Raw genomic sequence first — 112473 nt, 5'->3', positions numbered from 1 at the left:
GTCAGTGTCCAGCGTGGCAAAATCAAACCCGCCATGCGGCGGCTTCGGCGGCTTGGTGTCCTGCGCATAGGCGGCCACCCCCATCAGCGCGGCCACAACCACCAGTGCAGAGCCGCCCAGCTTGGGATTGCTTGCAAGCGCAGTGTACTGCGCGACTTTGGCGTTCAGTTCCGATTTGCTCTTAAACATTGCGTTCTCCTCAATCTCGCCTCAGCCTCTGCCGTGGCGTTCATGCCAGGATAAACGCCACAGCTTGCGGTTTCCGTCGCAGACCGCGTCAGATTTTTTCGCCGCCGTTAGGGCAGATCGACATTCCCCTTGGACAATCTGGCGAAGGCCACCGCCTTCGCCATGCGGTGCAAGTGCCGCTGAAACCGCCGGGCCTCAAAGGCCCGGCCAGCGCCCGACCCGCCGATGGCGGGCGGGGAAACGCGGTGCGTTTCCTGTTTCCGCCCGGATCGGACTACACACAAGCGCCTGAATGTTGATCGGCCCTAGGGCCGCTCCTGAGGACGCGATTGCGACATAGCACCGCCCCCCCATATGCCCCCTCAACTTTTGTCCCCATATCGGCTAAACGATATTCCTAGCATTCAGGATATTCCGATGACCGACGCCGCCCTGCACCTGCCCGCCGATGGCCACAGCCACGATCACGATCTGATGGCCGAGCGTCCGACTTGGCCCGCCCTGCGCCGGGGCTGGGCACGGCGCTGCCCGAATTGTGGCGCAGGTCCGCTGCTGAAAGGCTATCTCAAGGTGCGCGAAAGCTGCCCGGTCTGCGCACAGGATTTCACGCCGCAGCGCGCAGATGATGGCCCTGCCTATCTTACCATCCTGATCGTCGGGCATCTGATGGCCCCGATTCTGATGTATGTGTTCGTGAAATACCGCCCCGAGCCTGTGACGCTGATCACCATCTTCTCGATCGGCACCGTCGCGCTGTCGCTCTATCTGCTGCCCCGGCTGAAAGGCGCGATGGTGGCGCTGCAATGGGCCAAGCGGATGCACGGCTTTGGCCGCACCACCACCCCGGCCACTGCCCCGGAAAATCTGTGACCACCCCGCCCGAGCCGATCCGCCCCGCCGCCACCATCGTGCTGTGGCGGCCTGCTGCTTCGGGGTTTGAGGTGCTGATGGGCCAGCGCGGCCATGCCGCCGCCTTCATGCCATCGAAATACGTGTTTCCCGGTGGCGGCGTCGATGCCGCGGATGCCACCGATGCCCTGCCCGGCCTGACCGCCGAATGCGCGCACCGCCTGACGATGAACTGCCCCGCCGATGCCCCCAGCCCCGGCACCCTCGCCACAGCCGCCCTGCGCGAATTGACCGAGGAAACCGGCCTTGCCCTGCCCGATCCCGCCCCCGGCACCCTGCGCTTCATGTTCCGCGCCATCACGCCACCGGGCCGCTCGCGCCGCTTTGACGCGCGGTTTTTCCTCGCCTCTGCCGCCAATGCCGCGGGCGAGACCGAAACCTTCTCTGATACCCTGACCGAACTGTCGCATCTGCACTGGATCGGCCTCTCCGCCGCCCGCGCGCTCGATTTGCCCTTCATCACCGAGGTCGTCCTCGCCGAAGCCAGCGCCATCCTGAACGGCCACCCACAACCCGGCGTGCCGTTCTTCGACAACTCAGGCCCCATCCCCACCTTCCGCCGCCTATAAGCAAACCGCACGCAACTCTGCCGCGGGTTTGGTCATCCTCTCTGCGCAAATATCCAAAACGGAATGCCAAGGCATTCCGTGTAGCCGGAGGCTCCTGCCGCCACTGTCAGGCACCTAGCCGCAAGCGCAGCGCATAACCGAAAAACAGCCCAAAGGTTAAGATTTCCTTAAATCCGCACCCCTAAGCCCCTGAAATCCCTACAACAAAAAAGGTCCCGAGTTGGGACCACCCACCTCACCCCAGCAAAGCCCGCACCTTTGCCGCAAAATCATCGCCCCGCACCTCAAAATTCGGATACTGATCAAACGATGCCGCAGCCGGGGCCAGCAACACCACCTCGCCCGCCTCAGCCTCCGCCGCCGCCCGCTCCACAGCCCGCGCCATGGTCTCGCAAATCTCATGCGGGGTGTCGCCCAATTCCAGCGCGAAATCCCGCGCCGAATGCCCGATCAGATAGGCCTTCACCACCGATCCCAGATGCGGCGCAAGTGCTGCAATCCCGCCCTCCTTGCCCATCCCGCCCGCGATCCAGCGGATCTTCGGAAACGCCTGCAACGCCTTGGCGGCAGCATCGACATTGGTGGCCTTGCTGTCGTTGATGAACCGCACCCCCGCCTTTTCGCCCACCAACTGACTGCGATGCGGCAGCCCCGCGAAAGAATGAAACGCCGCCTCGATCAGCTTCGGCCCGATCCCCAAAGACCGACACGCCGCATAGGCCGCGCAGGCATTCTGATGATTATGCGCCCCCGGCAACCCCGCCACGCCGCGCAGATCCATCGACGCCACCTGCTTGCCCCGCCGCCATTCCGCCAGAAACCCCTTGCGGGCAAACACCGCCCAGCCGAACTGCTCCAGCTTCTGCCCGGATGAGATGCGGATCACCCGATCATCCTGCGGCCCCTCCGACATCTGATTGGCCAGAAACCGCCCTTCGACCTCATCCACCCCGATCACCGCCCGATCCGGCCCGCCTTCAGAAAACAGCCGCCGCTTGGCCGCGAAATAACCGCCCATGCCGGCGTGGCGGTCCAGATGGTCGGGCGAGAGGTTGGTGAACACCGCCACATCCGGCGTCAGACTGCGGGCCAGATCGGTCTGATAGCTCGACAACTCCAACACCACGACCTCGCCATCCTGCGCCGGATCAATATCCAGCACGCCCCGCCCGATATTGCCCGCCATCTGCGTGGCCCGCCCGGCAACCTCCAGAATATGATGGATCAGCGCCGTGGTGGTCGACTTGCCGTTCGATCCGGTGACACAGATCACCCGCGGTGTCAGATCGAAATCATCCCATTCCGGCCCGGCAAAGCTGCGGAAAAACAGCCCGATATCGTTATCCAGCGGCACCCCCGCCTCTAACGCCCGCGCGATCACCTTGTTCGGGTTGGGATAAAGATGCGGGATACCGGGCGAGGTGATCAGTGCCGCCACCCCATCAAACGCCCCGGCGCGGGTCAGATCAGTGCAGGTGAACCCCTCAGCCTCGGCCTTGGCGCGCGCCTCGGGGCTGTCGTCCCACAAGAGCGCCTCGGCACCGCCCGCCACCAAGGCCCGCGCGGTCGCAAGGCCCGAACGGCCCAAGCCCAGCACAGCCACTTTCTGGCCCTCGTAGCCTTTTACAGGAATCATCATGGTCTCCGATCTTGATCGCCCAGACCATGCCCCGAGCCAAGGGGGCGGGGCAAGGCAACATCCGCCTGTTGACCAAAGCTAGGGCGTTGGTCGCAGGTGAGTCTCCACCGCAACACTGCAACGGCTGCGCAATGCGACGGGCGGTCTGCGCTGGTGACAGGCAGACACCGAGCTTATGCTGGCGACAGCAGTCAAAAACAAGAAAGTGACCATTATGCAGGTTCTGAGCAGCCACACCCTCGCCGCCCTTTCGCTGATCCTGACGGCCTCTGTCGCGCAGGCCGAGGTGACGGGCGGGCAACTCAAGCTGTCGCAATCGGGCTTCACCGATGATTTCTCGGTGGCGAAGACCAATATCAGCGGCTCGGTTGAACTGGCGTTCGGGCCGCAATTCGGCATGCAGATGGATCTGGGCGTCAACGTGCTGAACTTCGCCGAGGAAACCGCGACGAATTTCGTCACCCATGCCACCTACAAGATGGGCGACAGCACCGCTTTGGGCGCGTTTTACGGGCTGGACGCGGTGAACGGCGGCAGCACCAGCATCTACGGGCTTGAAGCGGCGCAGAATTTTGGCACTGGCGGCGTGCAGGGCTATCTGGCCCATGCCGAAGACGGCAATGGCAGCGGCAATGTGCTGGGCATCAGCGGCGGGATGGTGATGGGCAATGGCGTGGGCTTGGGTGCCTCGCTGGACCACGGCTCGTTTGACGACGCTTCGCTGACACGCTTTGGCCTGCGCGGCTCGTTCGGCTTGGGCGAAAGCTCGAAGATGTTTGGCGAGTTGGGCTCGCTCAACACCGATACCGGTTCGGAAACCTATGCCAAAATCGGCGCGACCTTTAACTTCGGGGCCAATTCCGGCCTGATGTTCGGCGACCGCAGCCTGTTCAACCTGCTGCCGGGTTCCTGATCGCTATCGGTTTCACATTGGCGCTAAATACTCCCGCCGGAGGCTTCTGCTGCTGATGCAGGAAGCCTCCGGCGGGAGTATTTTTACCAAGATGAAGCCGTTTTCGACAAGGTTTTGGCCTAGCGCACCTTCAGCGTGGCAAGGCCGATCATCGCCAGGATCAGGCTGATGATCCAGAACCGGATCACGATCTGCGGCTCGGCCCAGCCTTTCTTCTCAAAGTGGTGGTGGATCGGGGCCATCAGGAAGACCCGTTTGCCGGTGCGTTTGAAATACAAAACCTGAATGATCACCGACAAGGCCTCGACCACGAACAAGCCGCCAACGATGGCCAGCACGATCTCATGCTTGGTGCAGACGGCAATCGCGCCCAAGGCACCACCCAGCGCAAGGCTGCCGGTATCGCCCATGAACACCGCGGCAGGGGGGGCGTTATACCACAGAAAGCCAAGGCCACCGCCAAACAGCGCGGCTGCAAACACCAGCAACTCACCCGTGCCCGGCACGAAATGCACGCCGAGATATTCGGCGAAGTTGAAGTTGCCGACGATATAGCTGATCACGCCCAACGTGCCGCCTGCGATCATCACTGGCATGATGGCAAGGCCGTCCAGCCCATCGGTCAGGTTCACCGCATTCGCCGCGCCCACGATCACGATCATGCCGAAGGGGATGAAGAACACCCCGAAATCCAGCAGCACATTCTTGAAGAACGGCACGGCGAGTTGATGGGTCAGGCTCGGCGGGTGAAAGCTGGATGCCGCATAGGCGGCCATGGCGGCGATGGCGAGGCCCGCCAGCATCCGCACCCGGCCCGACACGCCCTTGGTGTTCTGCTTGGTGACTTTGGCGTAGTCATCCGCAAAACCGATCAGCCCGAAGGCCAGCGTCACCAGCACCACGATCCAGACGTAAGGGTTATCCAGCCGCGCCCACATCAGGGTCGACACCATCAGCGCCGACAGGATCAGAAGGCCGCCCATCGTCGGGGTGCCTGCCTTGATGAAATGGCTTTGCGGCCCGTCATCGCGGATCGGCTGACCCTTGCCCTGCTTGCGACGCAACAGATCAATCAGCGGGCGGCCAAAGATGAAACCGAAGATCAGCGCGGTGGCAAAGGCACAGCCCGCGCGGAAGGTGATATAGCGAAACAGGTTGAAGACGTCGCCGCCATCCGAAAACTCGGTGAGCCAGTATAGCATTACGCTTCTCCTTGTGGCGCTTTGGCCGCTGCCTGCCCCAATTTGCGCAGGGCGTCAACGATGAGACTGACTTTTATCCCCTTCGAGCCCTTCACCAGCAGGATATCCCCCGCGTCAATCAGGCTGCGCGGGCGGGCGGCAAGCTCGCGGGCCTCGGCCACCCATTCGCCGCGTTGCGCGCGCGGCAGTTTGGCGTAAAGCGATTTCATCCGGGGGCCGACGCAATGGATCAGGTCGATCTTGTTCAGGTCAGGGTGATCGGCCACGGCCTCGTGCAGGGTGATTTCGGTGGGGCCAAGCTCCAGCATGTCGCCCAGCACCGCGATGCGGCGGCCCTTGCCCACACGCCCCACCCCGTCTTGCGGCGTGGCGGCGATCAGCACATCCAAGGCGGCGGCCAGCGAGGTCGGGTTGGCGTTGAAGGCATCGTCGATCAGATCAAAGCTGGTCTCTTCGACGATATCCAGCGTGATATGCTCGCGCGTGCCGCGCCCTGCCGGGGGTTGCCATTGGCCAAGGTCAGCGGCTGCAATCATCGGATCCAGCCCCAGCGCATCGGCCACCGCCAGCGCGCCCAGACCGTTGGCGGCGAAATGGCGGCCGGGGGTCAGCACCTTGAACAGCGTGGGCGTGCCGCGCCGGGTGGCTTGCACGATGGTGGCGGTGTCGCAGAGTTTGACTTGGGTCAGGTGGTAGTCGGCATCCGGGTTGGTGCCAAAGCTGACCGCTTTCGCGCCAGCGTTGAGGGCAGCCTCGCGCAGGATCGGCGTGATCGTCTGATCGCCAGGGAAAATCGCGGTCCCGCCCGGACGCAGGCCTTCAAAGATCGCGGCCTTCTCATGCGCGATACCGGCGAGGTCGCTGAACGCCTCAAGATGAGCCGCCGCGACGATGGTGATCAGCGCCACGTCCAGATCGGCCATCCGCGCCAAGGGGGCGATTTCGCCGGGGTGGTTCATGCCGATCTCGATCACCGCGAAGTCGGCATCGGCAGGCATCCGCGCCAGCGTCAGCGGCACGCCCCAGTGGTTGTTATAGCTGGCCTCGGCGGCGTGGACGCGGCCCTGCCCCGCCAATATCCGGCGCAGCATTTCCTTGGTCGAGGTTTTGCCGACCGATCCCGTCACCCCAACAACGCGCGCCGCGCTGCGCGCGCGGGCGAAACGGCCCAGTTTCTCAAGCCCTTGCAGCACATCCGGCACGATCAACAGCGGCGCATCAGCCGCCACACCCTCGGGGATATGGCTGACCAAGGCGGCAGCGGCACCTGCTTTCAGCGCTTGCGCCACGAAATCATGGCCGTCGCGCACGTCCCTAAGCGCCACGAACAGATCACCGGGTTGCAGCGTGCGGGTGTCGATCGACACACCCTTTGCCTGCCATTGCGCGGTGCTTTGCCCGCCCGTCGCGGTGACTGCATCGGCAGAGGTCCAAAGCGGGGTCATAGCAATCCATCCAATGCGGCCACGGCGATGCTGGCCTGCTCTACATCGTCAAACGGGTAAACATTGCCCATGATCACCTGCCCGCTTTCGTGCCCCTTGCCCGCCACCAGCAGCGCATCGCCGGGTTGCAAGGCATCGACGGCCAGCAAGATCGCTTCGGCGCGGTCGCCAACCTCGTTCGCCTCAGGGCAGGCCGCCATGATCGCGGCACGGATCAGCGCCGGGTCTTCCGAGCGCGGGTTGTCATCGGTCACATACAGCACATCGGCATTGTCGCGCGCCGCGGCCCCCATCAGCGGTCGCTTGGTGGTATCCCGGTCGCCACCTGCGCCGAACACCACGATCACCCGGCCCATCACATGCGGCCGCAACGCCCGCAGCGCGGTTTGCAGCGCGTCCGGAGTATGGGCGTAATCGACGAAAACCGAGGCGCCATTCTTGCGCGTGCCCGCCAGTTGCATCCGCCCGCGCACGCCGGTCAGTTGTGGCAGCACGGCAAACACATCGCGCGGAGCCGCCCCCGCCCCGATCACCAGCCCCGCCGCCAGCGCCACATTCTCGGCCTGAAAACCGCCGATCAGGTTCAGGCGCACCTGATAGGGCGTGTCTTTCCACGCATAGCGCACGTCCTGCCCGCCCGCGTCAAAGCGCTGGCCAAGGATGCGCAGATCGCAACCCTCGCCTGCCCCCACCGAGATCAGGCTTTGCCCGCGCGCCACCGCGATCAGCGCCATATCATGCCCGCGCGGGTCGTTCATGTTGATCACCGCGGTGCCATCTTCGGGCAACACACGATCAAACAGCGCGGCTTTGGCGGCGAAATAGGCGTCGAAGGTGTGGTGATAATCCAGATGATCCTGGGTGAAGTTGGTGAACCCCGCAGCCTTCAGCCGCACGCCATCCAACCGGCGCTGGTCAAGGCCGTGGCTGGAAGCCTCCATCGCCGCATGGGTCACACCATCAGCGGCCGCAAGGCTGAGCATGCGGTGCAGTGTGATCGGATCAGGCGTGGTATGGGCCGAGGGCGCGGTCCATGCGCCTTCAACCCCAGTGGTGCCGAGGTTGATCGCAGCATGGCCCAAGGCCATCCAGATTTGCCGCGCAAAGGTGGCCACAGAAGTTTTGCCATTGGTGCCGGTGACGGCCACCATCACCTCGGGCTGGCTGCCAAACCACAGGCTTGCCGCCCGCGCAATCGCCTCACGCGGGTCTTGCGCCACGACCAAAGCCACATCCGATCCGGCCAAAGCCGCAGCCGCCAGGGCGGCCCCCGCCGCATCGGTCAGGATCGCCACAGCGCCCTTTTCCAGCGCCGTCGCGATGAACGTCGCACCATGCACCGCCGCCCCAGGCATCGCGGCAAAGAGATATCCGGGCGCCACCGCACGGCTGTCCAGCGTGAGCCCCGAAAGCACCGGATTGCGGCCATCACGGGCAGTCAGCCCCAAATCTGCGAGTGTCTTTGCCCGATCGGCCACTTTGATCCCCCAAGTTCAATTCTTGACGGCTACTAGCCCATCCAGAGTGGCAGCTTCAACCTGCGGCCGCAGGCCCAACAACGGGGCGGCACGGCGGATGATTTCGGCAGCCACGGGCACAGCCGTCCAACCTGCGGTGCGGCGCGGCTTCGATCCGGTGTTTTCCGAAGGCTCGTCCAGCGTCACCACCAGCACATATTTCGGATCATTGGCCGGGAACACGCTCGCGAAGGTGTTCACCACCTTGTCCTTAATATAGCCGCCGCCCTTGCGCGTTTTCTCGGCGGTGCCGGTCTTGCCTGCCACGGCATAGCCGGGAACATCGCCAAGGCTCGCGGTGCCTTCGGTCACAACCCGGCGCATCATCGCCACCGATTGCAACGCCACCGCTTTCGACAGAATGCGCGGCCCCTGCATCGGCTCGGTCCGCTTCAACAGCGTCGGCGTCACCTTGATTCCGCCATTGGCAATGCTGGCGTAAGCCGTGGCAAGGTTCAGCGGGCTGCCCGAGATACCATGCCCATAAGCCGCGGTGATCGTCACAATCTCCGGCCAGCGCGCGGGGCGCAGCGGTTTGGCGCCCTTGGCCTCGACCAGTTCCACCGGCGAGGCATCAAACAACCCCAGCGCCTTCAAAAACGCCTGCTGCCGCTCTCCGCCGATCATCATCGCGATATGGGCGGTGCCGACGTTGGAAGATTTCGCAATGATATCAGACACCGACAGCATCGGCCCATAGTTATGGCCCTCAAACTCGTTGATCTTGAACTTGCCGTAATACATCGGCGCATTGGCATCGACGAGGGTTTCCGGCGTCAGCAAACCCAACTCGATCGCCTGTGCGGCGGCGAAAATCTTGAAGGTGGAGCCCAGCTCATACACGCCCTGCACCGCGCGGTTGAACAGCGGGCTGTCCGACGGATCGCCCGAGGTCGGGTTGGCCGGGCGGTCATTGGGGTCAAACGTCGGGCCAGCGGCCAGTGCAACGATCTCGCCGGTGTTCACATCCATCAGAATCGCGGCACCACCCTTGGCGTTCATCATGGTGATGCCAGAGGCCAGCACATCCTCGACCGCCGCCTGCACGGTGATATCCAGCGATGTCACCAGCGGCGTGCCCGCCTGCGCCGGATCGCGCAGCCGTGCATCCTCGAATTTCTCAAGCCCCGCCGTGCCGATCACCTCGGCGCTGTTCACGCCCTCGGCGCCAAACGAAGATCCGCCCAGCACATGCGCGGCGAGGGTGCCATTGGGGTAAAGCCGCATCTCACGCGGGCCAAACAGCAGGCCGGGGTCGCCGATTTCATGCACTTGCTGCATCTGTTCGGGCGACAACACCTTGCGCACCCACAGGAAACTGCGGCCATCGGTAAAGCGGCGCAGCAGGGTTTTCTCATCCAGATCGGGGAAAATCCGCGCCAACTCGCGCGCCACCCGCGCCGGATCAATCAGATCGCGGGTCTGCACATACAGCGCATGGGTCAGCATGTTGGTGGCCAGCACCCGGCCATTGCGGTCGACAATATCGGCCCGCCCCGCATCAATTTCGCTGCCCGCCGAAGCCGTGCGCGGCTCGACCGGCTCGGATGCGGCAATCGTGCCCATCCGCGCGCCGATCAGGATGAAAACGCCAAAAAAGAACAACGCCAGAAACACCAGCCGCAACTGCGCAGAACCACGCGACTTGTCGCGCATCACTTCATGGCGCAGCCGCAGGTTCTCGCGCTCGATACTGTCAGGGTTTTCGCCCTTCTGGCGGGCGTTCAGGATACGGGCCAGCGGGCGCAGCGGGGTGCGGGTCATGGCGTTTGCTCTCCTGCAACGGGCAGCGTGCCGGAAACCATCTCGCCGCCTTCAATCGGCAGGTTGGTCACCAGCGGCGCTGGCGGAAAGGCGATCTGGCTCGCCTCGCCAAATTGCTGCGGCACCATCGGCAACAGGCCAAGCCGGTCAAAATTCACTGTCGCGAGATCACGCAAGCGGTCCGGGCGGTTCAGATAAGCCCACTCGGCGCGTTCAATCGACAGGCTTTCGCGCAATGCCCCGATTTCGTTCTGCAAATCGGCAACCTCACGCAGGCTGCCTTGGGTCGCGTAATTCTCGCGGTAGGCCCAGAACCCCAAAGCCATCACGGCAAGAAATGACAGAACGTAAAGCACGGGGCGCATGGCTTAGCGGTGTCCTTTTTTCGGGTTGGATTTCGGCAGATCGGGGGCATCAAGCGCTGCGCCATCAATAGCCTTGGCGGGGGCTGCGGTGCGGCGCGCAACCCGCAACTTGGCCGAACGCGCGCGCGGGTTTTCGTCCAGTTCCTGATCATCCGGGCCAATCGCCTTGCGCGTGACCAAATCAAAACGGGCCGAGGTGTTTTCCTTGACCGGCGCATAGCGGTTGGCATTGGGTTCTTCACCGGAAGCCTGTTGGAAAAACCGCTTCACCACCCGATCTTCCAGCGAATGAAAGGTCACAACCGCCAGCAAGCCGCCGGGCTTCAGCGCGCGTTCAGCCGCCAGAAGCCCCTGCACCAGTTGCGAAAACTCCTCATTCACCGCGATGCGCAGCGCTTGGAAAGACCGCGTGGCCGGATGGCTTTGCCCCGGTTTCGGGCGCGGCAGGCATTTGGCCACAATCTCGGCCAACCGCAGCGTGGTGGTGATCGGCTCGGCGCGTTGCTCGACAATCGCATGCGCAATCCGGCGCGACGCGCGCTCTTCGCCGAAATGATACAGGATATCGGCCAGACGCTGCTCGGATGCGGTGTTGACAATATCGGCGGCGGATTCGCCCGATTGGCTCATCCGCATGTCGAGGGGGCCGTCTTTCTGAAACGAAAAGCCGCGGTCCACCTGATCAATCTGCATCGACGACACGCCCAGATCCAGCACCACGCCATCCAGCGCAGCCCCGGCGTGCTGATCCATGTCCGAAAAATTGCCCGCAACCAGCCGCAGCCGGTCGCCATATTGGCCAGCCCACGCCTGCGCCATCTCCAGCGCCAGCGGGTCACGATCCACCCCGATCACCGCATCGGCACCCGCGTGCAAAAGACCTTGGGAATAGCCTCCCGCCCCAAAGGTGCCATCCAGCCACAACCCGCGCACAGGCGCGCAGGCGGCCAAAAGCGGGCGCAGCAAAACCGGGATATGGGCAGAGCGGCCGATGTTCTGGTCGCGGATCGGGTCCATATTAGCCCGCCCGCGAAGCCCGGCCCACAAGGGCCAGCGGATCAACGCCATCGTCATCGTCGTCTTCGTTTTCGGCATCGTAGATTTCGCGACGATACAGCTTGAAGCGGTTGGTAAAGCCCGCGAACGCCGCTTCGCCCGCCGATTCCTCGGCCGAAAACCCCATCTTCGCGCGCACTTTCAGCGGCAGAACGATACGGCCATCGGGTTCAATCTCGACCATGACCGAGCGTGAGATCAAATCGCGCTCTGCCCGGTCACGCTCGGGCGAGCCCATTTCCATCGCTTCGATCTTGGCGGCCAGCGCATCAGCGCCCGCCTTGGAATAGCATTCAACGAAATTCCGGCTTTTGCCGCCGTAAACCATGTAGACGCGGGGGCGGGATTCAGTGGTGCTGGCGTCTTCTGCTTCCAGAATGCGGCGAAAGGCTGCCGGGATCGAAACCCGCGCCTTGCTGTCTACCTTCTGGTAGAACTCGCCTCTGAACGCCTCACTCACCATCGGCCTTGCGGCTCCTTTTGGGCTGTCCCTGCCCCAGTTTCTGTCCCCGAAATAGAAAAGGCGGACCGAGCTGCTGCCACTGCTCGATCCGCCGTCTGTCCCATCGCTGGGCGTCCTGCTGCGCTTGCCACCTGGGGGAGATGTCTGCTCGCTCGCGCGCCGGATCTGTCAAAGTCGGTAAGGCGGGGTGCCTGTATGAGCCTGTCTTTTTCGCCTTGTTCGGGGTCTTCAGCCGCCCCTGCTTTTTTGTCCCGCCGTCCCGTCTTTGTGAGACAAGGGATGCCATGGGATTTCATGGGAAGCAATGGAAATTTTTGGGCAGATCGTGGGAATATGTTGTTTCACAGCCAGGTGCAGAACAGCATCTAGTATGGGGCATCGCTAAATTTAGGCGGTAACGCCGATTTCACGCGGGCGTGAACACTAGATATAGATATCGAAAAATCTTCGCTCGGGTTCCCATGATTTCCCAGAAATTTTCAGAACTCGGGCGGCAGAGGCCCAACTTTGCGCTGAAACTGGCCGAATCGCCGCGTATCACAGGATCAGAAATGCAAAAAACCGAGGTTTCGCCCGGTTTTCCCATGATTTCCCACCTGAAGTGATTCGTCGGGGCGGGTCGTTCTTGCCCGATTTGTCCCGCGACAAATCGGGCCGCGCCTGCCTGCCCCCGGCAGGCGCGTTTCGCGCCCGCCAGTCAGGCGCGCCCCGATTTCCCAAATGTTGGCTTGTGGCACCACGCCCCTTGCTCAAGCGGCCTCCGGCCTTATGAGCAACAAACCGGAAAACTCTGCCCCGCAGAGTTTTCTTTCGGTTTGGCCGCATATTCTGAAACGGCGCTTACGCCATCCCGCCCATGATCAGCCGCTCTGCCAGCCGCGCATAGGCCTGCGCATGTGGGCCATCGCCCGCCGCAATCGGCGTGCCGGCATCGCCCGCCAGCCGCACATCTATAGACAGTGGCAATTCGCCCAGGAACGGCAGGTCCAACCGCCGCGCCTCAGCCGCCACACCGCCATGACCGAACAGATGCTCCTCATGGCCGCAGTTCGGACAGATATAGGTGGACATGTTCTCGATCAGCCCCAGCACCGGCGTTTTCAGCTTGGCGAACATATCCAGCGCCTTGCGCGCATCCAACAGCGCCACATCCTGCGGGGTGGAAACCACAATCGCCCCGGTCAGATGCGTGCGCTGGCACAGCGTCAGTTGAATATCCCCCGTCCCCGGCGGCAGGTCGATGATCAGCACATCCAGCTCACCCCAGGCCACCTGCCCCAGCAACTGCTGCAACGCGCCCATCAGCATCGGGCCGCGCCAGATCACCGCCTCATCTTCCTTCAGCATCAGCCCAATCGACATCATGGTGACGCCGTGGGCATGCAACGGCTCGATGATCTTGCCATCGGGCGAGGCGGGGCGCTTGCTCACCCCCATCATCCGCGGCTGACTGGGGCCATATATATCAGCATCCAACAGGCCAACCCGCCGCCCCGCCTTCGCCAAGGCCACCGCGAGGTTGGAACTGACCGTCGATTTGCCCACCCCGCCCTTGCCAGAGCCCACCGCAATGATCCGGTCCACCCCGGCAATCCGCGCGGGCCCGCCCTGATGCGGAGTTGGATGCTGGCCAATCTTCACCGGCCCCAGACTGGGCGGCGCTGCGGTTGCGGCCTTGGGGGCTGGCCCGTGCGCCGTCATCACCGCCTGCACATCCGTCACCCCCGGCAGCGCCTTCAGCGCCATCTCTGCCGCCACCTGCGCCGGGGCCAACTCGCGCGCCTCGGCCGGAGTCGGCGCCTCAATCACAAAGCGCACCACGCCGCCCTCGACCATCACCGCGCGCACCAGATCGCGCGAGACCAAAGTGCCGCCCGGCACCTGCACCCGCGCCAGCACGGCCAAAACATCATCCCGCGATACAGCCATGATTGCCCCCTCAGAGTTTTTCGCCCGGCCAGATTCGCCCGCCCCCGCACGCCATATCGAAACCGCGTTCCACACGACAGCACCCCCTTACGGTTTTTTCCCCGCTCAGGATTTGGCCTTGCACACTGCAAAATTGTGCGCTTTATCGAAAAGGGCAAGCCCTGTTGACCAAATGCTCAAATTTTCAGCGAAGCGCCTGTTAAACATGAATTTTTTGCGACACTTAGCCATGCGCTTGCTGCATGGCAGCATTGAACACACGGGCATTGTGCAGGTGCAGCATTTGCCCCATGTTACCCCTAACAGCGGAACAGATGGGTTACGGCATCCGGCCAAGACCGACCGCTCGCAGAACAAGAAATGAGGCTACCATGGCATATGTAAATTCCACCCGCGCTGTTTCGGCAACCGCATCCGACCGTTTCTCGGGCATCTTCGCCTCGATCTCGGCCATGCTGGCACGCCGCCGGGTCTACGACCGCACTGTGCGCGAACTGCGTCAGCTGACCGACCGCGAATTGTCCGATCTGGGCATCGCACGCTCGCTGATCGGTGAAATCGCCCGTGAGGCCGCTTACGGCAAGTAATCCTTGAACCGGCCGCTACCTCCTCCCGGCGGCTTGGTTTCACGGCGCGGCGGCGCGCATCTCCTCCCTTGCGCCGTCGCCTTTTTATAACCTTCGATGAGCCTTCTCCTCCCTTTGGCTCTCGGACACGCGGCGATCTTGCTCCTCCCTAAGATCGTCGCACCCTCTTCGCGCGGCCAAACCTCCTCCCTTGGCCTAGCGATCCGGCGGTGATCCCCTCCTCCTCCCTGGGATTGCTGCCACCCTATTCGCGCGGCCAACCTCCTCCCTGGCCGAGTGATCAGGCGGTGATCCCCTCCTCCTCCCTGGGATCGCCGCCACCCTATTCGAGCGGCCAACCTCCTCCCTGGCCGAACGATCAGGCGGTGATCCAACCTCCTCCCTGGATCACCGCCGCTTATTCGCGCGGCCAACCTCCTCCCTGGCCAGTGTGATCAGGCAGCGGCCCTTACCTCCTCCCAAGGGTCGCTGCCGCTTCCTCCCCACCTGCCCTTGCATCTGCCGCCGTGGCCCGCGATAGTTCCGCCGGGTCAAAACAGGCAAGATCATGCGGATTTCCATGCTTTCAGCGGCACTTGTGGCGGCTTTGGTCGGTTATGGCTCGACCATCGCGCTGGTGCTTTCGGCCGCCGCCGCACTGGGGGCGACGCCCGCGCAAACCGCAAGCTGGGTGTTTGCGATCTGCATCGCCAAAGCCGCAGGGTCTGCATGGCTCAGCTTTGCCCATCGCATCCCCGTGGTGCTGGCCTGGTCCACCCCCGGAGCAGCCCTGATCGCCGCCACCCAAGGTGTTTCGATGGCCGAGGCCGTCGCCGCCTTCGTTCTGGCCGGAGTGCTGATCGCCCTGACCGGAGCCTTGCGCCCCTTGGGCCGCCTTGTCGCCCAGATCCCCGATGGCGTGGCCGCCGGGATGCTGGCGGGCGTGCTGCTGCCGTTCTGCCTGAAAGGTGCCGCCTCGGCCCAAGCCCTGCCCGCTCTGGTGCTGCCGATGATTGCGGTTTTCCTGCTGGTGCGGCTGAAAAACCCCGCCATTGCGGTGCTGGCCGCCCTTGCCACCGGGCTGGCGCTTGCGTTTTTCTCCGGCTCTGCGCATCTGCCACCTCTGGCCCTGCCGCTGCCAACGCTGGAGTTCATTCCGCCTGCGGTGCGTCTCGATGTGCTGCTTGGCCTTGGCCTGCCGCTTTATCTGGTGACGATGGCGTCGCAAAACCTGCCCGGCTTTGCCACCCTGCGCGCCGCCGGATACGAGCCGCCCGTCGGCCCCGCGCTGATCACCACTGGCGGATTGTCCGCGCTTGCCGGGCTGTTCGGCGCGCATCCCGTCAGCATGGCGGCAATCACCGCAGCCATCTGTCTGGGCGAGGATACCCACCCCGACCGCAGCCAACGCTGGAAAGTAGGCCTTGTGTATGCCGGGTTCTGGGTGCTGCTGGGTCTGCTTGGCCCGGTGATCCTGCCGATTCTCGCAGCCCTGCCCCCGGCACTGATGACCGCGCTGGTCGCTCTGGCGCTGCTCGGCCCGCTGATGGGCGCGCTGACCGGCGCATTCACCCCGCCCGACACCCGGTTTGCCGCCACCATGACGCTCGCCGTCACCGCCTCCGGCGTCGCCGCCTTCGGCATTGGCGCCGCATTCTGGGGGCTGCTGGCTGGCCTTGCCGTCCACGCACTCGAGCGGTTGAAGCAATCGCGCTGACATAGAGCGTGACTGCTGTCGGGATTGCTCCTGTATGCTGGGGCTTGATTGCAGGCGTTGTCATCCATGGCAAAGGCCATCGCCTTTGCCATGCGGTGCAGGTGCCACTGGAACCGCCGGGCCCCAAAGGCCCGGCCAGCGCCCGCCCCGCCCCCGGCGGGCGCTTCTCGCCCGCCAGGTCAGGCGCTGGCCTCAACGGGTTTATCGCTGACCTGATTTCCGAGGCTAACGGCCCACGCGGGCGGGGAAACGCAATGCGTTTCCTGTTTCCGCCCATAGCAGACGAGGCATGTAAATCAGCGCAAACGGGCGTGAAACGACCGCGCTAAAACGGCACGTCATCCACCTGATGCGCTGGCACGACCCAGCGCGCCACGATCATCTTCGATCCGGCGTGATCGAACTCGATATGCAGCTTGTCGCCCTCAATATCCATGATCTCGCCATAGCCGAACTTGGTGTGAAACACCCGCTCGCCCACCACGTAAGACGACACCGCCTGCGCGTCGATCGTCATGTTCCGCGCCTCACGCGGCTGGCTTAACGGCCGCTGGCCCGCGCGATCCTGCATCCGCCGCCACCCCGGCGAGTTATACACATCCGCCTTCACCGCCCGATCTTCCAAAGCTGCGCCATAAGACGGTGCCGCAGCCCCATAGCCACCGCCATGCAGGCCCGGCGGCGTCAGCACTTCGACATGCTTCGGCGGCAGTTCGTCAATGAACCGGCTGGGCAACTGGCTTTGCCACTGGCCATAGACACGGCGGTTGGACGCAAACGAGATCGTGCACAATTCCTCGGCCCGCGTGATCCCCACATAAGCCAGACGGCGCTCCTCCTCGAGACCCTTCTTGCCAGACTCGTCCATCGACCGCTGGCTGGGGAACAGCCCTTCCTCCCACCCCGGCAGGAAAACCACCGGGAATTCCAAGCCCTTGGCGGCATGCAGCGTCATGATCGACACCTTTTCCGCCGCTTCCTCGGTGTCATTCTCCATGATCAGGCTGACGTGTTCCAAGAAACCCTGCAGGCTGTCAAACTGCTCCAGCGCCTTGACCAATTCCTTCAGGTTTTCCAGCCGCCCCGGCGCTTCCGGCGTCTTGTCGTTCTGCCACATCGAGATATAGCCGGATTCCTCCAGAATAACCTCGGCCAGCCGCACATGGGAAAGGTCCGTCGCAGGCGGCGTATCGGGCAACATCGGCTCGATCAGCGCATCTTCCGGCGGGGTCGCCCGCGCGCCCATCAAAGCATTGTGCCAGCGATCCACCCCTTCGACAAATCCGCGCAACTGCCCCGCGCCCTTGCCGCCAATCCCGCCCCGCGCCAGCAAGCTACGCGCGCCGTCCAGCAGCGGCAGCCGCTGCCCGCGCGCCTCGCGCTGAATATCCTGCTGCGCCTTGTCGCCCAAACCGCGCTTCGGCAGGTTCACCACCCGCTCAAACGCCAGATCATCCTCAGGCGACACCGCCAGCCGGAAATAAGCCATCGCATCGCGGATTTCCTGCCGTTCATAGAACCGCGGTCCGCCGATCACCCGATACGGCAGCCCGATGGTCAGGAACCGATCCTCGAACGCCCGCATCTGATGGCTGGCGCGCACAAGGATAGCAATTTCATCAAGCCCAACGCTCGAAGGTAAAGGCATGTTTTCTCTGCCTGCTTCAGTGAAGCTCTGGGCGCGCATTAGAGTTACTTCGTGAATATCGCCGTCTGGGTTCTTTGAAACACCGCCGCCTTTAGACCTACGATCAGCTTCTTGCTGATCCGTCGTCGACCTAGGATTGCTGCGCCGCTTTGAAAATTGCGAGCGGCCAGCCTTATGCGCTTCGATTTCTTCACCCACCCAGCGCGCTTCTTCCTCACCGTCCCAATGGCCAATAAGATAGACCTTCTCGCCCCTCTCAGCCTTGGTCCACAAAGTCTTACCCAAGCGGCCTTCATTCTTGGCTATAACCCCCGATGCAGCCGCCAAAATGTGAGGCGTCGAGCGATAATTCTGCTCCAGCCGCACCACCTTGGCACCGGGGAAATCCTTCTCGAACCGCAGGATGTTGCCCACCTCAGCGCCGCGCCAGCCGTAGATCGACTGATCGTCATCCCCCACACAGCAGATATTGCGATGACCCTGCGCCAACAGCCGCAGCCAGAGATATTGCGCGACGTTGGTATCCTGATATTCGTCCACCAGAATATAGCGGAACCAGCGCTGATACTGCGCCAGCACATCCTCGTGCTTCTGGAAGATCGTCACGCAATGCAGCAAAAGGTCACCAAAATCAACGGCGTTCAAGGTCAATAAGCGCCGCTGATACTGCTCGTACAATTCCGTGCCGCGGTTGTTATAGGCCGAAGCCTCCGAGCTCGGCACTCGGTCAGGCGTCAGTGCGCGGTTCTTCCAACTGTCGATCATGCTGGCAAGCATCCGCGCAGGCCATCGCTTTTCGTCAATATTCGCCGCAGCGATCAATTGCTTGAGCAAGCGCAACTGGTCGTCCGTATCCAGAATAGTGAAGTTAGACTTCAGATGCACCTCGCCTAAACCGTCGGGGACGACTTCAAGCACACCAGCATCAGCCAACACTTCGTTTTGATGAGTTCTGAGATCGCTCCTCACCTTGGAAGAGGGTCCACTTACAATCAGCTCCGCATGCCGCCGCAGGATCTTCACCGACAGCGAGTGAAAGGTGCCCATCCAGGCCATGCCCTCGGCCACATCGCCCAACAACCGCCCCACCCGCAGCTTCATCTCGCGCGCGGCCTTGTTGGTGAATGTCACCGACAAAATCTCACGCGGGGTGGCCTTGCCCATATTCAGCAGATGCACGATGCGCGAGGTCAGCGCCTTGGTCTTGCCCGTCCCCGCCCCCGCCAACATCAACACTGGGCCATCCAAAGCCTCAACCGCCTCGCGCTGCGCGGGGTTCAGATCGTCCAGATAGGGGGCCGGGCGCGGCGCACCCCGACCTAAGGCACGCTGCGACAGCGGCACCGCCGCCTCAAAGGCTTCTTCTTCATCCGACCAGTTCATAGACCCAATCTAATCAGCTTCGCGCCCAAGATAAAGCAGTGTTCCCGCATTGTTCACAGGAAACTTTCACGGGCGATTTCGTTGCGATTGCGCTGCCGATTTCACCATTCTGCCCAAAGCTGCGGCCAATGCTTGCACATCCGCCCTAAATCTTCGCAAATCGCCCATTTTTCAGGCAACGAATCGTCCTATCTGCAACGGCCAGTTGTTAGCGCCGGACATATCGCAAATCTGTCACATCATGGCGCTTCCGGCCCTTGCGCTGCACCGCAGCACGGATAGTGTGCAGACTCGATCACGCCCACTCCCCGTTTGACCGGAGCCGCCCTATGACCGAATTCAAGAAAATCCTTGTCGCCAATCGCGGTGAAATCGCCATCCGCGTGATGCGGGCAGCCAATGAGATGGGCAAGAAAACCGTCGCGGTTTATGCCGAGGAAGATAAGCTCTCCTTGCACCGTTTCAAGGCGGATGAGGCTTATCTGATCGGCGAAGGTCTGTCGCCCGTCGGCGCATATCTCTCGATCCCGGAAATCATCCGGGTGGCCCGGGCCTGCGGCGCGGATGCGATCCACCCCGGCTATGGCCTCTTGTCAGAAAACCCCGATTTCGTCGACGCCTGCGATCAGGCGGGCATCACCTTTATCGGCCCGAAAGCCGACACGATGCGCGCCTTGGGCGATAAGGCCAGCGCGCGCCGCGTGGCGATGGCCGCTGGCGTGCCGGTGATCCCCGCCACCGAAGTCTTGGGCGATGATTTCGACGCCATCAAGAAAGAGGCCGCCGAAGTTGGCTACCCCCTGATGCTGAAAGCAAGCTGGGGCGGCGGCGGTCGTGGGATGCGCCCGATCAACGGCCCGGATGAGTTGATCGACAAGGTCCGCGAAGGCCGTCGTGAGGCCGAGGCCGCTTTTGGCAACGGCGAAGGCTACCTTGAGAAAATGATCATCCGCGCCCGCCACGTCGAGGTGCAGATCCTGGGCGACAAGCACGGCGCGATCTATCACCTGTATGAGCGTGACTGCACCGTGCAGCGCCGCAACCAGAAGGTTGTCGAGCGCGCCCCGGCCCCCTACCTGACCGACGCCCAGCGCGCCGAGGTCTGCGAATTGGGCCGCAAGATCTGCGCCCATGTTGGCTATGAATGTGCCGGCACCGTCGAATTCCTGATGGATATGGACAGCCAGAAATTCTACTTCATCGAGGTCAATCCCCGCGTCCAAGTCGAACACACCGTGACCGAGCAAGTCACCGGCATCGACATCGTCCAAGCCCAAATCCTGATTGCCGAGGGCAAGACCCTGGCCGAAGCCACCGGCAAGCCCGCACAGGAAGACATCCACCTGACCGGCCACGCCCTGCAATGCCGGGTGACGACGGAAGACCCGCAGAACAACTTCATCCCCGACTATGGCCGTCTGACCGCCTATCGCAGCGCCACCGGCAACGGCATCCGTCTCGATGGCGGCACGGCTTACGCGGGCGGCGTGATCACGCGGTATTATGACAGTCTGCTGGTGAAAGTCACCGCTACCGCGCAAACCCCGAAAGCCGCCATCGCCCGGATGGACCGCGCCCTACGCGAGTTCCGTATTCGCGGTGTGTCCACCAACATCGAATTCGTCATCAACCTGCTGAAGCACCCGACCTTCCTGGATGACACCTACACCACCAAATTCATCGACACGACGCCAGAGCTGTTCCAGTTCAAGAAACGCCGCGACCGTGCCACCAAGATCCTGACCTACATCGCCGACATCACCGTCAACGGGCATCCCGAAACCGCAGGCCGCCCGAAACCGCATGCCGAGGCGCGCACGCCCCGCGCGCCGAAAACCCACGGCGAACCTGCGATGGGCACCCGCAACCTGCTGGAACAAAAAGGCCCGCAAGCCGTGGCCGATTGGATGGGCAAGCAGAAGAAACTGCTGCTGACCGACACCACCATGCGCGACGGCCACCAATCGCTGCTCGCCACCCGGATGCGTTCCATTGACATGATCAAGGTCGCCCCCGCCTATGCCGCCAACCTGCCGCAACTGTTCAGCGTCGAATGCTGGGGCGGCGCCACATTCGACGTGGCCTACCGCTTCTTGCAGGAATGTCCGTGGCAGCGCCTGCGCGATCTGCGCGCGCTGATGCCCAATGTGATGACGCAAATGCTGCTGCGCGCCTCCAACGGCGTCGGCTATACCAACTACCCTGACAATGTGGTGCAGGCCTTTGTCAAACAAGCCGCCGCCACAGGCGTCGATGTGTTCCGCGTGTTCGACTCCCTCAACTGGGTGGAAAACATGCGCGTCGCGATGGATGCGGTGATCGAGGCGAACAAGGTCTGCGAAGGCACCGTTTGCTACACCGGCGACATGCTCGACCCCGACCGCGCCAAATACAACCTGAAATACTACGTCGATACCGCCAAACAGTTGAAAGCCGCAGGCGCGCATGTGCTGGGGCTGAAGGATATGGCGGGCCTCTTGAAACCCGCCGCCGCCAAGCAGTTGATCAAAACGCTGAAGCAAGAGGTCGGCCTGCCGATCCACTTCCACACCCATGACACCTCGGGGGCCGCCGCCGCCACCATTCTGGCCGCATCGGACGCGGGCGTTGATGCCGTGGATGCGGCGATGGATGCGTTTTCGGGCGGCACCTCGCAGCCCTGCCTTGGTTCCATCGTCGAGGCCCTGCGCCACACCGACCGCGACACCGGCCTTGATATGGCCGCGATCCGCGAAATCTCGAACTATTGGGAGGCCGTGCGCGGCCAATACGCTGCCTTCGAATCCGGCATCCCCGCCCCGGCCTCGGAAGTCTATCTGCACGAAATGCCCGGCGGCCAGTTCACCAACCTCAAGGCCCAAGCCCGCAGCCTAGGCCTTGAAGAACGCTGGCACGAGGTCGCGCAGACCTATGCCGATGTGAACCAGATGTTCGGCGATATCGTCAAAGTCACCCCATCGTCGAAAGTCGTGGGCGACATGGCGCTGATGATGGTCGCCCAAGGCCTGACCCGCGCGCAAGTCGAAGACCCCAAGGTCGACGTGGCCTTCCCGGAATCGGTGGTCGATATGCTGAAAGGCAACCTCGGCCAACCGCATGGCGGCTGGCCCGAAGCGATCAGCAAAAAGGTGCTGAAGGGCGAAACCCCCTCCACCGCCCGCCCTGGCGAAAGCCTGCCCCCGGTTGATCTGGAAGCCACCCGCGCGAAACTGTCCGAAGAACTCGGCGGCTTCAAGATTGATGACGAGGATCTGAACGGCTACCTGATGTATCCCAAGGTGTTCCTGGATTACATGGGCCGCCACAAGGCTTACGGCCCGGTGCGCACCCTGCCGACGCGGACGTTCTTCTACGGCATGGTGCCGGGTGAGGAAATCACCGCCGAAATCGACGCCGGCAAAACCCTTGAAATCCGCCTGCAAGCGGTGGCCGACACCACCGACGACGGCGATGTGAAGGTGTTTTTCGAGCTGAACGGTCAACCCCGCGTCATCCGCGTGCCCAACCGTGCCGTCAAAGCCAAAACCGCCGCCAAACCAAAGGCCATCGAGGGCAATCCCAGCCATATCGGCGCGCCGATGCCCGGCTCGATTGCCTCTGTCGCGGTCACGCCGGGGCAAAAGGTCAACGCAGGCGATCTGCTGCTGACCATCGAGGCGATGAAGATGGAAACCGGCATCCACGCCGACCGCGCCGCGACGGTCAAGGCGCTGCATGTGCATGCCGGTGCCCAAATCGACGCCAAGGATTTGCTGGTCGAATTGGAATAATCCAATCCCATCACCCTTCTCACGGCAAAAGCCCCCCACCGACAAGCGGTGCGGGGGCTTTTTCGCAATTCATCCCGCCATACAAAACAACCACCGCGCCGTGTGCGGCAAAGATTTCGGCTTTACAGATGCTTGCGCGATCTCCTAGCCTGCGCAGATCATCAGATCGGGGTTGATCATGTCGGAAACCTATGTCGCAAGCTGGCGGATCATTCTGGCGTTCCTGCTGGATTTTATCACCGGTTTCGTGGTGATCGGCTGGCTGATCGCTTGGGCCACGGGTAGCCTGACGGAAGGCGGCTTCAGCCTGAACGGCGGGCCTGCCCTGCTGTTTTTCGCGCTGTTGATCGGCTATTTCGTGGTGTTTAACCGCTACCTTGGCGGCACGATCTGGAAGCGTATCTTGGGCGCCGTGCGCCGCCGCTAAGGCTTGATCAAACGGCAGATTGGGCGCCAAAACACAACATATTGTGGATAATCGCCCAAAAAATGTTGAAAAACACAAGTCATTCCCAGATGGGAAGACAACACAGCACCGCTAAGCCTTCTTCACAAACTCGGTCAGGATCACGATGCGCTGGTCCTCAACCCGGCCTTCGATCTGGCCCGCATTGTCCGCCACCAACGAAATCCGCCGCACCGCGGTGCCGCGCTTGGCGGTGAAATTCGCGCCCTTCACCACCAGATCCTTGATCAACACCACGGTATCGCCCTGCACCAGCAGCACGCCGTTGCTGTCGCGATGCTCAACCGCGCCCGCAACCTCTGTCCAGCCCTGCACCTCATCCGACAGCACCATACCCTCGCGCGCCTCAACCGCCCAAGGCTCGGCAAGCTGGCCAAGTTTCCGCCACACCGCCAGTTGCACCACCGGCTCGGCCGACCAAGCCGCGCCTTCAAGGCAGCGCCAGTGCGACGCATCGGCGGGCACATCCTCGCGGCACACCGGACAAAGCGCGATCTCGCCCGCAGGCGGCACATCCACCGCCGCCAGATCAGCGGTTGCGCCACAGAATTCGCAAGCATTGCCCGCGCGGGCCAGAAGATCGGAAAGTGCCATGGGATATCCTTTGATGTCCCCCTCCCCTATGCCGCCACGGCGGCAAAGGCCAGCCTAAAGCACCCGCAAGGTCTCACCCAGCCAAGGCCATTCCGCCTGCGCCGGGGCCACGATCTGCGCCCCGATCAGCCCACGCAACTGCCCGGCAATCTGGCGCGGCATGTCGCGCAAAACCCCCTCGCGCGCAGAAAGCGAAAGCGTGCGTTGCAGCGGTTCAAACGGCAGCGGCGCCACATCAATCGCCGCGTGAAACCGCGCGGCATGGTGCAGCGCCAGTGGCGTCAAAATCGTCCAGCCCTGCCCGCCCGCCACCATCGCCAAGATCGCGTGATAGCTGTCCAACTCGAACCGATGCGCCAACCGCAAATTCTGCCGCGCCAGATGCCCCGCAATCTGCCGCCCCATCACGTGCCGCGCGGTATACTGGATCAGCGGCAGATCAGCCGCCGCCTGGCCGCGTGGCGTGATCGCCAGAAACGGCTCAGCCAGCACAGGATGCACCTCGCGCCAGCCCTGATCAGCGGTGTCAGAATCCAGATCGGCCGCCACGACAATATCCAACGACCGCGCTTCCAACTGATCAAGCAAGCGATGACTGGCCCCGGTTTCGAGCAGAAACCGGCAGCCCTTCAACTCGGCAGCCAAGGCCGACAGCAGGCTGGGCGTCACCTCGGCGTCAAAATCCTCGATCATCCCCAGCCGCAGCGTGGTCAGACCCGACAGATCCGCCAGCGCCAGATCAGCCCGCGCCTCGGCTTCAGCGTTCAAAATCGTCTGGGCATGGCGGCGAAACATCGCCCCCGCAGGCGTCAGCCGCATCGGGCGGGCCGAGCGGTCCAGCAGCACCGCCGCCAGTGCAGCCTCAAGCCCGGTCAACTGCTGGCTGATCGCCGAAGGGCTGACCCCCAGCCGCTTCGCAGCCGCAGAAATCGCGCCCTCTTCGGCCACGGCAAGGAAAACCTCGATCCCCCACAGCGTGACGCGGCCCTGCGCTTCGGGCATTTACAGCTTCGACAGCTTCTTCTGAAGCTCGGCGAATTGCTTTTTGATCTCGGCCAACTCCTCAGCCGGATCTTGTGCCGAGTCTTCCTTGGCAGGGCCAGAGCCACCCCAACCCGGCACGCCGCCCATCATGGTTTTCATGAAGGCTTCCTGCTGCTTGCGCATCAGATCAAACCCCGGCATCGCCGTCAGCGGGTTCGGGATAGCGTTCATGTTCTCGATAACTTTGGTGGGGCCATCGCGCAGCATCTCAAAGCTGGCCGCCAGAAACTGCGGCACCACGGATTGAATGTTCGAGGTATAGCTGCGCACGAGATCGGTCAGCACATTGGTGGGCAGCACGGTATCGCCCTTGGATTCATGCTCGGCCACGATCTGCAACAGATACTGCCGGGTCAGATCATCGCCAGATTTCAGATCAACGATCTGAACCTCACGCCCCGCGCGAATAAACCCTGCAATGTCCTCCAGCGTGACGTAATCAGAGGTCTCGGTGTTATAGAGACGACGGCTGGCGTAGCGCTTGATCAACAGCGGCTTTGCTGGTTCGGCCATAGTTCTCTCCCCGAAATATTGCAGTGCAGAGAAAGTCTAGGACAGCGCAGAATAAAAAGAAAGGGCAGGCACAATGGCCCGCCCTATGCATCCCAAATCAGGGAGGAAATCAGGATGCGTGATCCTTGCGGATTACTTTGCAGCCGCAGCAGCGGTGGCTTTCTTGGTCGCAGCGGTCACTTCGTCGGTGGCTTTTTTCACGACAGCCGAAGCTTCAGCCGAAACGTCCTTGCCAGCGGCGAGCAGCAGTTCAACGGTTTCCATCTGCACTTTTTTCGCCACTTCAGCGAAAGCAGCCAGGTTTTCCGAAGCCAGTTCAGCAGCAGCCGAAGCGAAATCGGTCGCGGCTTTGGTGTAGTCAGCCGGCTCGGCTTTGGCTTTGGCAGCGCCCGACAGCTTGGCGATGGTCTCTTTTGCCCATTTGGACGAGATTTCGGTCGACTTTTCAGCAGCTTCCAAAGCCACTTTCGACAGTTTCTCGCCGAATGCGGCTTGGGTCTTGAATGCGTTCTGGAACGCCGAAGCGTCAACCGGGAACTTGGCCATCATGTCTTGCATGACTTTGGTGAAATCATTCGCATTGGTCATTGGAGGCTCCTACAGGTTTGCGGGAAACAAACCCGCTTTTCGATGAGCCAGATATAATTGCTGCACCGCAGCATTGCAAGTAAATATTCTGCAACGCAGCAATGACAGCGTCGCAGGGCACGCGCAGGGTTCCCTTGCGGAAAGCCGTGCAAACTCAACCCATTGGCGAGCCGGGCACCTGCGACACGTAAGTGCCCGGCGCGGCGCAGAGCACCGGACGCACCGAATCACCCGGCATCCGCGGCGGAATTTGCCCCCCCGATTGCGCCGCCAGCCATGCGCCCCAGCGTGGCCACCAGCTGCCCTGATTGAAGGTGGCACTGGCCATCCAGTCATCGGGCGCACCGCTGACTGGGGCTGCGTTGGTGTAATGGCCGTACTTGCCCTTTGAGGGTGGATTGATGATGCCGGCGATATGGCCGGATTGCGAGACGATGAAGGTCTTGTCCGCCGAACCCATCTGCTTGAAGCCGTTAAAGCTGCCGCGCCAATGTGCGATGTGGTCGGTCTCGCAGGCGATGGCGCAGACTGGGATCTGGATGTCCTTCAGGCTGACGTTGTGGCCGAACACTTTGAACGTGCCCTGCGCCAGCCCATCATCCTGACAAAGGCCGCGCAGATATTCGATGGCCATCTTGCAGGGCAGATTGGTGCCGTCACCGTTCCAATACAAAAGATCAAATGCTGGTGGTGCCTCGCCCATCATATAGCTTTTGATCGCTGGGCCATAGATCAGATCGTTGGAGCGCAGATAGCTGAACGTCCGGCTCATGAAGGTTTTCGACAACATACCATCGGCATTGCTTTGCCGCTCGATGCCATCGACGAAATCATTGTCGAGGAATACCCCCACCTCGCCGGGATCGGAAAAATCGGTGAGCGTGGTGAAAAAGGTCGCCGATTTCACCGAACTGTCCCCGGCCCGGTGCAAATGCGACAGGGTCAGCGACAGGGTGGTGCCCGCGATGCAGTAGCCGACCGCGTTGATCTGTTTTTCGTCGGTGATCCGGCGCACTTCGGCCATCGCGGTGAGGTAGCCCTCGCGGATGTAATCATCCATGCCGACATCGGCAAAAGCCCCATCCGGGTTGACCCAAGACACCACAAACAGCGTGAAGCCCTGATCGACGATCCATTTGATCAGGCTGTTCTGCGGTTTAAGGTCCATCACGTAGAATTTGTTGATCCACGGCGGGAAGATCAGCAGAGGCGTCTGAAAAACGGTTTCCGTGGTGGGGGTATACTGGATCAGTTCCAGCATCCGGTTGCGGAACACCACCGATCCGGGGGTGGTGGCGATGTTTTCGCCCAAGCGAAACGCCTCGCGGTCGGCCAGCGTGACCGCCAACTCGCCGTTGTTGGCCTCGATATCGGCCACCAGATTTTCAAGGCCACGCACAAGGCTTTCGCCATCGGTCGCCACCGCCTTTTCCAAGGCATCCGGGTTGGTGCCCAGAAAGTTGGTGGGCGACAGCATGTCGGTGATCTGTTTGGTGAAATACTCGATGCGCTTCTTGTCGCCTGCATCGATGGCTTCCATGTCGCTGACCGCATTCTGCACGGCCTCGGCGTTGAAGAGATACTGCTGCTTGAGATAGTTGAAGGCCGGATGCGTATCCCACAGCGGATTGGCAAAGCGCCGATCCTTGGGGCCGGGGTCGGCCGGGGCCTTCAACTCACCGCTCGCCAAGGCCTGCTGCGCCTCGACGTAATGCTTCATCGTCTTGCCCCAATAGGCGATCTGATGCTCCAGCACCTTGGCCGGATTCTGCATCATTCCGGCCAGATAGGCGGCGGCGGCCTTCATATACATCTCTTGCCCCGGCCCCTGCACGCCGGGGTCCGAGGGTTTTTTGTTCGCCAAAGCGGCCATGAGACGCGCTGACAATGCTTCTATCTTGGCAAGATTAGCGGTCATCTTCTCTAATTTTGCACCGGCAGCAGTGTCTTCGGTTGTCATGTTAATCTTTCGCCCCTATTCTTTCTGCTGTGCAGCATTACGCCGCCCCCTCCCAAGGGGCCCGGCGAAGATTGGGCCGGGGCCCTCTCCCCGCAAGGAGTCGTGATGAAGTATATGGCGACCTACGACCTGATGGAAAGCATTCGTAACACGAATGAGTGGATGGGTGCCACCGCGCGCGCCATGGCATCCTATCCGGCGTTTTCCATGACGATGAACCCGATGCTGCAAGTGATGGCGGCCTGGGGCGAAGTGACGGAACGCAGCTTTTCCCGCATGGTGGTCAAACCCGACTGGGGCATTCGGTCTATTCCGGGGCCAGAGGCGCAGGATCACCTTGTTGATGTGGTGCCGGTGGTTGAGCGTGCCTTTGGCAATCTGATCCAGTTCAAGGTGCGCCGCCGTGCGCCTATGGCGCGCAAGGTGCTGCTGGTGGCACCGATGTCGGGGCATTATGCGACACTGCTGCGGTCCACCGTGGCCAGCCTGTTGCCGGATGCTGATGTGTTCATCACCGATTGGCACAATGCCCGCGATATTCCGGTATCGGAAGGCAAGTTCGATATTGAAGATTACACGCTGTATCTGGTCGATTTCATGCGGGCACTGGGGCCGGATACCCATGTGATCGCGGTTTGTCAGCCTGCGCCGCTGACCTTGGCCGCGACTGCCTATCTGGCAGGCGAAGACCCCGATGCGCAGCCCCGTTCGCTGACCCTGATCGGCGGGCCGATTGACCCGGATGCGGCTGCAACCGATGTGACCGACTTTGGCCGCCGCATCACCATGGGCCAGTTGGAGCAGATCGCCATTCAGCGCGTCGGCTTCAAATACAAGGGCGTGGGGCGGCTGGTTTATCCGGGGCTGTTGCAGTTGCAAAGCTTCATGTCGATGAATGCCGAGCGGCATTCGAAAGCGTTCAGCGATCAGATCATGCGGGTGGCGCAGGGTGAAGCCTCGGACCACGACGCGCATAACCGCTTTTATGATGAGTATCTGGCGGTGATGGATATGACGTCAGAGTTCTATCTTTCGACGGTGGAGCGGATCTTCAAGAACCGCGAGATTGCCAAGAACGAATTCGTTGTGGCGGGCAAGAAGGTGGATATTGGTGCGATCACCAAGGTGGCGGTGATGACGGTTGAGGGCGAGAATGACGATATCTCGGCCCCCGGCCAGTGTGTTGCCGCGTTGGGGATGCTGACCGGCCTGCCCGATAGCAAGAAGGCCGAGCATCTTGAGCCGGGCGCAGGCCATTACGGCATCTTCGCGGGCAAAAGCTGGCGTTTGAACATCCGCCCGTTGGTGCTGTCGTTCATTGATGCCAATTCGGGTGCGGCGAAAGTGGCGAAACTGGCTTCGGTGAAGGCAGGCGCCTGAGCGGGCTTTTGCAGCCGGGGGCGGTGGCCTTCGGCAGCCCAGACTAAGGCGCAGTGGATCGCATTTTCCATTCCCACGTGGGAATGACTTGTGGTTTTTGCGCGAATTTATCCGATTTTACACAACATCTAGTGGTTGCGCCGGAAATTGTCGCCATTGCGCGCCCTAACGCAGCATCATCGGCCCGGCCAGAAACGCGGCAATCGCCTGTGAAACCGCCTCGGGTTGTTCGAGGCTGGCGAGATGGCCTGCGGCTTCGATCACCAGCAATTTGCCATAGGGCATCAGATTGGCGGTAAACTCTTGCCGCCGCATCGGCACCAGCGTATCCGCCTCGCCTGCGATCACCAGAACGGGAAGTTTGACGCGGCGCATGGTTTTCTGCTGATCCGGGCGGCGTTGCAGCGCGCGGGATTGGCGCAGGAACACGCCCTCGCCCAGACCCAGCGCCATATCCTGCACCAGCGCCATGATCTCATCGCGCCACGGCGCGTCGACGATGGCCGCGGCGGGGATTTCCTGCCGCATCGCCTCGGCCAGACGGCCCGATTTTGCCGCGACGATGCGGGATTCGCGGGCGGCGGCGGTTTGCGGCGGCTCGGCCAAGGGATCGGTTGCCATCAACACAACGCGGGTCACGCGGTCGCCCGCGCGGCGGATCAGATCAAGGGCAACGTCGCCACCAAGGCCGTGGCCCAGCAGGGCAAATTTCTCGGGCAGGCCGGGCAGGATGGCCTCGGACATCTGCTCGACCGTTTCGCCCTTGGTGGGCAGCACCACCTGCATGGCGCGTTCAGCCCCCAGTTGCACGATCTGCGGCAAAAACAGCCGCGCATCCGCCATCAGGCCGGGGATCAGCACCAAAGGTTCGCGGTGCGGCATCAGCGGGTTGCCTTCAGAACGTCGGTGATTGCCTCGGTGATCATTGTCAGGCAAGCGGGGGTCGAGAAGCGATGATCGGCCCCTTTGACCAAGGTGAGCCGGATATCATCGCCGGTGGCATGATCCAGCAGGCGCAGGGCGACGGCGGGCGGCACATCCACATCCGCGGTGCCTTGCAGCAGGCGGGTGGGGAAGTTCAGCGCCAAGGGTGCGCGCAGAACCAGCCGGTTGCGCCCCTCTTCGATCAGGCGGCGGGTGATGATATAGGGGCTGTCGGCGTATTCCGACGGCAGACCGATCTGGCCTTTCGCCATGATTTCAGCACGTTGGGCGGGCATGAAATCCGCCCACATGCTGTCTTCGGTGAAGTCCGGGGCCGCGGCGATACCCACCAGCCCCACAATGCGCTGCGGGATCGCGCGGGCCACCAGCAGCGAAATCCACCCGCCCATGGAGGAGCCGACCAGCACCAAGGGGCCGGAGGTGACGGCCTCGATCACCGCCAAGGCATCCTCGAACCAGTCGCCGATCGCGCCATCCAGAAAATCGCCCGAGGACACGCCATGGCCCGAATAATCCAGCCGCAGAAAACTTTGCCCCTGCGCCTTTGCCCAATCCTGCAAGTAGATCGCCTTGGTGCAGGTCATGTCGGATTTGAAGCCGCCCAGAAACACCACGCAAGGCCCCTGCCCTTTGGTGTGATGATAGGCAATCTGGCGGCCCTGCGGCGTGGTCAACTGATGCGGTTTGGTCATGCGGCCTCACTTTTTCTCCACCATAGCGGGCTGCGGTTGACAACACCACGCACCATAGGCAAAACCCCGCCCACATAACCCGCAACCGGGCGTTTCGTAGGCGCCAAAACGACGAGGAGGACGATATGTCCCAGATTTCCCTCACATTCCCTGATGGCAACAAGCGCGAATATGCGCGCGGCGTCACCGCTGCCGAAGTGGCCGCTGGCATCTCGACCAGCCTGGCGAAGAAAGCGATTTCCGCCACGGTCAATGGCGCGCATTACGATCTGCAATGGCCGATCCACGCCGACGCCAGCATCGCCATTCACACGCTGGCGGATGACGCGCAGGCGCTGGAACTGATCCGCCACGATGCCGCACATATCATGGCGCGCGCGGTGCAGGAAATCTGGCCGGATGTGAAAGTCACCATTGGTCCTGTGCGCGATTACGGCTGGTTTTACGATTTCGACCGGGCGGAACCCTTCACGCCCGAAGACCTTGGCCAGATCGAGGCCAAGATGAAGCAGATCATCAACGCCCGCGATCCGGTGCGCACCGAAGTCTGGGACCGCGCGCGCGCGATCAAATTCTATGAAGACAAGAACGAGCCGTTCAAGGTCGAACTGATCAACCGCATCCCCGAAGGCGAAGACCTGCGGATGTATTGGCACGGAAACTGGCAGGATTTCTGCCGTGGCCCGCATTTGCAGCACACCGGCCAAGTCCCGGCCGATGCGTTCAAGCTGACGCACGTCGCCGGGGCCTATTGGCTGGGCGATGCCAGCCGCCCGATGTTGCAGCGCATCTACGGCCTTGCCTTCAAGAACCGCGACGATCTGAAGGCGCATATGACCATGCTGGAAGAGGCCGCCAAGCGCGACCACCGCAAGCTGGGCCGCGAGATGGACCTGTTCCACATCCAGGACGAAGCCCCCGGCATGGTGTTCTGGCATCCGAACGGCTGGACGGTCTATCGCCAGTTGGAAGACTACATGCGCGGGCGTCAGAAGGCGGCGGGCTACAAGGAAATCAAGACCCCGCAAGTGGTGGACCGGGTTTTGTGGGAGAAATCCGGCCACTGGGAAGCTTACCGCGAGAACATGTTCATCGTTGAGGTCGACGAAGAAGGTGCCAAGGAAAAGCGCATCAACGCGCTGAAGCCGATGAACTGCCCCTGCCATGTGCAGGTGTATAATCAAGGGCTTAAATCCTACCGCGACCTGCCGCTGCGGCTGGCAGAATTCGGGTCTTGCCACCGCTACGAAAGCTCTGGCTCCATGCACGGGCTGATGCGCGTGCGTGGCTTCACGCAAGACGATGCGCATATCTTCTGCACCGAAGATCAGATCGAGAGCGAATGCGCGGCCTTCATCGCCCTGCTGTCCTCAGTCTACAAAGACCTTGGCTTTGACAAATTCGACATCAAGCTTTCCACCCGCCCCGATGTCCGCATCGGCTCGGATGAGACATGGGACAAGGTCGAAGGCGCGCTGAAAGGGGCCATCGAGAACCTCGGCCTGCCCTACCAGATCAACCCCGGCGATGGCGCGTTCTATGGCCCGAAACTGGATTTCAAACTGACCGATGCGATTGGCCGTGAATGGCAGTGCGGCACCTTCCAGGTCGACCCCAACCTGCCGAACCGGCTGGATGCGGAATATGTCGGCGAGGATGGCGCGAAACACCGCCCCTATATGCTGCACCGCGCGATCTTGGGCAGTTTCGAGCGCTTCATCGGCATCCTGATCGAAAACTACGCCGGTAAACTGCCGTTCTGGCTGGCACCGCGTCAGGTCGTCGTCGCCTCGATCGTCTCGGATGCCGACCCGTTCGTGCATGAAATCACCAATGCCCTGATCAAGGCAGGCGTGCGGGCCGAAGCCGACACCCGGAATGAGAAGATCAACTACAAGGTGCGCGAACATTCGGTGGGCAAAGTGCCGGTGATCCTCGCCGTCGGCATGAAAGAGGTCGAAGAGCGCACGGTCTCCGTCCGCCGCTTGGGCGATACCCGCACCGAGACGATGACGCTGGATCAAGCCTTGGCTGAATTCGGCTTTGCCGCCCTGCCGCCCGCCGGGCACTGACCACAAGCCATTTCACATTGGCCTAAATACTCCCGCCGGAGGCTCCGCGGCTGCCGCAGAAGCCTCCGGCGGGAGTATTTGAGCCAAGATGAAACCGGTCCCCGGCAGAGCCGCCGAGCGGGGGCTCGATGCCCCCCGAGGCGGCCCTTGTTTAATGGCTGTCGGGTTGCCGCGCCGCCAGTGCCAGCACGCCACCAAGCCCGCACATCGCAATCGGGAACATGGTGAAAACGCCAAACCCAAAAGCCACGAAAATCCCCAAGGCCGCCGCCAGCATCAGGATACCAGCCGGAATATTCTGCGACCGCGCCATCGCAGCACCCGCAATCGCAAGGATGGGCGCAAGAAAACTGGCGAGCTTGATCATCAGCGGATGATCGACCTGCTGGCCCAACTCGCCAATTGCGCCGTGTTTTTCGATGAGTTCGGTGTAACCATAGCCAAAAAACCCAACAATCATTGCCAAAACACCGCCAATCACGCCCAAAGTCAGTGCAGCATTTCTCACCCGAATCTCCGTGCTTGATTTTCGCCTAAGGTTTGGCATGATTTCATCAGTGACGACAGACTTTCTGAACGCCTGCTTGGCCCGGAAGACCTGGATTGCACGGCCCGCGGTAATATCGCCTCGGGGGGGTTGAGATAGGAGAGACGGAATGCCGACCGGCACCGTAAAATGGTTCAACAGCACAAAGGGCTATGGCTTTATTGCGCCCGATGATGGTGGGAAAGATATCTTCGTTCACATCTCGGCAGTCGAGCGCGCCGGGTTGAAGGGCCTGAATGACAACCAGAAGATCGGCTTCGAGCTGCAATCTGGTCGTGACGGCAAGGAATCCGCGGGCGATCTGCGCTTGCTTTAAGATATGAAGGCGGCCCTTTCGGGGGCCGCTTTCCTTACAGAAGCGCCGCCTGCACGGCGTCGTCCCAGCCGAGGTAAAGCTTGCCGCCCGACTCGATCACCGGGCGTTTCATCACCGCGGGCTGGCTGGCGATTTGTGCCTCGGGTTCTGACGCTTTCAGGAAATCGCTGAAGCCGCGATAGGTGGTGGACTGTTTGTTCACCGCGCGGTCGCCAAATTCCTGGACAATGCGGTCAATCTCGGCCGCCGAAAGCGGGTTGGCGCGGACATCGCGGAAGGTCACGGATTTGCCTGCAGCCTCCAGCGCTTTCAGGGCTTTCTTGCAGGTGTCGCAGGTGGAGATGCCGTAGAGGATCATTGCAGGCCTTTGAAGATCAATTTGGTCAGATAAACGCCGCCCCATGCAGAGAACGCCGTCAGGAAGGTGCCCCAGATCACGTCGGTGGCGACCATCTCGGGGGACCATGCTTTCATAATCGCGTAGCTGGTGAATTCATAGGTGCCGTAGGCCATCGCGCCCAGAATTGCTGCGGGCAAGAACACCGGGGTGTCGTCTTTCAGGCCGGGGATCGACACCAGATACAGCAGGCCGGCCACGTAGGCTGCGTAGAAGGCGGCGGCGGGGACGTAGCGGATGTCGGTCAGCAACTGGTCGCCCAAGTGCCGACGGAACAGGGGTTGCATGTGCAGGGTCAGCATGATGGCGTCAAGGATCAGAAAGATCAGCGCGGTTAGGATGTAGAGGGTGACGATTTGCATGGCGGCTCTCCTTTAATTCTCAACCTAGGGTGCGCGGGGGGTTTTGGAAGGGGTTTGTAACGGTCCCAACTCGGGACCTTTTTAAGTTGTTTGGATTCAATGGGTTGGTATGGGCATTTTAACGAAAAATTAGGAATTGCCCGCAAACAGCCGTCGGATCTGGCGGTTCAGGCGCGGCAGATACCATGCCTCCCACCGCAGGACGGGATAGGCGAAGGCGATGGCGAAGGCCCAGGTGGCGATAAAGGCGGTCAGCAGTTGCACGGCTGCGCCATAGGGCGCGGTCTGAACATAGACAAAACTGCCCAGCGTCAGGATGCCGATAGTGTGGGTGATATAGAGCGGGAACGACCAGCGACCGAGGCTTTGGCTGAAACCAGCAAGCAGAAAGCGCGGCGCGGCGCCCGGCGTGGTGACACACAGCACGATCAGCGTCGCCCCAAGCATCGACTGTCCGTCCACCGGCGCGCCGACAAGGATCAATCCCAGCACGCCCAAACACATCGCCACGGATCTTGGCAGAAAACGGCGGTGGATAAAGGAATAGGCTAGCCCTGCACCCAGCGTGAACATCCAGCCAAACCCGCGTGGAATAAGCAGGTTGAGGCCAATAACGATCACCACCAGAACCAGTTTGACAAGGTTCAAGCGCGCAGCCCCTGCCCGCGCGGGGCGCCACAATCCTGCGATGGCAAAGGCGGTAAACAGCGCGAGCAGGCTGCCATAGAACTCGACAACCATCGTCCACAGGTTCGAGTTGAACTGCAATGTGCGATAGCGCAGGAACAATGCGACGCTTTCCTTGGCCGCGCGCAGCAGGCTGACCTCGTGCGTCTGATCGGCATAGGCGAAATGCGCCAGCCAGTCCGAGCCGGACAGCGCCGAGGCCGCCACATTTTCATTGAGGTGCAGCCGCAGCGCCAAATAGCCCAACAAGACGCCAAAAGCTGCGGGGGGCCAAAGCCGGGGCAACCGCTTGACTGCGGCACGCAGCAGAGCCTTTGCGTCGCCGCTTTCAAAATACGCGAGTGTCAGCACAAAGCCTGACAGCAGGAAGAACACATAGACCGCCCCGGTGCCGTTCAGAAGCCATCCCAAGCTGTAAGCCGGCAGGCCTTCGGACATCTGGGCTTTAAACCCCGGCACAAAGCCCAGAGCGAAGTGGTGCAGCACCACGATCACCGAGGCATAGCCGCGCAAAGCCTCGAGCGCGCGCAGGCTTGGGTCGGTGGAACGGTCGAACGGCGGCACGGATACCCCTGCGGTTTTACAAGCCTTACCACAGCGGAGCAAAGGCCGAACACTGTGGCGAATTTATAGTGTTTTGGTGCCGATTGGAATCTTGCTCACGTTTTTGGCATCGGGGCGAAAAACACTCGGGCCTGAGCGATGGCGGTGGCTATGGTGGCCGAGGAGCAGGAGGGACCGATGATTGATGCCAGACTTTTGCCGATGCAGCATCGGTTGCTGCGGCGGCCTGCGCTGTGGCTGGCAGGCCGGGTGACGGCGGATCAGGTCTCGATCACCGGGTTTGTGCTGGGCGCGCTGTGTGTGCCTGCGCTGGCCTTTGGGCATTTTGGGCTGGCGCTGGTGTTGTTGGCGCTGAACCGGGTGGCGGATGGCTTGGACGGGGCGGTGGCGCGGATCAGGGGGGCTACGGATCGCGGGGCGTTTCTGGATATTGCCTTGGATTTCGTGTTCTACGCGCTGTTTCCGTTGGGGTTTGCGCTGGCTGATCCGGAGGCCAATGCCTTGGCGGCGGCGGTGCTGATCGCAAGTTTTGTCGGCACCGGATCGTCATTTCTGGCATTTGCCAGCATTGCGGCGCGGCGGGGGTTAACGGCGCGGGACTATCCCAGCAAGGGGATTTACTATCTGGGCGGGTTGACCGAAGGGTTTGAGACCATTGCGGTTTTCGTGCTGATGGCGCTGTTCGCTGCGTGGTTCGCGCCGCTGGCCTATGTTTATGCGGCGCTGTGCTGTGTGACGACGGCGTTGCGCTGGCGCATGGGGTGGCAAGCCTTTGCCTGATGCGGCCTGCAGGCTATATCGGGTTGATATAATTCGGATTTTGACAACAGGAGTTGCGATGAAGAGATCACTGCTGGCCTTGCTGCCGTTGATGTTTGCCACGCCTGCGCTGGCCGATTGGGCGCAGACGCTTGAGGCCGCCAAGGGCCAGACGGTGTATTTTAACGCTTGGGGCGGCGATGCGCGCACCAATGCCTTCATCGCTTGGGTCGGCACGCAGACCGAGGCGCAATATGGCGTCAAGGTCGAGCAGGTGAAGCTGAGCGATACCGCCGAGGCGGTGACGCGGGTGATCGCAGAAAAGGCGGCGGGTCAGGATACCGGCGGTTCGGTTGACATGATCTGGATCAACGGCCCGAATTTTCTGGCGATGAAGGATCAGGGCTTGCTGCATGGGCCGTTCGTGGCCGATTTGCCGAATGCCAAGTATCTTGATCTGAGTGCAGGGTCGGCGGCTTCGGTGGATTTCACGGTGCCAGTCGAGGGGATGGAAAGCCCGTGGCGGCTGGCGAAGTTCGTGTTCAGCTATGACAGCGCCAAGGTCAGCGATCTGCCGGATACGATGGCGGGGTTTGTGGATTGGGCGGCGGCGCATAAGGGGCGGCTGACGCATCCTGATCCGTCGAATTTCATGGGGGCGACGTTTCTGAAGCAGGCGTTGATCGAGATGGCGCCTGATCCGGCCGTGTTGCAGCAGCCGGTGACGGATGCGGCTTTTGCGGCGGCCAGTGCGCCGCTGTGGGCGTGGTATGACGCGCTGCGGCCAAACCTGTGGCAAGAGGGGGCGACCTTTCCAGCCAGCGCCGAGGTGCAGAACCAGATGCTGAACGATGGCGAGGTCGATGTGTCGACGTCGTTCGATCCGGCCTCGACCGCCGCCGCGATTGCCGAGGGCACGTTGCCTGCGACGGCGCGGGTGTTCGTGCCGAAGGCGGGGAGCATTGGCAACATCAGCTTTGTGGCGATCCCGTATAATGCCGCCCATGCGGCGGGGGCGGAGGTGGTGGCGAACTTCCTGCTGGATCCTGCGACTCAGGCGCATATGCAGGATATTTCGGTGCTGGGCTCGTTCTCGGTGCTGGATCCGGCCAAGCTGGATGGCGCAGGGGCTGCGGCCTTTGCGGCGCTGCCGAAGGCTGAGGCTTTGCCGGCGCTTGAGGGTCTCGGGCCGGTGCTGCTGGAGCCGCACGCGAGCTGGATGACGCGGCTGGTTGACGAATGGGCCAAGCGTTACACCAAATGAGGCACCTGCGCGGCCCCATTCTGCGCGGCACTGTGCTGGCGGTCGTGCTGCTGGGGCTGATCGCGCCGATTGTGGTGGGGTTGGCGGAAACCACACGCGCGGCCTTTGGCCAATTGCCCGCGCTGGGATATGCGGGTTGGTCGCTGGAGCCTTGGCGGATGCTGCTGGATCAGCCGGGGTTTGTGACAAGCCTGCGGTTGACGCTGGTGACGGGGGTGGGGGCGACGTTGGTGGCCCTTGCCTTGGCGGTGGGGTTTTGTGCGGCGGGGGCTGGGCGGATGCGCTGGCTTGCGCCGTTCCTCGCGGTGCCGCATGCGGCGATGGCGGTGGGGCTGGCGTTTGTGCTGGCACCCTCGGGCTGGATCGCGCGGGTGTTCGCCGCCCTACTCGGCTGGGATCAGCCGCCCGGTATGGCCAGCGTGCATGACGGTTGGGGCATGGCGCTGCTGCTGGGGCTGGTGGTGAAAGAACTGCCGTTTCTGCTGCTGGTGATGGCCTCGGGCCTGAGCCAGTTGCCGGTGGCGCGGCAGATGGCGGTGGGGCGGGCGATGGGCTATGCGCCCGGCGTGGTGTGGATCAAGGTGATCTGGCCGCAGCTTTGGCCGCTTATCCGGCTGCCGGTTTGGGTGGTGCTGGCCTATGGGTTGTCGGTGGTGGATATGGCGGTGATTTTGGGGCCGTCGAACCCGCCGACTTTGGCTGTGGCGGTGGTGCGCTGGTTCAACGCCGCAGATGTGGCGATGATCTTGCCTGCCGCGGCCGGGGCGCTGGTGCAGACGGCTGTGGTGGTGGAGGCGGTTGCCGCGCTGTGTGGGGCCGAGGTTGTGCTCCGCCGCGTGGGGCTGTGGTGGCTGCGGCGCGGCGGGCGGGGTTGGTCTTGGGGGCCGGGTTTGCGGGTGGCGCAGGGTGGCGTGGGGGGGCTGATGGCCTTGGCAACGCTGGCGCTGCTGTCGCTGCTGGTATGGTCGCTGGCGTGGCGGTGGTCTTTCCCGATGCTGTGGCCAGAGGGGTGGTCGGGCGCGCTGTGGATGCGGGCGGATTGGCGCATGGCGATGCTGCACACGCTGGTTCTGGCGGCGGTGACGGTGACGCTGGCGCTGGTGCTGGCGATCTGTTGGCTGGAAGCCGAGGAGGACCGCGCCCGCGCGCCTTGGGCCGAGGCGCTGATCTATCTGCCGCTGCTGGTGCCGCAGATCGGCTTTCTGTATGGCTTGAACGTGGTGTTCCTGCGCGCGGGCGTGGCGGGCGGTTATGCAGCGGTGATCTGGGGCCAGCTTTTGTTCGTGTTTCCCTATGTGATGATTGCGCTGTCCGAGTCGTGGCGGGCGCTGGATGCGCGGTTGTTGCGGGTGGGGGCGGCCTTGGGTGCCGGGCGCTGGCGGCGGCTGTTTGCGCTGCGGTTGCCGATGCTGCTGCGCCCGATCCTGACGGCGGCGGCGATTGGCGTTGCGGTTTCGGTGGCGCAATATCTGCCGACGCTGTTTCTGGGCGCGGGGCGGATTGCGACGCTGACGACCGAGGCGGTGACGCTTTCATCCGGCTCGGATCGGCGGGTGACGGGGGTTTATGCCAGCCTGCAAGCCGCCCTGCCCTTTGCGGCCTATGGCTTGGCTGCCCTGATCCCGGCGTGGTGGCATCGCGACAGACGCGATTTGCGCGGGGGGGCGGTATGAGTCTGGAGTTGCAGGGATTGGCCGTGCAGCGCGGTGGTGCGGCGCTGTTCGCTCCGCTGGATCTGCGGGTGGAGTGCGGGGCTGTGGCGGTGGTGATGGGGGCTTCCGGCGTGGGGAAATCCACCTTGCTGGATGCGATTGGCGGCCATCTGGCGCATGGATTTTCCTGCACTGGCCGGGTGTTGGTGATGGGGCGCGATGTGACCGCCCTGCCCGCCGAGGCGCGCCGCATCGGGGTGATGTTTCAGGATGCGCTGCTGTTTCCGCATCTGTGCTTGGGCGATAATCTGGCGTTCGGCTTGCCTGCTACCTTGCGCGGGCGGGCTGAGCGGCGGGCGGCGGTCGAGGCGGCTTTGGCGCAGGCGGGGTTAGAAGGGCTTTTTGCGCGCGACCCCGCGACGCTGTCGGGCGGGCAGGAGGCGCGCGCGGCGCTGATGCGGGCCTTGTTGGCCGAGCCGCAGGCGTTGCTGCTGGACGAGCCGTTTTCCAAGCTGGACGCGAGTTTGCGTGCCGAGATGCGGGGGTTTGTGTTTGGCCATGTGAAGGCGCGCGGGATTGCGACGTTGATGGTGACGCATGATCCGGCCGATGCGGGGGCTGCGGGCGGGGCGGTGGTGGAATTGTGAGGACGGGTTTTGGGACTGGCCGCCGGGGGCTCGCCCCCGGACCCCGAGGATATTTAGGCGCAGAGGATGATAATTTTAGATAAAGTTTAGGGGTTTAGCGGCGCAGGTATTCGGTGGCGGTGCAGCTGGGGTTTTGCGCGCGCAGCGGGATGGCGGGGCGTTGGTGCCAGTCTTTCGGGTCGAAATCGGGGAAGAACGCGTCGGCATCGGGGATGTCGAGGCTGACTTCTGTGATCAGCAGGCGATCGGCCAGCGGCAGCAGCGCGCGGTAGATGCCCGCGCCGCCGATGCCGTAGCTGCGCGCGTAGCCTTGCGCGCGGGCGAATTCCAGCGCGGCTTCGGGGGTGGCGAAGACATGCTCGGTGAGGGAGGTGTCTGACGAGACCACGCAATTCAGGCGGTTTTTCAGGGGCTTGAACGGCAGGCTTTCCCAGGTCTTGCGGCCCATGATGATGGCCCCGCCGGTGGTTTCGCGTTTAAAGAACGCCAGATCCTCGGGCGCGTGCCACGGGATCTGGTTGTCTTTGCCGATAGCCCCATTGCGGGCGCGGGCGACGACGAGGCTGAGCATCAGACGGCCACCGGGGCTCTGATCGCCGGATCGGGATCGTAGTTCAGCACCTCAAAATCCTCATATTTAAAATCGAAGATCGAGGCGACTTGGCGCTTGATGCGCAGGGTGGGCAGCGGTTTCGGCGTGCGCGCCAGTTGGGTTTGCACCTGTTCCAGATGGTTGGTGTAGATATGCGCGTCGCCCATGGTGTGAATGAAATCGCCCGACTCATACCCCGTCACATGCGCGAGCATCATTTGCAGCAGCGCGTAAGAGGCGATGTTGAACGGCACGCCCAGGAACATATCGGCCGAGCGTTGATAGAGTTGCAGATGCAGTTTGCGCCCGGCGATGCGCACTTGCCACAGGGTATGACAGGGCGGCAGCGCCATATTCGGCACCTCGCCGGGGTTCCAAGCCGAGACGATCAGACGGCGGCTGTCGGGGGTTTTGCGAATCGCTGTGACCAGATCGGCGATCTGATCCACGCTGTCGGCGTAATAGATCGCCCGGCCGCTGGCATCAGCGCCCGCCGGGGTGAGTTTGGGAAACCGCCGCCACTGCGCGCCGTAAACTGGGCCAAGATCGCCGTTCGCGTCAGCCCATTCATCCCAGATGCTGACTCCATTGGCCTTGAGATAGCCAATGTTAGTGTCGCCGTTCAGGAACCACAAAAGCTCGTGGATGATAGATTTCAGGTGCAGTTTCTTGGTGGTGACCAGCGGAAAGCCCTGTGAGAGATCATAGCGGCATTGCATCCCGAAATGCGAAATCGTCCCCGTGCCGGTGCGATCGGTGGAGGACTGGCCCTCGGCCAGAACGGTGCGCAGGGCGTCGAGATAGGTGTGCACGTCGGTTTTCCGTTTCAGCTTTGCGGCATGATCCTGCCGCGCGAGACAAGCTGTTGTCGGGTGCGGCATTGGGTTAACTACATATAGGCATAGTCCGTGCCGCGCGCCAAGTGTGAAGCTGCGGCAGGGCTGGGTGATGCGGGGCGGGCACAGCAGGCAAAGATTGCGCGGCAAAGTCGAATCCGCTTTGACTTTCAAGGGTTTTGCACGCAAAGTTGATGTGATTTTCGTGAAGCGTGGGGCCGTTGATGAAACCGTTTACTCTGTTGTTCGCTGCGGCGCTGATGTTGACAGCTTGTGGCGGCAACCCGTTTGTCGACACGCCTCCTGTGGACCCGACCGACCCAACCGATCCTGACGCGCCCGTAACGGTTGATCCGAAGGTTGCGGTGGATTTGCGCTCGGTCACTTATAATCCCGATGGGGCGGGATCGCTGACGATGAACATCGACGGCCTTGCCGGCAATACTGCCAATGTCCCCTTCGTGCGGAATGGCTCGCTGGATGTCGCTGGATACGAGGCTTACACCTATCAGAACCGGATCACGCAGCGGTCTTATATTGCGCTGGTCGCTACAAACGCCCGCACAAGCCTGTTGGCGACGGCAGTGTCGGATGGCGGTCAATCGAACCGGCACATGGGCGGTGGCAGTTTTGCTCGGCTCGACGTGTTTACCAAGCCGACGACAGGAACCTTCTCTTATGCGGGCACCTATGCCGGAATTTTCGCGCCTGGCGACGCGACAAGCGACTTGCCGCCGGGATTGGTGGCGAACCGACCTTACCGCGTCCAAGGCGATGCGTTGGTCAACGCCAGCTTCGTCAACAGCCAGGTGGATGGCAGCGTTGCGAACCGCTGGCTGCTGGATGCCTCGGGCAACCGCATCGATCTGAACGCGGACGGTGTCGTGGACGATGAAGACAGGCTGGTCGACATTTCATTCCCCCGCATGGACATCACGGCCAATGGGCAGTTTCTTGGTGATGTCGAAGTGTCGGCCGCGCCGGATGTGCCAGATTCTGGCAGTGCGATCGGCACGGTGAATGGCGTCTTTGGCGGTGCAGGGGCAACCGACGTGGCCGGAGCGATCGTGATCAATCCGATCCCTGGCAACAACGGTATTTGGGAGCATGGCGTGTTCAACCTGCCCCGCTGTGGTCTGGCGGGCGAGTCGCCGTTGTGCAATCCCACGCCTCTGCCGTGATAAGCGGGCTGCGGTCGCGGGCCCGCGCCATTTGGCTTGGGCTTGGCTTGGCCGGTGCAATTGGCTTTGGCGGCGCTGCAACCGCGGAAACGGTGCAGTTTTCGCTGGATCAAGGCCGGGTCGTTGCGCGACAAGCGCTTATGTCGGGCAATGCCCAACTGGCGCGTGCTTTGGCGGCGGGCTTGTTGCAGGCCGACCCCAACGACCCCTACGCGCTGTTGATTATGACTGCGTCCGAGACACAACTTGGTCGCCCCGCCGAGGGCCGCAAAGCCGGTCGTGCGGCGTGGGTTGCGGCGCGCGGTCTGCCGGATGGCCTGCGTTACGACATTGCCCGTTACACAGCATTGGCCGCGCTGCAGGAAGGCCGTGTTCTGCCGACCCAACTCTGGCTGCGCCGGGCGCTCGACGTCGCACCGACTTCGCAGGCGCGCGCGCAAACGATAAACGATTACAAAGCATTACGAGAGAAAACGCGACTGCGCTATGCGATAGATTTGTCGTTGACACCGAGCGACAATCTGAACGATGGCGCGTCCAGCAAGTATCTGTCGATTGACGACTGGTTCGTGCTGGGCATGTTGTCCGGCTCGGCGCAGGCTTTGTCCGGTCTGCGGGCCGATGCACGGGTGCGGCTGATTTACCGCTTGCGAGAGAGTTCCACATCGCAGACCAGTCTGGGCTTTGGCGCCGCAGCTTCGCGTAACTTCTTGTCGGATGAGGCCAAACTGCTGGCACCCGATCTGCGCGGCAGGGACTTGGACCAAAGCGCCGCCGAGTTCAGCATCACGCAGGATTTTTTGTGGCCGCAAAGCCAACATCCTATCAGCACCACTCTGGCGCTCGGGCAAATCTGGCAGGCGGGCACTGTCGCAGGGCCATATCTGCGTATGCAACTAGCAACACCACTGCTGCAGCGCCCAGAGGCTAACGTCAGGGTGGAGATGACTGCGCAACGGTCTTGGCGCAGCGATTCCACGATTGATGCCAGCGCCATGTCCCTGGAGGGTCAACATCAGCTGGGCGGCGGTGTGTTCTCTTGGGGAATGGCGATCAGCGATGTGGTCGGAACAGGGATGAACCAAAGTTACAATCGCGGTTCAGCCAGTCTGGGCTATAAGCTTGATAAACCGATTGGGCCGGTGACACTTGCTACCAATTTGACGGCGGGTAAGAGCCACTACGACATTTACCGCCTTTTGGGGGCGCAAGTGACCAAGGGGCGCACAGACACACAGTTTGATCTGAGCATCGACATGACATTTCCGAACATTGGCGTGATGGGCTATGCACCGACGCTGAGTGTTTCGAAAGTGATGACGCAATCCAACATCAGCCGGTTTGAGAGCAACGGGCTGAATATATCGGTAGGCTTCACCTCGCAGTTTTAAGACCTTTCCGTTGGGCTGCCGTGCAGCGGCCAGCGCGGCTTGGTCGCATTGCCGGGGTTTTTGGGCAGATTTTCCGCTGATCAGGAATCTACGGCACGCTGGCCCTCGCCTTTCGCGGTATGCCTGCTAGGTTCGGGCGCACAAAGGAGACAAACATGACAATTCGCTATTTGCACACCATGGTCCGGGTGCTGGATCTTGACGCCTCGATGGCGTTTTACCGGCTTTTGGGGCTGGAGGAGACCAAGCGTTACACCAATGACAAGGGGCGGTTTACGTTGGTGTTCATGGCGCCGCCCGGTCAGCCGGATTGCCCGGTGGAGTTGACCTATAACTGGGATGGCGACACCGGGTTGCCCTCGGACAGCCGTCATTTTGGGCATCTGGCCTATGAGGTGGACGATATTTACGCCACCTGCGCGCATCTGGCGGCCAATGGGGTGGTGATCAACCGCCCGCCGCGCGATGGGCATATGGCGTTTGTGCGCTCGCCGGACAATGTCTCGGTCGAGATTCTGCAGAAGGGTGAGTCGCTGGCTCCGGCAGAGCCTTGGGCTTCGATGGGCAATACCGGCAGTTGGTGATTTCTGGCGGGGGCGTCTGTTGCGGCGTGCGCCTCCCGCGACCGGGAATGCTTTGGCATTCCGAGCTGAGTATTTTTGCCAATGTGAATGGTTAAGAGTTAGAAGGACCAGAGGCTATAGGCGTCTGGTCCTGTTGCTTTTGTCTCGCGCAGGGTCAGGCGCGGGGCGTCTTTCAGGGCGGTCAGGCCAAGCGCGGCAAGGCTGGGTTGGCCATCGGCCCCGATCAGGGCGCCTGCGGTGAACAGGGCAAGGTCATCGACCAGCCCGGCGCGGATCAGGCTGGCGGCGAGGCTGCCGCCGCCTTCGCAAAAGATACGGGTCAGGCCTTGGGCGGCGAGGGTTTGCAGGGCGGCGCGGGCATCTATCTGGCCGTCTACGCTGGGGATTTCCAGCAGGGTTGCGCCCTGCCCTGCCCAAGCGGCGCGCGCTGCGGCGGGTGCTGCATCGGTGTGCAGCATCCAAACCGGAAAGGCTTTCGCGGTTTGGCCCAGACGACTGTCGGGGCTGTGGCTGAGGCGGCTGTCCATCACGATGCGGACGGGCTGGTGGGACGCGCCGATATCGCGCACGGTCAGATCGGGGTCATCGGCGCGGGCGGTGCCGGCGCCGACCAGCACGGCATCATGGTTAAGCCGCATCGCATGCACCATGCGGCGGGAGGCTGGCCCGGTGATCCAGCGCGACTCGCCGTTTGCGGTGGCGATGCGACCATCCAGCGTGGTGGCAAGCTTTAGCGTGACGAAGGGCAGGTCCTGCGTGACGCGCTTGAGAAAACCCGCATTGGCGCGGATCGCCTCGGGTTGCAAGATGTTTTCGGTGACGGCTATGCCTGCGGCGCGCAGGATGGCGTGGCCTTTCCCGCTGACGCGTGGGTCAGGGTCTTGCAGCGCCGAAACCACGCGGGCGATGCCTGCGGCGGCCAAAGCCTCGGCGCAGGGGCCGGTTTTACCGTGATGGGCGCAGGGTTCCAGCGTGACATAGGCCGTTGCCCCGCGTGCCGCAGCGCCCGCTTGACGCAGCGCCATCACCTCGGCATGCGGACGACCACCCGGTTGCGTCCAGCCACGCCCGACGATGATACCGTTGTTGACGATAACACACCCCACCGCCGGATTGGGCCAGGTACGACCCAAGCCCCGCGCAGCGATGCGCAGGGCATGGGCCATGTGTTCGGGATCGCTCACTCTTCCGCAGAGGTGCCGGGGCGGAGTTCGGACACGAAGCGGTCGAAATCATCAGCGGCCTGGAAGTTCTTGTAAACGCTGGCAAACCGCACGTAGGCCACGGTGTCGATCCGCGCCAGGGATTCCATCACAATCTCGCCAATCACCTTCGACGAGATGTCGGTATCCCCAAGGGATTCAAGGCGGCGCACGATGCCAGAGATCATCTGATCAATCCGTTCAGGATCAATCGGGCGTTTCTGCATCGCGATGCGGATCGAGCGTTCCAGCTTGGTGCGGTCGAAATCCTCACGCTTGCCAGAGGTTTTGACGACGACGAGATCGCGCAACTGCACGCGTTCGTAGGTGGTAAAGCGTCCGCCGCAAGCAGGACAGAAGCGACGACGGCGGATCGAGACATGATCCTCGGCGGGCCGGCTATCCTTGACTTGCGTATCGACGTTTCCGCAGAATGGGCAGCGCATAGGCTCCCTCCTTGCTTGTTATTGGTGACTGCCTCGGCCCCGGCTATGCTGCCGGGTTATCCACAGACCCTAGCGCCAATCCCCACGCTTCGCCTAGAGGGCTGATGAAGGATACTGCATATAGCGGCAGACTGTGGCGTGCAGGACTCAGGTTCGGTGTGTGAACCGCGCCGATTGTGGCGTGACTGTTGTGGCGTGACAGCAAAGTTTGCACAGTTTGACAGCAGAGTCTGCAGCAACGCGGTTTTTGATCTATGAGCAATCTGTCAGCGTCGCCTAAGTCCTGCAGCGTGGAGGGAAGCCTGATTTCGACTCCATGCGTCGTTGACCAAGTCAGTCCACTGAATCACTTCAATTGATCCTTGGAACTCCCCCTCCAGCATGCGCAGACGCCCTTGGCGGTTCGCCGTTGTCTTCCAACTTGAAAGCTGAGTTTTCAGATCCCCAATTATATCCGCGACAACATAGCAGTAGAAAATGCAATCAGGGGCAATCCGCACGCGTTCTCGGCCAAATGCTTCGACCTCACCTTCCTTCAGCTGCAAAAGATATTTGGTGATCTGTTGCTCAACCTGATCTTCCGCCTTTTGATAGTCTCGTCGGCCGGGGCGCTTGAACTCTACGATCATTACTTTGCGGAGCGGCTCTGATACGTCGACACCGCCCTTCTTATCATTCGGATCGACAGCACCTAAGCCATAGGCCACATCCCAAACCAACAAGTCAGGTCGATCGGCGGTGCCTCCCTCTTTCAAAATTTTGTTCAAGCGCACGTCAGAAGCAAATCCTCGCGTGAAGGCCAAGCGTTCATCAACAATCCACAGATCATGGTCTCTGCTCTGCGGAGTAAGGCCTTCAGAACCTTGCACACTCATCGGTACTATAAACGAATGCAGTGTTTTCTCGAGGTGAAACCCATCAGGCTTGCCCTCTTGAACTTTGATCCGCCTTATTAGTTTTTCCATGAGCTCGAGAACGAGCTTCCGCCTGACGACATGTTGCGCCAATGAAAGGCGTTCAGCGTCCTGCAAATTTTTTGCGGCGCTTACTACTGTTTCAGCAAAATTTGCGGGCACGTCCTCGACGCCTTCTAAGGTGGCTATGACCTTCTCCATCGCGTCCTGCCTGGCTTCATCCTTCCGAATTTGGTACTTCACCAGACCCGCAGCAAAATCCTCTGGTTGGGTCGCGTTGAATGGCACTCTTGAAAGCTGCGTTTCAGTGTCTTCAAAACCATAAATTGGGTGACGAGAAATGAAGTCTTCAAATCGCTCCCGCCGCGCAATTTTGTACTCTTCGACTTGATCGAGAAGCAGCTTTGACTTGACGACCTCTACGCACTGCCGCGTCAGCTCTTTGAGGGTTTTTTCGGACAAATTGAAAGCTGTGCGTCCTTCATTCACTCTATCGTTCAGATACTCGCCGGAAACACACGCATGGAAGAAAAGGCCTTCCTTTTCACCTGCCTTGATGCCGGCTATGCCCAGCAAACCATCAATCTTTCTCGATTCGACAGTTCGACCGTTCCCTAGCAGATGCAGCTGATGGTTACCGTCTAGCCCTGTGCTGGCGCTGGGATCACACGCAAACGCCTTGATCTCCAAGATCCCAAAATCATCTGTCTCGAACTGGCCTGTCTCCATTGCAGGACCCTCGACCAACTCAGAGATCACCTTAGGAAACTCAGTTATGTCACCATCGATATCGACGACAACCTTTGGTCCAGCACCAACCAGAAAATCCGCAATGAAGTGGGCAGAGAAGTATCGAAGAAACGTGTCTGCGCGCTTGGGAAAATGATCCTGATAAGCCTTAATCCTAAGACCACTAAAGCTAATAGAGACGCCCGGCTCGGACATCAAAAGCGTCGGGATATCTGCTGCTTGATTTTGAATCTGGTCTTCATTTCCAAGTTGGAAGCGGAATGTTCGGGGCACCAGTTGCATCTTTTCAATGTACGAACTTCTAACGACAACATCAGAGAACGCGTCCAGCCAAAAAAGCCGCCCTACCCCCTTGCCTCCCTTCAATCGCTTGAAATCAGTATCAATAACGCAGAATGCCTCGAAACGAGCTTGATCTAGGCCTATGCCATTGTCGGCAACATCTATCTTTAGCATGTCGTTATGGCCAAGATTTCGGATCGTCACCCGCACTAGACCCTCTGACCCTGCTTTAGCTTCAAAGCGGTCCTCGATAGCGTAGAATGCATTACTGATTGCTTCAAAAAGCGGCTGGAGCCCCTGAGCGTGGTTCGATGGTTTGGCCAGCTTTCGCACCCGATTTTCGATGTTTGGCACTAAATTGGGCACTTCAAGACTCTCCGTTCAAACCTCGTTTTCACTCTGTCAGACACTGCTCTGAGTGTCACTCAGCAAGATAGCTTCCGCTCAGACGTCGCGTTTGAGACCGGCTAAATTTTCTTCTTGAGCGTCACGTCGGCCGCGGATACCGGCTACGCATAATTGGCCGCCCTAACATGTCACCTCAACCTAGAGCGAACCGTTTAACCGACGCAAAGCTCCATCCGGCAGCGGTCGCTGCAGCAGCGCGGCCATCTCAAAAGGTACTCCCAGCCAAGTTTCCCACTCGGCCGGTTTGGTCAAAATCACCGGCATCGCCTTGGGATGCACCGACCCAACCTCGGCATTTGGCGCGCAGGTCAGAAAGGCGAACAGGTCGTCGACGGTCTCGCCATCCTTGACCTTGCGAAGTGATTTCCAGCCGCGCACTTCGATCCCCGCAAAGAACATCGGTGTGCCTTCCTCGGCGGGGCCAAACCACTGGTTGCCGCCCGGTTTAGGTTCGGCAAACGACGTCACGGGAACAAGGCAACGATGGGCAGGTCCCAGCCAGCGCCGCCAATGGGGCGAGGCGAGATTGCGAACGTTGGTCACGCCGGGATCACGTGCGGTCTTTAGCACCGAAGGCGGCGACGGCATGCCCCAGCGCGCGCGCACCAGCTCAAGACCGTCAGGCCGGTGGCGAATGATGGGTGCCAGCCGATCTGGGTAAATGTCGCCCGGCTCGAGGTTGCCTGTGCGGTTTTCCAGCCCTGCGAACAACTGGCGCATCGCGTCAACGGCCATGGTCTGATTATAGAGATTACACACTTCGACATCCTCAACTGCGGCGTTTCCGCGTGGCGCATTGGGTGAATAATAGCCGGGCTGTATGGTTCCGTCTGCCAACTCTAAGGTCGGAAACGCCGTGAGAAATCCAGTGGCATCCTTTGGATCGCGGAAGTAGGCGGCGATGGTATCCCCGACCCCTGACCGACTGCCGCCATGGATGGCAAAATTCGCGCGGCCGACGTGCCTATCAAGCCAACTGTGCATCGGGGCCATCATCGATCCAAATCCCCGCCCAGGTACTTTGATAAAGACGCGCACCGGGAATGCGCCGTCGTCGATCTTGGATTGAGGGGTTGTTCTCCGCGTCATTCAACAAGAACAATCACGGAACAGCATCGAGTCGCAAGTGTGCGTATGAGCGGCCAGTTTTGCAGGTACGAGCTAGGTAAATCCAGATTGATCGACGAACTATATCTGAGCCAGAAACGGGGCATTTAAGCCCCGTTTAAAGGGTGGTTTACACCATAAGCTCTGCCTTCAACATGCGCCACGCGCGCGCTGCAGCCAGTGGGACCACCCCGTTACCGGCCGACACGGTTCGGTCCACCCAGGAGGCCAGCCCATCATCCAGTCGGTGAATGCAGGGTTTAAGCTCAGGCTGTTGCCGGAGCGCTGTTCCCCATTCAGCAAAATCGCCCGGCAAGGGTGGGAAGAGACCGGGCGGCTCGGCTCCCAGCCCACTGCCATCAGCATGTCCCACAAGAGCGTCCAGGCCTGTGCTGCATTGCCGGTGCCGATCTGTTTGCCGACTTGGTTGAGGTCGCGCCGGAACGTCACCCCTTTCGGCGAGATCACGAGGCAAGCCCGGTTTGCGGCCATGGTGGCGGTCGGCGTGGGCCAGAATGAACAGCCGGTCGCGGATGTGCGACCCGCCAACTTCCGCCGCTGATACGACGCACGCTGCAACCCGGTAGCCCATCTCTTGAAGGCTTCCGGCGACAACGTCGAAACCAAGGGACAGATGGCCGCTGACGTTTTCAAAGAAGGCCCATTCTGGCTCGGCTTCACGCAGGATTCGGGCGACTTCTGGCCAGAGATGGCGGGGATCGTCTTCTCCTTTGCGGTGGCCCGCATAGGAGAACGGCTGGCACGGATAACCGGCAGAGACGATATGAATGCGGCGGCGCCACGGGCGGCCGTCGAAACTTCGCAGATCGTCCCAGACAAGAGCCGGAGCCAAGGCCTCGTCTGCCATCCGCGCCACGAGAGTGGCCGCAGAGAAGGCGTTCCGCTCGACATAGCCCACAGTGCGGTATCCGGGCTCTGCGAGGTGAATGCCGAGATCAAGCCCTCCGACGCCGGCGCAAAGGCTGAGGCCGCGAAGGTCTTCATGTCGTTTGGGGGGATGAACAGCCACACGAGTGGTCCTTTCCAGCGCGGTCCTGCCGCTGCGGGTGTGGGCTCGTGTCTGGCCTCAGATGATTGAACGCCCGGCAGCGCGGGCATTTGATGGAAAGGGCACCGCTGAGCGCCCCTGCCTGCATTTTAAATAGCAACCGCGCACAGGCGCAGCAACGAATCTCTTGATCCGGCATGTAGAATCGACCCAAGTTCGCCGCGCCTCTCGAGAGGTGGAGCGGCCATAATTTTACTCTGGTCGGCGGGGGGTGTTTTAGCGGACGTTTCCCCGTGCTGGAGGGTGTTAGCGCACCCCCCGGCCTCCTTAAAAGGCCAGCAGTCTGGTGGTGCTAGAAACCCAAGACAACACCCGACTGGACACCCGCTCCCAGCGCCGCAGTTGCTGCGGCAGGGTCTCTTCCCCCATCAGGATCACCGGCACCTGGGTCTGATCATGCAAATGGCGCACGGCCTCGATCATCTTGTCGCTGAGGATCTGGTCGGCCTCGTCGATGATCAGAGGCCGATCCGAGCGCGCCAATTCTTGTGCTGCCTGATCGAATAGGCTGGAAACCGTCTTGGTCGGGCGCAGACCCAACTCCAGCACGATCATTTCCAAAAGTTTCTTGGTGCCGCCGAAGGGCAAAGCCTGCACATGACAGGCGTTGAATTTGTTGGTGCCAAAGATGCCTGCCGTGCTTTTGCCCAAACCCGCAGGACCGTAAAAGCACCCCATACCCGGAAGCCCCGCCGCCCGGTTTTGCGTCGTGATCACCAACTGAGCAAAGCGGCTGACGTTTGCCAGCGCGGCCACATTGTTGATCGGCGGTCGTTCGTCTGACATCGTGATCTCCTGCATTCTAGTGGCTGCCGTGGGATCTGCTCGGCCCCCGACAGCTCTGTTCATCCAAAAATCGCGTCGCCCTGCATTTCCCAAAGCATGCGCTCGGCGGCATAGGCGGGGTGGGCTTGGTAGGCGGTCAGCCAGCGCTGCTGATCCTTGGTGATCCGCCCGCCTGCTTCCAAAATTCGTTCCAGATGCAGCGCCTCGCGGAAGAGTTCGCGGGCGTCATCGCTCTTGTCCGAAGTGGCGGTAGTTGCCGACCGGCGGGCGGCCAGATCGGCCACAATGGCCGCCTGCCCTGCCTTCACCTGATCTTCTGAGAACGCCGGGGCTGGGCGCGAGGCGTCCAATAGCCCTTTGCCTTTGCCGAACACCGGTTTGACGACCTTCGACTCTGGCGCTGCGACCTCGACGGGGGCGACCAGGTCCATCATGCCGCCGAGTTCTGCCGCCGACAGCTTCTTGTGCGCTGCGGCCAGTTGCTTTTCGGCCTTCACGAAATCCTTGAGCGCGCGCGCGTGGACCCGTGCCTCATCCGCATCAAAGAAGCCGACAGCCTGGCGGATTGGCGCATGGCCGAGATAGGCCTCATCGTGGCTGTAGATGTGCAAACCGGCGCGGAAATCAGCCGGATCAAACCGCGCGATGACGCGCTGATCTGCGATTTCGTGCATCCAAGCCGCCCAAAACTCGTTGCCCTGAAACCAGATAGCACCCGAGTTCTTGTCCGCCTTGAGATCCTCGGCACCCATCAGCCACATCCGGCGCTGTGCCTCCGTGGCCTTGCGGATCGGGGCAACTGCATAGCTTTCGTCGAAGGCATCGACAAAGCTGCGCCCAAACGCGACCGCCGACCTGCGGTTCTGCCGCGCATTGTGCTCGGCAATCCGCTCGCCCAAGACCTTCAAAAAATACTCAAGCTCGATGGCCTTGCTGCCATAGTCTTCAGGCTTGGCCAGAGGCGTGTTGCCCGTGTAGGCGCCATCAAACCGCACGTCTTTGGCGATGCTGCTGCACATGTCGCGGAATGCCCGCTCGATGGGCTTGGCCTGCCCGTGATAGGGTGTGGCCCAATGGATTTCGCAGCCAAGCTTGTTGAAAATGCCCTGCGGATCATCCTCTTTGATCTTGAAGCGGAAGCGCGTCGATGCCCCGCCCGTCAGGAACTTGGCGGCAAATTCCCGGCCATTGTCGAACAACACATGTTTGGGGATGCCGTAAGCTTCAATCATGTCCCCGGCACAAAGCTGCACCGCCGTGCTGTTCGGGGTCTGATCCACTCGCCAAGCCAGGATGCGCCCGGAATATATATCCTGAAAACACACCATCTGCGGACGGGTGACCCAATGCGCCTCAAGCCGCACCATAGCGCGCAACAAACGAGCCATCATGCGATGTTCCTTTTTGACTGGAAGCCCATGCTAATGAACTCCTTGAGCTTCTTCCGCGGAGCGATCGGGAAGCGCAGCTAGCTGTGATTGAACGGTCTGGGGATCAGCAGCGTCTGTTAGAACCATGCCGAAACAGTCCCAAAGAGGTCTTTGTGTCTCTGGGAGAAGATCCCGCAGCGCGGGATCGAAGGCTGGCGAAAATGACGCCTCAGGACCAGCACATTCTGTTCCTTCAGGCGCAGTATCACGGTCTTCTAGCAGCCAGAGCAATACGGCTCGCAGCCAGCGCTGCGAACGTGAAGGGGATGAAACACCGCAAAGCCGCGCGACATGTGGCTGAAGCCTTTTCTCAAGCTCCGGCCCCGCCAACACTATGGGATATAATGCTGCTTGAACTGCCCGATCGATAACAATGCCCGGCACGCAGATCCGCGACACGTCCCGCAAACTGGGGCGCTTAGATTTGCTCTTCTTGCTAGGCCGGGCGCGCTTCAAAGGCTTGGTCGTGGCCGAAGCTTCCAAATCCGCCATCATGCGGCCTCCTTCTTCGATCTTGGGGGGCGAGAAATGTCTGAGGGCCATTCAAGGTCGAGCGGCCAAATGTCGGAAAACCACTGAAGAACTTGGGCGGCTGTCTTAACAGTGCAGCTTTTTCCATCCGCCAAACGACGAAAGAATTGCCCATCACCGCGCGCAAGATACGACACACGCCAATGACTTAAGTTCTTGTGAGCAGCGTACGCGGTGCTCAGATTTATAAGGTCGTTGTGGATGTTTTTGCTCATGGCAAAACCATAGCGGATAATCTTATCTGTGCAAGATAATTTTATCCGTATCCGAATCGATGAGATAAGTTTATCTTACGTCGATGCACGCACCGATTTCCGACAAGAAAGCGTTTGTAGACGAGCTGCTCGCGCGGTTGCGGGATCGTATTTCATTGACGCGGGAGAGCGAGAAAGAGTTCGCAAAACGGCTCGGCAGTAGCGAAGCACTGTTCAAGAACTTGACTAGCGGCAGTCTTCCCGCAGCTGATAGATTGACAGTATTGCTGAATGAGATCGGCGAGACATTGGTGTTGGGCGCAGAAGTGAAAAAGGAGCCGCCTGCTCCCGCCGAACAAATCAAGCTAGACGGTGTCGACTATGCGAGTATCGCGTTGCATGAAGCATCACTGTCCGCTGGTCCGGGCGTTGTAAACGGTATGCCCAATGTCATCGATCACCTCGCCTTTCGACGTGACTGGCTCAAACGTCTTGACGTAAATCCAGACATGGCATGCCTCGCCCGTGTAATTGGCGACAGCATGTTCCCTACCCTGAGCCCGAACGACATGGTGCTGATCAACACCCGCCATAAAGAACCGCCGATCCGAGCGCGCGGCAGCAAGGACAAACGCCGCTCGTCGATCTACGCCTTCGTCCAAGACGGCGAAGCCCGCGTGAAACGCATCGAGCGCCCCGAGCCCGACCTCATCATTCTGCTATCCGACAACCCAGACCACCCCCCCGAAACGCTAACCGGCGCGCGTGCGACATCCCTCCAAATCATCGGCAAAGTGGTCTGGTGGGGCCATACGAACAGAGAATGACGCAGGTCAAACGTTTGCGTCTTTTCTCGCTGCATCTGAGCCAGCGGGACAGGAGTTATAATGCCAAAGTTAGCCATTCTTGCGGCAGTTGCCGGACTGGTTATAGCACTGCCAGCCGTCGGCACTTCTCAGCCAGCAATACCAATCAGCGAATGCGAATATTCGCAATCCTACGGTCCTGACACATACTATGAAGACCACGCAGATCTCGGCGGCGGCTTCATCATGTACGCAGAGCGATCAAAACATGCCTTTAACGTCCTCGCCGTGGACTGCTTTTCCGGGGCGACTCTTAGAATTGATCATGGAAGTGATGATCAAAAAGCCAACATGAACGTTCAGAAATCCATTGAAAAATCTATTGTGAATTCAGCAAGATCATCTGAGAGAGTGACGCTTTCCGCGCTTAAAAAGCAGTTCTCGTCGAGGGGCATATGGACAGAGTTGTCAGTTTCGAACGTAGAGCACTGCGCTTGCGCCGCATTCTACCCCGAAGCAAAGGGCGAGAAGGAAGACTGGGAAGTTCGGTTAAATCACCCATGAAAATGATCGGTTAGTCGGTACGATAGTGAAAAATGCGCAGGAGTGAGCCATTGCCGCCCGCAAGAAACCCCCATTGGAACGAGCCGCCCGCGCGCTCTGCCGACTTCGCGGCCTGCCAGAAGACACCGGCTTTAACGGCCTGCCAATGTGGCACAGCACCGTCTCCGACGCGATGGACGTCCTGGAGGCAGCGCTGTCCCCCGAACAACTGCAAGAGATGATCCCCGACCATCCATTCCCCGAGCTGCACGACCCGAAGCAAAAACACCATGACCTGCCGTAGGGCATCTGCTGTCCTTAGAAAACGACAGTAGTTTGATGGCAGCAGGCGTCGAATTGCACGACCGATGTGGGTGAAGTCTCGGGCACGCTCTCGACAGATTTTTGCACGCAAAAGGCAGGAAGCTGATCTGAGTATCTGAAGCATGAGTGATCACCAAGCATAAGTAGCGGACGATTGGTGAGTTGGGGTGTTTGTGTTTGTGGCGGTCGCGGTTGAAGTAAGACGCTCGTCTTACATCTTCCATCTTCAAAGTGGCAATATATTGTCCGATTGTTGGGCGCGAAGTACGCCGACCAATCTACGGAAATCTCCGTCGTCCGACGCCTGTTTCCAGAAGTTAATGAACCGGCAGACGATCTGTAAGTTGCCCAATGCGTAATGGCCGTTGCTGTCGATTCGGTCCAAAGAAGGCAGCATGTTGTCATCCGTCTGAGTGCCTCTGAATTGGAGAGGCAAGCCGGTGATCGCGCATCGATCTTCCTGAATTTTGAGGATGTCTCGGATCAACTTGTCCAACTCTGTGTCGGACAAATGCAGTTCCTTGTTTTTGACCGTAGTGGGGACCACTTGACCGTTGGAATTGAATACCGTTTTACCTACCGAGTACTTGATCTCAGCGATCGATTTTTCTCTTGCCCCAAGATAGCGCGCGTCGGCCTTCTCGCCCTTTGCCAAGTCGCCCTTTGCCTCTTTGCGCAACAGGGTCGCAAATAACCACATCAGGGAGTGTGCATCGATCAGGCGGACATAGGCCAATTTGGCCTGCTTCGCGATGGGGTCGCGCAGTGCGTCTAGAATACCGTTGAACTGGTTGTAGTTTTCCCAGTTGCAGCTGCGCAGTGTGCGGAACCCCAAACCGATCTCGGCGAACACTCGGTCGAACCCAGTGGGCTGGATCGGCATGAAACGGTCCATGTCCTTGAGGAAGAACAGGTAGGCCATCAGGGGGTATTTTGCTCCGGTTGCCTCACTCAATTCGTCGAAGATCTCTCCTTCGTCCCGGCCGGTGCGATAAAGTTGAAACAGGAGCTCCTCGATGGTTTTCAGGCCCGTGCCCGTTGCTGCTGCTTCGATCAGGGCGCGATGCTCGCGGTTGGCGTGGCCAAAGCGGTTTTGCCAAAACACCATATTATTGGTCAGGTCACCGTGGGTGGCCTGTATTTCGATGGCATCAATGACCTTGGCGACGATGCCGCCGGAGCCGACGTGATCCTGCGTCCAGCTGTCGGCCCCAAGGCGAGTCAAGGCAACTTCGCGCACGCGCGGCTTGTAACTTTCCCAAGCGGCGATGAGACCTTCATCAAAGCCAGTGAATGGCTGATCAAAGGCCGCGATTAGGGACTGAAAGCGGGCGAATGACGCCTCAAAGCGTATGGATCCAAGTTCACTGTCGACTGAGCTGCGAAACGCATTGCGCAAAGGCTGATCAACCAAACCGCCAACCAACGGCGGTTCTCCAAATACAGAGACCTCAGTCACCCGAAGACCCAAGGCTCTTTCCTTGTCATTCGCCGAAATCTGAGGACTCCAGGCAGCAATCGCACGCCCCTTTTCGGGCTGATAAGTCTCAGACGCGACTCGATCGAGGCGCACCGCTTGAGTTACCCGCCAAGCTCGGCGAACCGGTAGCGCGTAAGTCCATTTGTCGGCCCATCCATTCTGATGTTTACGCTCGAGCCCACGAACAGAGGATTTGTCGATGTCCCGAATTGGCGTTGGGTCAATCTGCAGAAATCCCAATACCTTCAAAACATCCGAAGACGAGGTGCTGCCCGAGCCCGCCCCATATATCATCATCAGATCGCCCGGTGCGACCTTATCCATGACGTGCTTGCGGTTGGCCTCTTTGGTCCAACCGATGTAGCCGTCTTCTTCCGGGCTGAAGCCGAAGAAAGACCGAAGCGATATGTTGGGGAATGGGTCTGAGTCGTGCATGTTCTTCAGCGGCTTCTAAAACATCGGTGGCAGGTACCAACGCTTCAAGCTAGCTGCATGATGCGACAGCTAGCCGTTACTTCATAAATTGAGATCTCGAATACACTCAATGTGCTGCGACATCAATGAACGACGGGCACCAATAGGCCCCTACCACAACTGCCCGAGTTTTGCTGCGTTGCGGTTCGACGGGCGGCTGTGGGGAATGCCGCCACGCAGCATCCCGGACAAGTGAGCGGCGACTATGGGCCGACAGCGTAGATGCAGCACGCCAAAGCTCAGCATGCAGCATTGCCGCATGACAGCTGCGAGCCCACTGCCGCCATTCACACAAATGGCTGGACCGATTTAGTATGCACAGTTGCAATTACGGTAACGGCCCGGAGCCGCAGTTTGAAAATGAACCGAGCCACCACAAGTTCTCCCTCAAAGCGGAATCTCTTCACCGGGAGTGGCGCGGCGTTGCAGGATTGCCAAATATGGTGGGCAGTGTCACTTTGCTAAGTGGGAATGCTCTTCAGCCCTAGCTTCTCAGTGTATTGATCGACATTAGTCACAATCACCTCGATAGCATCACCAATCGTTTTGGTCAGATCAGCGGCACTCGCTTGGTTTGAGTGAAGTAGACCTGACACTTCATTATCAAACTTCACAAATATGCCGAAACCTTTCACCGCAGAGACGATACCAGAGACTTTCCTACCAACAGGGAACGCCTCATCTACGCCTGCCCAGTTTCCTACCATTTGCTTTTCACGAAATCTAACTGTCTTTCGAAGTGAACTCACCGAGATTAGCTCTGGAGCATCGCTGTCAGGAAAGACCATGCGGTAGTCTTCTAGCGCCAATTCGCGCTCTCGCTCCAGAAAGCTGACTAAATTCCTTGCGTTCATCAAAGCGGTGCGATTCTCAAAATGGATGGTCGGATTTTTTATGCGCTCCTTTATCGCATTAGCGACGGGTTCTTCACGAAACCACGTATCCTCAGCCATCGCAGAAACATAGTGTGGATTATTGAGCAAGAATAGATGCGTCCGTCCCGCTGGCGAAATCGCGATAAGCGTGCTCAGTTCAATCCCAGATAAGCTAAAATCTTCGCTGATTATGCAATGCTTCCCAACGAGATAGTTGATTTCGCGAAGGATGATGTCCTGAGTCATACCAAATTTTTCAAGCTCTGGCAGCATGTCCACACCACGCATATAGCCATCCTTTCGCGCGCTCTGCCCGTCATGTGCGATACCCGAAAGTAATCTGAGGATAGCGACGCGACAAAAAAACGACGGCTTCTTATCGTCGATGTCCGCAGCCATGAGATTGACAACGTATGAGTGATCGCTGTCATAATACCGACGCTTAGGGCGAAGGATGACCCTACTGACAAGCTCCAAGGGCAGCGCATAGCTGCCTCCCGAAGAGAACATTTTGAGTATGTGATCCTCTGAAATGTGCCCGCTAGAACAAAACTCCAGAAATATCTCCATAGCGCGCCGCATATTTCTCCCAGCAAGCCCAATCAACAGTCGACGAATATTTTCCTCGCTATCAAACACAGACCGCAGAATAGACGTAAGATAAGAAATCTTATCAGCGGCAGTATAGGTCGCCTTCATTGAGTTCGGAAGGTCATAGGAAAAACGCTGGTTGGGGTTCTCTCTGAGGCGTTTGACCGCCACATCTACGCGTTTTTTGAGGATGAGGTCAAACCTCGGTGGCTCTATCCGAAACGCCAAATCTTTAAGCGCTGTGTCCAGCGGCGGCCGATCATGGTTATTATCGTATGTCTCCTCACGCATCGGCAAGAAGATCATGGCATCAAATTCTGTTCGCAACCATTGTGCGGCTTCGAACATTAGGAGTTGCTCAGGTAGCTCTCGTTTGTCGCAGTTATCCAGCACAATTACAACAAGGGCAGACTCGCGACTGGAAAGGTACTTGCAGTAGCAGCTTGCGACCTTGTGATCGTCCGCGAGACTCTCGTCTAACCTATCCGCAAGTTTTTCGTTCCACTTATCTTTGTTCCCTTCAAGAAGCCTGCCAGTTCCCTTCCTAAAGCTTTCAACGTCAGCGCGAAAAATTTGCTTGATTATTTCCAGTTCTTCGAAGTCAACTTTCGGGAGCTGTGCCTTGACACCAGCTATAATTTCCTTCCTTAGCCACTTGTATATTTCATCGTGCGAGACGGGCGCTACGTTCATATTGATGTGCAGCCAGCGAGTACTGCGGCGAACGTCAGCTGGCAGCGCCGAAACCCTAAGGTGGTCAACGAAGGTCGTCTTTCCGGCACCAGCGGAGCCAATCAGTAGCATCACTTGGTTGGCTAGGTTTTGACCTTGTCTTAGTTTTTTAATGATTGGGACTGGATTGCTAGTGTCATCAAGCTCCACAGCAAATTTCTCTGACGGTGAAATGATAGCCGCAAAGGTTCGATCAATAGAATCTACGTATCTGTTTCTGCGTTTCGACGGAATATAGCACTCGGCAGCGATTACGTTGCGTTCTGAAATGTTCCCAGGATCAAATAGGCCCCTGAAGTCCGTTTTGATTGTCGATCCGAAGGAGTTGAGCCCTATTTCTTCGGTCTGTGCAGCGCCGCCACCTACCAGCTTTCTTGGTTTGAAATACCGAACTGGTCGCATTTTTTTGACTATTTGTTCTCCCCATCTATCCAAGGAAGAGAAGCCAAATTGAAGAATGAACTTTGAATAATCTATGTTCTCGCTGCTGAAGTTGTCTGACAAAATATCAAAAAGGGGATTTTCGTCGTTGTTATATCCAGCAAGAAGCCGAGTTCCATCGCAGGCCACTACAAATTTGACTGGATCGATGTCCCCAGTGTGCTTGGAATTAATTTCCGCAGCATACAACCGGGCTTCTCGTAGTGCTTCTACGAGATCTTCCCCTGGCGATTTGGCCTCAACGACCATTATTGGAATGCCGCGATGCATGTAGAGGTAGTCAGGAAAATAGTTCTTTTTACTACCGCCTTTATCTATTGTCACCGAGCGGATGCTTTGTTTTGTGTAAATATTGTTAGGTGGCAGCATGAGCCCGTAGGGGGATTTGGCTGTCATAAGAGGCATTAGGAGCTTTTGCTCGACATCGCTTTCGTTCAATAACTGACTTGAATCAATAATCATATCGCCGCCTTGCTTTACACGCCTACGCAGGTTTTGGGCCCACACGAAGTGTCCACCCAGCCATAGCCGACGATGAGTTGTTAGCGCTGCGTTTGCAAGACCTTTGACGTATTGCTTCTTTAGGTGGCGTGCTCTGCGTGGAACTGCTCCGCTTGACATCGGGCGCACTCGCTGAAGAGGAGATTAGCCGCAAAGTAAGGCAGCATAAGCCGACCAGTTCAGGTCAAGACCTTTGTCCGCTTTGGCTCAGGGTTGTCGATATTCATGAGGTGTTGCCAGCGCCCACCCCCGCCCTTCGTGCCGATCAGGCCGTTCTATTGACCTTTCCCATACTACTTAGCGAACGGCAGCTCGGTCAGCATAGGCGATACTCGTCCTCCGATTGTGCTGCTTTAGGGGGAACAGCCCCCCCCCGAAGCCGAAGTGCCCGCCTCTCGGATCTACCCCATCACCGAAAATCAGTTCCCACTTCCCGTCGTCTGCTCCAGCAGCATTTCTCAGCGTTCATTGCGTGAAATCAAACACTTGCGCCGATCTGGGAACTGGTTTTGGAACTGGGCAGCTGAGTTCCCAGTTCCCGCCGCCTGTTTTCCGGCAGATGGACGCTGATGACGGCCAAAACCCGCGTTGAACACCTTATCTTATTGGGATTTAAACGATGGGCGGCAGAACCGCCTGAAAGCGGCTCGGAGCGCCATCTCAGGGCTTTTGAGTCCGATAATTGCACTTATGCAAACTGGCTCCCATGGAGTTTTTCGGCGTTAAAATTCCTGTAAGCCACCGTTTTTACAGCATTTTTCGATAAATTCCACCTATTCCCGGATGTTCCCGCATCTGTGCAGGTTCTAATGTCAACACACAACTGTGGCGTGACAGCAGAGTTTGCACAGTTTGACAGCAGAGTCTGCAGCAACGCGATTTTCGCTTCTTAGTTAGGGCGAGACGATAGCGTCAGGATAAGTTCGTCTGCTTGTTGGCGTGCGGCACGGTGTTTGCTGTCACCGCCCAAGGTCGAAAATCGCGAGGAAACCTTAGCTTCCTCCAAACGAAAGTGATCGCCAGCGGTGGCCTTAACGTCGTCCCCGCTGAGACCGTTCGATGCTTTTCCTGCCGGAAAAGTGATGATGACGCTAGCTTGTTGTCTGGCGAGGATTTCCAAAAGATCATTCAGAGCACGCTTGGAAGTGCTCAGCATTGAAAAGTCAGAGCTCGGGCGCTCACGTCTCTCTGGATATCGTCCCGACCCTGTAACATCGCCCACTTCGCCCCGAGCTATGCTCTCAAGCACATGATAGAAGCGACTATAATGCACGCCCGAATAGGGTGGATCGAGAAAAACGAGATCGCCTGGTCGCGCCATTTCGGCAAGTTCGCTGGCATTCATGCAGTATGCGCAGCCTTTCTTGTTTGCCTTACGCCGGGCGATATCGTCTATCCGCTTGAGGAGTATTGCGGGCAGATCTTTCAGCCACGCATCGATCAGATACGGGCCCGCCGTTTCATTCGGCTTAAAGGGCTGTGCAGTGTGGCCAGGTGAAGCTGCGCAGCGGCTTGCAGCTTGGATTAGCGCAGCGAGTCCGACATTCCTGAGGTCTTCTGCATCGGGTAGGCTCTTGCGCAGTGCATCGATCCACACAGACTGCCAAGGAGAGAAGTAATAGCCACCATAGGCACTACTAATAGGATATCCTTCGCCAAAATTTACATTACGCGCATTTGACGATGCCTCTGATGCGGAAACTTTGCCCAAAGACTCTTGAATTTGCCTGATATCTTGCCACTGTTTGTGTGCCGTAACGCGTTCGAGCGCGCGAAGCATCCAGCTTTCAATCCACGCTCGGTCGACAATGGGTTCTGTACGTTCGATTACGGACGCTGCAAGCACTGCCGAATAGGTTTGAAGATCACCAGCGAGAACTTCTTTTCCATGCTTTTCAGCCACATGCCAAGCGACAGCTGCGGAACCTGTGAAGAGATCAAAAACACGGTCAGCTTTGGCTATTGAACGTCCAAGGGCTTCGCCTAGCCCATTGCCAAGCATTGCCCGCTTAGAACCCATGTATTTCAAGGGAATAGCCCCCAGAGCGCAGCCCGTTCAGTTTCACACATTCTCATGGCACTGGCTCCTAACGATTGGATCCACTCATGTCGATGGGCTTTAGGTGCAGCGGCGCTTTCTTCAAGCGCAAGATCAACGTCGTCCCAAAGATCGGCTGTGGTTTCAGGCGGAAGGTCCGGACGCCAGAGGCCGTGATGCCCCCCAAAATCTTTCCACCAGTTGTTGAAGTGTTGAACAGGCTGAACGCCAGCTGCGCGTAAGTTCTCTTCGGCCATTCCGGTCGCAAGTTTCAGGAGCAAACCGGCACGGCACATCATTGCATAGGGTGGCGCGGGCACTTCGACATTGGCCAAATGGAGCATAAAAACATGATCCACCGAATCGTCGACTCTTGTCAGGAACTCGAAGGACACAGTGTTCTTTGCCCCTTGGTGCAGGTTCCCATAGATGTGCTCAAAATCTGCCATTTGAAGATTGTGCGATAGTGCTTCCTCCTCAAGCAGTGATCGAAACAGATGGCGTTCAAGCTCTACGCCGTGTGGTCGGCACACATTCCAAAACATGCGCAGGAACTCGGAATCCTCCGCAGGACTAGTTTGCAGAGGAAGTAGCGCCGTCGGCTGATAGCTCGACCAATTTCGCTCGTCGCGATCTTCCGCTCCTTGCCTAAGGTCAAAGCCCCATTTGAGCATTAGCTCACTGCCTAAGGTCAAAGTCTGAGCAGGAAAGAATTCACGAAAAGGTTCAAGAAGCGAAGTCCCTGCAAATTGGATTGGTTTTATCAACCTCTCCACTCTCAAGGATGATGTGGCCCATTCTGCAAGTGCGAGCCATGCCATATTGTGCGTGCCATGTTCAGAGATGATATGGACTGCTCCCGCCGCATCAATGACGGCATTTCGTTTGTTGAAAATACCGATTCCAGAACTGGCCAAAATTGAAAGCGCGGCGCGAAGCTCGGCATAGTAGGCCAAATGTCGTGCAGCATGCGCCTGACCACTAAGTAATGCCGAGAAAGCCCTCCCTAAATAGCTCCAACCATCAATGACATGCAGGGGGCCTCTAACAGCAATAACGTGGAGCATGTCGTTTTGCGAAACTGCTGCAAAACCAACTCGATCTCTGGGCACTGTTCCGTCTGGATATGGATGCGCAACCGGCAACCATGGTGGACATCCTTGCACTCGAAAGCGGCTCAAGGCATTTACTATGGCGCCGGGGTCTGCACGTGCTATCGCCATCTTGTCGGCGTCGGTTAACTGGGCGGTCATTTCAGAACGACCGCTTCAATGCTTCCGAGGCGACGTCGGCAATTTCCTTCGGACCGTTCGACAAGTGTTTGAATAATTGTGCCCTGAGCGCAACGTATCCGCTACTGCCACGAAATGCTCGCTTCAACATTTGCTGGTTATCGTCGAGCCCAGGAGCATCCGCAGAACGCCAATCAAAGCTAGCGATCGATGTTCCAAAATCGTTGATCCAATTCATAAGTTTAGTATTTTCTAGTTCGCTGATCGCGACGGAGACGTCTTCAGAACTGGTTGCTGTTCCTGGAAAAAGCTGAGTTTCAATTTCGAAATCATTAGTATTCAACTGTGCAAGAGAGAAGAAGATTTCGTTGGCGACGGCCAAAACGCCGCGCACTCCTTGCTCTTGGTTGAGCATCGTCCTGTTGCCGGTGAAGGCTGCCACAGCGTCACGATCAAGCATTTCCGGACCATTCGGCCGCGTGAGTTGTGCGACCCATTCTTCAGTAGACTGCATCAAAGCTTGGCGAATGGAGTTCCACAGAACAATTAGAAAAGCGGCTTGCTGTGGACGGGACCAGCGGAGCGGACCTGTCGCAGGTGAAATCTCTGCGGCAAAAAGGCCGTTCGCGGAACGACCGCTACCCGTTGAGAGAAAGCTTGTCGTAATTGCTTGAACCCAGCCAGCTTGCGTAACGCCCGCCCCAGCAGGAGCTGTCTTCGAAGACTCGCCGAGCATGTTGATACGATTGTGAAAGGGGCTTTCCGGCTGAGTATAGAGCAGTTCCGTCAATTCCTGCGCTCGCGCTTGGCGATAGATACGCAAATCAGACAAGGTCTCAAGCCATGCAGCGGAACGCAACAAAGGGAAAAGGTCGAACGCATGGCTGGGATTTATGCGTTTAGGTGAAACGTTAATCGACCAAAACAGATATGCCTGCCAGCCAACATCAAGGCCTGTGAAAGCCACAACAGGAAGTTCGAAGTCACCGGGCAAATTGCCATCTTTGAGTGCTTCCTCAAAGGCCCATAGCCGATGCTGACCGTCGATCACTTCGAACGGCTCAAGATCAGACGGCACCCATTGCTTGAGCCTGTCTGAATAAGGCAGCGTCAACTCCGCACGGCTTCCTCCATCGTTGTAGATCGAGACAATGTCCGACGGTGAAACTTTTCTGCCACGCCGTTCATCACCTTCCGTGAGAATGTTGACGACAATTGCAGTTGGCAGCCAGCCAGGTTTGCGTAGGGCAGCCGAAGGTTCGTCTCGAGCAAGGATCGGCAGACCACTATATGGATGGCCAAAACGAACAAAATCACGAATCGCTGCCGAGCGTTTGGGGTCGTGCAATCGTTGAAGACCTTCCCCACCCTCATGATCACGGGTTCGCCGATAAACACCGCTTAGAGCTCGCAACTGCACTGCAGGCATTGAAAAAAGCAAGATGTGCGCATCAGGTTTACGTCTATGCTGCTCAGCGTCGAAATCAAAATCATCCCATTCGGAGAGCCACTGCTTGAACCGGATCGCCTGAATTTTCTGCACCATCAACACCCGTTGAGCCAAATGATGTGACGTTAGAGGACCTGGTTGCCAATTTCCATCTTAAACCTCACTTTGGTAAAGTGGAGGTTTAAGATGGACACCAATGTTGTGAAATTTTATGTTATTTGAGCCACATGAAGGGCCCGCTGAACCACAGCTACGCCAGCGCCGGTACGGGCGCGGGTCTAGCTAAGGGTGATTGATCGCTCTGTAAAACTGGCGTTTGATCTAGAGCGCGCCGACAAGCGCGCCCTCTTCGATTTTTAATAACAGTTGTGCGCAGCCAGAGCAACGGACCTCGCTTGGCATCAAAACCCGCCCAACTCATAGTTCGAGATCAGCACCTCCGCCCGCTCGGGTGCTGCCCCCTTGGCCGCGATGGTGTAGGTGGTTTTCACGTCGCGGAATCGGAAGGCTTTGAAGGTTTCCCGCACGCCTTCAACGTCGTTTAAAGACAGGATGAAACGCCCCTTTAAAGCCCCCAAAACCGTGGCCAGTTCTTCAAACCGTTCGCGGCTGAACAGCGCCTTGCCATAGTCTCCCTCGCAGCCCCAATAGGGCGGATCGAGGTAGAACAGCGTCTCCGGCCGGTCCACGCGGCGGATGAAATCGGCGAAGTCCATGCAGGTCACCGCCACCCCCGAAAGGCGGCTGTGCAGCGCCTCCAGATCCGGCTCCAAAGTGGTCAGATTGAAGCGACCGGACCGATCCGTGGACAGGCCAAAGTTCTTGCCCGAGACCTTGCCGCCGAAGGCCAGCCTTTGCAGATAGAGGAAACGCGCCGCACGCTGCATGTCGGTCAGGGTTTCGGGGTCCACATCAACCAAGCGGTTGAAGTTCGCCTGCGTCGTGATCTGGAATCGCAGCATGTCGAGGAAGGCGACGTAATGTTCCTGCAGCACCCGGAACAGATTGTAGACGTCGCGGCCGCGGTCATTGATGAATTCTGCGCGCGGACATCGTGTCCGTCGCAAGAAGATCCCGCCCATGCCGACGAAGGGTTCGGCATAGGTGCTGTGCTGGGTGTCGTTGTCGATCAGCGCGCAAATGCGGCGGGCTAAGTTGCGCTTGCCGCCCAGCCACGGTGCAACCGGGCGAACAGGCGTGATCGGCGTAAGGGTCTCTGCTTTCACGATTTGGCTCCGAGCGGGTCAGGCGCGATCTTGCGCTCTGGGTTCGGGCTCGTGGGCCTCAAGTGATTGAACGCCCGGCAGCGCGGGCATTTGATGGAAAGGGCACCGCTGAGCGCCCCTGCCTGCATTTTAAATAGCAACCGCGCACAGGCGCAGCAACGAATCTCTTGATCCGGCATGTAGAATCGACCCACTTTCGCCGCGCCTCTCGAGGGGTGGAGCGGCCATAAGCTTTGCTTGGTCGGCGGGGGCGGTTTTAGCGGACGTGTCCCCGTGCTGGAGGGTGTTAGCGCACCCCCCGGCCTCCTTAAAAGGCCAGTAGACTGGTGGTGTCAGAAGCCCTCCCCCATCGGAAACGTCAGGCCGAAGGTGACGATGGCATCGACGGTGCGGCCGTCGCTGGGGATGGCTTGCACGAAGGCGTAGCCCTGGCGCAGTTGCAACCCGCCGACAGGCACAAGGTCACCGGCATGCACGGCAAAGCTTCGACCGTCGCCGGGATAGACGGCAACGCCCGCGAAAGCCGCAAGCTCGCCATTGTCCCAGCGGATCAGCGGCAGGCTGGCTGTCAGCGATGCCGAGAGCTTGCCGAAGCTGTTGCGATAGGCCCCGTCCGTCCAGTCAAGAGGCGCGCCCTCCCATGTCAGAAAGACACCCGGATTGATTTGTTCAAACGGCATCTTCGCGCCGATGTGGTTCGAGCCGAGCAAGTAGGAGATCCTGTCAGGCTCGGCGCTTGCGGGGGCGGCGAGCAGCAGCAGTGCGAGAAGAATACGCGCCATGTCCGTGCCTATTTGTTGAGTTGTTCGATGGTGCAGATCACGTTCGTCAGCGTGAAGTTTGCGTTGCCGCTGGCCGCTTTGTAGGCTGCCAAGCGATAGTCTCCCGAGACAATCGGGTAAACGGGCGATCGCGATCTGTAGTCATGACGCCCGATGCCCCGGAGGTGGCGGGTTCGATGCCTGCTGCGGGAATGCGGATGGTGCCGTTTGCAATGTCTTTCAGCATCTTTACGGCCTGCTCGTAATCGGTCCGCGTCTTTGCGTCAGGTTCGCTGATGTGCAGCTTCCAATAGGCGATCACCTGCGCCAGATCCGTAATGAGTGGCGGGATTTCAGCCAAAGGCAGGGTGTAGCGCGCGCCCAGATAGCCATCGATCACCGCATCAGCATCCGACAGAGCCCGCGCCATAACGGCTGCGTCGATGACGCCGGTCGCCACGCTTGCGCGGTCGGTCAGCAAGACCAGCTGCGCTTCGCCAAAGCGCGTCGCCATTTGCTGTTGGGTGGCATAGGTCATCAAAGCCTCTGATCTGAAAAACACATGGGGTCGGCGCTATGAGAGGCGGCGGCGTCAGTCAGGCGGATCGACGACGCTGACGAGCAGTTCGGGATCACCGGAAAGCGCCAACCACTGGGCCTCGGTCAGCTCGTGCGCCTGAATGGAGGTGGGCTCGGTCGTAAAATGCCGCCCGATGCGCCAACGTCCCTTTGCCGGGCCTTTGACAATCACTGTCGGGCCCGCTGAGCCCTCGGCGCTCTGGCCCTGATCAACGATATCATTTATTCAACGATTGGCCTGACGAGCCTCGACCCTTCCATCGCCGCAAACTACTCTCTGACAGATGTCATGACAGGCGGTGAAGGCGACGATACCTTTGTGCTGCGCAGCAGCAACGTCACTCTCCTTGAAACTGCCGGTGTTCTGGGCGGGATTGATACTGTGGTGCTGACCACGCAGGTCCTTGCCGCGTTTGGCGCAACCTTCTCACTGGACTTGTCAGAGAACGTTGAAAACATCCGTGTGCAGGCGACCGCAAGCTATTCCGAAGTGCAGATCATCGGCAACCGGGCAAACAACACCATCTGGGACAATGCTGCCGATGGCCATGTGTTCGGCGGAGACGGTGCTGACACGATTTACGGCGGTGCGGGCAACGATGTTCTGGAAGGTGAGAACGGAGCCGATGTGTTGCGCGGCGGGGTCGGCTTGGACACCCTGAACGGCGGCGATGGCGACGACCGGTTGCAGGGAGGAGTCGGCGATGACAGTCTTTCGGGCGGTTTGGGCCACGACTTGTTGATTGGCGGCGGCGACAACGACATGCTTTCCGGTGACGACGGCAATGACACGCTGTTCGGCGATACAGGTTCGGATAGCCTTTACGGTGGCGATGGCGACGACCGGTTGATTGGACAAGCGGGCGAAGACAGTCTTTCGGGCGGCTTGGGCCATGACTTCCTGAATGGCGGCACCGAAAGCGATGTGCTTTACGGGGGGATCGGGAACGACACGTTGGTTGGCGGTGCAGGCAGTGACAACCTGTTCGGCGGCGAGGGTGATGACCTTTTCGGCGTCGATGACTTGTTTGATGAAGTGTTCGAGACTGGCACGGGCGGCTTTGATACCGTGTTTTCGGCTGTGTTCACCCTGCGGGAAAGCAGCCATTCGAACATCGAAGCTTTGAAGCTTGTTGGCACCCTGAACCTTGATCTTTACGGCGGTGACACCGGCATGACCCTGACGGGCAATGACGGTGATAACCGCATCTATGGTGGCGCAGGCAACGACATCATCAGTGGCGGCGCTGGCAATGACCGCATTGTCGGCTACTCCGGAGCGGACACGATGACAGGTGGCGATGGCGCGGATGTTTTTGTGTTCAACGCAGCCTCGTATGCAGCAGACGCGATCAATCGGGAATATGCCAGCGTGACTATTCTCGACTTCACCACCGGGCAAGACACCATTGACCTCAGTTCAGGAACCTGGGAGAATTTGGCTCCCGGCCTATACTACGATGCTAACTCGAATTCGGCGCTGGTTATCCAAAGTTCTGGCTTCACCGTCGTTTATAGCGACACTGCCTCGATGACGTTCAACCTTCAAAACCCAGTATCCGAGAGCGACTTCTTGTTTTTCGACTGATCCGGTCGATCAGCACATCTGAACGATAAATCAAACGCCGGGGATTTTTTCCCCGGCGTTTGTGTTCCAAGGCCTCCTGCGCATCCACTGCGCGCGACGCCTTTTTATGAATTTCATCTTTCTATGCCGACGGGAGATTGGTCAACGAGACCCGTCTCTGGCATGCGCAACCCCATCTGATCGGTATGTGGCCCAGGCGTCGGATTCCCTTGGCAGCGGTCAAGAAGTCGACAGTTTGTGCGTACTGCCTGCAAACGGTGCATTTATGCCCCGCATAAAGGGCGGTTTCACACCGTCAGAACCCGACCAACTCGTAGTTCGAGATCAGCACCTCCACCCGCTCAGGCGCCGCGCCCTTGGCCGCTATGGTGTAGGTGGGCGCGGGCCTTGCAACGCTGGCGTTCTGGTCGCCGGAAGATCCAGCATTGCAAGCTCTTGCGCCGTCATCAGCCCCGCATGGGCCCCGCCGGGTTGCAGATCAAGTTGCGCATCAAACTCGGCATCGAAATCAAGGCCATGATCGGCGCCGTCCACCTCGATATTGCTGGACAGCCCCACCAAGGTCAGGGCGATTGCAATGACCAGCAGAACGACGATAAAACCCGCCAGCACAGAAAACGGCTTGAGTTCTTCTAGAAGCAAGAAATGCATTGGCCGCTCTCACACATGATACGGCTCAGTATGCGTATAATCCGCAGAAGTGGGCAATGGCTAAAGCTGCAGGCGCGGTTGGCCCGCGCGGAACGGCGGGCGCGGGCTAGCTTAGAAACCGCCCGCGCAGGATGGCATCAGGGATCAGGCAGGTGTCGTAGCGACCAAAGATACGGTAGCGGTTGCGGGCGATGGGTTTGTAGATCGCATCCTTGACGCGGCGCGGCAGCAGGCGGCAATGGCGCGCCAGACGCCACGGCAGCGGCAGTTCGGCCATGGCAGCAGCGAAAGCATCAAGGCGCTGGTGGATCTGGCCGCGGGTGATCACCAGATTGGTTTCAAAGTCGGTGAGCGGCAGGTTGAGGCCGGCGTATAGCGCTTGGCCGAGCGGGCTTTGCGCTGTGGCATAGTGGAATTTCTGCGCGCGATCAGCCCGCAGCATGAAGCGGAAGAAAGCCGAGCAGAACACGCATTCGCCATCGAACACGATCAGGTTTATTCCCTGAAGCTGTTGATCAAGCGGGGTGGGCAGATCGGCTGTTTGCATAGGACGACTGTGCGCCGGATTCTGCATTTGTGCGAGAGGCTGTGATGTCGCAGAGGGGCCAGCCCCTCGCGCGTGCCGCGCTCACCCCGGGATATTTTTGCGCAGAGGATGACGATTTCAGGCAAATTGGCGCGATCCTGCCATGGCGGGCCAGATCACGGAGGCGTGTGTGGGCCTGCGCGCAAACTGCCCTAGCATTTTACGCGCGCAAACAGGGAGAATACGATGACACGCATGACGGCAAAGGATTTCAGCCCAGAGTTGCTGGAGCTTTACGATTTTTACGCCCATGGCAAGATTTCAAAGCGGGAGTTTCTGGAAAAAGCCGGGCGCTTTACCGTCGGCGGGCTGACGGCGGCGGCGGTTTTGGGCTTGATGTCACCCAATTACGCCTTGGCCGAGCAGGTCAGCTTCAACGACCCTGATATTGTGGCAGATTACGTCACCTACCCTTCTCCCAAAGGCAATGGCGATGTACGCGGCTATCTGGTGCGCCCCGCCGCTGCGACGGGCAAGCTGCCTGCGGTGGTGGTGGTGCATGAAAACCGCGGGCTTAACCCCTACATCGAAGATGTGGCGCGGCGATTGGCAAAGGCAGGGTTTCTCGCCCTTGCGCCGGATGGGTTAAGCAGTGTTGGCGGCTATCCCGGTAATGACGAAGAGGGCAAGGCGCTGCAGGCCAAGGTTGATCCTGAAAAGCTGATGAACGATTTCTTCGCGGCGATTGAATGGATGATGGCGCATGAGGCTGCAACCGGCAAGGTTGGCATCACCGGGTTCTGCTATGGCGGCGGGGTGTCGAATGCGGCTGCGGTGGCTTATCCTGAATTGGGCGGCGCGGTGCCGTTCTATGGGATGCAGCCGAAGCCAGAGGATGTGGCCAAGATCAAAGCCCCGCTGTTGCTGCATTATGCCGAGCTGGATACACGCGTGAACGAAGGCTGGCCAGCCTATGAGGCGGCGCTGAAGGCGGCGGGCACGCAGTATGAGGCGTTCATCTATCCGGGTGTAAACCACGGGTTTCACAACGATTCCACGCCGCGCTATGACAAGGCGGCGGCAGAGTTGGCTTGGGAGCGGACGGTGGCGTTCTTCCGCGCCAATCTGGCGTGACGCCGGGCGGTTGACCGTAGCTGGCTGACGGCGCGCCTTAATGGCGGCCTGTCAGCCAGTTGCCGAAGGCCGCGAATTTCGATGGCGGGATGCCAAGTTTGGACTCTCGCTTATCTGCGATGCGCAGCAGTTTATACATCAGATGCACGCCGAACCAGCGGAAGGGTTCAGGCTCCCACTGCCGCACGCGGCGGTTGACCCATGGGAATCTGGCAATCGCTGTGTCGCGGCCCAAGGCGAGATCGGCCAAGGTGCGGCCCGCCAGATTGGCGGTGGAAACGCCGGTGCCGACATAACCGCCCGCCCAGCCAAGTCCGGTGGCGCGGTCCAGCCCGACGGTGGCGCACCAGTCGCGTGGCACGGCGATCACGCCGCACCAGGCATGATCAATCGGGTAGTTGGCGGCCTCGGGGAAATGCGTGTGCAGAATTTCGGTCAGACGGCGGATGGTTTCCGCATCGGGTTCGCCGTTTTTGTCCATTTGGCTGGCGTATCTATACGGCACCCCACGCGCGCCCACGGTGATGCGGCCCTCGCGCGTGCGCTGGCAGTAGCAATAGGCGTTGTTCATGTCGCCGATCAACTCGTGCCCGTGCCAGCCAATTTTCTCCCACACTTCGGGCGGCAGCGGCACCGTGGCGATCTGGGCCGAGTTCAGCGGCAGCCATTCGCGTTTGTGTCCCGGAAGCGTGGCGGTGAAGCCTTCAGTGCAGCGCAGGATGATCGGGGCTTTGACCACGGCTTTCGGTGTGCGGATTTCGCCCTTGTCATAAGACAGAACCTCGCATCCTTCGGCGATGCGCACGCCCATACGCTCGCAAGCCTCGGCCAGACCGCGCACCAGTTTCGCAGGCTGGATGCGTGCCATGCCAGAGACAACCATTGCGCCCAGCACGTTGGGGGCACTGATGCGCTGCTTGACCTCGGCCGGGGTCAGTTCGCGGACGCGATGGGCGTTGCCCCAAAGTTTGTGATGCGCAATAGACTCGTGCATCCGGGCGAGTTGCGCGGGATTGGTGGCGATCATCAATTCTTCAGAGGGGATGATGTCGGCGTCGATGCCTTCTTGGGCGCAAACGCGGATGATCTCGGGGACAGTGGTTTCAAGTTCCTTGACCATCTCCAAAACCGCAGCGCGGCTGGTGGCTTTCGCGTAGGCCTCATGGTTCCAGGCGAAGGTCCCCATGCACCAGCCACCATTGCGCCCCGATGCACCAAAACCAGCGAATTCCTTCTCGATCACCAGCACGTTCAGGCCGGGATTTGCCTTTTTCAGATAATAGGCCGTCCAAAGCCCGGTAAAGCCCGCACCGATGATCGCAACATCTGCGGTGGTGTCAGCGGCAAGCGCCGGACGGCGGGTTTGTGGCAGGCCGATGTCGGCATACCAGAAAGACACGTCACCGATGTGGTTGGGTTGCATGGATAGCCCCTTTGTTTGGCGGCAGAGTGGCGGGAGGTTTGATCAAAGGCAAGGGGGCTCGCCCCCTCGCGCGTGCCGCGCTCACCCCGAGGATATTTGCGCAGAGAGGATGACCATTTGCGTTAAACTTCACGCATTTCGCTCGGCGGCGATCCATGTGCGGAACGAGATCAAAGGCGCGCGCAGGGCGGCGTCTTTGGGCCAGACCAGATAATAGCTGCCAAGCGAGCGGATGGCGGTGCCGAAGGCGGGCACCAGCCGGTTTTCGGCCAGCTCGCGGGTGATCAGAAACACGGGCAGCAAGGCGATGCCAAGGCCGTGGACGGCACCTTGGGTCATGGTGGCGAATTGGTCGAACAGCATGGCGGGCGGGCGTTGACCGGGCTGGCCGTGATGCGCGAGCCAGCGGCCCCAATCGCCGGTGCGGCTTTCCAGTTGCAGCAGCGGATATGAGAGAATGTCATTGGCGCTTTGGAGCGGGGTTTTCAGCAGACTGGGGGCGGCAACGGCAAGGATTTCCTCCTCCATCAGCGGCAGGTAATCGACGCCATGCCAATCCTGCCGCCCGTAGTGAATGGCGGCATCGAAATGGCTGATGGCGAAATCGAACGGTTGCAGCCGGGTTGACAGGTTCACTGTGACTTCGGGGTGCTGCGCGGCAAAGCGCGCAAGCCGCGGGGCAAGCCAGTGCATGCCGAAGGCGGGCAGGATTGCAAGGTTCAGCGTGCCACCATTGGGATTGGCGCGCAGGGTCAGCCCGGCTTGGTTCAGCGCCAGCAGCGCGCGGCGGATCTCGCGGCAGTAATCCTGTGCTGCCGGAGTCAGCCGCAGCCGGTGCTTGTCGCGGATGATCAGGGGCAAGCCCAACTGCCCCTCGAGCACCTGCAACTGCCGGGAAATCGCACCTTGCGTCAGGTTCAACTCTTCTGCCGCGGCAGAGGCTGAGCCTGTGCGATCTACCGCCTCTAGCGCCAGCAGCGACGGCATCGACGGCAGGTAGCGGCGCGACAGCATATGAGGTTTCCTCATGTTTTGGTGTGAGAACCTCGTTAGGCTTTTTCGCGCAGTCGTGCAATATGATCGGCAAAGCGACAGGAGATCACCATGACCGACAAACCGAAGTTGAAAGCCAAGGATGCGCCTGATCTGGGGCGGTTTGATTGGCAAGACCCCTTCCGCATGGAAGATCAGTTGACCGAGGAAGAGCGCATGTTGCGCGATGCCGCCCGCGCCTATGCGCAGGAAAAGCTGCAACCGCGGGTGATTGCGGCCTATCGCGAAGAATCCACTGATCCGGCGATCTTCCGTGAGATGGGCGAGATGGGTTTGCTGGGCGTGACCGTGCCGGAACAATACGGCGGCTTGGGCGCGTCGTATGTGGCTTACGGTCTGATCGCCCGGGAAGTTGAGCGGGTGGATTCGGGCTATCGCAGCATGATGTCGGTGCAGTCCTCGCTGGTGATGTATCCGATCTATGCCTATGGCACCGAGGCGCAGCGGATGAAGTATCTGCCGAAGCTGGCGAGTGGTGAGTGGATCGGCTGTTTTGGTCTGACCGAGCCGGATGCTGGATCGGACCCTGCGGGCATGAAGACCGTGGCGAAGAAAACCGCCAATGGCTATGTGCTGAACGGCGCGAAGATGTGGATTTCCAACGCACCGATTGCGGATGTGTTCGTGGTCTGGGCGAAATCCGAGGCGCATGGCGGCAAGATCAAAGGCTTTGTGCTGGACAAGGGCACCAAGGGTCTGACGGCCCCGAAGATCGGCGGCAAGCTGTCTCTGCGCGCCAGCATCACTGGCGAGATCGTGCTGAAGGATGTCGAAGTCGGCGAGGACGCGCTGCTGCCGCATGTCGAGGGGCTGAAGGGGCCGTTTGGCTGCCTGAACCGCGCGCGTTATGGCATTTCCTGGGGCGTGCTGGGCGCGGCGGAGTTCTGCATGGGGGCGGCACGTCAGTATGGGCTGGACCGCAAGCAGTTCGGCAAACCGCTGGCGCAGACGCAGCTTTATCAGTTGAAGCTGGCGAATATGCTGACCGAGATTTCACTGGGCATGCAGGCATCTTTGCGTGTTGGTCGTCTGCTGGACGAGGCCAATGCCGCGCCTGAGATGATTTCCATCGTCAAGCGCAACAACTGCGGCAAGGCGCTGGACGCGGCACGTTGGGCGCGCGACATGCACGGCGGCAACGGCATTCAGGAAGATTTCCAGATCATGCGACACATGGTCAACCTTGAGACGGTCAACACCTATGAGGGCACGCATGACGTGCATGCGCTGATCCTTGGGCGTGCTGTCACCGGGTTGCAGGCGTTCTTTTAACTTGCGGTAAGCTTGGGCGCTGGCTGGTCTGTCGCCCAAGCCGAACGTCTTCCCATCTGGGAATGACTTGTGTTTCTGACGCAGCAAGACCACTACATGTAGTAGAAAACTGCGATTTATGTGGGAATTTCGGGCGGATGAGGCCTCAGCACCCCCGCGCCATCGTTGTATTAGATACGAAAAAGGCCCGGATTGCTCCGGGCCTTTTTTGTCAGATGACGGCTTCTTCCAAGGCGGCGGCGCGGCGGGCTTCGGCGTCGCGTGCGGCCTCTAGGCTGGCGTTGCGGCGGCGCTTCAATTCGTAGACCACCGCCAGCGCCAAGGTTACGCCGATCAGCAGCAAGGCCAGCGCGTTGATGGTGGGGGTGATGCCAGATCGCACTTTCGAGAACACATAGACCGTCAGCGTATCGGCCCCGCCACGGGTGAATTGCGTGACGTTGAAGTTCTCGATCGACTGGAAGAACGCCACCGCCGCCCCTGCCCCGATTGCCGGATAAAGATGCGGCAGCAGGATGCGGCGCATCACTTGTGCGTGGGTTGCGCCCAGATCAAGGGCGGCTTCCTCCAGCCCCTGATCAAAGCTTTGCAGTCTTGCCAGCACCAACAGCATCACGATGGCGGCGATGTAGCTGACCTGCCCCAGCACCGACAGATGCAGGCCCGGTTTGAACAGGATGAAATCGGTGCCAAGGCCGTTGCCCATCTTGGTCCACATGATCATCGTCGAAATGCCGATCACAGCACCGGGGATCAGGATGGTCGAGATCATCGTGCCATACAAAGCCGCGCGCAGGTTGCCCGAGACCGAGTTGATCAGGATCGCCGCCGCCGTGCCGACGATCACCGCCAGCACGCTGACGGCGATGGCCACGAAGATGGTGTTCTGAAACGCGTGCCACATCCGGGCATCGGCCCAAAGCGCCTCAAACCAGCGCCAGGTGAAGCCCTTCCATGGCACGATGGAGGGGGTCTTGTTGTCGTTGAAGGCCGCTGCCGCCATGATCACCAAGGGCAGCAGCATGTAGAAGATGAAGGCGCCGGCATAGACGCGGGCAAGGGTTTGGCGCAATTTGTGCATGGCTTTCCCCTTAATTCGCGATGTCAGAAAGTTTGACGCGGAAGATCTTCATCACCAGACTGACGAACAAGGTGCACATCAGCAGCAGAAGGAAGGCATAGGCCGCAGCCGTGTTCCAATCCAGCGCATCCAGCATCCATTGCTGCACCGTCTGGGTGAACCATTGCGAGGTGGTCGAGCCCAAGATCGACGGCACCAGCAGCGAGCCTGCCGACAGCATGAACACCATCACCGCACCAGAAGCGATGCCGGGTTTGGCATGCGGCAGAACGATGCGCCAATGGATGCGCCACCACGGCGCGCCCAGATCTTCGGCGGCTTCGATCTGGTTGGAATCCAACGAAGAAATCGCGTTGTAGACCGGGAAGATCATGAACAGCACGTAAGTGTAGACCAGCCCGATCATCACGCCGTTATAGCCGGTGATCCAGCGCACTTCCTTGTCGATGATATGCAGGTTGACCAAGGCCCAAGACAGCGGGCCTTTCAGCGCAAGGATGATCCACCACGCAAAGGCCCGCAGCACTTCGGACACCCAGAGTGGGACGAACAGCAGCAGGAACATGGTGGGCAGCGAGCGGGGGCTGAGGATTTTCGCCATGAAATAGGCCAGCGGGTAGGCCAGCATGAAGCAGATCAACGTGACCACCACCGAGTAAAACAGCGTCAGCGTGAAGGTCAGCACATGCACCGGCAGTTGAAAGTCGATGCCCAGAAATGACACATCCACCGCACCGTTGAACACTTTCAGATAGTTGGCGGCGGTGTAGACATCTTTCGGGCCGCCGATATCGGCCACCGGCAGATAGGGGCGGAACGAGCTTTCCAGCAGGGTGATGTTCGGCACGATCACCAGCATCAGCAGCCAGAAGGCGGTCAGCAGGCAGATCAACAGGGTCAGGGGTGCGCCGTAGCGGCGGATCATGTTGCTCATCTATGCCCCCACGGTGCTGTCGGGCAGAATGGCCGCGTGGGCTGCGTTGAAATGCGCGAACCGGGCGGTGCCAATCTCGGGCACGGTGGCCGAGCCGTCGTTGCGCAATTCGGCGACGATGGTCTGGCCGCTGGTGGTCTTGCCATGCACCGCGATGAAGGCGCCCTCGAACGAGACTTCGGAAACCGTCACCGGCACCGAGTTTTCGGCGGCGGCGGTTTCCGACAGGATGGTGTGTTCGGGGCGGACGTAAAGTTTCAGATTGCTGCCCTTGGCCTGTTCGCCCAAGCGCGCGCGGAACGGGCCGAGGGCGGTGTCAAAGCCTGCCATGCCATCTGCGGCGGTGCTGACCGATCCTGCGAAGATGTTGTTTTCGCCGACAAAAGACGCCACGAATCCGTTGACCGGGTTGTTGTAGATATCGCGCGGATTGGCGACTTGCTGGATGCGGCCCTGACTCATCACGCCGACACGGTCAGACATGGCGAGCGCCTCGCCCTGATCGTGGGTGATGTAGATGAAGGTCACGCCGGTGCGCTTCTGAATGGCGCGGAGTTCGGCCCGCATGTGCTGGCGCAGCTTGAGGTCGAGCGCCGACAGCGGCTCGTCCAGCAGCATCACGGCGGGTTCGACAGCCAAAGCGCGGGCGATTGCGACGCGTTGTTTCTGGCCGCCCGAAAGCTGGCTGACCATCTTGTCGGCAGCGCCGGGCAGATCGACCATTTCCAAAAGTGCCTCGGCCTTGGCGCGGCGGGTGGCTTTATCGACGCCGCGCACTTCCAGACCGAACGAGATATTCTCCCAGATCGACATCAGCGGAAACAGCGCAAGGTTCTGGAAAATCAGCGCGGTCGGGCGCTGGTTCGGGCGTTGGCCCTTCATATCCTTGCCACCGATCTGGATGCTGCCCGAGGTCGGCTCGATAAAGCCGGAAATCATCCGCAGGATCGTGGTCTTGCCGCAGCCAGACGGCCCGAGAAACGAAAAGAACTCGCCGGGTTTGATCGAGATATTGGCGTTATCTACCGCGCGGAAATTTCCGAAGTCGCAGCATACATTCTTAAGATCAATCCCTGCACTCATGGATCGTCTTTCCCCCTGATGTGTTTTTGTTATAAGGCCCCAACATAGGCCGCAGAAATATCAACGCCGGGCCCCTGCGGACCCGGCGTCAGTGTCAGGCTGAACGCTTACGCGGCCTTGTATTTGTCAGCATATTCCGCACGCTTGGTCAGGAATTCTGCCGATTGTGCCGGCCACCACCACAGTTTTGCCGAGGTTTCTGCGGTCAGGAAGTCGCCGTAGTATTTGGCAACGTCCGGCCCCATTTTGTCGTAGCCGCCCTTGCCAACCGGGTTTGCCGAGAACGCGGTTGCCCACATTGCCGCACCGTCCGGGGTCGAGACGAACTTGGCGAATTCATGCGCCTGCTCGACGTTGACGGCGTTTTTCATCAGCACGAAGCCTTGGTTCCAGGCAAAGGCACCTTCAACCGGGGCGACATAGGCGTAGCCATCGTTGCGCAGGTTGTAGCCGGTGGAATCCCAGCACAGACCAACGGTCGCGCCATTGGCGGTGAAGCCTGCGTTGGCCTCATTCTCGCCCGACCACCACTGCACGACGTTGCCCTTGGCTTTGATCGCCTCGGCCAGCGCGATGTCCCACAGCTCGGTCATTGCGGCCATGTCGGAATAGCCATCCATCCACGGACGCGGCAGCTTGCCTGCGCCATCGAGATAGCGGCCCATTGCAGCCAGTGCCGAATGCGGGCGCAGCGTGGCTTGGTTGTCGGCGCTGAAAAGATCGCCCAGCGACGGCGGCGATGACAGTTTCGCATCGGCGGTGTTCACCACCATCGATTCGGTGCCCCAGTTCGACGGAGCGAACAGCAGCTTGCCATCAGCGCGCGCCATGCCGGCAGCGTTGCCGTCGATCAGGCCGGGCAGATAGTTGTCGACTGCCAGCTTGGAATCGTCCCACGGCTGGATCAGCCCGTTGGAGTTCCAAGCAGCCACACGGTCAATCGTCGGCTCGGTCACGTCCATGCCGCCGGCTTCCAGCGCGACCTTGGCTTCGCCGAACATGGTATCCTGATCGGGGAGTTCCTTGAAATTCACTTTGATGCCGGTGGCGGCGGTGAAGGCCGGGAACACTTCGGCGGCCAGTTTGTCATAGCCAGCCCAGCCGGTGAAGTTCAGCTCGCCCGACGAGGCCAGCGCTTTGGACGAGATGATCGACGGTGCCGCCAAAGCACCCAGGCCTGCGGCCGAGGTCTTCAGAAAACTGCGGCGGTTCATTGACATGTCTTTTTTCACGAACGTCTCCCTGTTGTTGATCCGCCTGTGGCGGATGGCAGCAGATGCTTTGGCATCTTGTTTTAGAAACTCCTGCAACATGACAGTTTTATGACAGCGCATCAGAGCATGCGCGAAGCCTACTCCTGAGCAGGGGGATTGTGTCAACTAGAGTTGTTGATTGGCCGATCAAGAAACCGCGCGAAAGCGATCTTGAGAGGGCAAATGCGTGCAAATCGGGCAGCGCAGCAGATACGCCTTCCGCGCAGTTGCCGCGGCGCAGCAAGGATATTCTACTGCGGCGGCAAGAAATCGGCCCCCACGAAAGGTGCGATATGCGGCTGTTTCGTTCATACATCGCCCATAATTTCACCATTCTGTCATATACTCGAATTATCTTCGGAAATTTCAGCAATTGCCCGATGACATTTCAAACTCCTTCCAAACAAATCAGCTATGCTGCGATGCAACAGCAGGCATGATACACCAAGGGGTTGCATATGAAGATCGTCATTCTCGGGGCGGGGGTCATTGGCGTCACCTCGGCGTGGTATCTGGCGAAGGCCGGGCATGAGGTGACGGTGATCGACCGCCAATCCGGCCCGGCGTTGGAGACCAGCTTTGGCAACGCGGGCGAGATCAGCCCCGGCTATGCCAGCCCCTGGGCCGCGCCCGGTATTCCGGCCAAGGCGATGAAATGGCTGTTCATGCGTCATGCGCCGCTGATCATTCAGCCTGCCCCCGATCTGGCCAAGATTTCCTGGGTGATGCGGATGCTGATGAACTGCACCAGCGCGGCCTATGGCGTGAACAAAAGCCGCATGGTGCGCTTGGCCGAATACAGCCGCGATTGCCTGATGGATCTGCGCCGCGACACCGGAATTACCTATGACGAGCGGATGCAGGGCACGTTGCAACTGTTCCGCACGCAAAAGCAGGTCGATGGAGCCTACAAGGATATCAAGGTGTTGCAGGCCGATGGCGTGCCGTTCGAGGTGCTGGACGCTGATGGCTGCATCGCGGCCGAGCCGGGTCTTGCCAGCCGCCGCGACGCTATCGCGGGCGGCTTGCGCTTGCCGGGGGATGAGACCGGCGATTGCTTCAAGTTTACCAACAGCTTGCAGGATATGGCGAAGGCGGCGGGCGTGACCTTCCGTTACGGCGTGCGGATTGACCGGCTGGAGGCTGCGGGCGGCAAGATCGCGGCGGTGCAGACTTCGGAAGGCCGCGTTGTCGCGGATGCTTTCGTGCTGGCGCTGGGGTCTTACTCGCCGCTGCTGGCGCGACCCTTGGGGATCAAGCTGCCGGTCTATCCGGTGAAGGGCTATTCGATCACCGTGCCGATCGTCGATGCCAGCCTTGCCCCCGAATCGACGGTGATGGATGAAACCTACAAGATCGCCATCACCCGTTTGGGCGACCGTATCCGCGTCGGTGGGATGGCCGAGATTGCCGGGTTCGACATGACCCTGCATCAGAAGCGCCGCGATACTTTGGCGCATTCGGTGGAAGATCTGTTCGGCGGTGCGGGCGATCAAAGCCGCGCGACGTTCTGGTGTGGCCTGCGCCCGATGACGCCGGATGGCACGCCGATTCTGGGCCGCTCGCCGATTTCCAACCTGTTCCTGAACACCGGCCATGGCACCTTGGGCTGGACCATGGCGGCAGGCTCGGGCCGGGTGCTGGCGGATGTGATCTCGGGCAAGGCTGCTGATATTGAGACGGCGGATTTGGGCTATGCGCGTTATCAGGCGGCGTGATCGGGGCTGGCATTAGACCGGGGGTTTCACACCCCCGGACCCCCGTGGAGTATTTATGCCAAGATGAAGCAAATTTTAGCTAAGTTTTAGGCAGTTTGTGTTGGCGCGATGATCTGGCGGATTTCGGATTCGACGGAATCGAGGATGGTGTTGATCGCGGCCTCTGCTGCATCGGGGTCGCCCACAACAATGGCTTGGGCCAGATCGCGGTGCGGCGGGAAACTGGCAAGGCCAAAGCCGGGGCGCGAGAACGGCGATTCGGCCGAGCGTTCAAGCGCGTCATCCATTTTCGCCAGCACTTGCCCGAACATCGGGTTGCCGGTGGCATCGCAGATCGCATTGTGGAACGCCATATCGGCGGCGCGATAAGGTTGTCCGGTATCGACAATCTGCAACAGCGCGTCGCAAAGCTGGCTGATCTGCTGGCGCTGGCTGAGCGTCGCGTTCAACGCCGCGCGGCGCACCGTGCCGGATTCGATCACCCGCCGCATATCCAACAGGCGCAAGATCGCCTCGCCCTCAAGCTGGATCATCGTTGGCAGCGGCCCTTGCGAGGTTTGCACCTTGGCGGTGAGGTAAGTGCCATCGCCCCGCCGCCGCCGGATGATGCCCAAACCTTCCCAGCGATTCAGCGCCTCGCGGATGGTGGAGCGCCCTACCCCCAAAGCGGCGGCGATCGAGACTTCGGGCGGCAGTCGGTCGCCGACTTGCAGCCCCGCGCGTTCGATCATTTCGGCCAAGGCATCCAGCACCGCCACCCCGCGCGAGGGGGTGTCGATGGGTTCGAGATAACGAATGGCGGCGCGCGACATGATTTCTCCGGTGCGCGGGGCGCGCTTGTTTTACGTCTTGGCAGATAACTGTGGCAGGATTTCTGTCAAGGCCGTTACCAGATGGTCCATCTGGGTTTCGGTGTTGTAACCCTGCACCGACACCCGCACGATGGTATGATCTTGCCAATCAAAGCAGGGAATTTCGATCTGGTAATCGTCGTAAAGCCGCGTTTTCAACTGCGCAGGATCGCAGCGCGGCACCGGCATCGACACCATTTGCGGCGCACAGAAGGTGGCGCTGCTGAGGGCGGGCAGGCCGGTGAAGGCGCGCACGCGGGCGGCGGTGTCTTGGGCAAGCCTCTGGCAGGCTTTGGCGACCTTGTCCCAATCATGATCGGCGCGGAATTGCAGCGCGGCGGGCACGGTCAGCCAAGCCGAAGGATCGCGGGTGCCCTGCATCTCTAGCCCGTCGATGAAGGGTGTGTTGCCGAACACGCCTTTGGTGCCGGGCAGTTTGGCGTCTTCGGTCCAGCCGTGGCTGATCACCAGCGGGTTGATCATCGCCTGCAATGCGGGGCGCACATGCAGGAAAGCGCTGCCTTTCGGGGCCATGATCCATTTGTGGCAGTTGCCTGCGTAGAAATCGGCATCCAAAGCGTCAAGGTTCAGCGGGATATGCCCCGGCGTATGCGCGCCGTCGATCACCGTGTAGATGCCGCGCTTGCGGGCCTCGGCCACGGCGCGTTCAATCGGGAACACCAAGGCTGTGGCAGAGGTGATATGCGACAGGAACAGCACGCGGGTTTTGTCGGTGAAGCCTGCGAGAATGGCATCTGTGAACTGCGCCTCATCGGTCAAAGGCAGCGGCACGGCGACGGTTTTGATCACTGCCCCGGTGTTGCGGCAGACATAGGCCCAAGTCTTTTCGAGTGCTGCATATTCGTGATCGGTGGTCAGAATCTCATCACCGGGTTTCAGATCCAGCGATTGCGCGACGATGTTCAGCGCATAGGTGGCGTTGGTGAGGCCGACGATATTGTCGGGCGCAGTGCCCAGCATCCCCGCCATCGCCACGCGCGCATCGCGCATCCAGCCCGACAGACCGCGGGCTGGGTCAAGAAAAGCGACCGGCTGGCTTTCCAGTTGCAATTGCCAGCGCTGGTATTCTTCGAACACCGGGCGCGGGCAGGCCCCGAAAGAGCCGTGGTTCAGGAAGGTCACGTCGGGGCGCAACAGGAAGAAGGCATCAAGGTTTTGCAATTCAGCGCCCTTTCAGGGTCGGATCGAGAGCATCGCGCAGGCCATCGCCAAACAGGGTGGTGGCCAGCACGGTGATGGCAAGGGCGGCAGTGGGGAATACTGCCAAATGCCAGTAGAAATACATGAAATTCATGCCCACATTGATCATCTGCCCCCAGCTTGGCGTGGGGGGCGGCACGCCGATGCCAAGGAAAGACAGTGAGGCCTCCAGCATCATCGCCAGCGGGATCGCCAGAACGAACCCCACGATGATCGGCGAGATCGCGTTGGGGATCAGATGGCGGCGGATGATATAGCCGGGGGTCGCCCCCAGCGCCTGTGCTGCGCGGACAAATTCCTTCTGCGCCATCGCCTTGACCTGTGCGCGCACCAGAAGGCAGACCTGCACCCAGCCGAACAGGGCCGCAATCAGCACGATGGTCAGAAAGCCGCCATTGGTCAGCGCGCCCAGCAGCATCGCCGCCAGCAAGGGGGGCACGACCGAGAACAACTCGATCAGCCGCATCACGCACCAATCGGCCCGCCCGCCGTAATAGCCCGCGATGGCCCCCAGCGGGATGCCGATCACCAGCGAAAAGGCGGCGGCGGTGAAGCCGATGGTCAGCGACACCCGCGCGCCATAGACGATGCGGGTGAAGAAATCGCGGCCCAGATCATCGACACCGAACCAGAACTGTTTTTCCGGGAAGGCATAGGCCTGCGCCAGAAACTTCTGGTCGGCATAGCCGGTCTTGCTGATCAGCGGCGCGAACACCGCCATCAGGATGATCAGCAGCAGCACGGTGCCTGCCACCAGTGCCGCCTTGTTATCGGCAAAGCGGCGCCATGCAAAATACAGCGGGCTGCGGGGGGTATCGCTCATTTGCGCTCTCCGAACCGGATGCGGGGGTTGAGCCAGGCATAGACGATGTCGGAAATCAGATAGGCGAGGCAGAACATCATGGTGATCATCAGGATCAGCGCCATTTCCAGACTATAGTCGCGCAACTCGATGGAGCTTACGAAATACGCGCCCAAGCCCGGCACCCGGAACATCGCCTCGACAAAGATTGATCCGGTGGCGGTGCCGATGAACATCGGCAGGAACACCGTTACCATCGGCAAGGCGGCGTTGCGCAAGACGTGCTGGAAGATGATGCGGCGCTCGGACAGCCCCTTGGCGCGCAGCACGGTGACGAAGGGCTTGTTCAACACATCGAGCATCGCGCTGCGGGTGTAGCGCGCATAGGTCGCCATCGGGATCGCGGCATAGGCGATGATCGGCAGAACCCAAGAGTTCGGTTTGCCCCAACCGCTGGCCGGCAGCCAGTTCAGCCAGACCGCGAACACCATGATCAAGGCCATCGAGATCACGAACACCGGGATCGTCAGGCCAAGCGTGGCGAAGGCTGAGGCCAGATAATCAATCCAACTGTTGCGGCGCAGGGCGGCGGCCATGCCCAAAAGGATGCCCAACGGCGCGCCGATCAGCACGCCTGCCCCGCCAAGGATCAGGCTGGGCGGCCAGGCGCGGGCGAGAAGATCCAGCACGGTCTCGCCCGGTGACTGGAACGGCACACCGAAATCGAAATGCAGCACGCCCCACATGTATTTGAAGTACTGCACATAAAGCGGTTGATCGAGGCCGAGTGAGGCGTTCAGCTTGGCCTTCACCGCATCGTTCACCGGCATGTCATTGCCATCAAACGGCCCACCGGGGACGGCGTGCATCATCAGGAACACGATCACCGATACAACCATAAAGGTCAGCGCAATCGAGGCCAGACGGCCAAGGATATAGCGGATCATCGGATCGCCTCCAATCGGTGGCCGGGGGCGATTTCGTGCAACTCAGGCACGCCGTCTTGCCCGGAAAGCCGCGGCGTTGCGGCCTCGATCTGCGCGCGGGTCAGGAAGGTTCGGGGGCGGCGCGCGCGCGGGTTCAGCACCGGAATCGCATCCAGCAGGCTGCGGGTATAGGGGTGGCGGGCGTCGGTGAAGATCGTCTCAGTCGCGGCTTCTTCGACGATGCGGCCTTGGAACATCACCGCGACCTTGTCGGTGAGGGACCGCACCACGGAAAGATCATGGCTGATGAACAGGATCGACAGGCCCATTTCGGCCTGCAAATCGAGCAGCAGGTTGATGATCTGCGCCTTTACCGACACATCCAGCGCCGAGGTCGGCTCATCCGCCACCAACACGCTTGGCCGCAGGATCAACGCGCGCGCGATGGCCACCCGCTGCCGCTGCCCGCCGGAAAGTTCATGCGGATAGCGGTTGCCGTAAGTCCGATCCAGCCCGGTTTTCACCAGCATATCCAGCGCTTGCGCGGTTTGATCCGCCACAGAACCCAGCCCGTGAATATGCAATGGCTCGGCCACGATCTGCGCGAGCGTCATCATCGGGTCCAGCGCCGAATAGCTGTCTTGAAACACCACCTGCATCTTGCGCCGGTAAGGCTTCAGCGCCGCATGGCCCAATGCGGTGATGTCGGTGCCATCGACAAAGATCTGCCCCGCCGAAGGCTCGACCAACCGCATCGCCATCATGCCGGTGGTGGTCTTGCCCGAGCCACTCTCGCCCACCAGCCCCAGAATCTGATTGCGCGGCAGGGTTAGTGAGACGTTGTTCACCGCCAGATGATCCACCGTTCTGGCGAAAAACCCGCCCGATTGCCGCAACTGATAGGTCTTTGAAAGGTTTCGCAACTCCAGCGCCGGGGTCATGCCAGCCTCCAGCACGCAGCGGCGCGGGTGTCAGACAATGCGCGGAACGCAGGCGCCTCGGCGGTGCAATGCGCGTCGGCCACAGCACAGCGCGGATGAAACGGGCAACCCGTCGGCGGATTGGCGGGATTGGGCGAGGCCCCGGCGATTTCCACGAGCCTTTGCTTTCCGGGCGTGCGACCGGGCATAGAGGCCATCAGCGCCTGAGTATAGGGATGCAGCGGTGCGTCGAAAATATCCTGCACCGGCGCGGTTTCCATCACGCGGCCGCCATACATCACCACGACCCGGTCCACGGTTTCGGCCACCACGCCCAGATCATGCGTCACCATGATCAGCGCCATGCCAAACTCGGCCTGCAATTCCTTGATCAGATGCAGGATTTGCGCCTGAATGGTCACATCCAGCGCGGTTGTCGGCTCGTCCGCGAACAGGATCTGCGGGCGGCACGACAATGCCATCGCGATCATCGCGCGCTGCAACATGCCACCCGAGAGCTGATGCGGATAGCTGTTCAGAATGGCATCGGGGTTCTTGATCTCGACCCGCGCCAGCAAAGCACTGGCCTCGGCGCGCGCATCGGCCTTGCTGATGTCGCGGTGCGCCCGGATGGTTTCCACAATCTGATGGCCGATGCTGAACACCGGGTCAAACGCTGTCATCGGGTCTTGAAACACCATCGCCGCCACGCGCCCGCGCAGCGCCGACAGTTGCCCGCGCCCTGCCCGCAGCACGTCGATGCCGCCCAACTCCAGCCGATCCGCCGCAATCCGCGACGGCGGTTCGCGCAGCAGGCGCAGCGCGGCCATGCAGGTCACAGACTTGCCCGAGCCGGATTCGCCCACAACTCCAACGCTTTCGCCCGCAGCCACCCGCAAGGATACCCCGCGCACCGCCTGCACCACGCCTTGGTGTTGCGGAAAACTGACGGTCAGATTTTCGATATCCAGCAGGGTCATGCGCGCCTCAGGTAAAAGCCCCCCGGCACAAGGCCGGAGGGCATGGGGGATTATTTCGACACATGCGTGTAGAAATACAGCGCCAACTGCCGCAGGGGCGAGAATCCCAGCTTGTTCGGCTTGGTGGCGTCGCCCTTCAACTCGGTCGAGACCACCGCATTGGTGATCGGATGCACCAGCGGCACGAACGAGGCATTGTCGATCAGCACTTGTTCGGCCTGCTCATACAGCTTTTCGCGATCTTCCCATTTCGGAGCGCTGTCGGCCTTGGCCACCAGATCGTCATAGGCTTGCAGATGGTGGTCGTGACGCCCGCCGTTGTAGAAGATGCCGTAGAAGTTCGACGGATCGAGATAGTCGTATTCATAGGGCGCGAGGAACAGGTTGTTCTTCTTCTCCATCATGCCCGCCATCCAGTCTTTCTGCGGCAAGATCTTGATATTCATGGTGATCCCCAGAATATCTTTGAACTGTGCTTGCAGATATTGCAGCATCGGGCCGGAAATCGCACCGTTATAGCCGCCCTGATCGCGATACCAGATTTCCACCTCGGGGAAGCCCTTGCCATCCGGATAGCCTGCGTCGGCCATGAATTTCTTGGCCTTTTCCGGGTCAAACACCGCCTGCGAGGTGATCACGTCATTATAGCCAGGATAGCCCGGCGGCAGCAGCGATTTGCCGGGGATCGCCAGGTCTTTCAGCACTGTCGCGGTCATCTCATCGCGGTTGATCGCGGCCTGAAATGCCTTGCGGACGTTGATGTTGTCAAAGGGCGGCATGTCCAGACCGAACGAGATATAGCTGGTAGCAAACACCGCATTCTTGGCGATCTGGCCCGGAAAGCGTTGTTCCACAAACGGAATTTGCCCGGCATTCAGATAGGAAAAATCCGCCTCGCCTGCCATGAAGGCGGGCAGACCGACCTCTGGCGCACCCAAGGTCGGGTCGATTTCCAGACGGTCCACCTGCGGAGCCCAAGGCCCGGTGTATTTCGGGTTCTTCACCAGAACCATCTTGTTGTTGGATTTCTCCCACGACTCGACGATGAACGGGCCAGAGGACACCAGAGTTTCGACATTGGCGGCATATTCGTCGCCCAGCTTGTCCCAGACATGTTTCGGCACCGGATACCACAGGCTGACCACGCTTGGCAGATAGGGTTTCGGTGCTGCGGTTTTCACCTCGATCGTCAGATCATCCACCGCCTTGATGCCAAGGGTTGAGACATCCTTTTCGCCCTTGGTCACGGCATCCCAGTTTTCAATGCCGCCCGCGTAACCCCAATACCAGGCGAAATCATAGCCCGTCGTGGCGGCGCGTTGCAGCGCGAAGATATAGTCGCTGGCCTTCAGCGGCTCACCATCCGACCACACAAGACCGGGGCGTAGCTTGAAAGTCCAGGTGAGGCCATCGTCGGATTGCGCCCAGGATTCCGCCGCCATCGCGTTCAACACGTAATCATTGTCAAAGCTGGTCAGCGGCAGTTGGATGATCTCGGGGTTGCCCGCCCGCGCATAGACGGTCTTCATATAATCCATATATGTGCCAGAGGTGGTATCCCCCGCACTATATACGGTGGTCTGCGCCTGCATCGGCGCCGTCGCAAACAGCGTGGCTGTCGCCAGCGCCCCTGCGAGTTTCAGGAAATGTCGCATCTGTTCCTCCGTGTTGACGCCCTGATACGGGTTTTCCCCGATCTTGGCATTTCGTTGGCAGGGTGCCCGAGTGTGCCCGAGACATTTTGCTGTACATTTTGACCGTTTGCATGGACTGCCGCAGGGTCAATTTCAAATGTCTGACAAATTCCGAACCGTCGCGCAATATGCAAGCTTGCGGGGCAGGCAAGATTCTTTTCCGGCGGTTGACCCTGCCCTGCCTGCGGCTATGGTCGGGCAATACAGGCAAAGGATGGCGGCAATGGACAGCGCGATTGATCCGGAGAAACTGGCGAAACTGGCCGAGGTGGCGGTGAATGTCGGCGTCGCCCTGCAGCCGGGGCAGGATCTGATTCTGACCGCCCCGATGGTCGCCCTGCCCTTGGTGCGGCTGATCGCAGCGGCAGCTTATCGCGCGGGCGCAGGCGTGGTGACGCCGATCTTCGCGGATGAGGCAATTGCGTTGGCGCGCTATCAGCATGGGCAGGACGCCAGTTTTGATCGCGCGCCGAACTGGCTTTACAACGGCATGGCCGAAGCATTTGCCAACGGTGCTGCCCGGATGGCGATTGTCGGGGATAACCCGATGCTGCTGGCGGGAGAAGACCCGGCAAAGGTGGCGCGGGCGGGGAAAGCCAATTCGCTGGCCTATCAACCGGCTTTGGCCAAGATTGCCGGCTTTGATATCAACTGGTCGATTTGTTCCTACCCCGGCGAGGCTTGGGCGCGGCAGATGTTCCCCGATCTGGCCGCCGATGCCGCCGTGCATCGGTTGGCCGAGGCAATCTTTGCCGCATCCCGCGTCGATCAACCCGATCCGGTTGCGGCTTGGGGCGCGCATAACGCAGGGCTTCGCAAGAGGACCGCATGGCTGAACGGCAAGCGCTTTGCCGCGCTACGCTTTACTGGGCCGGGCACCGATTTGACGGTCGGCTTGGCGGATGGCCACGAATGGCAGGGCGGTGCGTCCACGGCGAAGAACGGCGTCACTTGCAACGCCAATATCCCGACCGAGGAGGTTTTCACCACACCGCACGCGCTGCGGGTGGATGGATTTGTCAGCGCCACCAAACCCTTGGCGCATCAGGGCAGCCTGATTGAGAACATTCAGGTGCGGTTTGAAGCGGGCCGCATTGTCGAGGCCAAGGCCAGCAAGGGCGAGGCTGTGCTGCAAAAGCTGATCGACAGCGACGAAGGCGCGCGGCGCTTGGGCGAGGTGGCGCTGGTGCCGCATGGCTCACCGATCTCGCAATCGGGGCTGCTGTTTTACAACACGCTGTTTGATGAAAACGCCGCCTGCCACATCGCTTTGGGCCAGTGCTATGCCAAATGTTTCGTGGATGGCGCGCATCTCTCGCCGGAACAGATCGCGGCGCAGGGCGGCAATTCCAGCATGATCCATGTCGATTGGATGATCGGCTCGGGTCAGGTCGATATCGACGGCATCGGCGCGGATGGGTCGCTAGAGCCGGTGTTCCGGCGCGGGGAATGGGCCTGACGGCTGGTTAAAACCGGGGGGAGCAAAGCTCCCCCCGCCCCCCCCTTGCGCCCAAAAATGATCTCTCGGTTGCCGTGGGATCGAAAGGATTTGTTAACCAGTTTCCACCAAATATGACCCAGACCGCCATGGAAAGGGCCGCTATGTCTTACATCTTTTCAACACCTTCCGCCCTGATCGTGCTTTACGCCTTGGGGATGGAGGCTGTGGTTGGCGGTATCCTTGCCGCCTCAAACGGGCTGTCCGAGGGGCACAAAGATATGCTGGTCAGCTTTGCCATCGGTTTTCCGCTGCTGATCCTGCTGGCGCTGTTGGTCTTGCAACGGCGCAGCGAAGGGGCGGTTACGGCAGCTGAAGCGTCTTGAGGTATTCCGCCAGTTCCACCAGCCGGATCGGTGTGGGCGTGGCAATGCCGTCGCCACCGTCATAGGGCACGGCCTCGCCTGCCAGCAGAGGGGCGAAATCCGGCATCACGCCGCGGCCCTTTTTGCCCGCATAGCCCCAGATCTGCGCCATCACCTTGGTGGTCGGAAACACGCCCTTGTTGCGCGCGGCAAGTGTAGTCAGGTTAGCGGGCTTTTTATCCAGACCCGCGGCCACCTCACCATCGCCCTTGCCGCTCGGCCCATGGCAGGCGCCGCAATAGTCATTGTAGTCGTGTGCGCCAGTGGTTTTTTCGGGCGGTTTGCCATATTCGACGCAGGCAAACAGCAACGCGGATAGCCCAACGGCGGTGACAATCGGCATGATGCGCATTGTAATCTCCTGAACGGTCGCGCGAGTTTGCACGGAAGTGCTGCGCCTGACCTTGATCTGCATCAGGAGGTTACAACGCGCCCCTTGTCCAGCCGCACCACGCGGTCCATCCGGGCGGCGAGTTCCATGTTATGCGTGGCAATCAGCGCCGAAAGCCCGGTTTCGCGCACCAATGCCATCAACGCGCCGAACACCTGATCCGAGGTGCCGGGGTCGAGGTTGCCGGTGGGCTCATCCGCGAGCAACAGTTTCGGGCCATTTGCCAAAGCGCGGCAAAAGGCGACGCGCTGCTGCTCGCCCCCCGACAGCGCCGCTGGGCGGTGGCCCGCACGCGGCAGCACGCCGACGTGGTTCAACAATTCGCGTGCCCGCGCCTCGGCCTGCGGTTTTGGCACACCATTGGCCAGTTGCGGGATCACCACGTTTTCAAGGGCTGTGAACTCGGGCAGCAAATGGTGGAACTGATAGATAAAGCCCACATCGTTGCGCCGCGCCTCGGTGCGGGCGCGATCGCCCAAGCCCACCATATTGCGCCCACCCAAGGCGACCGAGCCCTCATCCGGCGTATCCAGCAGCCCCGCGATATGCAGCAGCGTCGATTTGCCCGCACCCGAAGGCGCGACCAAAGCCACCACCTCGCCCCGCTTCACCTCTAGCGTGGCACCGTGCAGCACATAGACTTCCGAAGGCTTGCCGCGATTGTAGCATTTCTCGATGCTTGCCAGTTCCAGCGCAAATTCACTCATACCGCAGCGCCTCTACCGGGTTCATCCGGGCGGCACGGCGCGCGGGGAAAATTGTAACGATGAACGAAAGCCCCAGCGACAGGGCCATGGCCGAGGCCACATCGCCCAGCTTCAACTCGGCGGGCAGCGCATAGATGCCGCGGATCGACGGATCCCAGACATCGCCGCCCGTCACCAGATTGATCAGTGCCACCACATCATCAATATAGGTGGCAAACAGGCAGCCGGTGATCACCCCCATCAGAGTGCCCACCACCCCGGTGAACGCGCCACAGATGAAGAAAACCCGCAGGATCGAGCCTTCGGTCAACCCCATCGTGCGCAAGATTCCGATGTCGCGGCCCTTGTTCTTCACCAGCATGATCAGGCCGGAAATGATGTTCAGGGTCGAGATCAGCACCAGAATCGACATGATCAGGAACATCACATTGTCCTCGATCTTCAGCGCGTTCAGATAGCTGCCCGCCGAATCCTTCCACGTCCAGAGCAGCGCATCCTGCCCTGCCGCCGCCATCACCGGCGCGCTATAGCTGTCAATCTGTTCGGGGTCTTTCACCATAACCGCAAACTCATCCGCCAAATTCTCGCGGTTGAAATAGCTTTGCGCCTCGGTGAAGGGCATATACATCCGGCTTTGGTCGATCAGGTAATTGCCCGAAGTGAACACATAGACCACTTGGTAGGCGTTGATGCGCGGGCTGAAGCCCATCGGGCTTTTGACGCCCGAGGGCGAGATCACCCGCACCTTGTCGCCCACCGTCACCCCCAAAGTGCGCGCAAGACCAGAGCCTATCGCGATGCCTTGGTCAAAATCATCCAGATTGCCGTAAGCATCCGCGCCGTCGCCAATGCGGGGAATGCGGCGCAGGTCGGCAAGACGCAGGCCAAACACCTCGGCCCCGCTGGTGCCATCGCCGATCGCTGTCACCATCACTTGGCCTTTGATCTGGGGTGCAGCCTCGGTCACACCCGGCACTGCGGCAAGTTTGGCGGCAATCGCGTCGTAATCGGCAAAGCCCTTCACCATCTGGCCCTGCGCATCCATATGCCCCGCCGAATAAACCGTCACATGCGCGTTCGATCCCAGAAAGGTTGACACCAACTCGGTGCGAAACCCCGACCGCACCGCCAGCGTCACGATCAACGCGAACACCGCCAGCGTGATGCCGATCAGGCTGATCCATGTCATCACCGACACGCCCCCCTCGGCGCGTTTGGCGCGCAGATAGCGCCAGGCGATCATGAATTCAAAGCGCGAGAACGGGGGAGTGGAGGCCAAGATACTGCTCTTTCTTTTTCGCGCCAAAGTGCAACGTCTGGGCGGCAGGGTCAAGGAACGCTTGTGTGACGGGCTTGGGGGCTGGGCGGGTCAGGAAACGCACCGCGTTTCCCCGCCCATGCGCGCCGCTTTCGGTAGAGTCGGTTCAGCCAGAGCCCGAGAGGCCAGTGCCCGACCCGGCGGGCGAGAAGCGCCCGCCATCGGCGGGTCGGGCGCTGGCCGGGCCTTTGGGGCCCGGCGGTTCAGCAGACACTTTCGTCGCATGTCGAAGGCAACGGCCTTCGACAAACATCACGACAGCCACCCCTAAAGATCGGTCTGCATCCCCGGCAAAGCCTCCAGCTTCAACTCTGCCGGAGTCTTCCGCCGCAGGATGATATCGCCATTCGGCAGCTTCTCCGGCGCGTGGTAATTTGAAAGATCATCCATCATGCCCAGAATTTCCATCAACTTCGGCTGCGCCTCTTTCAGCGCCTGCGCCATATCCTGCAAGCTGGGTTCGACCTGCCCCAGCATGTGATTGAAGAGCAACTCTGCCCCCTGCTGCATCAGGCTCAGCCCCTTGTCGGCATCCGACGGCGGGGTTTGCGCCAAGGCAGGCATGGGCAACAGCATAAGGGCAAGGATCAGATGTTTCATGCGCCGACTATGCGCGCCTTGCGTAACAATTCAAATCACAATGCCAGATCAATCGTCACCGGAAAGTGGTCAGAGGCGAAAAGCAGCGCATCCGCCAGTTCCGGCACCGCCAGAACCCCCGGATCGTTGAACGGATGCCAGATCCGCCACGCTGGCTTGCGCGCGGCCAGATCGCCCGAGACCATGATGAAATCCAACAGAGCCTCAAAATAGCGCTGTTGCGGTGCCAGCCAGAACCGCGCCGAGCTGGGGGCCAGCGCATTGGTCTGGGTCAGCGCCATCACCGCATGCGGATCATACATCCGCGCCTGTCCGCCCTGCCCCAAAACCACCTCCACCCCGGAATGCCCGAACAGCTTTTCATATTCGTCCAACCCCGGACCATCGTTGAAATCGCCCATCACGATCAGGCTGTCGCCCGCCTCTAGCTGCCGGTCAATCCGGGCACGCAGCCACAGACATTCCGCCAACTGCTTGCGGCGGTTCTCGATGGAAATCCGCTTGAACGCGGCATCATCGCCCGCGCCATGCGGCGCTTTCGATTTGGCATGCACCCCGATCAGCCGCAAATCATGGCCTTGCGCCGTCGTCACCGCCAGTTCCAGCGGCGGTTTTGAGAACCGCACCAGATCCTCCACCCCGTCGCCGTTGAAATCCAGCCGCAACTGACTGTCAAACCGCGGTGCCCCCGGCGCACCGTGGCTCGGCGCCGGATCACCCTTCGGATCATGCCGCACCGTCAGCTTATCCGGGTCATAGAGAAACGCGATTTCCTGCTCGGTCTCCGACACAAACCCCATCACCGCCCGCCGTGCCCGTAACCCATAAGCGGCCGCAAACTGCTCCAGCGCCGTCACGGTCGATCTGCGACTGTTGGTATCCGGGGCCTCGATGATCATCACCCCATCAGCATCCAAAGCAGTGAACACGATGCCCAAGGCCGCAAGCTGTTGGCCGCGCGTGATTTTATACCGCGCCGATAACTCGCGGTCTTCCAGCAGATGCCCGCGATCATCGAACAAGGCGTTGAACCATTCGACGTTATAGCTGGCCAGTCGTAAATGTTCGGACCGCAGCGGTTCGGTCATGCGGCGACCTTGGCCTGAATCTCATCCCAAGCCGCATTGATCGCAATCAGCCGCCGCGTTGCCAGTTGCACCGCCTCGGCGGGAACCCCGCGCGCGATCATCACATCGGGGTGGCTGTCTTTCACCGCCGCCCGCCATGCACTGCGCGCATCCTCAAGGCTCGCCTGCTGCGAAATGCCCAACACATCATAGGGGTCTCGCGGTGCACCGTCGACGAACCGACCGCGCAGCACCCGGAAACAGCGATCATCGAGGCCAAAAATCTGCGCCACCTCGCGCAGAAACTGGTCCTCTGCCGGGTGATATTCGCCGTCTGCCATCGCGATTTGAAACAGCCCTTCCAGAATGTCGATCAGCACATTGCGGTCATCGGCACAAAGCGGCAATCCCGGTTTATTGAACAAAGCCGCGACCTTGCGGGCGTAAGAGTCAAACCCCGCCACATCCTGCCGCGCGAGGTTGTACACATGTGCAGCATTAGCTTCCTCGGCTTGCGAGATCTGGAAAATCCGCCGAAACGTCGCCACCTCGTCCTTGGTGACTTGCCCATCCGCCTTGGCCATCTTCGCGCCCAAAGCGATCACCGCGATGGTAAAGCCGACCGAGCGTTCCGGCACAGCACCGCCGCGCAGACGGTCAAACACAGCCGCCAAACCCTCGCCCGAGGCGAGTGCGGCAATGGCTTCGGTGATGCGGGTCCAGATCGACATGAGGGCAGCTTAGCGGTTTCGGATGATCCTGTCAGGACAGGAATTTCTGCATCAGCACAAGATCCATAAAACGGCCAAACTTAAAGCCGGCTTCGCGGATGATCGCAATTTCTTGATAGCCGAGGGCGGCATGAAACGCGCGGGCGTCAGGATTTTCGCCCGAAATCCCACCAATCATCTGATGCGCCCCGGCAGCCTTGGCATGGGTCTCCACCGCGGCCATCAAGGCCCGCCCCGCACCCATGCCGCGTGCAGTCGGCGACAGGATGATCGTGTGTTCCATGCAGGTGGCATAGCCATTGCCACCCCGGAATTGTGCATATGTCGCAAAGCCTTGCAGACCATTCTTCACGTAAACCAGAAAGCAATCCCGCGCCGCGATCATCGCCTGAATATCGGCCTCAGTCTTTGCCGCAGAAGCAAAGGTGATCGCCGTTTCGGTGATCCAAGGGTTCCACAAAGCCGCCAGTTCTGCGGTATCCTCAGGCCGCGCCGCCCGGATCATTCCAGCACGCGCAGCCCGTGTGGCGTGATGAACGTCGCCCGCATCGCCTTGACCGCCCCCGGCACGATCACCACGCGGGCATCGTCAAAAATCCCCGCCAATGCTGCAGTCAGCGCCTTCGCCTGCGGATGCGCCACCTCGAGCCGCTGCAAGCGCACATCGCTTTCCGGCAAAGCCCGCGCCGGATGCAGGGTGCCCGCCCATTCGATCAGCGCCGGAAAACAGCCGTCAAACGGCAGCTTGCCATCGGCAGGCACCGCCATCTGCCAACGGTAATCGCCACGCTGCAAAGCCACCGGAATCCCCACGCCAGCCGGGCTGGCGGCCACCGCAGCGCTTATACTATCACAACATGCAACCCAGTTTGTCAGCCTTGGGGCGCCTTCAAAATTGTCTAAATCGAACCATCGCGGCCATTTGGGTGCCTGCTGCGCCGGGTCTGCCGCGATCACCTCAAGATAAAGATCGCCCAGCCCCAACAGCCGGTTATGGGTGGCCATATGGGGATGTTGACCGCCCCCCGCCAGCGCCACGCCCAGCGCTTGTTCCACAACCGCAACGCCCTCGGCCAAATCACGCGCCGAGACCGCCAGATGATCAAACCGCAGCAGCATCCAGCACCCCCAGTGTCGTCTGCGCCTTCAAGGATTGCGCCAGAGAATTGAACCGCGCTTCGGCCACTTCGCCGAACAGCCCGCGCCCCTCTTCGGTCAGTTGCAATTCCAGCAGCCGCGTCTCGGGTTGCCAGACCAACCGCCCCGCGCGGCGCGGATCGCCCACCGAGAACATCGCGCCAAACCGCAGCGCCTTGCCCAACACTTCGGCATCCAGCAGTTCCTGATCGCTCAGCAGCTTGAACAGCGGCTCCATCCGCGAGCCTGATCGGCTGTTCTTGTAGCGGTGCAGCAGGGCCAGCCCCAGAAACACCCGGCCCGGATGATCCAAGCCGCCCAGATTGGCGCGGGTGGCATTGTCAAAACACGCCTCTGCCCGATAATCCGGGTGCGCCCGCCAGGTGGTGTCATGCAGCAGGCACGCCGCCTTGATCAGCCGCATCCGCTCCTCGCTGACCGTCGGGAACAGCGGCAGCAGGAATTCATACAGCTTCTTGCCAAATCCCGGTATCCGCGCCGAAATCTTTTCCGCCATCCGCGCCGCTTCGATCAGCGGATCGCGCGCGCGTAGTTTTTCGGGCATTTGTTCAAACAGCAGTCCCTCGCGGATACCGTAAGCCGAGACGTCAATTTCCGATGGTTTCAGCATCTTGATCAGCTCGCGCATCACCTCGCAGGCCAGCGGCACCAGCTCCATCCGCTCTACCGAGGTGCCGGTCTTGCTGCGCAACTGGTTCAAGTCGCTGGCAGCAATCCAATCCAGCGTTTCCAGCAAGTCTTTGGGAAGCATACGATATTCGTGCAGAACCGTCAGAGGATAGCCGCGCCGCTCCATATCCAGCCGGGCGATCACCCGCCACGATCCGCCGACCAGATAAATCCGCTCGCCTTCCGAATTCAGCTTTGCCTGACAGTCCTTCAGAATGCGGTCGATGTGTGCTGCGCGTTTCTTCGGCGTATCGGCGACCTGTTGCAGCCGGAACGGGCCGAGCGGGGTGGAAACCCGTTGTCCGACGCTGCCGCCGCCGATCTTCGCCAGTTCCATCGAGTTGCCACCGATGTCGCAGACAATGCCCTTGGCATCCGGCCAGCCCAACAGCACGCCCTGCGCCGACAGCCGCGCTTCCTCGTCGCCGTCCACCACCCAGATCTTCAACCCGGTCTGCGCCAGCACCTCGGCCTGAAACGCCGGGCCGTCGCTGGCCTCACGCGCCGCAGCCGTCGCCACCACGGTCAGGGTTTCAATGCCCATGCCCTTCGCCAGCAACGAAAATCGCTTCAACGCCACCAGCGCCCGCCTGCGCCCTTCCGGGTTCAGCCGCCCGGTTTCCGCCAGCCCCTTGCCCAAGCCGCACATCAGCTTTTCGTTGTAGAAATAGGCAGGCGAGCGCGCCGCGCCATCAAACACCACCATCCGCACCGAGTTTGATCCGACATCGACCACCCCCACGCGACTGAGCGCGCGCGCCGAAGGGTCGTCAAACAAAGGGCGGCCAAACGGGCCGTGGTCGTCGTCGTGGTCTTCGGTCATTGGTATTTCCGTTCAGATCATTCAACCGCGCGCCGTCACAGCACGCGGGGTTCAGGCGAGGTTACGCACATCCTTGGCGCCCGCCGTGCCACGGCCAGACAGCGAGGGATTCTCCATGAAGAAACGGTGACAGTTGAAAGCGCCGCCGTCCACCGCTGTCTGCTCGCGCTTGTAGGCACCACCGGGCTGCAACACCCAGGATTGCGCCTCATCCGCCAGATTGGCGGCCATGATTTGCCCCACAATTTGCGCCTGCACAGTGGGGTTATGGATTTCCACAAAAGTCTCCACCCGCCGCGTCAGGTTGCGCCCCATCCAGTCGGCGGAAGAGATAAACACCCGCGCCTGTTTCGATGGCAGCCCGTGGCCATTGCCAAAGCAGATGATCCGGCTGTGTTCGAGGAAGCGGCCCACGATGGATTTCACCCGGATGTTCTCGGACAAGCCCTTGATACCGGGCCGCACGCCGCAAATCCCGCGCACCACAAGGCTGATCTTCACCCCGGCCTTGGAGGCTGCATAAAACGCATCAATCACATCCGGGTCGATCAGCGAATTGACCTTTCCCCAGATCTCCGCAGGCCGCCCCTCGCGCGCATGCACCGCCTCGGCGGCGATCATCTCCAGCAGGCGCGATTTCAGCGTGAAGGGCGAGATTGCAAGGTTTTCAAGGCCCTGCGGTTCGACATAGCCTGAAAGGTAGTTGAACACCCGCGTCGCATCGCGCCCGAGCGCCGCATCGCAGGTGAAGAAACTGAGGTCGGTATACACTTTCGCAGTAATCGGATGGTAATTTCCGGTGCCGTAGTGGGTATATGTCACCAGATTTTCACCCTCACGCCGCACTACGGTGCTGATCTTGGCGTGGGTCTTGTAGTTCATGAAGCCGTAAACCACATGCGCGCCCGCCCGCTCCAGCCGTCGACTTTGCCGGATGTTGGCGGCCTCATCAAAGCGGGCTTTCAACTCGACCAGCGCCGTCACCGACTTGCTCGCCTCAGCGGCCTCACACAGCGCGGCCACAATCGGGCTGTCCCAGGATGTGCGATACAGCGTCTGCTTGATCGCCAGCACATTGGGGTCACGCGCCGCCTGTTCCAGAAAATTGATCACCAGATCAAAGGTTTCGTAAGGATGATGCAGCAGAATATCCTTCTGCTTGATCGCCGCAAACAGATCGCCGCCATGATCCTGCACCCGCTCCGGCACCCGTGGCGTAAAGCGCGGCCACAGCAGATCGGGGCGCGACGGCAGCACCAGTTCCTTCAGATCGGCCACGCCCAGAAGCCCGCGCACCTCGACCATCTCATCGGGCGTCACACCCAGTTCTTCCATGATCAGCGCGCGCAACTCGGGCGGCGCACCCGACGACAGTTTCAGCCGGATCACCTCACCACGACGCCGCCGCTTCAGCGCGGTTTCAAACTCGCGCACCAGATCTTCGGCCTCGTCCTCGACCTCAAGATCGCTGTCGCGCAGCACGCGGAACAGGCAATGGCCACGGTCCTTATAGCCCGGAAACAGCATATCCAGATGGATCAGCAGCAGTTCTTCCAGCGGCAAAAAGCGGTATTCGCCATCCTTGTCGGGCAACCGCACAAACCGCGCAATCTGCTGCGGGATCGGCAGCAGCGCCTGCAAACTGCGATGATCAGTCTCACGCTCTAGCTGCAAGGCCAGCGAAAACCCGGTGTTGGGGATGAACGGAAACGGATGCGCCGGATCAATCGCCAAGGGCGACAGCACCGGGAACACCTTGTTCAGAAAGTGATCTTCCAGAAACTTCAGATCGCGCACCGTCAGCTTGGAGCGCGTCAGCAAGCTGATGCCCTGCACATCCATCAGCTTTTTCAGCTTGTTGAACACCGCCTGCTGCGTATGCATCAACCGGCGCGCATTGGCGTGGATCAGCGTCAACTGTTCGGCAGCCGAGCGACCATCCTCGGACAGGGTCTTGTTCTTTGCCCGCACCCAAGCCCGCAGCCCCGCCACCCGCACCGTGTAGAATTCATCCAGATTGGTGGCCGAGATGGACAAAAACCGCAGCCGCTCCAACAGCGGCACGGCGGGGTTCGATGCCTCATCCAGCACGCGCCAGTTGAACGCCAACCAACTGAGTTCGCGGTTGAAAAACCGACGCGGGCCGGTGATCTCTGCTTCGGGCACCTCAATCGGTGCGGGGAACGGGGTCTTGAGAAAGTCAGATTGGGTCATCGGGCCTTCATGCTGATCAATGGTAACGCCTTGGTGACACTGTCTCACCGTGCCTCGGCCAAGTCCAGCACCTCGGCGGCGAGGGCGCGGGTGACAGGACGGCCCAAAGCCAGCGCGCGGGCATCCAGAAACTTCACCCATTCGCGCGCCGCCGCGATAGATCGGTCCATGCGCGAGACCAGATAAGGGATCAGGTTTGGCGGCACCGCGATCTGGCGGTCGGCAAACAGCTTGATCAGCACCGCCGACAGCAACATGTCATCGGGCGGGTCGAGTTGTGCCACCGATGCGGCCTGCATCCGGCTGAGAAGATCCGGCAGCGCCACGCCCCAATCGCGCGGGCTATGCGCCGCTGTAACCAGCAGCCCGCGCCCGTCCAGCAGGTTGTGCAGATGAAACAGCGCCACCTCGGCCTCGCGGTCGCCCGCGATCTGATCGGCGTTTTCCACCGCCACCGGGCCCTCCGCCAGATCATGCAGATCGGTTTCCGGCAAGCGGTGCGCCGCGATCACCTCGGCCCCGGCGATCTCGGCCCAGATATGCGCCAGATGCGTCTTGCCCGCCCCCTCTGGCCCGACCAGCACCAGCTTGCCACCCGGCCAATGCTGCCAAGCCTCTATACTCGCCAAAGCCTGCGCATTGGCAGGCGAGGTGAAAAAATCCGCCCGCCGAAACGCCTCACCGCTCGGCAGATCAAAGGCAAGCTGACGGCTCACCGGATATCCTCATCGCGCGGCAGCACCAGTTGCGGGGCGCTGACCCCCTTGTAGAGCGTGCTGGCCTGATACTGCGACACGCCAAACCGGATCAGCACACCCATCGCCGCCGCCACCGGCACCGCCACCAGCATGCCGACAAAGCCGAACAACGACCCGAACACCGACAGCGCAAACATCAGCCACACGGGATGCAGCCCCACCGATTTGCCGACCAGCTTTGGCGTCAGCACATTGCCCTCCAGGAACTGCCCGACGGCAAACACCCCCGCCACAAGGCCAATCGACAGCCAATCGCCCCAGAACTGGAACAGCGCGAGACCAATCGCCAACGCCCCGCCCACCAGCGCGCCGATGTAGGGAATGAAGGTGATCGCCCCGGCAATCGCGCCCACCACAAGGCCAAACTGCAAGCCCACCAGCATCAACCCGGTGGCATAATAGGCCCCCAACGCCAGACAGACCGTCAACTGCCCGCGCACAAAGGCCGACAGCGCTTCGTTGATCTCACCCGCCAGCCTGCGCACAGTTGGCGCATGATCGCGCGGCAGAAGTGCGTCGATCCGCGCCACCATGTGATCCCAATCGAGCAGCATGTAGAACGTCACCACCGGCACCACGACGATGAACACCACCGCCGAAATGAGGCTCAGCGCCGAGGTCAGCACGCCCTGCGCCAAAGATGCACCCTTGGCCTGAATCGCACTGCCAATCTCAGCCAAAGTCTGCCGCATGGTCGAGGTGCTGTCGGTCAATTCCGGGAACTTCTCGATCATGAAGCCTTGCAGCCGCTTGGCAATCTCGGGCGCCGCGTTGATCAGCGCCGAGGTCTGTGAAATCAGCGTCGGAATAACCGACAACACCAGCAACACCATCGCCAAAAGCCCGACCAGCGTGATCACCGTTGTCGCAGCCACCCGACTTAGCCCCATGCGCTGCAACCGATCTGCCACCGGGTCAAGGAAATAGGCCATCGCCCCGCCCACCAGAAACGGCAAGATGACCGAGCCCAGCAGAAACAGCAGCGCAAACAGCACCAACAAGGCGATGCACCAGTATTTCACCTGTGCGCTGACCGGAAGTGCCATATGTTCGCCCCTTTTTCACTCGTCCGTCATATCGCCCTTGGGCGGCAGCGTTGCAAGAGGCAGGCGGTCTTAGCCGTCCAGATTGGCCAAAGCCAACGCGAGCCCGAACCCGAACCCGAACCCGATCAGCAGCACCCCGAACACCCGGTCAATCCACAGCCGCACCCGCAGGATCTGCGCCTTGATGCGCCCCTCGCTGAAAAACAGCGCCACCGCACTGAACCAGACCACATGCGCCAGCGCGATAAAGCCGCCATAGGCCATCTGCGTGGCCAGCGGCGTCGTCCGCCCCGCCACCTGCATGAACAGGCTGACGATGAAAATCGTGGTCTTGGGGTTCAGCGCATTGGTCAAGAACCCCACCCGCAGCGCCTGCCAATCACTCGGCACCCGCGTGGGCGCCTGCGCAGATTCGGCCTGCGGCTGGGCTAGTAGCATTTTGACGCCCAGCCAGATCAGATACCCCGCCCCCAACAGCTTCAACGCCGCAAACAGCGCCGGAGAGCGTGCGATCACCAACCCCAGCCCCAGCAGCGTATAGCTGACATGCACCAACACCCCCGCGCCAATGCCGCAAGCCGTCAAAACCCCCGCGCGTCGCGACAGCATCAGACTGTTGCGCGACACCATCGCAAAATCCGGCCCCGGACTGATCACTGCAAACACCGTGATCACAATCACCGCCACCCATTCCGCCACGATATGCCCTTTCCATATGTTCCGGCTTTTCCCATAGCCGAATCCCTCACCCGCGCATAACGATGAGTTCTGACCATATCCGTGAGTTTTTCTGACAGATGCGCAACCTCATCAGCTCCCTCCCCGCCATCGCCTGCTTTCGCGCCGCGGCCGAGTTTGAAAGCTTCAGCCAAGCCGCCGCCAAGCTGAACCTGACCCACAGCGCCATCAGCCGCGCCGTGCGCCTGCTGGAACAAGACCTTGGCACGCCGCTGTTCACCCGCCAGCATCGGCGCGTTTTCCTGACCGATGCCGGTCGCGATTTCGCCCGCGCCGTCGCCTTGGGTCTGGGCGGGATTGAGGCTGCGGCACAGGCCATCCATCTGGCGCGGCAGGATCGCCCGATCACCCTGTCTTGCGAGCCGACCCTGCTGATGCGCTGGCTGATCCCGCGCATCGGGGCGTTTCGCGCCGCCCATCCGACGCTGCACATCAATCTGGTCGCGGGCGGCGGTCCCGTCACCCTTGGCACCGGCATAGATTTTGCCATCCGCCGCAATGATTTCGACTGGCCCGCGCAGTATCACGCCAGCCACCTGTTCGATGAACGCACAGGCCCGGTCTGCCGCCCCGAGCATCTGTTCCGCCTGCGCGATCTTCCCCCCCTGCACAGCAAAACCCGCCCCGAGGCTTGGGCGCGCTGGTGTGCGGTGGCCGATCAGCCGCTGCCCAACCTGCCCGGCCAAAGCTTTGAGCATTTCTATTTCAGCCTGCAAGCCGCCGTCGCGGGCCTTGGCATCGCCATCGGGCCTTGGCATCTGGTGCAGGATGATCTTGCCAGCGGCCAGCTTGCTGCCCCCTTCGGCTTTGTGCCCGATGGCAGCAGCTATCATTTGCTGTCGGCCAATGCCCTGCCCGAATCTGGCCCCGCCATGGCGCTTTACACCTGGCTGCGCAGCCTTGACGCCCCCGATCGGCGGCAAAAAGTCCCATAAGCGCCTGCTTATAGCCGCAAAACCCAACCCCTGACCAATAGCAAGCCGCTGAAATCCCAGCCAGTTGAGGGGAAGCCGAACGCAGCAACCCGCCGCAATCGGCTGACCACTCAACCCGGCACCCTTTGGGGCCAACTACCAAGGATTACACCCATGTCGCGCACTTTGCTTCTGACGCTTGCCCTGCTTGCCACCCCGTTTGCTGCCTCGGCGATGCCCGCTGTTGGCGATATCGTCGGCTCTAACGCCGATGCCGCCAAAGCCGCTTTGGAAAAAGCCGGCTGCCCGGTCGAAATGTTCGAGGCAGAGGATGGCAAGATCGAAGCCGTCTGCACCGATGCCGCCACCGCAAAGAAAATGGACGTGACGATTGATCCGACCACCGGCGCGGTTCTGACCATCAAGGAAAGCAACGACTGATGGCACAAACGGACATGGGGGGCAGCCGCCCCCCGATCCTTTGGGATCGCATCGTGCGCCTCAGCCATTGGGGCATCGTCATCGTCATTCTAGCCAACGAGGTCTTTACCAAAGGCGGCAGCCCGCTGCATGTCTGGTTTGGCTGGGGCGGGCTGGTGCTGTTGGTTCTGCGCATGGCTTGGGGCATCATCGGCAATCCCGAGGCACGGTTTTCGGCGTTTCCGCCCAATCCGGCAGGCGCCCTGCGCCATATGAAACAGCTTCTCAAAGGCAACCCGCCCAGCTACCGCTCGCACAATCCGGCGGGCGCGATGATGGCTTATGCGCTGTGGGCCTGCATCGCTTTCATGGTCGCCTCTGGCATCAGCATGTCCGGCGCCAACCCCTTTGCGGTGGCCGAGCGGCAGGCGATTGTCGACAGCGGAGACTGGTCGCAGCTTGCGAAAACCACCGAGGCAGGCGACGATGACGAAGCCGATGGCTGGATCAAAGACGCGCATGAGATTGTCGCCAACCTGATCCTTCTCTTGGTGGCGCTGCATATCGGCGGCGTGATCGTGGAAAGCGTGGTAATCCGGCATAATCTGGTTCCGGCGATGCTGGTGGGACGCCGTGCCGCCAAAGCCGATACCAAGACCAAGCTGCAGTAACCGGAAAGCCGACCGATGACCTTTCAGACCGGAACGAAACCCAGCAAAGGCGGCCGCCCCGCCGTGCTGGCGCTGGTGGTACTGTTGCAAACCTCGGCTGCGGTGTTTTTCGTCGCCAATGCGCTGACGGAATGGCGCGAAGATGGCGTCGGGCCGCAGCTTTGGATGCAGATTCTGGTGACGCTGGCGCTGATCCTTGGTGTGGCCTTGGGCGCGGTGGAACTGCGCCGCACCCTCAGCCATCAGGAAGATCAGCAGGCCACCATCGCCAAGGCCAGCGGCGAGATGCATCAGGTGGTGCAGCGCCAGTTCGACACTTGGGCACTCAGCAAAGCCGAGCGTGACGTGGCCTATCTCGCGCTGAAAGGGCTGGACGTCGCCGAAATAGCCGCCGCCCGCCACGCCGCCCCCGGCACCGTGCGCGCGCAACTGTCGGCGATTTATAACAAGGCCGGGGTCAGTGGCCGCGCCCAATTCGCCGCACATTTCGTCGAAGATTTGCTGGCCGAAGGGCTACCTAGCGATCCGCCGGTTTAGGCATCCCAGCGCCAATCCTTAACAAATCCTTAAATCGACCACCCTAACACATTGAATTGTAACACATTAAAAAGGTCCCGAGTTGGGACCACGCAGGCGCGCGCCAAAAGGCCCTGCTAAACCCGCAGCTTGCTTGGCCAGTCTCAACCCGCTAGGAAAGCCCAAACCCCAAGCCAAGAGGCCGCGATGCGCGTTTCCCGTTACTTTATGCCTGTTCTCAAGGAAAACCCCGCCGAGGCGCAGATCGTCTCGCACCGCTACATGCTGCGGGCGGGCATGATCAAACAGCAGGCCGCGGGCATCTATTCCTGGCTGCCGCTTGGCCTACGGGTGCTGAACCGCATCCAACAGATCGTGCATGAAGAACAGGTCCGTGCCGGTCACATCCCTTTGCTGATGCCCACCCTGCAACCCGCCGACCTGTGGCGTGAATCCGGCCGCTATGATGACTACGGCCAGGAAATGCTGCGCATCAAAGACCGCCAAGATCGCGAGATGCTGTACGGCCCGACCAATGAAGAGATGATCACCGACATCTTCCGCGCCCATGTCAACAGCTACAAAGACCTGCCGCTGACACTCTATCATATCCAGTGGAAGTTCCGCGACGAGATGCGCCCGCGTTTCGGGGTGATGCGGGGGCGTGAGTTCTTGATGAAAGACGGCTATAACTTTGACGTCGACAAACCCGCCGCCCTGCACGCATACAACCGCCACATGGTCAGCTACCTGCGCACCTATGAACGCATGGGCCTGACCGCGATCCCGATGCGCGCCGACTCTGGCCCGATTGGCGGCGACGACACCCACGAATTCCTCGTGCTGGCCTCGACGGGCGAATCCGAGGTGTTCTTCGACTCTGCCGTCACCGATCTGAAACTCGGCAACCGTGAGGTCGATTACGACAACCGCGAAGAAGTGGCGGCGGTCTGCAAAGAATTCACCACCCTCTACGCCCGCACCGACGAGACCCACGACCAAGCCCTGTTCGACGCCATCCCGGAAGAACGCCGCAAGGTGGCGCGTGGTATCGAGGTTGGGCAGATCTTCTACTTCGGCACCAAATATTCCGAAGCCATGGGCGCAACCGTCGTCACCGCGGACGGATCGAAAGTTCCGGTGGAAATGGGCAGCCACGGCATCGGTGTGTCGCGCCTGCTGGGCGCGATCATTGAGGCCAGCCACGACGACAAGGGCATCATCTGGCCCGAAGGCGTCACCCCGTTCCCGGTCGGCATCGTCAACCTGAAACAAGGCGACGCCGCTGCGGATGCCGCTTGCGAGGGGCTCTATAAGGCGCTGAAAGCCAAGGGTCTGGAAGCGCTTTACGATGACCGCGAAGAACGCGCCGGGGCGAAATTCGCCACCATGGACCTGATCGGCCTGCCGTGGCGCATCACCGTCGGCCCGCGCGGGCTGGCCAATGGCGTGGTAGAACTCACCTCGCGCCGCACCGGGGTTTCCGAGGAAATGTCGCCAGAAGCCGCCGTCGCCCGCATCGCCGAGATCTACGCGGGCATCTGAGCCACAAGCCGGGGTGTCACCACCCCGGCCACGCAACTCAATTTGCAGTTGCCGTCCGGCCTAACTCCCCTATCTTGCAGCGAAAGGGGATGGGAATGGTTCTGACTGGCTTGCTGCTCTGCGCGACGATCCTGCTGGTCGGCGTCACCCTGCTGCCGCTATGGCAATCGCCGCTGTGGTGGGTGCGCGGGCTGGAGTTTCCGCGCCTGCAAATTCTGGGCCTGCAAGCCCTGACCCTGATCGGCACGCTTTGGCATGGCAACTTTGTCCTAGGCCTTGCGCTGATCGCCGCCATGCTGATGCAAGCGTGGCATATCTGGCCGTTCAACCCGCTTGCCGCGAAAGAGATGCATCGTGCGACTTCGGGCGGGGCAGCGCATGATGTGCGCTGCCTTGCGATGAACGTGCTGATGGAAAACACCAACCACGCCGCTGTGCTGGCTGAGATTGCCCGCACTGATCCCGATGTGCTGTTCCTGATGGAAACCGATGCCGCTTGGGATGCAGCCCTTGCCCAGGCCTTGGCGCGCTATCCAACCGTGCTGCGCGAGATCAAGAACAATTACTACGGCCTGATCTTTGCCACCCGCCTGCCCTGCCACGCCGCCCGCGTCACCTATCTGTCGGTGGAGGACACGCCCTCGGTTCTGGCCGAACTCGAAGCGCCCGATGGCACGCGGTTTCGCTTTGTCGGCCTCCACCCCAAACCGCCGGTCCCCGGCGAAGACACCGAGGGCCGCGATGCCGAGGTCGCCTATGCCGCGCGCCACGCCCGCGACAGCGATCTGCCGGTGATCTCGATGGGCGATTTCAACACTCCCGCCTGGTCGCAGATTGCGCATCGCTTCAAATCGGTGGGCGGCTACCTTGACCCCCGTGTCGGGCGCGGCCCGGTCTGCAGCTTTGACGCAAACCGCTGGTGGATGCGGATGCCGATTGACCAGTTTTATGCCACCACCGATGTCAGCCTGATTGATTTCAGGCGCGGCCCCAATGTCGGCTCGGATCACTTTCCGATGCGCGCCACCGTGCGCTTTGATGACCCCGTCGGCGCAAGGTCGCGCAACCGCCGCGTCACCGCCTTGCCCGATGCCGAAGAAGCGCGAATCCTTGCCGCTATCGAACGCCACGGCCGCCGCCTGAGCAGCCTGCGCCCGCCTTCCCATTAATCACAGGAGCATTGAGATGGATTATCGTCGTCTGGGCAAATCCGGCCTGAAGGTTTCCGAGTTCTCGTTTGGCTCTTGGGTAACGTTTGGCAAGCAAGTGGATGGCAATGACGCCAAATCCATGATGACGCTGGCCTATGATGCGGGCGTCAACTTTTTCGACAATGCGGAAGGCTACGAGGCCGGGAACTCCGAACTGGTGATGGGGCAGGCCCTGCACAGTCTGGGGTGGAGCCGCGACAGCTATATTGTGTCGTCGAAAGTGTTCTGGGGCGGCGATCGCCCCACCCAGCGCGGGCTTTCGGCCAAACATGTGACCGAAGCCTGCCACGCCGCCCTGCGCCGCCTGCAGGTGGACTACCTTGATCTCTACTTCTGCCACCGCCCCGACATCGACACGCCGATTGAGGAAACCGTGCGGGCGATGCACAACCTGATCACCCAAGGCAAGGTTTTGTATTGGGGCACCTCGGAATGGTCGGCGCAACAGATCACCGAAGCACATATGGTCGCTCGCGCCGCGGGTCTGACCCCGCCCACGATGGAGCAGCCGCAGTATAACCTGTTCGAGCGGCAGAAGGTCGAGGCCGATTATGCGCCACTCTACGACACGGTTGGACTTGGCACGACGATCTGGTCGCCCTTGGCCTCGGGCATCCTGACCGGCAAATATAACGCCGCGATCCCCAACGACAGCCGGATGACCCTGCCCGGCTATGAATGGCTGAAGGATATGCTGACCTCGGACGCAGGCCAAGCAAAGCTGGCGAAAACCCGCGCGCTGGCCGATCTGGCCGACAAGGCGGGCCTGCCATTGGCGCATCTGGCCCTGCTTTGGTGTCTGGCCAACCCGCGCGTCTCAACGGTGATCCTTGGGGCATCGCGCGCCAGCCAGTTGAGCGATAACCTTGCAGCCTTGCAAAACAAACCCAAGCTGACACCGGATGTGATGGCGGAGATTGAGACGATCATCGCCAACAAACCCGCCAGCCCGCAACGGTTCTGAATTGACCATCCGGCGAACTGCGGAAATTGTGACAACGGCGGGGGGCTTTCTGCCCCCCGACGGATTTGACAAGCAAATCCTCCCCCCGAGGATATTTGCGCAGAGAGGATGACCATGGCGACAGCATTGATCACCTGGGGCGGCTGGGACGGCCATCAGCCCGATAAGGTCGCCGCCCTGTTCGCCGAGATGTTGCGCGCCGAAGGCATGGCGGTTGAGGTCACGGATACCCTGGCCTGTTTCGATGATCCGGCGCGGCTGGCAGGCCTCAGCCTGATTGTTCCGGTCTGGACGATGAGCAGTATCGAGAAACACCAATCCGAAAACGTCGCCGCTGCGGTTGCCTCTGGCGTGGGGCTTGGCGGTTGCCACGGCGGGATGTGCGATGCCTTTCGCGCCGATGTTTTGTGGCAGTTCATGACAGGCGCGCAATGGGTGGCGCATCCGGGCAATGACGGCGTGAATTACCGGGTGCGGATGGTGTCGGATGATCCGCTGGTGGCTGGGATCAGCGATTTCGATGTGGCAACCGAGCAATATTATCTGCACATCGACCCCGCCGTGCGCGTCCACGCGGTCTGCGATTTCCCGGTTGTAGAGGGGCCGCACAGCCCGAACGGCCCGGTTGCTATGCCGGTGGTGTTCAGCAAACTTTGGGGTCAGGGCCGGGTCTATTACAACGCATTGGGCCATCAGGCCGATGTGATCAACCACGGCCCCGCGCGCGAGTTGCTACGACGCGGCCTGATCTGGGCCGCCAAACAGGAGGGGTGAATGTCGTTCCAAGCCTATCTGGACAATATCCAGACCAAAACCGGCAGGACGCCTGCGGATTTCAGGGCGATGGCGCAAGCCAAGGGCTTTGCCACAGCAGATGGGATCGCCCCGGGCATCAAAGCCACCCAGATCACCGACTGGCTGAAGGGTGAATTTGACCTCGGCCACGGTCACGCCATGGCGATCTTTGCGCTGTTGAAGGGAAAGACCAGCTGATGAACCTGCAATGGGTTTTCCTAAGCGGGTTCGGCCTTGTGGTGTTCAATTTTCTGGCGATTTTCGGCAAGGCTCAGTATCGCAAAGCCATGCAGGTTTGGGCGTTGCTCTGTGCCTTGGTCTTTGCCGGTTTTGTGGCCGGCCCGCCCATAGATCAATTCGCAGGCGCGCTTGGCGTATCCGCCCTGATACTGGGCGGCGTATATCTCTGGCTCATGCACTAAGGCAGTTTGCGCAATGAAGGGCCAAGACAGCCGCGCTCGCCGCTTTAGCCTTTCACATTGGCGTAAATACTCCCGCCGGAGGCTCCGCCCTACCCGCGCGCCTTGCGGATCAGATCCAGAATATCCTTCGCCGCGTTGGGGATATTCGTCCCCGGCCCAAAGATCGCCTTCACACCGGCATCGTAAAGGAACTGGTAATCCTGCTGCGGAATAACCCCGCCGCAGATCACCAGAATCTCGCCCGCGCCCGCATCGCGCAGCGCCTGCACCAGTTTCGGCGCCAGTGTCTTGTGCCCCGCCGCTTGGCTGGAAATCCCCACCACATGCACATCATTGTCGATGGCATCCTGCGCGGCCTCAGCCGGGGTCTGGAACAACGGCCCGACATCAACGTCAAAGCCGATATCGGCGAAAGCGGTGGCGATCACCTTGGCGCCGCGATCATGGCCATCCTGCCCCATCTTGACCACCAGCATGCGCGGGCGGCGGCCTTCTTCCTCGGCGAATTTCTCGACATCCGCTTGGATCGCGGCAAAGCCCGCGTCACCCTCATAGGCAGCGCCATAAACGCCGGCCAGAGTCTTCACCTCGGCCCGGTGCCGCCCGAACGCTTTCTCCATCGCCATGCTGATTTCCCCCACTGTCGCCCGTGCCCGCGCGGCTTCCACCGCTGCGGCCAGCAGATTGCCCTCGTGGCCCGCGATGCGGGTCAGTTCATCCAAAGCCGCCTGACAAGCCACCTCATCCCGCGCCGCACGGGTGGTTTTCAGCCGCGCGATCTGCGCCTCGCGCACTGCGACGTTGTCGATATCCAGAATGTCGATCGCATCCTGCTGGGCAAGGCGGTATTTGTTCACCCCGACGACGACCTCATCACCGCGATCAATCGCCGCCTGCCGCTTTGCCGCCGATTCCTCGATGCGCAGCTTGGGCATTCCGCTCGCGACGGCCTTGGTCATCCCGCCCATCGCCTCGACTTCCTCGATCAGCTTCCACGCTTCCGAGGCCAGCTCTGCCGTCAGGCTTTCAACGTAATACGACCCCGCCAGCGGATCGACGACATGCGTCACCCCGGTTTCTTCCTGCAAGATCAACTGGGTATTGCGCGCGATCCGGGCCGAAAATTCGGTTGGCAAAGCAATCGCCTCATCCAAGGCATTGGTGTGCAGGCTTTGCGTGCCGCCCAGCACCGCCGACATCGCCTCATACGCCGTGCGGATGACGTTGTTATAGGGGTCCGCCTCTTGCAAGGACACGCCAGAGGTCTGGCAATGCGTGCGCAGCATCAGGCTGCCCTGCTTTTTCGGCTGAAATTCCGACATGATGCGGTGCCACAGCAACCGTGCCGCGCGCAACTTTGCCGCCTCCATGAAGAAGTTCATCCCGATGGCGAAGAAGAAACTCAGCCGCCCCGCGAAATCATCCACATTCATCCCCCGCGCCAGTGCGGCACGGACATATTCGCGGCCATCGGCAAGCGTATAGGCCAGTTCCTGCACCAGATTGGCCCCGGCCTCCTGCATGTGATAGCCGGAAATCGAGATCGAATTGAACTTTGGCATCTGGGCCGAAC

109 protein-coding genes (2 of these 109 only partly in view) are annotated in these 112473 nt (G+C 60.5%); 37 read left to right on the top strand and 72 right to left on the bottom strand.

The window, feature by feature from the left end; genetic code table 11:
• Positions 1–189, bottom strand: the 5' portion of a protein-coding gene (locus tag ACFOGH_RS00815; RefSeq protein WP_380071158.1) for an EF-hand domain-containing protein. It extends 414 nt beyond the left edge of the window; 189 of the gene's 603 nt are visible here — the first part of the coding sequence; its start codon is at positions 187–189; its stop codon lies beyond the left edge, outside the window.
• Between the two features lie 474 nt (positions 190–663).
• Here ACFOGH_RS00815 and ACFOGH_RS00810 point away from each other — a divergent pair, with 474 nt between their 5' ends.
• Positions 664–1059 carry a DUF983 domain-containing protein gene (locus ACFOGH_RS00810; RefSeq protein ID WP_380073939.1) on the top strand — a complete coding sequence of 132 codons (396 nt, stop codon included), beginning with the start codon at positions 664–666 and terminating at the stop codon, positions 1057–1059.
• Positions 1056–1667 (top strand): NUDIX hydrolase, encoded by a 612-nt coding sequence (locus tag ACFOGH_RS00805; protein WP_380071157.1) that lies wholly within the window; start codon positions 1056–1058, stop codon positions 1665–1667. Before ACFOGH_RS00810 ends, ACFOGH_RS00805 begins: the two co-directional genes overlap by 4 nt.
• A 235-nt stretch (positions 1668–1902) precedes the next feature.
• Here the strand turns inward: ACFOGH_RS00805 and murD are convergent, their stop codons facing one another.
• The gene (murD, locus tag ACFOGH_RS00800; RefSeq protein WP_380071156.1) at positions 1903–3303 is read right to left on the bottom strand and encodes a UDP-N-acetylmuramoyl-L-alanine--D-glutamate ligase; all 1401 of its coding nucleotides are present in this window, start codon (positions 3301–3303) and stop codon (positions 1903–1905) included.
• 217 nt (positions 3304–3520) lie between these two features.
• Between murD and ACFOGH_RS00795 the strand changes: the two genes are divergently transcribed.
• The gene (locus tag ACFOGH_RS00795; protein WP_380071155.1) at positions 3521–4219 is read left to right on the top strand and encodes a hypothetical protein; all 699 of its coding nucleotides are present in this window, start codon (positions 3521–3523) and stop codon (positions 4217–4219) included.
• A 119-nt stretch (positions 4220–4338) separates the two neighbouring features.
• Here ACFOGH_RS00795 and mraY read toward each other — a convergent pair whose 3' ends face one another.
• The 8 genes from mraY to ACFOGH_RS00755 all read right to left on the bottom strand — a co-directional run bounded on the left by mraY (position 4339) and on the right by ACFOGH_RS00755 (position 13960).
• Positions 4339–5421 carry a phospho-N-acetylmuramoyl-pentapeptide-transferase gene (gene mraY, locus ACFOGH_RS00790; protein ID WP_380071154.1) on the bottom strand — a complete coding sequence of 361 codons (1083 nt, stop codon included), beginning with the start codon at positions 5419–5421 and terminating at the stop codon, positions 4339–4341.
• Entirely contained in the window at positions 5421–6866 is a 1446-nt protein-coding gene (locus ACFOGH_RS00785; protein ID WP_380071153.1) for a UDP-N-acetylmuramoyl-tripeptide--D-alanyl-D-alanine ligase, read from the bottom strand. Before ACFOGH_RS00785 ends, mraY begins: the two co-directional genes overlap by 1 nt.
• Positions 6863–8344: a UDP-N-acetylmuramoyl-L-alanyl-D-glutamate--2,6-diaminopimelate ligase gene (locus tag ACFOGH_RS00780; protein WP_380071152.1), complete on the bottom strand. Its 1482-nt coding sequence runs from the start codon at positions 8342–8344 to the stop codon at positions 6863–6865. Before ACFOGH_RS00780 ends, ACFOGH_RS00785 begins: the two co-directional genes overlap by 4 nt.
• A gap of 15 nt (positions 8345–8359) precedes the next feature.
• Complete coding sequence (locus ACFOGH_RS00775; protein WP_380071151.1) at positions 8360–10147, bottom strand: peptidoglycan D,D-transpeptidase FtsI family protein; 1788 nt, start codon at positions 10145–10147, stop codon at positions 8360–8362.
• Positions 10144–10512 (bottom strand): cell division protein FtsL, encoded by a 369-nt coding sequence (gene ftsL, locus ACFOGH_RS00770; protein WP_380071150.1) that lies wholly within the window; start codon positions 10510–10512, stop codon positions 10144–10146. Before ftsL ends, ACFOGH_RS00775 begins: the two co-directional genes overlap by 4 nt.
• A gap of 3 nt (positions 10513–10515) precedes the next feature.
• On the bottom strand, positions 10516–11529 hold the full coding sequence (rsmH, locus tag ACFOGH_RS00765; protein ID WP_380073938.1) for a 16S rRNA (cytosine(1402)-N(4))-methyltransferase RsmH: 1014 nt from the start codon (positions 11527–11529) through the stop codon (positions 10516–10518).
• A 1-nt stretch (position 11530) separates the two neighbouring features.
• A complete protein-coding gene (locus ACFOGH_RS00760; protein WP_380071149.1) occupies positions 11531–12031 on the bottom strand; it encodes a division/cell wall cluster transcriptional repressor MraZ in 501 nt (166 codons plus the stop codon).
• Between the two features lie 840 nt (positions 12032–12871).
• Positions 12872–13960 (bottom strand): Mrp/NBP35 family ATP-binding protein, encoded by a 1089-nt coding sequence (locus tag ACFOGH_RS00755; RefSeq protein WP_380071148.1) that lies wholly within the window; start codon positions 13958–13960, stop codon positions 12872–12874.
• Between ACFOGH_RS00755 and ACFOGH_RS00750 the strand changes: the two genes are divergently transcribed.
• The 3 genes from ACFOGH_RS00750 (at position 13959) to ACFOGH_RS00740 (ending at position 16243) form a co-directional block, all read left to right on the top strand.
• Positions 13959–14324 (top strand): hypothetical protein, encoded by a 366-nt coding sequence (locus tag ACFOGH_RS00750; RefSeq protein WP_380071147.1) that lies wholly within the window; start codon positions 13959–13961, stop codon positions 14322–14324. The two genes, ACFOGH_RS00755 and ACFOGH_RS00750, sit on opposite strands and share 2 nt — an antisense overlap.
• A gap of 7 nt (positions 14325–14331) precedes the next feature.
• Complete coding sequence (locus tag ACFOGH_RS00745) at positions 14332–14547, top strand: DUF1127 domain-containing protein (protein WP_380071146.1); 216 nt, start codon at positions 14332–14334, stop codon at positions 14545–14547.
• 547 nt (positions 14548–15094) lie between these two features.
• The gene (locus ACFOGH_RS00740) at positions 15095–16243 is read left to right on the top strand and encodes a benzoate/H(+) symporter BenE family transporter (protein ID WP_380071145.1); all 1149 of its coding nucleotides are present in this window, start codon (positions 15095–15097) and stop codon (positions 16241–16243) included.
• Positions 16244–16568: 325 nt separating this feature from the next.
• Here ACFOGH_RS00740 and ACFOGH_RS20095 read toward each other — a convergent pair whose 3' ends face one another.
• Positions 16569–19274, bottom strand: a complete 2706-nt coding sequence (locus tag ACFOGH_RS20095; protein ID WP_417323666.1) for an ATP-dependent helicase — start codon at positions 19272–19274, stop codon at positions 16569–16571.
• 329 nt (positions 19275–19603) lie between these two features.
• Here ACFOGH_RS20095 and ACFOGH_RS00725 point away from each other — a divergent pair, with 329 nt between their 5' ends.
• Positions 19604–23044, top strand: coding sequence for a pyruvate carboxylase (locus tag ACFOGH_RS00725; protein WP_380071144.1), 3441 nt, complete (start codon positions 19604–19606; stop codon positions 23042–23044).
• Positions 23045–23222: 178 nt separating this feature from the next.
• Positions 23223–23471, top strand: a complete 249-nt coding sequence (locus ACFOGH_RS00720) for a hypothetical protein (RefSeq protein ID WP_380071143.1) — start codon at positions 23223–23225, stop codon at positions 23469–23471.
• 111 nt (positions 23472–23582) lie between these two features.
• On the opposite strand, the gene ACFOGH_RS00715 is transcribed toward ACFOGH_RS00720, so the two are convergent.
• From ACFOGH_RS00715 to phaC, 5 genes are all read right to left on the bottom strand, one after another.
• Positions 23583–24104, bottom strand: coding sequence for a PhnA domain-containing protein (locus tag ACFOGH_RS00715; RefSeq protein WP_380071142.1), 522 nt, complete (start codon positions 24102–24104; stop codon positions 23583–23585).
• Between the two features lie 54 nt (positions 24105–24158).
• Positions 24159–25106, bottom strand: a complete 948-nt coding sequence (locus ACFOGH_RS00710; RefSeq protein ID WP_380071141.1) for a LysR family transcriptional regulator — start codon at positions 25104–25106, stop codon at positions 24159–24161.
• Positions 25107–25661 carry a polyhydroxyalkanoate synthesis repressor PhaR gene (gene phaR / locus ACFOGH_RS00705; protein WP_380071140.1) on the bottom strand — a complete coding sequence of 185 codons (555 nt, stop codon included), beginning with the start codon at positions 25659–25661 and terminating at the stop codon, positions 25107–25109.
• Between the two features lie 132 nt (positions 25662–25793).
• Positions 25794–26249, bottom strand: coding sequence for a Phasin (locus ACFOGH_RS00700; RefSeq protein WP_380071139.1), 456 nt, complete (start codon positions 26247–26249; stop codon positions 25794–25796).
• Positions 26250–26403: 154 nt separating this feature from the next.
• Positions 26404–28209 (bottom strand): class I poly(R)-hydroxyalkanoic acid synthase, encoded by a 1806-nt coding sequence (phaC, locus tag ACFOGH_RS00695; protein WP_380071138.1) that lies wholly within the window; start codon positions 28207–28209, stop codon positions 26404–26406.
• Between the two features lie 105 nt (positions 28210–28314).
• On the opposite strand from phaC, the gene phaZ reads away from it, so the two are divergent.
• A complete protein-coding gene (phaZ, locus tag ACFOGH_RS00690; RefSeq protein WP_380071137.1) occupies positions 28315–29589 on the top strand; it encodes a polyhydroxyalkanoate depolymerase in 1275 nt (424 codons plus the stop codon).
• A gap of 165 nt (positions 29590–29754) precedes the next feature.
• On the opposite strand, the gene ACFOGH_RS00685 is transcribed toward phaZ, so the two are convergent.
• Positions 29755–30471, bottom strand: coding sequence for an alpha/beta fold hydrolase (locus ACFOGH_RS00685; RefSeq protein ID WP_380071136.1), 717 nt, complete (start codon positions 30469–30471; stop codon positions 29755–29757).
• A complete protein-coding gene (locus ACFOGH_RS00680) occupies positions 30471–31226 on the bottom strand; it encodes an alpha/beta fold hydrolase (protein ID WP_380071135.1) in 756 nt (251 codons plus the stop codon). The genes ACFOGH_RS00685 and ACFOGH_RS00680 overlap by 1 nt, the downstream gene beginning before the upstream one ends.
• A gap of 125 nt (positions 31227–31351) precedes the next feature.
• Between ACFOGH_RS00680 and thrS the strand changes: the two genes are divergently transcribed.
• Positions 31352–33298 (top strand): threonine--tRNA ligase, encoded by a 1947-nt coding sequence (thrS, locus tag ACFOGH_RS00675; RefSeq protein ID WP_380071134.1) that lies wholly within the window; start codon positions 31352–31354, stop codon positions 33296–33298.
• Between the two features lie 151 nt (positions 33299–33449).
• Here thrS and ACFOGH_RS00670 read toward each other — a convergent pair whose 3' ends face one another.
• On the bottom strand, positions 33450–33806 hold the full coding sequence (locus ACFOGH_RS00670; RefSeq protein ID WP_380071133.1) for a hypothetical protein: 357 nt from the start codon (positions 33804–33806) through the stop codon (positions 33450–33452).
• A gap of 148 nt (positions 33807–33954) precedes the next feature.
• Here ACFOGH_RS00670 and ACFOGH_RS00665 point away from each other — a divergent pair, with 148 nt between their 5' ends.
• Complete coding sequence (locus ACFOGH_RS00665) at positions 33955–34161, top strand: cold-shock protein (RefSeq protein WP_054008012.1); 207 nt, start codon at positions 33955–33957, stop codon at positions 34159–34161.
• A 34-nt stretch (positions 34162–34195) separates the two neighbouring features.
• Here ACFOGH_RS00665 and ACFOGH_RS00660 read toward each other — a convergent pair whose 3' ends face one another.
• The 3 genes from ACFOGH_RS00660 to ACFOGH_RS00650 all read right to left on the bottom strand — a co-directional run bounded on the left by ACFOGH_RS00660 (position 34196) and on the right by ACFOGH_RS00650 (position 36171).
• On the bottom strand, positions 34196–34519 hold the full coding sequence (locus tag ACFOGH_RS00660) for an arsenate reductase family protein (protein WP_380071132.1): 324 nt from the start codon (positions 34517–34519) through the stop codon (positions 34196–34198).
• Positions 34516–34920, bottom strand: a complete 405-nt coding sequence (locus ACFOGH_RS00655; protein WP_380071131.1) for a DUF2177 family protein — start codon at positions 34918–34920, stop codon at positions 34516–34518. Before ACFOGH_RS00655 ends, ACFOGH_RS00660 begins: the two co-directional genes overlap by 4 nt.
• 129 nt (positions 34921–35049) lie before the next feature.
• Complete coding sequence (locus ACFOGH_RS00650) at positions 35050–36171, bottom strand: acyltransferase family protein (RefSeq protein WP_380071130.1); 1122 nt, start codon at positions 36169–36171, stop codon at positions 35050–35052.
• Between the two features lie 177 nt (positions 36172–36348).
• On the opposite strand from ACFOGH_RS00650, the gene ACFOGH_RS00645 reads away from it, so the two are divergent.
• From ACFOGH_RS00645 to ACFOGH_RS00630, 4 genes are read left to right on the top strand one after another with little or no spacing between them, the layout of a single operon-like run.
• Positions 36349–36951 (top strand): CDP-alcohol phosphatidyltransferase family protein, encoded by a 603-nt coding sequence (locus ACFOGH_RS00645; RefSeq protein WP_380071129.1) that lies wholly within the window; start codon positions 36349–36351, stop codon positions 36949–36951.
• 58 nt (positions 36952–37009) lie between these two features.
• The gene (locus ACFOGH_RS00640) at positions 37010–38194 is read left to right on the top strand and encodes an ABC transporter substrate-binding protein (RefSeq protein ID WP_380071128.1); all 1185 of its coding nucleotides are present in this window, start codon (positions 37010–37012) and stop codon (positions 38192–38194) included.
• Positions 38191–39867 (top strand): ABC transporter permease, encoded by a 1677-nt coding sequence (locus tag ACFOGH_RS00635; RefSeq protein WP_380071127.1) that lies wholly within the window; start codon positions 38191–38193, stop codon positions 39865–39867. The genes ACFOGH_RS00640 and ACFOGH_RS00635 overlap by 4 nt, the downstream gene beginning before the upstream one ends.
• Entirely contained in the window at positions 39864–40493 is a 630-nt protein-coding gene (locus ACFOGH_RS00630; protein WP_380071126.1) for an ATP-binding cassette domain-containing protein, read from the top strand. The genes ACFOGH_RS00635 and ACFOGH_RS00630 overlap by 4 nt, the downstream gene beginning before the upstream one ends.
• Positions 40494–40587: 94 nt before the next feature.
• On the opposite strand, the gene ACFOGH_RS00625 is transcribed toward ACFOGH_RS00630, so the two are convergent.
• Positions 40588–41064 carry a dihydrofolate reductase gene (locus ACFOGH_RS00625; RefSeq protein WP_380071125.1) on the bottom strand — a complete coding sequence of 159 codons (477 nt, stop codon included), beginning with the start codon at positions 41062–41064 and terminating at the stop codon, positions 40588–40590.
• Complete coding sequence (locus ACFOGH_RS00620; protein ID WP_380073937.1) at positions 41064–41897, bottom strand: thymidylate synthase; 834 nt, start codon at positions 41895–41897, stop codon at positions 41064–41066. Before ACFOGH_RS00620 ends, ACFOGH_RS00625 begins: the two co-directional genes overlap by 1 nt.
• Positions 41898–42145: 248 nt before the next feature.
• Here ACFOGH_RS00620 and ACFOGH_RS00615 point away from each other — a divergent pair, with 248 nt between their 5' ends.
• From ACFOGH_RS00615 to ACFOGH_RS00605, 3 genes are all read left to right on the top strand, one after another.
• Entirely contained in the window at positions 42146–43102 is a 957-nt protein-coding gene (locus ACFOGH_RS00615; protein WP_380071124.1) for a hypothetical protein, read from the top strand.
• Between the two features lie 140 nt (positions 43103–43242).
• The gene (locus tag ACFOGH_RS00610; RefSeq protein WP_380071123.1) at positions 43243–44493 is read left to right on the top strand and encodes a hypothetical protein; all 1251 of its coding nucleotides are present in this window, start codon (positions 43243–43245) and stop codon (positions 44491–44493) included.
• Positions 44494–44648: 155 nt separating this feature from the next.
• Positions 44649–45077, top strand: coding sequence for a VOC family protein (locus ACFOGH_RS00605; protein ID WP_380071122.1), 429 nt, complete (start codon positions 44649–44651; stop codon positions 45075–45077).
• A 98-nt stretch (positions 45078–45175) separates the two neighbouring features.
• Here the strand turns inward: ACFOGH_RS00605 and ribD are convergent, their stop codons facing one another.
• From ribD to ACFOGH_RS00560, 9 genes are all read right to left on the bottom strand, one after another.
• Positions 45176–46243 (bottom strand): bifunctional diaminohydroxyphosphoribosylaminopyrimidine deaminase/5-amino-6-(5-phosphoribosylamino)uracil reductase RibD, encoded by a 1068-nt coding sequence (gene ribD / locus ACFOGH_RS00600; protein WP_380073936.1) that lies wholly within the window; start codon positions 46241–46243, stop codon positions 45176–45178.
• Between the two features lie 14 nt (positions 46244–46257).
• Positions 46258–46725, bottom strand: a complete 468-nt coding sequence (gene nrdR, locus ACFOGH_RS00595) for a transcriptional regulator NrdR (protein WP_299474984.1) — start codon at positions 46723–46725, stop codon at positions 46258–46260.
• Between the two features lie 266 nt (positions 46726–46991).
• Entirely contained in the window at positions 46992–49025 is a 2034-nt protein-coding gene (locus tag ACFOGH_RS00590) for a hypothetical protein (RefSeq protein WP_380071121.1), read from the bottom strand.
• Positions 49026–49217: 192 nt separating this feature from the next.
• Positions 49218–50168 (bottom strand): SOS response-associated peptidase, encoded by a 951-nt coding sequence (locus ACFOGH_RS00585; protein ID WP_380071120.1) that lies wholly within the window; start codon positions 50166–50168, stop codon positions 49218–49220.
• A gap of 148 nt (positions 50169–50316) precedes the next feature.
• A complete protein-coding gene (locus ACFOGH_RS00580; protein WP_380071119.1) occupies positions 50317–51216 on the bottom strand; it encodes a DNA cytosine methyltransferase in 900 nt (299 codons plus the stop codon).
• Complete coding sequence (locus ACFOGH_RS00575) at positions 51188–51394, bottom strand: Com family DNA-binding transcriptional regulator (RefSeq protein WP_380071118.1); 207 nt, start codon at positions 51392–51394, stop codon at positions 51188–51190. Before ACFOGH_RS00575 ends, ACFOGH_RS00580 begins: the two co-directional genes overlap by 29 nt.
• Positions 51395–51522: 128 nt before the next feature.
• Positions 51523–52041, bottom strand: coding sequence for an AAA family ATPase (locus ACFOGH_RS00570; protein WP_380071117.1), 519 nt, complete (start codon positions 52039–52041; stop codon positions 51523–51525).
• Between the two features lie 59 nt (positions 52042–52100).
• Positions 52101–53432: a transposase domain-containing protein gene (locus tag ACFOGH_RS00565; RefSeq protein WP_380071116.1), complete on the bottom strand. Its 1332-nt coding sequence runs from the start codon at positions 53430–53432 to the stop codon at positions 52101–52103.
• Between the two features lie 30 nt (positions 53433–53462).
• On the bottom strand, positions 53463–53966 hold the full coding sequence (locus tag ACFOGH_RS00560) for a hypothetical protein (RefSeq protein ID WP_380071115.1): 504 nt from the start codon (positions 53964–53966) through the stop codon (positions 53463–53465).
• Between the two features lie 334 nt (positions 53967–54300).
• Here ACFOGH_RS00560 and ACFOGH_RS00555 point away from each other — a divergent pair, with 334 nt between their 5' ends.
• The 3 genes from ACFOGH_RS00555 (at position 54301) to ACFOGH_RS00545 (ending at position 55849) form a co-directional block, all read left to right on the top strand.
• Entirely contained in the window at positions 54301–55023 is a 723-nt protein-coding gene (locus ACFOGH_RS00555) for a S24 family peptidase (RefSeq protein WP_380071114.1), read from the top strand.
• Between the two features lie 60 nt (positions 55024–55083).
• Positions 55084–55566 carry a hypothetical protein gene (locus ACFOGH_RS00550; RefSeq protein WP_380071113.1) on the top strand — a complete coding sequence of 161 codons (483 nt, stop codon included), beginning with the start codon at positions 55084–55086 and terminating at the stop codon, positions 55564–55566.
• A 73-nt stretch (positions 55567–55639) separates the two neighbouring features.
• A complete protein-coding gene (locus ACFOGH_RS00545) occupies positions 55640–55849 on the top strand; it encodes a hypothetical protein (protein ID WP_380071112.1) in 210 nt (69 codons plus the stop codon).
• Between the two features lie 246 nt (positions 55850–56095).
• Here the strand turns inward: ACFOGH_RS00545 and ACFOGH_RS00540 are convergent, their stop codons facing one another.
• The 10 genes from ACFOGH_RS00540 to ACFOGH_RS00495 all read right to left on the bottom strand — a co-directional run bounded on the left by ACFOGH_RS00540 (position 56096) and on the right by ACFOGH_RS00495 (position 68421).
• Positions 56096–57784: a hypothetical protein gene (locus ACFOGH_RS00540; protein ID WP_380071111.1), complete on the bottom strand. Its 1689-nt coding sequence runs from the start codon at positions 57782–57784 to the stop codon at positions 56096–56098.
• Positions 57785–58284: 500 nt separating this feature from the next.
• Positions 58285–60924 (bottom strand): S1 RNA-binding domain-containing protein, encoded by a 2640-nt coding sequence (locus ACFOGH_RS00535; protein ID WP_380071110.1) that lies wholly within the window; start codon positions 60922–60924, stop codon positions 58285–58287.
• 928 nt (positions 60925–61852) lie between these two features.
• The gene (locus ACFOGH_RS00530) at positions 61853–62983 is read right to left on the bottom strand and encodes a DNA adenine methylase (RefSeq protein ID WP_380073935.1); all 1131 of its coding nucleotides are present in this window, start codon (positions 62981–62983) and stop codon (positions 61853–61855) included.
• 5 nt (positions 62984–62988) lie between these two features.
• On the bottom strand, positions 62989–64068 hold the full coding sequence (locus ACFOGH_RS00525) for a hypothetical protein (protein WP_380071109.1): 1080 nt from the start codon (positions 64066–64068) through the stop codon (positions 62989–62991).
• A 187-nt stretch (positions 64069–64255) separates the two neighbouring features.
• The gene (locus ACFOGH_RS00520; RefSeq protein WP_380071108.1) at positions 64256–65779 is read right to left on the bottom strand and encodes a DGQHR domain-containing protein; all 1524 of its coding nucleotides are present in this window, start codon (positions 65777–65779) and stop codon (positions 64256–64258) included.
• A 305-nt stretch (positions 65780–66084) separates the two neighbouring features.
• Entirely contained in the window at positions 66085–66909 is an 825-nt protein-coding gene (locus tag ACFOGH_RS00515) for a DNA adenine methylase (RefSeq protein ID WP_380071107.1), read from the bottom strand.
• On the bottom strand, positions 66906–67088 hold the full coding sequence (locus ACFOGH_RS00510; RefSeq protein WP_380071106.1) for a Com family DNA-binding transcriptional regulator: 183 nt from the start codon (positions 67086–67088) through the stop codon (positions 66906–66908). Before ACFOGH_RS00510 ends, ACFOGH_RS00515 begins: the two co-directional genes overlap by 4 nt.
• 153 nt (positions 67089–67241) lie before the next feature.
• On the bottom strand, positions 67242–67691 hold the full coding sequence (locus tag ACFOGH_RS00505) for a hypothetical protein (RefSeq protein WP_380071105.1): 450 nt from the start codon (positions 67689–67691) through the stop codon (positions 67242–67244).
• 46 nt (positions 67692–67737) lie between these two features.
• On the bottom strand, positions 67738–68208 hold the full coding sequence (locus tag ACFOGH_RS00500; RefSeq protein ID WP_380071104.1) for a gp436 family protein: 471 nt from the start codon (positions 68206–68208) through the stop codon (positions 67738–67740).
• Between the two features lie 54 nt (positions 68209–68262).
• Positions 68263–68421, bottom strand: a complete 159-nt coding sequence (locus tag ACFOGH_RS00495; protein WP_380071103.1) for a hypothetical protein — start codon at positions 68419–68421, stop codon at positions 68263–68265.
• 117 nt (positions 68422–68538) lie between these two features.
• On the opposite strand from ACFOGH_RS00495, the gene ACFOGH_RS00490 reads away from it, so the two are divergent.
• Complete coding sequence (locus ACFOGH_RS00490; protein WP_380071102.1) at positions 68539–69837, top strand: calcium-binding protein; 1299 nt, start codon at positions 68539–68541, stop codon at positions 69835–69837.
• Between the two features lie 363 nt (positions 69838–70200).
• Here ACFOGH_RS00490 and ACFOGH_RS00485 read toward each other — a convergent pair whose 3' ends face one another.
• Both ACFOGH_RS00485 and ACFOGH_RS00480 read right to left on the bottom strand, forming a co-directional pair.
• Positions 70201–70488 (bottom strand): hypothetical protein, encoded by a 288-nt coding sequence (locus ACFOGH_RS00485; RefSeq protein ID WP_380071101.1) that lies wholly within the window; start codon positions 70486–70488, stop codon positions 70201–70203.
• A gap of 106 nt (positions 70489–70594) precedes the next feature.
• Positions 70595–71035 (bottom strand): thiol-disulfide oxidoreductase DCC family protein, encoded by a 441-nt coding sequence (locus tag ACFOGH_RS00480; protein WP_380071100.1) that lies wholly within the window; start codon positions 71033–71035, stop codon positions 70595–70597.
• A gap of 225 nt (positions 71036–71260) precedes the next feature.
• Here ACFOGH_RS00480 and yghX point away from each other — a divergent pair, with 225 nt between their 5' ends.
• Positions 71261–72148, top strand: a complete 888-nt coding sequence (gene yghX / locus ACFOGH_RS00475) for a YghX family hydrolase (protein WP_380071099.1) — start codon at positions 71261–71263, stop codon at positions 72146–72148.
• Positions 72149–72185: 37 nt separating this feature from the next.
• Here the strand turns inward: yghX and ACFOGH_RS00470 are convergent, their stop codons facing one another.
• A complete protein-coding gene (locus ACFOGH_RS00470; protein WP_380071098.1) occupies positions 72186–73571 on the bottom strand; it encodes an NAD(P)/FAD-dependent oxidoreductase in 1386 nt (461 codons plus the stop codon).
• Positions 73572–73700: 129 nt separating this feature from the next.
• Entirely contained in the window at positions 73701–74600 is a 900-nt protein-coding gene (locus ACFOGH_RS00465) for a LysR substrate-binding domain-containing protein (protein WP_380071097.1), read from the bottom strand.
• Between the two features lie 75 nt (positions 74601–74675).
• Here ACFOGH_RS00465 and ACFOGH_RS00460 point away from each other — a divergent pair, with 75 nt between their 5' ends.
• Positions 74676–75896 (top strand): acyl-CoA dehydrogenase, encoded by a 1221-nt coding sequence (locus tag ACFOGH_RS00460; RefSeq protein ID WP_380071096.1) that lies wholly within the window; start codon positions 74676–74678, stop codon positions 75894–75896.
• A 211-nt stretch (positions 75897–76107) separates the two neighbouring features.
• Here ACFOGH_RS00460 and ACFOGH_RS00455 read toward each other — a convergent pair whose 3' ends face one another.
• The 4 genes from ACFOGH_RS00455 to ACFOGH_RS00440 all read right to left on the bottom strand — a co-directional run bounded on the left by ACFOGH_RS00455 (position 76108) and on the right by ACFOGH_RS00440 (position 80226).
• On the bottom strand, positions 76108–76977 hold the full coding sequence (locus tag ACFOGH_RS00455) for an ABC transporter permease (RefSeq protein ID WP_380071095.1): 870 nt from the start codon (positions 76975–76977) through the stop codon (positions 76108–76110).
• Between the two features lie 10 nt (positions 76978–76987).
• Positions 76988–77911, bottom strand: a complete 924-nt coding sequence (locus ACFOGH_RS00450) for an ABC transporter permease (RefSeq protein ID WP_380071094.1) — start codon at positions 77909–77911, stop codon at positions 76988–76990.
• The gene (locus tag ACFOGH_RS00445) at positions 77912–78994 is read right to left on the bottom strand and encodes an ABC transporter ATP-binding protein (RefSeq protein WP_380071093.1); all 1083 of its coding nucleotides are present in this window, start codon (positions 78992–78994) and stop codon (positions 77912–77914) included.
• Positions 78995–79101: 107 nt separating this feature from the next.
• The gene (locus tag ACFOGH_RS00440) at positions 79102–80226 is read right to left on the bottom strand and encodes an extracellular solute-binding protein (protein ID WP_380071092.1); all 1125 of its coding nucleotides are present in this window, start codon (positions 80224–80226) and stop codon (positions 79102–79104) included.
• A gap of 479 nt (positions 80227–80705) precedes the next feature.
• Between ACFOGH_RS00440 and ACFOGH_RS00435 the strand changes: the two genes are divergently transcribed.
• The gene (locus tag ACFOGH_RS00435) at positions 80706–81965 is read left to right on the top strand and encodes a D-amino acid dehydrogenase (RefSeq protein ID WP_380071091.1); all 1260 of its coding nucleotides are present in this window, start codon (positions 80706–80708) and stop codon (positions 81963–81965) included.
• An 86-nt stretch (positions 81966–82051) separates the two neighbouring features.
• Here the strand turns inward: ACFOGH_RS00435 and ACFOGH_RS00430 are convergent, their stop codons facing one another.
• The 7 genes from ACFOGH_RS00430 to ACFOGH_RS00400 are packed head-to-tail and all read right to left on the bottom strand — an operon-like array spanning position 82052 to position 89320.
• Positions 82052–82777 carry a FadR/GntR family transcriptional regulator gene (locus ACFOGH_RS00430; protein ID WP_380071090.1) on the bottom strand — a complete coding sequence of 242 codons (726 nt, stop codon included), beginning with the start codon at positions 82775–82777 and terminating at the stop codon, positions 82052–82054.
• Between the two features lie 30 nt (positions 82778–82807).
• Positions 82808–83998, bottom strand: a complete 1191-nt coding sequence (locus ACFOGH_RS00425; RefSeq protein WP_380071089.1) for an aminotransferase class V-fold PLP-dependent enzyme — start codon at positions 83996–83998, stop codon at positions 82808–82810.
• 1 nt (position 83999) lies between these two features.
• Positions 84000–84860, bottom strand: coding sequence for an ABC transporter permease (locus tag ACFOGH_RS00420; RefSeq protein WP_380071088.1), 861 nt, complete (start codon positions 84858–84860; stop codon positions 84000–84002).
• On the bottom strand, positions 84857–85786 hold the full coding sequence (locus tag ACFOGH_RS00415; protein WP_380071087.1) for an ABC transporter permease: 930 nt from the start codon (positions 85784–85786) through the stop codon (positions 84857–84859). The genes ACFOGH_RS00420 and ACFOGH_RS00415 overlap by 4 nt, the downstream gene beginning before the upstream one ends.
• Positions 85783–86706 carry an ATP-binding cassette domain-containing protein gene (locus tag ACFOGH_RS00410; protein WP_380071086.1) on the bottom strand — a complete coding sequence of 308 codons (924 nt, stop codon included), beginning with the start codon at positions 86704–86706 and terminating at the stop codon, positions 85783–85785. The genes ACFOGH_RS00415 and ACFOGH_RS00410 overlap by 4 nt, the downstream gene beginning before the upstream one ends.
• Positions 86703–87665 carry an ABC transporter ATP-binding protein gene (locus ACFOGH_RS00405; protein WP_380071085.1) on the bottom strand — a complete coding sequence of 321 codons (963 nt, stop codon included), beginning with the start codon at positions 87663–87665 and terminating at the stop codon, positions 86703–86705. The genes ACFOGH_RS00410 and ACFOGH_RS00405 overlap by 4 nt, the downstream gene beginning before the upstream one ends.
• Positions 87666–87715: 50 nt before the next feature.
• Positions 87716–89320 (bottom strand): peptide ABC transporter substrate-binding protein, encoded by a 1605-nt coding sequence (locus ACFOGH_RS00400; RefSeq protein ID WP_380071084.1) that lies wholly within the window; start codon positions 89318–89320, stop codon positions 87716–87718.
• A gap of 262 nt (positions 89321–89582) precedes the next feature.
• On the opposite strand from ACFOGH_RS00400, the gene ACFOGH_RS00395 reads away from it, so the two are divergent.
• Complete coding sequence (locus ACFOGH_RS00395) at positions 89583–90818, top strand: aminopeptidase (protein WP_380071083.1); 1236 nt, start codon at positions 89583–89585, stop codon at positions 90816–90818.
• Positions 90819–90961: 143 nt separating this feature from the next.
• Complete coding sequence (locus ACFOGH_RS00390) at positions 90962–91183, top strand: hypothetical protein (RefSeq protein ID WP_380071082.1); 222 nt, start codon at positions 90962–90964, stop codon at positions 91181–91183.
• Here the strand turns inward: ACFOGH_RS00390 and ACFOGH_RS00385 are convergent.
• The 13 genes from ACFOGH_RS00385 to ACFOGH_RS00325 form a co-directional block, all read right to left on the bottom strand.
• A complete protein-coding gene (locus ACFOGH_RS00385) occupies positions 91161–91574 on the bottom strand; it encodes a cytochrome C (RefSeq protein ID WP_380071081.1) in 414 nt (137 codons plus the stop codon). The genes ACFOGH_RS00390 and ACFOGH_RS00385 overlap by 23 nt on opposite strands.
• A gap of 62 nt (positions 91575–91636) precedes the next feature.
• On the bottom strand, positions 91637–92320 hold the full coding sequence (locus ACFOGH_RS00380) for an ABC transporter ATP-binding protein (RefSeq protein ID WP_380071080.1): 684 nt from the start codon (positions 92318–92320) through the stop codon (positions 91637–91639).
• Entirely contained in the window at positions 92313–93599 is a 1287-nt protein-coding gene (locus ACFOGH_RS00375; RefSeq protein WP_380071079.1) for a lipoprotein-releasing ABC transporter permease subunit, read from the bottom strand. The genes ACFOGH_RS00380 and ACFOGH_RS00375 overlap by 8 nt, the downstream gene beginning before the upstream one ends.
• A 306-nt stretch (positions 93600–93905) precedes the next feature.
• Entirely contained in the window at positions 93906–94238 is a 333-nt protein-coding gene (locus ACFOGH_RS00370; protein WP_380071078.1) for an AAA+ family ATPase, read from the bottom strand.
• A 35-nt stretch (positions 94239–94273) separates the two neighbouring features.
• Positions 94274–95326, bottom strand: a complete 1053-nt coding sequence (locus ACFOGH_RS00365; RefSeq protein ID WP_380071077.1) for an endonuclease/exonuclease/phosphatase family protein — start codon at positions 95324–95326, stop codon at positions 94274–94276.
• Positions 95323–96036, bottom strand: coding sequence for a TerB family tellurite resistance protein (locus ACFOGH_RS00360; protein WP_380071076.1), 714 nt, complete (start codon positions 96034–96036; stop codon positions 95323–95325). Before ACFOGH_RS00360 ends, ACFOGH_RS00365 begins: the two co-directional genes overlap by 4 nt.
• 31 nt (positions 96037–96067) lie before the next feature.
• Complete coding sequence (locus ACFOGH_RS00355) at positions 96068–96541, bottom strand: GNAT family N-acetyltransferase (RefSeq protein WP_380071075.1); 474 nt, start codon at positions 96539–96541, stop codon at positions 96068–96070.
• Positions 96538–97152 carry a VOC family protein gene (locus ACFOGH_RS00350; RefSeq protein WP_380073934.1) on the bottom strand — a complete coding sequence of 205 codons (615 nt, stop codon included), beginning with the start codon at positions 97150–97152 and terminating at the stop codon, positions 96538–96540. The genes ACFOGH_RS00355 and ACFOGH_RS00350 overlap by 4 nt, the downstream gene beginning before the upstream one ends.
• Positions 97139–98686, bottom strand: a complete 1548-nt coding sequence (locus tag ACFOGH_RS00345) for a Ppx/GppA family phosphatase (RefSeq protein WP_380071074.1) — start codon at positions 98684–98686, stop codon at positions 97139–97141. Before ACFOGH_RS00345 ends, ACFOGH_RS00350 begins: the two co-directional genes overlap by 14 nt.
• A gap of 51 nt (positions 98687–98737) precedes the next feature.
• Entirely contained in the window at positions 98738–100900 is a 2163-nt protein-coding gene (locus ACFOGH_RS00340; protein ID WP_380071073.1) for an RNA degradosome polyphosphate kinase, read from the bottom strand.
• A 44-nt stretch (positions 100901–100944) separates the two neighbouring features.
• Positions 100945–101616 (bottom strand): chromosomal replication initiator DnaA, encoded by a 672-nt coding sequence (locus tag ACFOGH_RS00335; protein ID WP_380071072.1) that lies wholly within the window; start codon positions 101614–101616, stop codon positions 100945–100947.
• Positions 101613–102704, bottom strand: a complete 1092-nt coding sequence (locus ACFOGH_RS00330) for an AI-2E family transporter (protein WP_380071071.1) — start codon at positions 102702–102704, stop codon at positions 101613–101615. Before ACFOGH_RS00330 ends, ACFOGH_RS00335 begins: the two co-directional genes overlap by 4 nt.
• 69 nt (positions 102705–102773) lie before the next feature.
• On the bottom strand, positions 102774–103403 hold the full coding sequence (locus ACFOGH_RS00325; RefSeq protein WP_380071070.1) for a LysE family transporter: 630 nt from the start codon (positions 103401–103403) through the stop codon (positions 102774–102776).
• Positions 103404–103501: 98 nt separating this feature from the next.
• Here ACFOGH_RS00325 and ACFOGH_RS00320 point away from each other — a divergent pair, with 98 nt between their 5' ends.
• The 10 genes from ACFOGH_RS00320 to ACFOGH_RS00275 all read left to right on the top strand — a co-directional run bounded on the left by ACFOGH_RS00320 (position 103502) and on the right by ACFOGH_RS00275 (position 110900).
• Positions 103502–104377, top strand: coding sequence for a LysR family transcriptional regulator (locus tag ACFOGH_RS00320; protein WP_380071069.1), 876 nt, complete (start codon positions 103502–103504; stop codon positions 104375–104377).
• Positions 104378–104530: 153 nt separating this feature from the next.
• Complete coding sequence (locus ACFOGH_RS00315; RefSeq protein WP_380071068.1) at positions 104531–104797, top strand: PepSY domain-containing protein; 267 nt, start codon at positions 104531–104533, stop codon at positions 104795–104797.
• On the top strand, positions 104797–105447 hold the full coding sequence (locus ACFOGH_RS00310) for a cytochrome b/b6 domain-containing protein (protein WP_380071067.1): 651 nt from the start codon (positions 104797–104799) through the stop codon (positions 105445–105447). Before ACFOGH_RS00315 ends, ACFOGH_RS00310 begins: the two co-directional genes overlap by 1 nt.
• 15 nt (positions 105448–105462) lie before the next feature.
• A complete protein-coding gene (locus ACFOGH_RS00305) occupies positions 105463–105984 on the top strand; it encodes a helix-turn-helix transcriptional regulator (RefSeq protein ID WP_380071066.1) in 522 nt (173 codons plus the stop codon).
• A gap of 186 nt (positions 105985–106170) precedes the next feature.
• Positions 106171–107508 carry a proline--tRNA ligase gene (gene proS, locus ACFOGH_RS00300; RefSeq protein WP_380071065.1) on the top strand — a complete coding sequence of 446 codons (1338 nt, stop codon included), beginning with the start codon at positions 106171–106173 and terminating at the stop codon, positions 107506–107508.
• Between the two features lie 95 nt (positions 107509–107603).
• Positions 107604–108677, top strand: a complete 1074-nt coding sequence (locus tag ACFOGH_RS00295) for an endonuclease/exonuclease/phosphatase family protein (protein ID WP_380071064.1) — start codon at positions 107604–107606, stop codon at positions 108675–108677.
• Positions 108678–108693: 16 nt separating this feature from the next.
• Positions 108694–109683, top strand: coding sequence for a potassium channel beta subunit family protein (locus ACFOGH_RS00290; protein WP_380071063.1), 990 nt, complete (start codon positions 108694–108696; stop codon positions 109681–109683).
• 114 nt (positions 109684–109797) lie between these two features.
• Positions 109798–110457 (top strand): ThuA domain-containing protein, encoded by a 660-nt coding sequence (locus ACFOGH_RS00285; RefSeq protein WP_380071062.1) that lies wholly within the window; start codon positions 109798–109800, stop codon positions 110455–110457.
• Positions 110458–110676: a DUF4287 domain-containing protein gene (locus ACFOGH_RS00280; protein WP_380071061.1), complete on the top strand. Its 219-nt coding sequence runs from the start codon at positions 110458–110460 to the stop codon at positions 110674–110676.
• Positions 110676–110900: a hypothetical protein gene (locus tag ACFOGH_RS00275; protein ID WP_380071060.1), complete on the top strand. Its 225-nt coding sequence runs from the start codon at positions 110676–110678 to the stop codon at positions 110898–110900. Before ACFOGH_RS00280 ends, ACFOGH_RS00275 begins: the two co-directional genes overlap by 1 nt.
• Before the next feature lie 89 nt (positions 110901–110989).
• On the opposite strand, the gene scpA is transcribed toward ACFOGH_RS00275, so the two are convergent.
• On the bottom strand, positions 110990–112473 hold the 3' portion of the coding sequence (gene scpA, locus ACFOGH_RS00270; RefSeq protein ID WP_380071059.1) for a methylmalonyl-CoA mutase. 643 nt of this gene lie beyond the right edge of the window; the window shows 1484 of its 2127 coding nt (coding positions 644–2127); its start codon lies off the right edge, out of view — the gene reads right to left on this strand; it ends in the stop codon at positions 110990–110992.

It is taken from the genome of Cypionkella sinensis (assembly GCF_042646385.1).
Taxonomy (GTDB): Bacteria; Pseudomonadota; Alphaproteobacteria; order Rhodobacterales; family Rhodobacteraceae; genus Cypionkella; species Cypionkella sinensis.
This window is presented reverse-complemented; position numbering and strand designations above follow the sequence as displayed.

What these genes read in the sequence shown, in the direction of transcription:
- ACFOGH_RS00810 (WP_380073939.1), top strand. Translation starts at nt 664, where the DNA reads ATGGCCGAGCGTCCGACTTGGCCCGCCCTGCGCCGGGGCTGGGCACGG.
- murD (WP_380071156.1), bottom strand. Translation starts at nt 3,303, where the DNA reads ATGATTCCTGTAAAAGGCTACGAGGGCCAGAAAGTGGCTGTGCTGGGC.
- ACFOGH_RS00795 (WP_380071155.1), top strand. Translation starts at nt 3,521, where the DNA reads ATGCAGGTTCTGAGCAGCCACACCCTCGCCGCCCTTTCGCTGATCCTG.
- mraY (WP_380071154.1), bottom strand. Translation starts at nt 5,421, where the DNA reads ATGCTATACTGGCTCACCGAGTTTTCGGATGGCGGCGACGTCTTCAAC.
- ACFOGH_RS00785 (WP_380071153.1), bottom strand. Translation starts at nt 6,866, where the DNA reads ATGACCCCGCTTTGGACCTCTGCCGATGCAGTCACCGCGACGGGCGGG.
- ACFOGH_RS00775 (WP_380071151.1), bottom strand. Translation starts at nt 10,147, where the DNA reads ATGACCCGCACCCCGCTGCGCCCGCTGGCCCGTATCCTGAACGCCCGC.
- ftsL (WP_380071150.1), bottom strand. Translation starts at nt 10,512, where the DNA reads ATGCGCCCCGTGCTTTACGTTCTGTCATTTCTTGCCGTGATGGCTTTG.
- rsmH (WP_380073938.1), bottom strand. Translation starts at nt 11,529, where the DNA reads ATGGACCCGATCCGCGACCAGAACATCGGCCGCTCTGCCCATATCCCG.
- ACFOGH_RS00760 (WP_380071149.1), bottom strand. Translation starts at nt 12,031, where the DNA reads ATGGTGAGTGAGGCGTTCAGAGGCGAGTTCTACCAGAAGGTAGACAGC.
- ACFOGH_RS00750 (WP_380071147.1), top strand. Translation starts at nt 13,959, where the DNA reads ATGATTGCCCCCTCAGAGTTTTTCGCCCGGCCAGATTCGCCCGCCCCC.
- ACFOGH_RS00755 (WP_380071148.1), bottom strand. Translation starts at nt 13,960, where the DNA reads ATGGCTGTATCGCGGGATGATGTTTTGGCCGTGCTGGCGCGGGTGCAG.
- ACFOGH_RS00745 (WP_380071146.1), top strand. Translation starts at nt 14,332, where the DNA reads ATGGCATATGTAAATTCCACCCGCGCTGTTTCGGCAACCGCATCCGAC.
- ACFOGH_RS00740 (WP_380071145.1), top strand. Translation starts at nt 15,095, where the DNA reads ATGCGGATTTCCATGCTTTCAGCGGCACTTGTGGCGGCTTTGGTCGGT.
- ACFOGH_RS20095 (WP_417323666.1), bottom strand. Translation starts at nt 19,274, where the DNA reads ATGAACTGGTCGGATGAAGAAGAAGCCTTTGAGGCGGCGGTGCCGCTG.
- ACFOGH_RS00725 (WP_380071144.1), top strand. Translation starts at nt 19,604, where the DNA reads ATGACCGAATTCAAGAAAATCCTTGTCGCCAATCGCGGTGAAATCGCC.
- ACFOGH_RS00720 (WP_380071143.1), top strand. Translation starts at nt 23,223, where the DNA reads ATGTCGGAAACCTATGTCGCAAGCTGGCGGATCATTCTGGCGTTCCTG.
- ACFOGH_RS00715 (WP_380071142.1), bottom strand. Translation starts at nt 24,104, where the DNA reads ATGGCACTTTCCGATCTTCTGGCCCGCGCGGGCAATGCTTGCGAATTC.
- ACFOGH_RS00710 (WP_380071141.1), bottom strand. Translation starts at nt 25,106, where the DNA reads ATGCCCGAAGCGCAGGGCCGCGTCACGCTGTGGGGGATCGAGGTTTTC.
- phaR (WP_380071140.1), bottom strand. Translation starts at nt 25,661, where the DNA reads ATGGCCGAACCAGCAAAGCCGCTGTTGATCAAGCGCTACGCCAGCCGT.
- ACFOGH_RS00700 (WP_380071139.1), bottom strand. Translation starts at nt 26,249, where the DNA reads ATGACCAATGCGAATGATTTCACCAAAGTCATGCAAGACATGATGGCC.
- phaC (WP_380071138.1), bottom strand. Translation starts at nt 28,209, where the DNA reads ATGACAACCGAAGACACTGCTGCCGGTGCAAAATTAGAGAAGATGACC.
- phaZ (WP_380071137.1), top strand. Translation starts at nt 28,315, where the DNA reads ATGAAGTATATGGCGACCTACGACCTGATGGAAAGCATTCGTAACACG.
- ACFOGH_RS00685 (WP_380071136.1), bottom strand. Translation starts at nt 30,471, where the DNA reads ATGCCGCACCGCGAACCTTTGGTGCTGATCCCCGGCCTGATGGCGGAT.
- ACFOGH_RS00680 (WP_380071135.1), bottom strand. Translation starts at nt 31,226, where the DNA reads ATGACCAAACCGCATCAGTTGACCACGCCGCAGGGCCGCCAGATTGCC.
- thrS (WP_380071134.1), top strand. Translation starts at nt 31,352, where the DNA reads ATGTCCCAGATTTCCCTCACATTCCCTGATGGCAACAAGCGCGAATAT.
- ACFOGH_RS00665 (WP_054008012.1), top strand. Translation starts at nt 33,955, where the DNA reads ATGCCGACCGGCACCGTAAAATGGTTCAACAGCACAAAGGGCTATGGC.
- ACFOGH_RS00660 (WP_380071132.1), bottom strand. Translation starts at nt 34,519, where the DNA reads ATGATCCTCTACGGCATCTCCACCTGCGACACCTGCAAGAAAGCCCTG.
- ACFOGH_RS00655 (WP_380071131.1), bottom strand. Translation starts at nt 34,920, where the DNA reads ATGCAAATCGTCACCCTCTACATCCTAACCGCGCTGATCTTTCTGATC.
- ACFOGH_RS00645 (WP_380071129.1), top strand. Translation starts at nt 36,349, where the DNA reads ATGATTGATGCCAGACTTTTGCCGATGCAGCATCGGTTGCTGCGGCGG.
- ACFOGH_RS00640 (WP_380071128.1), top strand. Translation starts at nt 37,010, where the DNA reads ATGAAGAGATCACTGCTGGCCTTGCTGCCGTTGATGTTTGCCACGCCT.
- ACFOGH_RS00635 (WP_380071127.1), top strand. Translation starts at nt 38,191, where the DNA reads ATGAGGCACCTGCGCGGCCCCATTCTGCGCGGCACTGTGCTGGCGGTC.
- ACFOGH_RS00630 (WP_380071126.1), top strand. Translation starts at nt 39,864, where the DNA reads ATGAGTCTGGAGTTGCAGGGATTGGCCGTGCAGCGCGGTGGTGCGGCG.
- ACFOGH_RS00625 (WP_380071125.1), bottom strand. Translation starts at nt 41,064, where the DNA reads ATGCTCAGCCTCGTCGTCGCCCGCGCCCGCAATGGGGCTATCGGCAAA.
- ACFOGH_RS00615 (WP_380071124.1), top strand. Translation starts at nt 42,146, where the DNA reads ATGAAACCGTTTACTCTGTTGTTCGCTGCGGCGCTGATGTTGACAGCT.
- ACFOGH_RS00610 (WP_380071123.1), top strand. Translation starts at nt 43,243, where the DNA reads ATGTCGGGCAATGCCCAACTGGCGCGTGCTTTGGCGGCGGGCTTGTTG.
- ACFOGH_RS00605 (WP_380071122.1), top strand. Translation starts at nt 44,649, where the DNA reads ATGACAATTCGCTATTTGCACACCATGGTCCGGGTGCTGGATCTTGAC.
- ribD (WP_380073936.1), bottom strand. Translation starts at nt 46,243, where the DNA reads ATGGCCCATGCCCTGCGCATCGCTGCGCGGGGCTTGGGTCGTACCTGG.
- nrdR (WP_299474984.1), bottom strand. Translation starts at nt 46,725, where the DNA reads ATGCGCTGCCCATTCTGCGGAAACGTCGATACGCAAGTCAAGGATAGC.
- ACFOGH_RS00585 (WP_380071120.1), bottom strand. Translation starts at nt 50,168, where the DNA reads ATGACGCGGAGAACAACCCCTCAATCCAAGATCGACGACGGCGCATTC.
- ACFOGH_RS00575 (WP_380071118.1), bottom strand. Translation starts at nt 51,394, where the DNA reads ATGCCGGATCAAGAGATTCGTTGCTGCGCCTGTGCGCGGTTGCTATTT.
- ACFOGH_RS00570 (WP_380071117.1), bottom strand. Translation starts at nt 52,041, where the DNA reads ATGTCAGACGAACGACCGCCGATCAACAATGTGGCCGCGCTGGCAAAC.
- ACFOGH_RS00565 (WP_380071116.1), bottom strand. Translation starts at nt 53,432, where the DNA reads ATGATGGCTCGTTTGTTGCGCGCTATGGTGCGGCTTGAGGCGCATTGG.
- ACFOGH_RS00560 (WP_380071115.1), bottom strand. Translation starts at nt 53,966, where the DNA reads ATGATGGCGGATTTGGAAGCTTCGGCCACGACCAAGCCTTTGAAGCGC.
- ACFOGH_RS00555 (WP_380071114.1), top strand. Translation starts at nt 54,301, where the DNA reads ATGCACGCACCGATTTCCGACAAGAAAGCGTTTGTAGACGAGCTGCTC.
- ACFOGH_RS00550 (WP_380071113.1), top strand. Translation starts at nt 55,084, where the DNA reads ATGCCAAAGTTAGCCATTCTTGCGGCAGTTGCCGGACTGGTTATAGCA.
- ACFOGH_RS00540 (WP_380071111.1), bottom strand. Translation starts at nt 57,784, where the DNA reads ATGCACGACTCAGACCCATTCCCCAACATATCGCTTCGGTCTTTCTTC.
- ACFOGH_RS00535 (WP_380071110.1), bottom strand. Translation starts at nt 60,924, where the DNA reads ATGATTATTGATTCAAGTCAGTTATTGAACGAAAGCGATGTCGAGCAA.
- ACFOGH_RS00530 (WP_380073935.1), bottom strand. Translation starts at nt 62,983, where the DNA reads ATGGGTTCTAAGCGGGCAATGCTTGGCAATGGGCTAGGCGAAGCCCTT.
- ACFOGH_RS00525 (WP_380071109.1), bottom strand. Translation starts at nt 64,068, where the DNA reads ATGCTCCACGTTATTGCTGTTAGAGGCCCCCTGCATGTCATTGATGGT.
- ACFOGH_RS00520 (WP_380071108.1), bottom strand. Translation starts at nt 65,779, where the DNA reads ATGGTGCAGAAAATTCAGGCGATCCGGTTCAAGCAGTGGCTCTCCGAA.
- ACFOGH_RS00510 (WP_380071106.1), bottom strand. Translation starts at nt 67,088, where the DNA reads ATGCCGGATCAAGAGATTCGTTGCTGCGCCTGTGCGCGGTTGCTATTT.
- ACFOGH_RS00505 (WP_380071105.1), bottom strand. Translation starts at nt 67,691, where the DNA reads ATGGCGCGTATTCTTCTCGCACTGCTGCTGCTCGCCGCCCCCGCAAGC.
- ACFOGH_RS00500 (WP_380071104.1), bottom strand. Translation starts at nt 68,208, where the DNA reads ATGACCTATGCCACCCAACAGCAAATGGCGACGCGCTTTGGCGAAGCG.
- ACFOGH_RS00490 (WP_380071102.1), top strand. Translation starts at nt 68,539, where the DNA reads ATGACAGGCGGTGAAGGCGACGATACCTTTGTGCTGCGCAGCAGCAAC.
- ACFOGH_RS00485 (WP_380071101.1), bottom strand. Translation starts at nt 70,488, where the DNA reads ATGCATTTCTTGCTTCTAGAAGAACTCAAGCCGTTTTCTGTGCTGGCG.
- ACFOGH_RS00480 (WP_380071100.1), bottom strand. Translation starts at nt 71,035, where the DNA reads ATGCAAACAGCCGATCTGCCCACCCCGCTTGATCAACAGCTTCAGGGA.
- yghX (WP_380071099.1), top strand. Translation starts at nt 71,261, where the DNA reads ATGACACGCATGACGGCAAAGGATTTCAGCCCAGAGTTGCTGGAGCTT.
- ACFOGH_RS00470 (WP_380071098.1), bottom strand. Translation starts at nt 73,571, where the DNA reads ATGCAACCCAACCACATCGGTGACGTGTCTTTCTGGTATGCCGACATC.
- ACFOGH_RS00465 (WP_380071097.1), bottom strand. Translation starts at nt 74,600, where the DNA reads ATGAGGAAACCTCATATGCTGTCGCGCCGCTACCTGCCGTCGATGCCG.
- ACFOGH_RS00460 (WP_380071096.1), top strand. Translation starts at nt 74,676, where the DNA reads ATGACCGACAAACCGAAGTTGAAAGCCAAGGATGCGCCTGATCTGGGG.
- ACFOGH_RS00455 (WP_380071095.1), bottom strand. Translation starts at nt 76,977, where the DNA reads ATGCACAAATTGCGCCAAACCCTTGCCCGCGTCTATGCCGGCGCCTTC.
- ACFOGH_RS00450 (WP_380071094.1), bottom strand. Translation starts at nt 77,911, where the DNA reads ATGAGCAACATGATCCGCCGCTACGGCGCACCCCTGACCCTGTTGATC.
- ACFOGH_RS00445 (WP_380071093.1), bottom strand. Translation starts at nt 78,994, where the DNA reads ATGAGTGCAGGGATTGATCTTAAGAATGTATGCTGCGACTTCGGAAAT.
- ACFOGH_RS00435 (WP_380071091.1), top strand. Translation starts at nt 80,706, where the DNA reads ATGAAGATCGTCATTCTCGGGGCGGGGGTCATTGGCGTCACCTCGGCG.
- ACFOGH_RS00430 (WP_380071090.1), bottom strand. Translation starts at nt 82,777, where the DNA reads ATGTCGCGCGCCGCCATTCGTTATCTCGAACCCATCGACACCCCCTCG.
- ACFOGH_RS00420 (WP_380071088.1), bottom strand. Translation starts at nt 84,860, where the DNA reads ATGAGCGATACCCCCCGCAGCCCGCTGTATTTTGCATGGCGCCGCTTT.
- ACFOGH_RS00415 (WP_380071087.1), bottom strand. Translation starts at nt 85,786, where the DNA reads ATGATCCGCTATATCCTTGGCCGTCTGGCCTCGATTGCGCTGACCTTT.
- ACFOGH_RS00410 (WP_380071086.1), bottom strand. Translation starts at nt 86,706, where the DNA reads ATGACCCCGGCGCTGGAGTTGCGAAACCTTTCAAAGACCTATCAGTTG.
- ACFOGH_RS00405 (WP_380071085.1), bottom strand. Translation starts at nt 87,665, where the DNA reads ATGACCCTGCTGGATATCGAAAATCTGACCGTCAGTTTTCCGCAACAC.
- ACFOGH_RS00400 (WP_380071084.1), bottom strand. Translation starts at nt 89,320, where the DNA reads ATGCGACATTTCCTGAAACTCGCAGGGGCGCTGGCGACAGCCACGCTG.
- ACFOGH_RS00395 (WP_380071083.1), top strand. Translation starts at nt 89,583, where the DNA reads ATGGACAGCGCGATTGATCCGGAGAAACTGGCGAAACTGGCCGAGGTG.
- ACFOGH_RS00390 (WP_380071082.1), top strand. Translation starts at nt 90,962, where the DNA reads ATGTCTTACATCTTTTCAACACCTTCCGCCCTGATCGTGCTTTACGCC.
- ACFOGH_RS00385 (WP_380071081.1), bottom strand. Translation starts at nt 91,574, where the DNA reads ATGCGCATCATGCCGATTGTCACCGCCGTTGGGCTATCCGCGTTGCTG.
- ACFOGH_RS00380 (WP_380071080.1), bottom strand. Translation starts at nt 92,320, where the DNA reads ATGAGTGAATTTGCGCTGGAACTGGCAAGCATCGAGAAATGCTACAAT.
- ACFOGH_RS00370 (WP_380071078.1), bottom strand. Translation starts at nt 94,238, where the DNA reads ATGAAACATCTGATCCTTGCCCTTATGCTGTTGCCCATGCCTGCCTTG.
- ACFOGH_RS00365 (WP_380071077.1), bottom strand. Translation starts at nt 95,326, where the DNA reads ATGACCGAACCGCTGCGGTCCGAACATTTACGACTGGCCAGCTATAAC.
- ACFOGH_RS00360 (WP_380071076.1), bottom strand. Translation starts at nt 96,036, where the DNA reads ATGTCGATCTGGACCCGCATCACCGAAGCCATTGCCGCACTCGCCTCG.
- ACFOGH_RS00355 (WP_380071075.1), bottom strand. Translation starts at nt 96,541, where the DNA reads ATGATCCGGGCGGCGCGGCCTGAGGATACCGCAGAACTGGCGGCTTTG.
- ACFOGH_RS00345 (WP_380071074.1), bottom strand. Translation starts at nt 98,686, where the DNA reads ATGACCGAAGACCACGACGACGACCACGGCCCGTTTGGCCGCCCTTTG.
- ACFOGH_RS00340 (WP_380071073.1), bottom strand. Translation starts at nt 100,900, where the DNA reads ATGACCCAATCTGACTTTCTCAAGACCCCGTTCCCCGCACCGATTGAG.
- ACFOGH_RS00330 (WP_380071071.1), bottom strand. Translation starts at nt 102,704, where the DNA reads ATGGCACTTCCGGTCAGCGCACAGGTGAAATACTGGTGCATCGCCTTG.
- ACFOGH_RS00320 (WP_380071069.1), top strand. Translation starts at nt 103,502, where the DNA reads ATGCGCAACCTCATCAGCTCCCTCCCCGCCATCGCCTGCTTTCGCGCC.
- ACFOGH_RS00315 (WP_380071068.1), top strand. Translation starts at nt 104,531, where the DNA reads ATGTCGCGCACTTTGCTTCTGACGCTTGCCCTGCTTGCCACCCCGTTT.
- ACFOGH_RS00310 (WP_380071067.1), top strand. Translation starts at nt 104,797, where the DNA reads ATGGCACAAACGGACATGGGGGGCAGCCGCCCCCCGATCCTTTGGGAT.
- ACFOGH_RS00305 (WP_380071066.1), top strand. Translation starts at nt 105,463, where the DNA reads ATGACCTTTCAGACCGGAACGAAACCCAGCAAAGGCGGCCGCCCCGCC.
- proS (WP_380071065.1), top strand. Translation starts at nt 106,171, where the DNA reads ATGCGCGTTTCCCGTTACTTTATGCCTGTTCTCAAGGAAAACCCCGCC.
- ACFOGH_RS00295 (WP_380071064.1), top strand. Translation starts at nt 107,604, where the DNA reads ATGGTTCTGACTGGCTTGCTGCTCTGCGCGACGATCCTGCTGGTCGGC.
- ACFOGH_RS00290 (WP_380071063.1), top strand. Translation starts at nt 108,694, where the DNA reads ATGGATTATCGTCGTCTGGGCAAATCCGGCCTGAAGGTTTCCGAGTTC.
- ACFOGH_RS00285 (WP_380071062.1), top strand. Translation starts at nt 109,798, where the DNA reads ATGGCGACAGCATTGATCACCTGGGGCGGCTGGGACGGCCATCAGCCC.
- ACFOGH_RS00280 (WP_380071061.1), top strand. Translation starts at nt 110,458, where the DNA reads ATGTCGTTCCAAGCCTATCTGGACAATATCCAGACCAAAACCGGCAGG.
- ACFOGH_RS00275 (WP_380071060.1), top strand. Translation starts at nt 110,676, where the DNA reads ATGAACCTGCAATGGGTTTTCCTAAGCGGGTTCGGCCTTGTGGTGTTC.